General features: G+C 69.4%; 106 protein-coding genes, 8 tRNA genes and 2 pseudogenes (1 of these 116 only partly in view). 57 read left to right on the top strand and 59 right to left on the bottom strand.

What is annotated here, in order from left to right:
- A protein-coding gene (locus tag ACZ6TI_RS06450; RefSeq protein ID WP_465343947.1) for a phosphoribosylaminoimidazolesuccinocarboxamide synthase crosses the window boundary here: on the bottom strand, positions 1-511 show its 5' portion. Its footprint begins 329 nt before the window's first position; only the first 511 of its 840 coding nucleotides appear in the window; its start codon is at positions 509-511; the stop codon falls past the left edge of the window.
- 115 nt (positions 512-626) lie between these two features.
- On the opposite strand from ACZ6TI_RS06450, the gene ACZ6TI_RS06445 reads away from it, so the two are divergent.
- The 6 genes from ACZ6TI_RS06445 to ACZ6TI_RS06420 all read left to right on the top strand — a co-directional run bounded on the left by ACZ6TI_RS06445 (position 627) and on the right by ACZ6TI_RS06420 (position 6,550).
- Complete coding sequence (locus ACZ6TI_RS06445; RefSeq protein ID WP_465343946.1) at positions 627-3,716, top strand: DUF3427 domain-containing protein; 3,090 nt, start codon at positions 627-629, stop codon at positions 3,714-3,716.
- A 23-nt stretch (positions 3,717-3,739) separates the two neighbouring features.
- A complete protein-coding gene (locus tag ACZ6TI_RS06440) occupies positions 3,740-4,645 on the top strand; it encodes an HNH endonuclease (protein ID WP_465343945.1) in 906 nt (301 codons plus the stop codon).
- A gap of 16 nt (positions 4,646-4,661) precedes the next feature.
- On the top strand, positions 4,662-5,003 hold the full coding sequence (locus ACZ6TI_RS06435; RefSeq protein ID WP_465343944.1) for a hypothetical protein: 342 nt from the start codon (positions 4,662-4,664) through the stop codon (positions 5,001-5,003).
- On the top strand, positions 4,952-5,335 hold the full coding sequence (locus ACZ6TI_RS06430) for a hypothetical protein (protein ID WP_465343943.1): 384 nt from the start codon (positions 4,952-4,954) through the stop codon (positions 5,333-5,335). Before ACZ6TI_RS06435 ends, ACZ6TI_RS06430 begins: the two co-directional genes overlap by 52 nt.
- Positions 5,336-5,447: 112 nt before the next feature.
- Positions 5,448-5,996, top strand: a complete 549-nt coding sequence (locus tag ACZ6TI_RS06425) for a GNAT family N-acetyltransferase (protein ID WP_465343942.1) — start codon at positions 5,448-5,450, stop codon at positions 5,994-5,996.
- Positions 5,993-6,550, top strand: coding sequence for a GNAT family N-acetyltransferase (locus tag ACZ6TI_RS06420; protein ID WP_465343941.1), 558 nt, complete (start codon positions 5,993-5,995; stop codon positions 6,548-6,550). The genes ACZ6TI_RS06425 and ACZ6TI_RS06420 overlap by 4 nt, the downstream gene beginning before the upstream one ends.
- Here the strand turns inward: ACZ6TI_RS06420 and ACZ6TI_RS06415 are convergent.
- Genes ACZ6TI_RS06415 through ACZ6TI_RS06375 form a run of 9 tightly spaced genes read right to left on the bottom strand, consistent with a single transcriptional unit; the run spans position 6,547 to position 15,917 of the window.
- Positions 6,547-7,323, bottom strand: a complete 777-nt coding sequence (locus ACZ6TI_RS06415; RefSeq protein ID WP_465343940.1) for an SAM-dependent methyltransferase — start codon at positions 7,321-7,323, stop codon at positions 6,547-6,549. The genes ACZ6TI_RS06420 and ACZ6TI_RS06415 overlap by 4 nt on opposite strands.
- Before the next feature lie 48 nt (positions 7,324-7,371).
- A complete protein-coding gene (locus ACZ6TI_RS06410; RefSeq protein WP_465343939.1) occupies positions 7,372-8,199 on the bottom strand; it encodes an oxidoreductase in 828 nt (275 codons plus the stop codon).
- A 2-nt stretch (positions 8,200-8,201) separates the two neighbouring features.
- Positions 8,202-9,095, bottom strand: coding sequence for a helix-turn-helix transcriptional regulator (locus ACZ6TI_RS06405; RefSeq protein ID WP_465343938.1), 894 nt, complete (start codon positions 9,093-9,095; stop codon positions 8,202-8,204).
- A 54-nt stretch (positions 9,096-9,149) separates the two neighbouring features.
- Positions 9,150-9,767 (bottom strand): NADPH-dependent FMN reductase, encoded by a 618-nt coding sequence (locus ACZ6TI_RS06400; protein WP_465343937.1) that lies wholly within the window; start codon positions 9,765-9,767, stop codon positions 9,150-9,152.
- A 57-nt stretch (positions 9,768-9,824) separates the two neighbouring features.
- The gene (locus ACZ6TI_RS06395; RefSeq protein WP_465343936.1) at positions 9,825-10,814 is read right to left on the bottom strand and encodes an aldo/keto reductase; all 990 of its coding nucleotides are present in this window, start codon (positions 10,812-10,814) and stop codon (positions 9,825-9,827) included.
- A complete protein-coding gene (gene mptB / locus ACZ6TI_RS06390) occupies positions 10,792-12,240 on the bottom strand; it encodes a polyprenol phosphomannose-dependent alpha 1,6 mannosyltransferase MptB (protein WP_465343935.1) in 1,449 nt (482 codons plus the stop codon). Before mptB ends, ACZ6TI_RS06395 begins: the two co-directional genes overlap by 23 nt.
- 46 nt (positions 12,241-12,286) lie before the next feature.
- Positions 12,287-14,053, bottom strand: a complete 1,767-nt coding sequence (locus ACZ6TI_RS06385; RefSeq protein WP_465343934.1) for a class I tRNA ligase family protein — start codon at positions 14,051-14,053, stop codon at positions 12,287-12,289.
- Positions 14,050-14,718, bottom strand: a complete 669-nt coding sequence (locus tag ACZ6TI_RS06380; protein WP_465343933.1) for a response regulator — start codon at positions 14,716-14,718, stop codon at positions 14,050-14,052. The genes ACZ6TI_RS06385 and ACZ6TI_RS06380 overlap by 4 nt, the downstream gene beginning before the upstream one ends.
- Complete coding sequence (locus ACZ6TI_RS06375) at positions 14,715-15,917, bottom strand: sensor histidine kinase (RefSeq protein WP_465343932.1); 1,203 nt, start codon at positions 15,915-15,917, stop codon at positions 14,715-14,717. Before ACZ6TI_RS06375 ends, ACZ6TI_RS06380 begins: the two co-directional genes overlap by 4 nt.
- Positions 15,918-16,043: 126 nt before the next feature.
- On the opposite strand from ACZ6TI_RS06375, the gene ACZ6TI_RS06370 reads away from it, so the two are divergent.
- On the top strand, positions 16,044-17,729 hold the full coding sequence (locus tag ACZ6TI_RS06370) for a YVTN family beta-propeller repeat protein (protein ID WP_465343931.1): 1,686 nt from the start codon (positions 16,044-16,046) through the stop codon (positions 17,727-17,729).
- A 68-nt stretch (positions 17,730-17,797) separates the two neighbouring features.
- Positions 17,798-18,913, top strand: coding sequence for a hypothetical protein (locus ACZ6TI_RS06365; protein ID WP_465343930.1), 1,116 nt, complete (start codon positions 17,798-17,800; stop codon positions 18,911-18,913).
- Here the strand turns inward: ACZ6TI_RS06365 and ACZ6TI_RS06360 are convergent.
- Genes ACZ6TI_RS06360 through ACZ6TI_RS06350 form a run of 3 tightly spaced genes read right to left on the bottom strand, consistent with a single transcriptional unit; the run spans position 18,877 to position 22,221 of the window.
- Positions 18,877-20,052, bottom strand: coding sequence for a pyridoxal-dependent decarboxylase (locus ACZ6TI_RS06360; RefSeq protein WP_465343929.1), 1,176 nt, complete (start codon positions 20,050-20,052; stop codon positions 18,877-18,879). The two genes, ACZ6TI_RS06365 and ACZ6TI_RS06360, sit on opposite strands and share 37 nt — an antisense overlap.
- A complete protein-coding gene (locus ACZ6TI_RS06355) occupies positions 20,049-20,777 on the bottom strand; it encodes a hypothetical protein (protein ID WP_465343928.1) in 729 nt (242 codons plus the stop codon). Before ACZ6TI_RS06355 ends, ACZ6TI_RS06360 begins: the two co-directional genes overlap by 4 nt.
- A gap of 10 nt (positions 20,778-20,787) precedes the next feature.
- Positions 20,788-22,221, bottom strand: a complete 1,434-nt coding sequence (locus ACZ6TI_RS06350; RefSeq protein WP_465343927.1) for an APC family permease — start codon at positions 22,219-22,221, stop codon at positions 20,788-20,790.
- A 118-nt stretch (positions 22,222-22,339) separates the two neighbouring features.
- On the opposite strand from ACZ6TI_RS06350, the gene ACZ6TI_RS06345 reads away from it, so the two are divergent.
- Together ACZ6TI_RS06345 and ACZ6TI_RS06340 are read left to right on the top strand one after the other, a co-directional pair.
- Positions 22,340-24,724, top strand: a complete 2,385-nt coding sequence (locus ACZ6TI_RS06345) for a glycoside hydrolase family 32 protein (protein ID WP_465343926.1) — start codon at positions 22,340-22,342, stop codon at positions 24,722-24,724.
- Positions 24,725-24,767: 43 nt separating this feature from the next.
- On the top strand, positions 24,768-25,592 hold the full coding sequence (locus ACZ6TI_RS06340; protein WP_465343925.1) for a DUF1206 domain-containing protein: 825 nt from the start codon (positions 24,768-24,770) through the stop codon (positions 25,590-25,592).
- On the opposite strand, the gene ACZ6TI_RS06335 is transcribed toward ACZ6TI_RS06340, so the two are convergent.
- The gene (locus tag ACZ6TI_RS06335) at positions 25,589-26,065 is read right to left on the bottom strand and encodes a MarR family winged helix-turn-helix transcriptional regulator (RefSeq protein WP_465343924.1); all 477 of its coding nucleotides are present in this window, start codon (positions 26,063-26,065) and stop codon (positions 25,589-25,591) included. The genes ACZ6TI_RS06340 and ACZ6TI_RS06335 overlap by 4 nt on opposite strands.
- Before the next feature lie 79 nt (positions 26,066-26,144).
- Here ACZ6TI_RS06335 and ACZ6TI_RS06330 point away from each other — a divergent pair, with 79 nt between their 5' ends.
- From ACZ6TI_RS06330 to ACZ6TI_RS06315, 4 genes are all read left to right on the top strand, one after another.
- Positions 26,145-26,639, top strand: a complete 495-nt coding sequence (locus ACZ6TI_RS06330) for a hemerythrin domain-containing protein (protein WP_465343923.1) — start codon at positions 26,145-26,147, stop codon at positions 26,637-26,639.
- A gap of 94 nt (positions 26,640-26,733) precedes the next feature.
- On the top strand, positions 26,734-27,153 hold the full coding sequence (locus ACZ6TI_RS06325; protein WP_465343922.1) for a YciI family protein: 420 nt from the start codon (positions 26,734-26,736) through the stop codon (positions 27,151-27,153).
- Positions 27,153-28,424 (top strand): RNA polymerase sigma factor, encoded by a 1,272-nt coding sequence (locus tag ACZ6TI_RS06320; protein WP_465343921.1) that lies wholly within the window; start codon positions 27,153-27,155, stop codon positions 28,422-28,424. Before ACZ6TI_RS06325 ends, ACZ6TI_RS06320 begins: the two co-directional genes overlap by 1 nt.
- A 94-nt stretch (positions 28,425-28,518) precedes the next feature.
- Positions 28,519-29,421, top strand: a complete 903-nt coding sequence (locus ACZ6TI_RS06315; protein ID WP_465343920.1) for a calcium-binding protein — start codon at positions 28,519-28,521, stop codon at positions 29,419-29,421.
- Here ACZ6TI_RS06315 and ACZ6TI_RS06310 read toward each other — a convergent pair.
- Complete coding sequence (locus tag ACZ6TI_RS06310) at positions 29,414-29,563, bottom strand: hypothetical protein (RefSeq protein ID WP_465343919.1); 150 nt, start codon at positions 29,561-29,563, stop codon at positions 29,414-29,416. The two genes, ACZ6TI_RS06315 and ACZ6TI_RS06310, sit on opposite strands and share 8 nt — an antisense overlap.
- A 36-nt stretch (positions 29,564-29,599) precedes the next feature.
- Entirely contained in the window at positions 29,600-31,078 is a 1,479-nt protein-coding gene (locus ACZ6TI_RS06305; RefSeq protein ID WP_465343918.1) for a S1 family peptidase, read from the bottom strand.
- 318 nt (positions 31,079-31,396) lie between these two features.
- Here ACZ6TI_RS06305 and ACZ6TI_RS06300 point away from each other — a divergent pair.
- The 7 genes from ACZ6TI_RS06300 to ACZ6TI_RS06270 all read left to right on the top strand — a co-directional run bounded on the left by ACZ6TI_RS06300 (position 31,397) and on the right by ACZ6TI_RS06270 (position 33,207).
- A tRNA-Trp gene (locus tag ACZ6TI_RS06300) sits at positions 31,397-31,470 on the top strand.
- 38 nt (positions 31,471-31,508) lie between these two features.
- A complete protein-coding gene (locus tag ACZ6TI_RS06295; protein WP_465343917.1) occupies positions 31,509-31,952 on the top strand; it encodes an HNH endonuclease in 444 nt (147 codons plus the stop codon).
- Positions 31,953-32,011: 59 nt separating this feature from the next.
- Positions 32,012-32,096 (top strand) — tRNA-Ser (locus tag ACZ6TI_RS06290).
- Between the two features lie 19 nt (positions 32,097-32,115).
- Positions 32,116-32,190: transfer RNA gene (locus ACZ6TI_RS06285), tRNA-Pro, on the top strand.
- Between the two features lie 9 nt (positions 32,191-32,199).
- Positions 32,200-32,288: transfer RNA gene (locus ACZ6TI_RS06280), tRNA-Ser, on the top strand.
- A 4-nt stretch (positions 32,289-32,292) separates the two neighbouring features.
- Positions 32,293-32,364: transfer RNA gene (locus ACZ6TI_RS06275), tRNA-Lys, on the top strand.
- A gap of 300 nt (positions 32,365-32,664) precedes the next feature.
- A complete protein-coding gene (locus ACZ6TI_RS06270) occupies positions 32,665-33,207 on the top strand; it encodes a DUF1062 domain-containing protein (protein WP_465343916.1) in 543 nt (180 codons plus the stop codon).
- Here ACZ6TI_RS06270 and ACZ6TI_RS06265 read toward each other — a convergent pair.
- Positions 33,202-34,632: an alpha-amylase gene (locus ACZ6TI_RS06265; protein ID WP_465343915.1), complete on the bottom strand. Its 1,431-nt coding sequence runs from the start codon at positions 34,630-34,632 to the stop codon at positions 33,202-33,204. The two genes, ACZ6TI_RS06270 and ACZ6TI_RS06265, sit on opposite strands and share 6 nt — an antisense overlap.
- A 13-nt stretch (positions 34,633-34,645) precedes the next feature.
- Positions 34,646-35,563 (bottom strand): LysR family transcriptional regulator, encoded by a 918-nt coding sequence (locus ACZ6TI_RS06260; RefSeq protein WP_465344297.1) that lies wholly within the window; start codon positions 35,561-35,563, stop codon positions 34,646-34,648.
- A gap of 111 nt (positions 35,564-35,674) precedes the next feature.
- Between ACZ6TI_RS06260 and ACZ6TI_RS06255 the strand changes: the two genes are divergently transcribed.
- Positions 35,675-36,763: a TDT family transporter gene (locus tag ACZ6TI_RS06255; RefSeq protein WP_465343914.1), complete on the top strand. Its 1,089-nt coding sequence runs from the start codon at positions 35,675-35,677 to the stop codon at positions 36,761-36,763.
- Between the two features lie 504 nt (positions 36,764-37,267).
- Here ACZ6TI_RS06255 and ACZ6TI_RS06250 read toward each other — a convergent pair.
- A pseudogene (locus ACZ6TI_RS06250) lies at positions 37,268-37,384 on the bottom strand (class I SAM-dependent methyltransferase); the annotation flags it as partial.
- Between the two features lie 384 nt (positions 37,385-37,768).
- The gene (locus tag ACZ6TI_RS06245) at positions 37,769-39,358 is read right to left on the bottom strand and encodes a DHA2 family efflux MFS transporter permease subunit (RefSeq protein WP_465343913.1); all 1,590 of its coding nucleotides are present in this window, start codon (positions 39,356-39,358) and stop codon (positions 37,769-37,771) included.
- A 232-nt stretch (positions 39,359-39,590) separates the two neighbouring features.
- Between ACZ6TI_RS06245 and ACZ6TI_RS06240 the strand changes: the two genes are divergently transcribed.
- The 3 genes from ACZ6TI_RS06240 to ACZ6TI_RS06230 all read left to right on the top strand — a co-directional run bounded on the left by ACZ6TI_RS06240 (position 39,591) and on the right by ACZ6TI_RS06230 (position 43,570).
- Positions 39,591-39,926, top strand: a complete 336-nt coding sequence (locus ACZ6TI_RS06240; protein ID WP_465343912.1) for a cupin domain-containing protein — start codon at positions 39,591-39,593, stop codon at positions 39,924-39,926.
- 63 nt (positions 39,927-39,989) lie between these two features.
- Positions 39,990-40,763, top strand: a complete 774-nt coding sequence (locus ACZ6TI_RS06235; protein ID WP_465343911.1) for an alpha/beta fold hydrolase — start codon at positions 39,990-39,992, stop codon at positions 40,761-40,763.
- 47 nt (positions 40,764-40,810) lie between these two features.
- Positions 40,811-43,570 (top strand): BTAD domain-containing putative transcriptional regulator, encoded by a 2,760-nt coding sequence (locus ACZ6TI_RS06230; RefSeq protein ID WP_465343910.1) that lies wholly within the window; start codon positions 40,811-40,813, stop codon positions 43,568-43,570.
- 45 nt (positions 43,571-43,615) lie between these two features.
- Here ACZ6TI_RS06230 and ACZ6TI_RS06225 read toward each other — a convergent pair whose 3' ends face one another.
- Genes ACZ6TI_RS06225 through lanL form a run of 3 tightly spaced genes read right to left on the bottom strand, consistent with a single transcriptional unit; the run spans position 43,616 to position 48,012 of the window.
- Complete coding sequence (locus tag ACZ6TI_RS06225; RefSeq protein ID WP_465343909.1) at positions 43,616-43,783, bottom strand: hypothetical protein; 168 nt, start codon at positions 43,781-43,783, stop codon at positions 43,616-43,618.
- Positions 43,784-43,786: 3 nt separating this feature from the next.
- A complete protein-coding gene (locus ACZ6TI_RS06220; RefSeq protein ID WP_465343908.1) occupies positions 43,787-45,472 on the bottom strand; it encodes an alpha/beta hydrolase family protein in 1,686 nt (561 codons plus the stop codon).
- Positions 45,469-48,012 (bottom strand): class IV lanthionine synthetase LanL, encoded by a 2,544-nt coding sequence (lanL, locus tag ACZ6TI_RS06215; protein WP_465343907.1) that lies wholly within the window; start codon positions 48,010-48,012, stop codon positions 45,469-45,471. Before lanL ends, ACZ6TI_RS06220 begins: the two co-directional genes overlap by 4 nt.
- A gap of 143 nt (positions 48,013-48,155) precedes the next feature.
- Here lanL and ACZ6TI_RS06210 point away from each other — a divergent pair, with 143 nt between their 5' ends.
- The 3 genes from ACZ6TI_RS06210 (at position 48,156) to ACZ6TI_RS06200 (ending at position 51,402) form a co-directional block, all read left to right on the top strand.
- Positions 48,156-48,674 carry a SigE family RNA polymerase sigma factor gene (locus tag ACZ6TI_RS06210; protein ID WP_465343906.1) on the top strand — a complete coding sequence of 173 codons (519 nt, stop codon included), beginning with the start codon at positions 48,156-48,158 and terminating at the stop codon, positions 48,672-48,674.
- Positions 48,671-49,846, top strand: coding sequence for a hypothetical protein (locus tag ACZ6TI_RS06205; RefSeq protein ID WP_465343905.1), 1,176 nt, complete (start codon positions 48,671-48,673; stop codon positions 49,844-49,846). Before ACZ6TI_RS06210 ends, ACZ6TI_RS06205 begins: the two co-directional genes overlap by 4 nt.
- A 197-nt stretch (positions 49,847-50,043) precedes the next feature.
- Positions 50,044-51,402 (top strand): serine hydrolase domain-containing protein, encoded by a 1,359-nt coding sequence (locus tag ACZ6TI_RS06200; protein WP_465343904.1) that lies wholly within the window; start codon positions 50,044-50,046, stop codon positions 51,400-51,402.
- Positions 51,403-51,405: 3 nt separating this feature from the next.
- Here the strand turns inward: ACZ6TI_RS06200 and ACZ6TI_RS06195 are convergent, their stop codons facing one another.
- On the bottom strand, positions 51,406-52,344 hold the full coding sequence (locus ACZ6TI_RS06195) for a DsbA family protein (protein ID WP_465343903.1): 939 nt from the start codon (positions 52,342-52,344) through the stop codon (positions 51,406-51,408).
- Between the two features lie 164 nt (positions 52,345-52,508).
- On the opposite strand from ACZ6TI_RS06195, the gene ACZ6TI_RS06190 reads away from it, so the two are divergent.
- From ACZ6TI_RS06190 to ACZ6TI_RS06170, 5 genes are all read left to right on the top strand, one after another.
- A complete protein-coding gene (locus ACZ6TI_RS06190) occupies positions 52,509-53,039 on the top strand; it encodes a copper chaperone PCu(A)C (RefSeq protein ID WP_465343902.1) in 531 nt (176 codons plus the stop codon).
- Complete coding sequence (locus ACZ6TI_RS06185; protein ID WP_465343901.1) at positions 53,036-54,208, top strand: Dyp-type peroxidase; 1,173 nt, start codon at positions 53,036-53,038, stop codon at positions 54,206-54,208. The genes ACZ6TI_RS06190 and ACZ6TI_RS06185 overlap by 4 nt, the downstream gene beginning before the upstream one ends.
- The gene (locus ACZ6TI_RS06180) at positions 54,205-54,693 is read left to right on the top strand and encodes a copper resistance CopC family protein (protein ID WP_465343900.1); all 489 of its coding nucleotides are present in this window, start codon (positions 54,205-54,207) and stop codon (positions 54,691-54,693) included. Before ACZ6TI_RS06185 ends, ACZ6TI_RS06180 begins: the two co-directional genes overlap by 4 nt.
- A gap of 71 nt (positions 54,694-54,764) precedes the next feature.
- Positions 54,765-55,253, top strand: a complete 489-nt coding sequence (locus ACZ6TI_RS06175) for a GyrI-like domain-containing protein (RefSeq protein WP_465343899.1) — start codon at positions 54,765-54,767, stop codon at positions 55,251-55,253.
- Positions 55,253-56,074: a MerR family transcriptional regulator gene (locus ACZ6TI_RS06170; protein WP_465343898.1), complete on the top strand. Its 822-nt coding sequence runs from the start codon at positions 55,253-55,255 to the stop codon at positions 56,072-56,074. The genes ACZ6TI_RS06175 and ACZ6TI_RS06170 overlap by 1 nt, the downstream gene beginning before the upstream one ends.
- On the opposite strand, the gene ACZ6TI_RS06165 is transcribed toward ACZ6TI_RS06170, so the two are convergent.
- Positions 56,058-56,675 (bottom strand): dihydrofolate reductase family protein, encoded by a 618-nt coding sequence (locus tag ACZ6TI_RS06165; protein WP_465343897.1) that lies wholly within the window; start codon positions 56,673-56,675, stop codon positions 56,058-56,060. The genes ACZ6TI_RS06170 and ACZ6TI_RS06165 overlap by 17 nt on opposite strands.
- Before the next feature lie 51 nt (positions 56,676-56,726).
- Here ACZ6TI_RS06165 and ACZ6TI_RS06160 point away from each other — a divergent pair, with 51 nt between their 5' ends.
- Both ACZ6TI_RS06160 and ACZ6TI_RS06155 read left to right on the top strand, forming a co-directional pair.
- On the top strand, positions 56,727-57,188 hold the full coding sequence (locus tag ACZ6TI_RS06160; RefSeq protein WP_465343896.1) for a DinB family protein: 462 nt from the start codon (positions 56,727-56,729) through the stop codon (positions 57,186-57,188).
- A gap of 64 nt (positions 57,189-57,252) precedes the next feature.
- Positions 57,253-58,227 (top strand): tetratricopeptide repeat protein, encoded by a 975-nt coding sequence (locus tag ACZ6TI_RS06155; RefSeq protein WP_465343895.1) that lies wholly within the window; start codon positions 57,253-57,255, stop codon positions 58,225-58,227.
- Here the strand turns inward: ACZ6TI_RS06155 and ACZ6TI_RS06150 are convergent.
- The 5 genes from ACZ6TI_RS06150 to ACZ6TI_RS06130 form a co-directional block, all read right to left on the bottom strand.
- Positions 58,220-58,537, bottom strand: a complete 318-nt coding sequence (locus ACZ6TI_RS06150) for a hypothetical protein (RefSeq protein WP_465343894.1) — start codon at positions 58,535-58,537, stop codon at positions 58,220-58,222. The two genes, ACZ6TI_RS06155 and ACZ6TI_RS06150, sit on opposite strands and share 8 nt — an antisense overlap.
- A gap of 107 nt (positions 58,538-58,644) precedes the next feature.
- Positions 58,645-59,868 carry an ABC transporter permease gene (locus tag ACZ6TI_RS06145; protein ID WP_465343893.1) on the bottom strand — a complete coding sequence of 408 codons (1,224 nt, stop codon included), beginning with the start codon at positions 59,866-59,868 and terminating at the stop codon, positions 58,645-58,647.
- Complete coding sequence (locus tag ACZ6TI_RS06140; protein WP_465343892.1) at positions 59,865-60,539, bottom strand: ABC transporter ATP-binding protein; 675 nt, start codon at positions 60,537-60,539, stop codon at positions 59,865-59,867. Before ACZ6TI_RS06140 ends, ACZ6TI_RS06145 begins: the two co-directional genes overlap by 4 nt.
- On the bottom strand, positions 60,536-61,618 hold the full coding sequence (locus ACZ6TI_RS06135) for an efflux RND transporter periplasmic adaptor subunit (RefSeq protein ID WP_465343891.1): 1,083 nt from the start codon (positions 61,616-61,618) through the stop codon (positions 60,536-60,538). The genes ACZ6TI_RS06140 and ACZ6TI_RS06135 overlap by 4 nt, the downstream gene beginning before the upstream one ends.
- Complete coding sequence (locus ACZ6TI_RS06130) at positions 61,615-62,130, bottom strand: hypothetical protein (RefSeq protein ID WP_465343890.1); 516 nt, start codon at positions 62,128-62,130, stop codon at positions 61,615-61,617. The genes ACZ6TI_RS06135 and ACZ6TI_RS06130 overlap by 4 nt, the downstream gene beginning before the upstream one ends.
- Before the next feature lie 87 nt (positions 62,131-62,217).
- Between ACZ6TI_RS06130 and ACZ6TI_RS06125 the strand changes: the two genes are divergently transcribed.
- From ACZ6TI_RS06125 to ACZ6TI_RS06115, 3 genes are all read left to right on the top strand, one after another.
- Positions 62,218-62,892, top strand: a complete 675-nt coding sequence (locus ACZ6TI_RS06125; protein ID WP_465343889.1) for a response regulator transcription factor — start codon at positions 62,218-62,220, stop codon at positions 62,890-62,892.
- The gene (locus tag ACZ6TI_RS06120) at positions 62,885-63,961 is read left to right on the top strand and encodes a sensor histidine kinase (RefSeq protein ID WP_465343888.1); all 1,077 of its coding nucleotides are present in this window, start codon (positions 62,885-62,887) and stop codon (positions 63,959-63,961) included. The genes ACZ6TI_RS06125 and ACZ6TI_RS06120 overlap by 8 nt, the downstream gene beginning before the upstream one ends.
- Before the next feature lie 84 nt (positions 63,962-64,045).
- Positions 64,046-64,378, top strand: a complete 333-nt coding sequence (locus tag ACZ6TI_RS06115; RefSeq protein WP_465343887.1) for a helix-turn-helix domain-containing protein — start codon at positions 64,046-64,048, stop codon at positions 64,376-64,378.
- A 48-nt stretch (positions 64,379-64,426) separates the two neighbouring features.
- On the opposite strand, the gene ACZ6TI_RS06110 is transcribed toward ACZ6TI_RS06115, so the two are convergent.
- From ACZ6TI_RS06110 to ACZ6TI_RS06095, 4 genes are all read right to left on the bottom strand, one after another.
- Complete coding sequence (locus tag ACZ6TI_RS06110; RefSeq protein WP_465343886.1) at positions 64,427-64,726, bottom strand: MerR family transcriptional regulator; 300 nt, start codon at positions 64,724-64,726, stop codon at positions 64,427-64,429.
- Positions 64,727-65,258: 532 nt separating this feature from the next.
- A complete protein-coding gene (locus ACZ6TI_RS06105) occupies positions 65,259-65,900 on the bottom strand; it encodes a hypothetical protein (RefSeq protein ID WP_465343885.1) in 642 nt (213 codons plus the stop codon).
- Between the two features lies 1 nt (position 65,901).
- On the bottom strand, positions 65,902-67,965 hold the full coding sequence (locus ACZ6TI_RS06100) for a M91 family zinc metallopeptidase (protein ID WP_465343884.1): 2,064 nt from the start codon (positions 67,963-67,965) through the stop codon (positions 65,902-65,904).
- A complete protein-coding gene (locus tag ACZ6TI_RS06095; RefSeq protein ID WP_465343883.1) occupies positions 67,962-68,297 on the bottom strand; it encodes a WXG100 family type VII secretion target in 336 nt (111 codons plus the stop codon). The genes ACZ6TI_RS06100 and ACZ6TI_RS06095 overlap by 4 nt, the downstream gene beginning before the upstream one ends.
- Positions 68,298-68,522: 225 nt before the next feature.
- Here ACZ6TI_RS06095 and ACZ6TI_RS06090 point away from each other — a divergent pair, with 225 nt between their 5' ends.
- The 7 genes from ACZ6TI_RS06090 to ACZ6TI_RS06060 all read left to right on the top strand — a co-directional run bounded on the left by ACZ6TI_RS06090 (position 68,523) and on the right by ACZ6TI_RS06060 (position 73,368).
- Entirely contained in the window at positions 68,523-69,470 is a 948-nt protein-coding gene (locus tag ACZ6TI_RS06090; protein ID WP_465343882.1) for a helix-turn-helix domain-containing protein, read from the top strand.
- Between the two features lie 51 nt (positions 69,471-69,521).
- A complete protein-coding gene (locus tag ACZ6TI_RS06085) occupies positions 69,522-70,052 on the top strand; it encodes a hypothetical protein (RefSeq protein ID WP_465343881.1) in 531 nt (176 codons plus the stop codon).
- Between the two features lie 314 nt (positions 70,053-70,366).
- On the top strand, positions 70,367-70,588 hold the full coding sequence (locus ACZ6TI_RS06080; protein ID WP_465344296.1) for a PIN domain-containing protein: 222 nt from the start codon (positions 70,367-70,369) through the stop codon (positions 70,586-70,588).
- Between the two features lie 156 nt (positions 70,589-70,744).
- Positions 70,745-71,056: a hypothetical protein gene (locus ACZ6TI_RS06075; RefSeq protein ID WP_465343880.1), complete on the top strand. Its 312-nt coding sequence runs from the start codon at positions 70,745-70,747 to the stop codon at positions 71,054-71,056.
- A gap of 7 nt (positions 71,057-71,063) precedes the next feature.
- Entirely contained in the window at positions 71,064-71,759 is a 696-nt protein-coding gene (locus tag ACZ6TI_RS06070) for a hypothetical protein (RefSeq protein ID WP_465343879.1), read from the top strand.
- Between the two features lie 572 nt (positions 71,760-72,331).
- Entirely contained in the window at positions 72,332-72,838 is a 507-nt protein-coding gene (locus ACZ6TI_RS06065) for a helix-turn-helix domain-containing protein (RefSeq protein WP_465343878.1), read from the top strand.
- Positions 72,835-73,368: a DUF6036 family nucleotidyltransferase gene (locus ACZ6TI_RS06060; protein ID WP_465343877.1), complete on the top strand. Its 534-nt coding sequence runs from the start codon at positions 72,835-72,837 to the stop codon at positions 73,366-73,368. Before ACZ6TI_RS06065 ends, ACZ6TI_RS06060 begins: the two co-directional genes overlap by 4 nt.
- Before the next feature lie 155 nt (positions 73,369-73,523).
- Here ACZ6TI_RS06060 and ACZ6TI_RS06055 read toward each other — a convergent pair whose 3' ends face one another.
- Both ACZ6TI_RS06055 and ACZ6TI_RS06050 read right to left on the bottom strand, forming a co-directional pair.
- Positions 73,524-73,898, bottom strand: coding sequence for a hypothetical protein (locus ACZ6TI_RS06055; RefSeq protein ID WP_465343876.1), 375 nt, complete (start codon positions 73,896-73,898; stop codon positions 73,524-73,526).
- A gap of 525 nt (positions 73,899-74,423) precedes the next feature.
- The gene (locus ACZ6TI_RS06050) at positions 74,424-74,987 is read right to left on the bottom strand and encodes a hypothetical protein (RefSeq protein WP_465343875.1); all 564 of its coding nucleotides are present in this window, start codon (positions 74,985-74,987) and stop codon (positions 74,424-74,426) included.
- A 304-nt stretch (positions 74,988-75,291) separates the two neighbouring features.
- Between ACZ6TI_RS06050 and ACZ6TI_RS06045 the strand changes: the two genes are divergently transcribed.
- On the top strand, positions 75,292-75,576 hold the full coding sequence (locus tag ACZ6TI_RS06045) for a hypothetical protein (protein ID WP_465343874.1): 285 nt from the start codon (positions 75,292-75,294) through the stop codon (positions 75,574-75,576).
- Here the strand turns inward: ACZ6TI_RS06045 and ACZ6TI_RS06040 are convergent.
- The 5 genes from ACZ6TI_RS06040 to ACZ6TI_RS06020 all read right to left on the bottom strand — a co-directional run bounded on the left by ACZ6TI_RS06040 (position 75,523) and on the right by ACZ6TI_RS06020 (position 79,951).
- On the bottom strand, positions 75,523-77,700 hold the full coding sequence (locus ACZ6TI_RS06040) for a TOTE conflict system archaeo-eukaryotic primase domain-containing protein (RefSeq protein WP_465343873.1): 2,178 nt from the start codon (positions 77,698-77,700) through the stop codon (positions 75,523-75,525). The genes ACZ6TI_RS06045 and ACZ6TI_RS06040 overlap by 54 nt on opposite strands.
- Before the next feature lie 605 nt (positions 77,701-78,305).
- Positions 78,306-78,959: a nucleotidyl transferase AbiEii/AbiGii toxin family protein gene (locus ACZ6TI_RS06035; protein WP_465343872.1), complete on the bottom strand. Its 654-nt coding sequence runs from the start codon at positions 78,957-78,959 to the stop codon at positions 78,306-78,308.
- A gap of 2 nt (positions 78,960-78,961) precedes the next feature.
- Entirely contained in the window at positions 78,962-79,315 is a 354-nt protein-coding gene (locus tag ACZ6TI_RS06030; protein ID WP_465343871.1) for a hypothetical protein, read from the bottom strand.
- A gap of 352 nt (positions 79,316-79,667) precedes the next feature.
- Positions 79,668-79,743 (bottom strand) — tRNA-Arg (locus ACZ6TI_RS06025).
- 117 nt (positions 79,744-79,860) lie between these two features.
- Positions 79,861-79,951: transfer RNA gene (locus ACZ6TI_RS06020), tRNA-Ser, on the bottom strand.
- A 1,417-nt stretch (positions 79,952-81,368) separates the two neighbouring features.
- Here ACZ6TI_RS06020 and ACZ6TI_RS06015 point away from each other — a divergent pair.
- Positions 81,369-82,064 carry a hypothetical protein gene (locus ACZ6TI_RS06015; RefSeq protein ID WP_465343870.1) on the top strand — a complete coding sequence of 232 codons (696 nt, stop codon included), beginning with the start codon at positions 81,369-81,371 and terminating at the stop codon, positions 82,062-82,064.
- On the opposite strand, the gene ACZ6TI_RS06010 is transcribed toward ACZ6TI_RS06015, so the two are convergent.
- Positions 82,025-82,783, bottom strand: a complete 759-nt coding sequence (locus ACZ6TI_RS06010; RefSeq protein WP_465343869.1) for a CPBP family intramembrane glutamic endopeptidase — start codon at positions 82,781-82,783, stop codon at positions 82,025-82,027. The two genes, ACZ6TI_RS06015 and ACZ6TI_RS06010, sit on opposite strands and share 40 nt — an antisense overlap.
- Positions 82,784-82,881: 98 nt before the next feature.
- On the opposite strand from ACZ6TI_RS06010, the gene ACZ6TI_RS06005 reads away from it, so the two are divergent.
- Complete coding sequence (locus ACZ6TI_RS06005; protein ID WP_465343868.1) at positions 82,882-83,988, top strand: globin domain-containing protein; 1,107 nt, start codon at positions 82,882-82,884, stop codon at positions 83,986-83,988.
- On the opposite strand, the gene ACZ6TI_RS06000 is transcribed toward ACZ6TI_RS06005, so the two are convergent.
- A complete protein-coding gene (locus ACZ6TI_RS06000; RefSeq protein WP_465343867.1) occupies positions 83,985-85,559 on the bottom strand; it encodes a peptide deformylase in 1,575 nt (524 codons plus the stop codon). The genes ACZ6TI_RS06005 and ACZ6TI_RS06000 overlap by 4 nt on opposite strands.
- A gap of 385 nt (positions 85,560-85,944) precedes the next feature.
- Between ACZ6TI_RS06000 and ACZ6TI_RS05995 the strand changes: the two genes are divergently transcribed.
- Positions 85,945-86,664 carry a hypothetical protein gene (locus ACZ6TI_RS05995; protein ID WP_465344295.1) on the top strand — a complete coding sequence of 240 codons (720 nt, stop codon included), beginning with the start codon at positions 85,945-85,947 and terminating at the stop codon, positions 86,662-86,664.
- Between the two features lie 12 nt (positions 86,665-86,676).
- Here ACZ6TI_RS05995 and ACZ6TI_RS05990 read toward each other — a convergent pair whose 3' ends face one another.
- A complete protein-coding gene (locus ACZ6TI_RS05990) occupies positions 86,677-88,650 on the bottom strand; it encodes a DUF6311 domain-containing protein (protein ID WP_465343866.1) in 1,974 nt (657 codons plus the stop codon).
- 243 nt (positions 88,651-88,893) lie between these two features.
- On the opposite strand from ACZ6TI_RS05990, the gene ACZ6TI_RS05985 reads away from it, so the two are divergent.
- Entirely contained in the window at positions 88,894-89,607 is a 714-nt protein-coding gene (locus ACZ6TI_RS05985; RefSeq protein ID WP_465343865.1) for a class I SAM-dependent methyltransferase, read from the top strand.
- Between the two features lie 55 nt (positions 89,608-89,662).
- On the opposite strand, the gene ACZ6TI_RS05980 is transcribed toward ACZ6TI_RS05985, so the two are convergent.
- Complete coding sequence (locus tag ACZ6TI_RS05980; RefSeq protein WP_465343864.1) at positions 89,663-90,193, bottom strand: YbhB/YbcL family Raf kinase inhibitor-like protein; 531 nt, start codon at positions 90,191-90,193, stop codon at positions 89,663-89,665.
- Between the two features lie 346 nt (positions 90,194-90,539).
- Here ACZ6TI_RS05980 and ACZ6TI_RS05975 point away from each other — a divergent pair, with 346 nt between their 5' ends.
- Positions 90,540-91,742 (top strand): GAF domain-containing sensor histidine kinase, encoded by a 1,203-nt coding sequence (locus tag ACZ6TI_RS05975; RefSeq protein ID WP_465343863.1) that lies wholly within the window; start codon positions 90,540-90,542, stop codon positions 91,740-91,742.
- Between the two features lie 43 nt (positions 91,743-91,785).
- Here ACZ6TI_RS05975 and ACZ6TI_RS05970 read toward each other — a convergent pair whose 3' ends face one another.
- From ACZ6TI_RS05970 to ACZ6TI_RS05950, 5 genes are all read right to left on the bottom strand, one after another.
- Positions 91,786-92,439 (bottom strand): GNAT family N-acetyltransferase, encoded by a 654-nt coding sequence (locus tag ACZ6TI_RS05970; protein ID WP_465343862.1) that lies wholly within the window; start codon positions 92,437-92,439, stop codon positions 91,786-91,788.
- Positions 92,440-92,480: 41 nt separating this feature from the next.
- Complete coding sequence (locus tag ACZ6TI_RS05965; RefSeq protein ID WP_465343861.1) at positions 92,481-92,987, bottom strand: C40 family peptidase; 507 nt, start codon at positions 92,985-92,987, stop codon at positions 92,481-92,483.
- Between the two features lie 466 nt (positions 92,988-93,453).
- Positions 93,454-93,915, bottom strand: a complete 462-nt coding sequence (locus tag ACZ6TI_RS05960; protein ID WP_465343860.1) for a DUF427 domain-containing protein — start codon at positions 93,913-93,915, stop codon at positions 93,454-93,456.
- 10 nt (positions 93,916-93,925) lie between these two features.
- Entirely contained in the window at positions 93,926-94,804 is an 879-nt protein-coding gene (locus ACZ6TI_RS05955) for a transketolase family protein (RefSeq protein ID WP_465343859.1), read from the bottom strand.
- A 2-nt stretch (positions 94,805-94,806) separates the two neighbouring features.
- Positions 94,807-95,490 (bottom strand): thiamine pyrophosphate-dependent enzyme, encoded by a 684-nt coding sequence (locus ACZ6TI_RS05950; protein ID WP_465343858.1) that lies wholly within the window; start codon positions 95,488-95,490, stop codon positions 94,807-94,809.
- 49 nt (positions 95,491-95,539) lie between these two features.
- On the opposite strand from ACZ6TI_RS05950, the gene soxR reads away from it, so the two are divergent.
- On the top strand, positions 95,540-95,974 hold the full coding sequence (gene soxR, locus ACZ6TI_RS05945; RefSeq protein ID WP_465343857.1) for a redox-sensitive transcriptional activator SoxR: 435 nt from the start codon (positions 95,540-95,542) through the stop codon (positions 95,972-95,974).
- On the opposite strand, the gene ACZ6TI_RS05940 is transcribed toward soxR, so the two are convergent.
- Positions 95,971-96,936 carry an NAD(P)H-quinone oxidoreductase gene (locus ACZ6TI_RS05940; RefSeq protein WP_465343856.1) on the bottom strand — a complete coding sequence of 322 codons (966 nt, stop codon included), beginning with the start codon at positions 96,934-96,936 and terminating at the stop codon, positions 95,971-95,973. The two genes, soxR and ACZ6TI_RS05940, sit on opposite strands and share 4 nt — an antisense overlap.
- 64 nt (positions 96,937-97,000) lie before the next feature.
- Here ACZ6TI_RS05940 and ACZ6TI_RS05935 point away from each other — a divergent pair.
- Positions 97,001-97,088 (top strand) — tRNA-Ser (locus ACZ6TI_RS05935).
- A 157-nt stretch (positions 97,089-97,245) separates the two neighbouring features.
- Here the strand turns inward: ACZ6TI_RS05935 and ACZ6TI_RS05930 are convergent.
- Both ACZ6TI_RS05930 and ACZ6TI_RS05925 read right to left on the bottom strand, forming a co-directional pair.
- Positions 97,246-97,725, bottom strand: a complete 480-nt coding sequence (locus ACZ6TI_RS05930) for a hypothetical protein (RefSeq protein WP_465343855.1) — start codon at positions 97,723-97,725, stop codon at positions 97,246-97,248.
- 376 nt (positions 97,726-98,101) lie between these two features.
- On the bottom strand, positions 98,102-100,165 hold the full coding sequence (locus ACZ6TI_RS05925; RefSeq protein ID WP_465343854.1) for a hypothetical protein: 2,064 nt from the start codon (positions 100,163-100,165) through the stop codon (positions 98,102-98,104).
- 268 nt (positions 100,166-100,433) lie between these two features.
- On the opposite strand from ACZ6TI_RS05925, the gene ACZ6TI_RS05920 reads away from it, so the two are divergent.
- Together ACZ6TI_RS05920 and ACZ6TI_RS05915 are read left to right on the top strand one after the other, a co-directional pair.
- On the top strand, positions 100,434-101,213 hold the full coding sequence (locus ACZ6TI_RS05920; RefSeq protein ID WP_465343853.1) for a hypothetical protein: 780 nt from the start codon (positions 100,434-100,436) through the stop codon (positions 101,211-101,213).
- 533 nt (positions 101,214-101,746) lie between these two features.
- Positions 101,747-103,801 carry a hypothetical protein gene (locus tag ACZ6TI_RS05915; protein WP_465343852.1) on the top strand — a complete coding sequence of 685 codons (2,055 nt, stop codon included), beginning with the start codon at positions 101,747-101,749 and terminating at the stop codon, positions 103,799-103,801.
- Positions 103,802-103,813: 12 nt separating this feature from the next.
- Here the strand turns inward: ACZ6TI_RS05915 and ACZ6TI_RS05910 are convergent.
- Positions 103,814-103,996 (bottom strand): annotated as a pseudogene (locus ACZ6TI_RS05910) (hypothetical protein); the annotation flags it as partial.
- 111 nt (positions 103,997-104,107) lie between these two features.
- On the opposite strand from ACZ6TI_RS05910, the gene ACZ6TI_RS05905 reads away from it, so the two are divergent.
- On the top strand, positions 104,108-105,718 hold the full coding sequence (locus ACZ6TI_RS05905; RefSeq protein WP_465343851.1) for a hypothetical protein: 1,611 nt from the start codon (positions 104,108-104,110) through the stop codon (positions 105,716-105,718).
- On the opposite strand, the gene ACZ6TI_RS05900 is transcribed toward ACZ6TI_RS05905, so the two are convergent.
- From ACZ6TI_RS05900 to ACZ6TI_RS05880, 5 genes are read right to left on the bottom strand one after another with little or no spacing between them, the layout of a single operon-like run.
- Positions 105,715-106,365: a hypothetical protein gene (locus ACZ6TI_RS05900; RefSeq protein WP_465343850.1), complete on the bottom strand. Its 651-nt coding sequence runs from the start codon at positions 106,363-106,365 to the stop codon at positions 105,715-105,717. The genes ACZ6TI_RS05905 and ACZ6TI_RS05900 overlap by 4 nt on opposite strands.
- A 43-nt stretch (positions 106,366-106,408) precedes the next feature.
- On the bottom strand, positions 106,409-107,494 hold the full coding sequence (locus ACZ6TI_RS05895) for an aminotransferase class V-fold PLP-dependent enzyme (protein WP_465343849.1): 1,086 nt from the start codon (positions 107,492-107,494) through the stop codon (positions 106,409-106,411).
- 13 nt (positions 107,495-107,507) lie between these two features.
- A complete protein-coding gene (locus ACZ6TI_RS05890; RefSeq protein WP_465343848.1) occupies positions 107,508-108,938 on the bottom strand; it encodes a hypothetical protein in 1,431 nt (476 codons plus the stop codon).
- A 19-nt stretch (positions 108,939-108,957) separates the two neighbouring features.
- On the bottom strand, positions 108,958-109,404 hold the full coding sequence (locus ACZ6TI_RS05885) for a hypothetical protein (protein WP_465343847.1): 447 nt from the start codon (positions 109,402-109,404) through the stop codon (positions 108,958-108,960).
- Between the two features lie 58 nt (positions 109,405-109,462).
- Complete coding sequence (locus tag ACZ6TI_RS05880; RefSeq protein ID WP_465343846.1) at positions 109,463-110,593, bottom strand: acetyl-CoA C-acyltransferase; 1,131 nt, start codon at positions 110,591-110,593, stop codon at positions 109,463-109,465.
- Positions 110,594-110,630: 37 nt separating this feature from the next.
- On the opposite strand from ACZ6TI_RS05880, the gene ACZ6TI_RS05875 reads away from it, so the two are divergent.
- Complete coding sequence (locus tag ACZ6TI_RS05875) at positions 110,631-111,062, top strand: PH domain-containing protein (RefSeq protein WP_465343845.1); 432 nt, start codon at positions 110,631-110,633, stop codon at positions 111,060-111,062.
- The last annotated feature ends 336 nt before the right edge of the window (positions 111,063-111,398 follow it).

Raw genomic sequence — 111,398 nt, 5'->3', positions numbered from 1 at the left:
TCTCCAGGGTGATTCGCTTGAGTTCCTTCGCGACGTCCAGGCCTTCTTGGGCGACGACGTCGTCGTAGGTGATGGTCTCGTCGTGGCCCTGGCCCGGCGCCACCTTGGTGGACGGAGTGAAGATCGGCTCGGGCAGGCGTGAGCCTTCGAGGAGGCCTTCGGGGAGCGGGTTGCCGGCGATGGCGCGGTCGTTCTGGTAGTCCTTGATGCCGGAGCCGGCGAGGTAACCACGGGCGATGCACTCGACCATGATCATCTTGAGTTTCTCGCAGCGGACGGCGCGGCCCTGCCACTCCGGGGGGACGTCGGTGGCGGAGAGGATGTGGTTGGGGGCGACGTCTTTGAGCTGGTCGAACCACCAGAGGCTGAGCTGGGTGAGGATCTTCCCCTTGTCGGGGATGGGCGTAGGCAGGATCACGTCAAAGATGGAGATCCGATCACTGGCGACAAGCACCAGGTCCGCGCCGTCGGCGTAGACGTCCCGAACTTTCCCCGAGTGCAACAGCTCCACGTGCCCCAACCTCCACCGACGACCCTTGCGCAGCAACTCTACGGCCGTTTCATGAGCCGTTGACTCGCGGCCGATGTCCGCCGCGTCGACAGCCGGCTGCGGCAGACTTCTGGGCGTGGCTGAGGAGCTGGACGCCGGACTGTACGAAGATCTGCTGACGGAAACGCTGGCGAGCCGCCTCGAAGCAATCGACGCGGACCTGGCCAGGCTGGAGCCGTTGCGTCCGGCCGACGCGGCCGATCGCATCGCACGCCTCGCGGGCAGGCAGATTCAGAAGGCGCTCGAGGCGGTACCAGACTCCGATCGCGTCTCAGCAGGCATCGAGGTCGCCCGCCGGGTAGCGGATGTGGTCGCGGACCTAGTGCCGCGTGCGGCCACGATCGTGGACCGGCCGCTAGCGCCCGGCAGGTGGCTTAGCGAGATCAGCGAGCGCCGCGCTGATGGATCGCCTCGAACCACCTCCCGCCCGATGATTCCGCTGCTCGACACCACCCTGCTGACCAACTCCCCAGGTGAGCCGCGGGTCGGTCGGCAGATCGCGGCGGAGATCGACTCGGCCGACTCCATCGATCTAGTCATGGCGTTCATCCGGAAGACCGGCCTATTGCCATTGCTGCCGGCTTTGCGCCAGCACGCCGCTCGCGGCCGACGACTTCGGGTGCTTACGACCACGTATACCGGCTCGACGGAAGCGGACGCTCTCGACATCCTCGGCGAACTTGGTGCCGCGGTCCGGGTTTCCTACGACATCCAGACCACGCGACTGCACGCGAAGGCATGGATTTTTCTGCGCCAGACCGGCTTGAGCACCGCGTACGTCGGATCGTCGAACCTGACCCACTCGGCGCACGGTCCGGGTAAGGAATGGAACATCCGCATCTCCGGGGCCCGAAATCCGGACACCCTGGAGAAGGTAAAAGCCATCTTCGAGTCCTACTGGACGAGCGGCGACTTCGTTCCCTATGTGCGGGAGGACTTCGAGAAGGCCATCACTCGGGGACGCCGGCCCGACCTGACCTATCTCAGTCCCATCGAGATTCGACTCGAGCCGTTCCAGGATCGCCTCCTCGAACTGATCGAACTCTCTCGCCAGCGAGGTCACGCCCGCAACCTGCTCGTTTCTGCCACCGGCACCGGAAAGACCGTGATGGCGGCCGTCGACTACGCCCGGCTGAAGGCCAAGCTTCCCCGTGCCCGGCTGCTATTCGTGGCCCACCGCGAAGAGATTCTGGAGCAGAGCAGGGCCACTTTTCGGCATGCACTTCGTGACTACTCGTTTGGCGAGTTGTGGATCGGCCGGTCGCGGCCCACAGAGTTCGAACACGTCTTCGCTTCTGTGCAGAGCCTGCGCTCTCAGTCGCTTGACAACTTCGCGGCAGACCACTTCGACGTCATCATCGTCGACGAGTTTCACCATGCGGCGGCACCGTCTTATCGCCAGATCATGGACCAACTAAAGCCTCAGCAACTGTTGGGCCTCACGGCCACGCCAGAGCGCGCCGACGGTCTGGACGTCTTGCATTGGTTCGGCAACCGCATCGCCGCCGAACTTCGACTCTGGGACGCGATCGAGCAGCAACGCTTGAGCCCGTTTGCCTACTACGGCATCCACGATGGAACCGACCTCACGCAGGTCCCGTGGCGCCGGGGTAAGGGCTACGACGTCACGGAACTCGTCAAGAGATACACCGCAGACGGCGGTGCGTTGGCGCGATTCGTCATCAAGCAACTCCGGGACCACGTCGACGACCTGGCAGCGATCCGTTGCTTGGGCTTTTGCGTCAGCGTGGCCCACGCGGAGTACATGGCGGCACAGTTCCGAGAGCACGGCATCAGGGCGATCGCAGTCTCCGGCGAGACCCAGAGCGATGCGCGGCGGGTGGCGCTACGTGACTTGGCCGCCGGGAATCTGCAGGTGGTGTTTTCGGTGGACCTGTTCAATGAAGGTGTCGACGTGCCCGCCGTCGACACGGTGCTGATGCTCCGGCCCACGGACAGCGCAACTCTCTTCTTGCAGCAACTGGGGCGCGGTCTCCGGCTAGCCGAGGGCAAGACCGTCTGCACCGTCCTCGATTTCGTTGGCACGCACCGCAAGGAGTTTCGGTTTGATGGGCGATACCGCGCACTCTTGGGTGGCAGCCGACGAGACCTCGAAAACGCCGTTAGAGACGGCTTCCCGTTCCTTCCGGTCGGCTGCCACATGGACCTCGACCGCAAGGCTGAGGAGATCGTCCTGCGCAGCATCCGTGAGGCGATCCCTTCGCGGTGGCCGGCGAAAGTCGCTGACTTGTCCAGCCTCTACCGCCAACGAGGCTCAGTCACGCTGGCGAACTATCTCGACGAAACCGGACTCGATCTGGCAGATGTGTACTCCGGCAGCAACGGCTGGTCTGACATGTGCGAACAGGCGGGCATGCTGGTCGCGCCCAAAGGCCCGCACGAGGTTGCCCTCCGGCGAGCCGTCTCGCGACTGCGGCACATTGACGACAACGAACGCACCCACAGCTACCGCACTTTCCTGAAGAGCGGTTCACCGCCAGACACGCACCGGCTCAGCCCGATCGAGCGTCGCCTCGTCCGAATGCTGGTCGCCAATGTCGCCGACACGGTGCTGCCCAAGACAATGTCGCTGCAAGAGGGCACCGACCTGCTATGGCGGCACCCACAGGTGCGTTTCGAGATCGCAGAGTTGCTGGAGGTCGTCGGCGGGCACCCAAACCACCTCCAGAAATCGGCGGTGGCCGACGTGCCTCTGCAGATTCACGGGCAGTACACGCGGATCGAGATCCTCGCCGCCCTCAACGAAGGAGGGCACGCGAAGACGCCGCCGTGGCGTGAGGGCGTGTACGACGCCAAGAAGGTTGGCGCAGACCTCCTCGCCTTCACCCTCGACAAGACCAGCGGAGACTTTTCGCCGAACACCCGTTATCGGGACTACGCAATCAGCCGAGAACTCATTCACTGGGAGAGCCAATCTGGCCTGCGCGCAGACACTCCTACCGGCCGGCGATACCAGCACCACGCCCAGATGGGACGCGAGATCTTGCTCTTCGCCCGAGCACGGGCCGATGACCGCGCATTCTGGTTCCTCGGTCCCGCCTCCTACGTCAAACATGAGGGCGAGCAACCGATGGCCGTGACGTGGAAGCTGGAGACACCGCTGTCCGGTGACCTCTTTACGATGTTCGCCGCTGCCGTTGCTTAGTGTCGGTGGACTATAAACATCACATGGCTGGCGATGGAGATCTGGACGCGCGCCTTCGCACGGCGATGTTCGCCCACTTGTCTCGGGTTAGCGCTGCCCATCCCGATGGCGTTCCGTCCAAGGTGATCAACACTTTCGTGTTCGAAGGAGTGTCGACGCCTCTCGTCGTGCAACCCGGCATCCGGAAGCCTGCCCGTCTGCAAGCGGCGCTGACCATCCGCACCACCTGGACTCGGCCGGGAGCCGAAGCGCCGTACGTGGACGAGATCGGTCCCGATGGAGGTCTGCGTTACAAGTGGCGCGGCACCGACCCGCAGCACTCGGACAACCGAGCTCTGCGCGAAGCAATGCGCCAAAACGCCCCGCTGGCGTATTTTTATCCCGTCGCCAAGAGCGTCTACCAGGCGATTTACCCAGTGTTTCTGGTGAATGAGGACCGGGACGCCCACGAATTCGCCGTCGACCTCGGCGATTACTACGCCGATTCAGACGACGATGACGTGGCGACGCTGGACCGCCGATATACCCGTCGACTCACCCTGCAACGGCTGCACCAGGCGATCTTCCGCCCGATGGTGCTGCGCGCCTACGAGTCGCAGTGCACCCTGTGCCGCCTCAGGCATCCGCAGTTGCTCGATGCCGCACACATCCTGTCGGATCGGCACCCGCAGGGAGATCCCGTCATCCCCAATGGGCTGGCCATGTGCAAGATCCACCATGCCGCCTACGACGCCAACATCCTTGGCGTCCGACCCGACCACGTGGTCGAGGTGCGCAGCGACATCCTCACCGAGATCGACGGGCCGATGCTGCGACATGGCCTCCAGGAGATGCATGGTGCTCACCTAGTCCTGCCTAGATTGCGCAAGAACCACCCGGACCCCGTTCGGCTGGAAGAGCGCTACACCGAATTCCGCTCAGCCGCATGAGCTCCTCTGGAGCAACGTGATCACCACGGTCTCCGGCGACGGTGGCCAGCTGGCCGACTCGCAGTTCGACCGGCCGGCGGGGATGGCCCGGGACGCGGCCGAAACCTCTACATCAGCGACACCAGCCAGCAAAGTGTCCAGCGTCGGCACGACGATCACCTACACACGTTTCGCTGTCGCGGGCGTACACCTGTATTTGCGGTTCGCGGAGTTGACCAACCCGGCGGCCGGAACCTATGCGGGCGGCGTGATCGCCATCAGTGATTTTGTCGTGGCGGTCGGTCATGCTGGCCCAGCACAATCGCGATGGCCGCCGCGAACACCGGATTCCCCGGCCACGCCCAAACCGCGACCCTGAGCCCGCCGGCCGAGGTCGTCGTGGCGATGAGCCCGAACCAGACCGCGAACGCCGACCGCCCGGTGGCGACCTCCTCCACGGCCCGCAGCGGATACACCCTGACCGTGCAGAGCAGCGGTTTCACCGGCCCGGAGGGCACCCTGTCGACCGCCCTCGCGACCGCGGCGATCCCGATCAACCGGTTCGGCTACGGGCGTCTCGATGAGCGGGTCGGGCATCGTGACGCCGGCGCTGAGCGGCAAGTGGGCGGGCTTCTCGTCGACCCCCGAGCAGATCGTCGCGGCGCCGGCCGACACCGTCACCCTGAATTTCCAGCAAGATCGACTATCTGATGAAGCCCGGCACCTACTCGGGGACTGTGACCTACGCCCTGACGCCGTCCTACTAGAAAGTGACCTACACCTCTGTTTAGGTAAGCCTTACCAACAGAAGGGAGGCAGCGTCATGCACGATCACGCCACGAGCGCGGTCACCGTCACCGACAGCGTCGGCCTCGAGCCACTGGCCGCGGTCTATCGCCGGGTCCACGCCGCCGACCTGCATCTGATCGACCACACCGAACCGTCCGTCGAGGATCGCTTGCGCTGGACGGCGGAGGCGCCGGGTTTCCGGGCCGCGGTGGCCCGTCTGGACGGCGAGGTGGTCGGCGCCGTGCTGGGCTGCCCGCTGCCCGCCGACACGCTCTGGTGGCGTGACCTGGAGGATCTCGATCCGCAAGTGGCAAAGGAGTGGGACGGGCGCACGTTCGCGGTCTGTGAGGCGTTCGTGCTGCCCGCGGCCCGGAAACACCGTCTCGGCGTACGCATGATGGCCGACCTGCTCGCCGGCCGTCCCGAGGAGCGCGTCTCGCTGGCCGTCGCGGAGACGAACACCCGGGTGTGGAGGGCGCTGCAGGGACTCCGGTTCGAGCACGTCGGCGACCTGGTGCCGTTTCCCGGCTGGCGGCCGCACCGGATGCTGGTGCGCGATCTGCCGCTGGAGGCGTCCCGATGACGGTCCACACCGAGGAGCTCCCGGGGCTCGGCACGTTCGAGCTCGTCCGGCTCGACCCCGACGAACATCTCGACCTCGTGTACGGCTGGGTGCACGAGCCACGCGCCGAATTCTGGGGCATGACCGCGTATTCGCGAGACGAGGTGCGGGAGGTCTACGAGTTCCTGGACGGGCTGGAGACACATCACGCCTATCTGATGGTGCTGACCGGCACGCCGGTCGGGATCTTCCAGACCTACGAGCCGGCCGCCGACCCGCTCGGCGAGTTCTACCCGGTGCGGGACGGCGACTTCGGCCTGCACCTGTTCCTGGCGCCCGCCGAGACCGAGGTGCCCGGATTCACCGGCGCGATCTTCGGGGCGCTGTCGCGGTTCATCTTCCGGGAGCCGGGCCGGCGGCGGATCGTGATCGAGCCGGACGCGCGCAACGAGCGGGCGCTGCGCCGATGGAAGCGGCTCGGCTTCACCTTCGACGCGCGGATCGAGCTGCCGCACAAGACCGCCCAGCTGGCCTTCCTGGACCGAGATGGCGGCCGGATCCAGCGTCTGCTTTAAGGGATCCGGCCGACGCCGCCGAAGTGGGACACGTCCTCGGCGACCCCGGACGACGTCGGCCGCCATCGCGAACAGCTCACCACGCCGGGTTCCTGCACCTGGAGCCCGGCGAAGAACGCCGCCACGCCGGCCTGGTCGCGCAGGCGCATCTCGGCGCCGCCGGTGGAGTTCCACAGCCGCACCGCCTCGGTCATCGCCTTGCCGTGCACCTCGTTCGTCGGGTGCGACACCACCAGGAAACTGCCCGGCGGGGCGGCGTCGATCAGCTGTCGCAAGATCGCGGTGGCCTCGGCGTCGTCGATGATGAAGTTGAGGATGCCGAGCAGCATGATCGCCACCGGCCGGTCGAAGTCGAGCGTGCTCGCCGCGCCGGCCAGGATCTTCTCCGGGTCGCGCAGGTCGGCGTCGAGGTAGTCGGACGCGCCCTCGGGGCTGCTGGTGAGCAGGGCCCGGGCGTGCGCGAGCACCAGCGGATCGTTGTCCACATAGACGATCCGGGCATCGGGGGCGATGCGCTGGGCGACCTCGTGGGTGTTGTTCGCGGTCGGCAGGCCGGTGCCGATGTCGAGGAACTGCCGGATGCCGGCCGACCCGGCCAGGAACCGGATCGTCCGGCTCAGGAACTCACGGTCGGCGCGGGCCGAGGTGACCAGGGCCGGCACGAGCGCCAGGATCTGCTCGCCCGCCGCCCGATCCGACTCGAAGTTGTCCTTGCCCTGCAACCAGAAGTTCCAGATCCGCGCGCTGTGCGGAATGCCGGTGTCCAGATCCATCCGTCCATCATGGTCTATCCCGGCGGATCCAGGCCGCTTGCCGATCGACTAGGAGAAGTCGGTGCTCTCGGAGACTTGCCGCCACTTCTCCAGCTCGTCCCGACGCGCCTGCGCCACGGCGGTCGCGGCGCTCGCGGCGTCCTTGCCCAGCAGCAGCAAGGCCGGTGCGTCCGAACCGGCGACCGCGTTGATCATCGCCTCGGCGGCCTTGGCCGGGTCGCCCGGCTGGGTGCCGTGCATGGTGTCGTTCTCCTTGCGGCGCGGGCCGGCAGTGCTCGCGTAATCCGCGATCGGCACCGCCGACTGGGTCAGCGAGCGGCCGGCGAAGTCGGTGCGGAACGCGCCCGGTTCCACCACCATCGCGGTGATGCCGAGCGGCTCCAGCTCCTTGCGCAGCGAGCCGGTCATGCCCTCGAGTGCGGCCTTGCTGGCCGCGTAGTAGCCCGAGCCGGCTGGGCAGATCTGCGCCCCGATCGACGAGATGTTCAGGATCGCGCCGCTGCGCCGGGTCCGCATGCCGGGCAGTACCGCCTTGATCATCGCGACGGCGCCGAAGAAGTTGGTGTCGAACAGGCGCTGGACGTCGGCCGGGTCGCCCTCCTCGACGGCCGCGCGGTAGCCGTAGCCGGCGTTGTTGACCAGCACGTCGATCGCGCCGAAACGCGCCTCTGCCGCGCGTACCGCGGAATTGATCTGGTCTTGATCGGTGACGTCGAGCGGGAGGGCGAGCGCGGCGCCGGGATGCGCCTTCTCCAGGTCCTCGACCTTGGCGACGTCGCGGGCGGTGACCACGGCATTGTCGCCGCGGGCCAGGACGGCCTCGGCGAGCGCGCGGCCGAGGCCGGTGGAGCAACCGGTGATGAACCAGGTGGACATGTTCAGTGGTCTCCGATTTCGACGTTTTCGGGGCTGACTTCAGTGCCGACTTCGTGGCCGACGAAGGACCAGCTGGCCAGCAGGTCCAGGGCGTCCTGCGTGGGTGAGGCCGGCTCGGCGGTGTAGACCAGCAGCGTCAGGCCCTCGTCCGCCTGCAGGTCCATCGCCTCGTAGGACAGGTCCAGGTCACCGACGACCGGGTGGTGCACCGCCTTCTGCCCGGTGCGGTGGAACTTCACGTGGTGCTTGGCCCAGCGGACCCGGAACTCCTCGCTGCGTGTGGACAGCTCGCCGATCAGGTCGCTGAGCTGCTTGTCATAGGGGCTGCGGCCGGCCTCCGCGCGCAGGATCGCCACGATGTCGTGCGCCGAGCCCTCCCAGTTGCGATAGAACTCCTTCGCCGCCGGGTCGAGGAAGGTGAACCGGGCGTTGTTGGTCGGCCTGGTCGTGCTCTCCAGCAGCGGGGCATAGAGCGCGGCGCCGAGCCGGTTCGCCGCCAGGTAGTCGAGCCGGCCGTTCCGCACCCAGGCCGGCGCGGTGATGCTGTCCAGGATCCGCTGCACCACCGGCCGCACCCGCCGCGTCGACGGGCGGCGCTTCGAGTGGCTGGTGGCGTTCGCGGTGCGGGCCAGGTCGAAGAGGTGCGCGCGCTCGGCGTCGTCGAACTGCAGCGCCCGGGCCAGCGCGTGCAGCACGCTTTCCGAGACACCGCCGAGATTGCCGCGCTCGAGCCGGGTGTAGTAATCGACGCTCACCCCGGCCAGCATCGCGACCTCTTCGCGCCGCAGGCCGGCCACGCGACGATTGCCGCCGAAGGCCGGCAGACCCGCCTGCGACGGCGTGATCCTGGCCCGCCGGGTGGTCAGGAAGTCGCGGATCTCGGCCCGGTTGTCCATGACCACGACGCTACGTCCGCTGCCCGGGCCGGCACAGGTACTGATGGAACCCCCTTACGAACCGCCTCCCTGACGGAAGATCAAGGGATAGACGCTGGAGTACGCCTGCCAGGACGGCTCCTGCGTGGGCGGCGGCTTGACCTGCACCGGCACCAGCGACCTGAGCAGCGCCTGGACCACGTCGAGCAGGGCCATGTGCAGCCGCTGGTCGGTCACATAACCGTGCCGGTCCACCGAACCCGGGTCGAGCGGGATCCGGATGCACGCCGAGCGCAGGATCTTGGCCTTGGCATGGGTGAGCACGGTCTCCAGCTCGGCGCGGGCGCCCTCGTCGCGGCCCGCCGAGGCGGTGGAGAGCCAGGCGACCGGTTTGCCGTTCAGGTCGCCGCCGTCGACCAGCCAGTCGAGCAGGTTCTTGAGGCTGCCGGGCAGCGAGCCCGAGTATTCCGGCGTGCAGAACAGCACCGCGTCCGAGGCCTTCACCCGGTGCCGCAGCCAGTTCACCTTCTCCGGGGCGTAGCGCTCGCCGGGCAGGAAGGCCGGGAGGTCGCGCAGGCCGTCGTACAGGGTGGCGTCGATCCCAGCCGGGGCGAAGTTCGCGGCCGTCCGGAGGGCCGCCGTCTGCAGGGACCCGTCAAAGGTGCTCCCGGAGATCAGCAGGATGCGCGTCATGTCGCAGACGATAGGACCAGCGGACGCACGGCACCCCCATTCGACTCGTGACCCGAGTCACAGGTTGGTCAGGCGCTCCAGGTGTTCCGGGTAGCGGCCGCCCTCGATGTCGATCTTTGCGAGCGCCGACTCGATCTCGGCCAGGTCGTCCGCGGTGAGCTCGAGGTCGGCGGCGCCCAGATTCTCCTGCAGGCGGGAGAGCTTGCGGGTGCCCGGGATCGGCACGATCCACGGCTTACGGGCGAGCAGCCAGGCCAGCGCGACCTGCGCGGCGGTCGCGTTCTTACGCGCGGCGATCTCGGTCAGCAGGTCGATCAGCGCCTGGTTGGCGGCGCGGGCCTCGGGGCTGAACCGCGGGATCGTGGTGCGGATGTCGCCGCTGGTGAACTCGGTGGCCTGATCGATCTTGCCGGTCAGGAAGCCCTTGCCCAGCGGGCTGTAGGGCACCAGGCCGATGCCCAGCTCCTCGCACATCGCCAGGATCTCTTCCTCGGGCCGGCGCCACCACAGCGAGTACTCGTTCTGCAGGGCGGTCACCGGCTGCACGGCGTGGGCCCGGCGCACCGTGGCGGCGGCCGCCTCGGACATGCCGAAGTGCTTGACCTTGCCCTCGGCGATCAGCTCGCGGACCGCGCCGGCGACGTCCTCGATCGGCACCTCGGGATTGACCCGGTGCTGGTAGAAGAGGTCGAGAGCGTCCAGCCGGAGGCGCCTGAGGGAGGCCTCGGCGACCTTCTTGATGTCGTCCGGACGGCTCGACAGGCCGGACTGCTTGCCGTCCGCGTCGAACGCGAAGCCGAACTTGGTGGCGATCACCACCTCGCCCTTGAACGGCTCGAGCGCCTCGCCGACCAGCTCCTCGTTGACGAACGGGCCGTATACCTCCGCGGTGTCGAAGAACGTGACGCCGAGCTCGACCGCCTGGCGCAGCAGGGCGATCATCTCCGGGCGCTCCGGCGACGGACCATAGCTCTGGCTCATCCCCATCGCGCCGTAGCCGATCGCGGAGACCTCCAGGCCGCTCTTACCGAGAGTTCGTTTCTGCATGTCCCGACGCTATGCGTTCTCCGGCGGTCGGAAGAGGCCCTGTCAGTACCTGCCTGCGATTCCGGAGAATCAGCACGATCAGCAGGACGGTGACGAGCGGCGCGCCGGCGTACTCGGCGAACCGGGCCAGGCCGCCGCCGTCCGGCAGCACCAGGAACGCGGAGACGGTGGCGGCGACCGTCACGAGCTCGGTGCGCACCGTGGTGGCCGCGAGCAGGATCATCGGGAACATCACGTACCAGGGGTGGAACGACGGCGACAGCACGACGAACGCCGCGCTCGCCAGTCCCGCGCCGCGCAGCGCGGCGCGGACCGGATCACCCTGGGTGGTCGCGCTGCGCAACCAGATCACGACCAGGACCAGAGCCAAGATCAAGATCGCGAGCAGGCGTACGGCGGGCACCGCGTCGAAGTCCGGCAAAAACGGATCGGCGGCATACGTCACGGTCATCCCGACCGCGGTCGGCGGCGACGTGAACTGCACCAGATCGCCGGTGCGCACCATGCCGCCGACCCAGCCGAAGCCCAGCCCGCTCGCCGCGGTCACGCCGAGCACCAGCAGAAGCGTGCTGCCGGTCACCCGCAGGCCCGGACCGATCTTGCCGGCGAACCGCTGCACCGGCGCCACCGCGATCAGCACCGCGAACGGCACGATCACGATCGCGGTCACCTTGATCGCCACCGCCAGGCCGAGCAGCAGTCCGGCGGTGAGCTGCAGGCCGGGATGCGCCGGCCGGAGCACCAGCACGGCCAGCCCGGACAGCGCGGCGCCGATCATCAGGGCGTCGTTGTGCGCGCCGCTGATCAGGTGGATCCCGACCACCGGGCCGGCCAGCGCCAGCCAGAGCGCGCGCTCGACCGGCACCCCGCAGCGCCGGGCCAGCACCGGCACCGCCGCGGCGACCGCGAGCAGACCGGCCACCGCGAACAGCCGCAGCATCAGGATCACCCCGGCCAGCGTGCCGCCGGCCAGCACCGCGAGCCCGGCGAGCAGCAGGAACACCGGGCCGTAGGGCGCCGGGGTGTCCCGCCAGATCGGCGAGACGGCATCCAGCCACGGGCACGGCAACGCGGCCACGCCGGCCGCATAGGGGTTCACGCCGTTCACCAGCAGGTGGCCCTGGCAGGCGTACGAATAGAGGTCGCGGCTCTCCATCGGGGGCACCACCAGGAACGGCGCCGTCCACAACGCCACCGTGACCAGGGCCCAGCGCGCTGACGGCACCCGGTCGCGGGCCGCCCACCAGGCGCCGGCCAGGATCGCGGTGCCGATCAGCCAGCCGAGCAGGATGAACTCGCCGTGGTCGCCGCGGGCCACGCCGGCCGGGTTCGTGGTCAGGTCGCCGTGCGGGAGGGCGCCGCCGAAGACGCCGGTGAGCGCGAGCAGACACGCGCCGGCCAGACCGCCATATCGGATCGCTCGCATCCGTCCCATCATCGGGACGGGTGGTGAGTCGCCGGCCAACACCGCACTACGAGCGCTCGACCACCAGGTTCACGATACGAGGAGCCCGCACCACCTTGCGCGCGAAGGTCAGCCCGGACACCGCGGGCAGCGCCAGCACCCGGTCGAGCAGTGTCGCCTCGTCGACGTCGACCGGCACGGTCAGCCGCTCGACCACCTTGCCGTCCACCTGCACCACGCAGGTCGTGGTGGGCCGGGCGGCCAGTTCGGGGTCGGCCACCGGCCAGCCGTGGTCGCACACCGACGGGCCGTGGCCGAGCCGCTCCCACGCCTCCTCGGCGGTGAAGGGCGCGACGCAGGACAGCATCCGGGCCAGCATCTCGGCACCCTCCCGCGCGCTCGGATCGCCGGTCGCCCGGCGCAGCGCCGAGGTGAGCGACATCAGGTGCGCGATCGCGACGTTGAAACGGCGGTTCTCCATCAGCGTGGTAATCGCCGCGACCTCTCGGTGCACCTCGCGGCGCAGGTCGTCGTCCACCGGCTCGCGCTCGATCGGCCCGATGTCCGCGGCCAGGCGCACGACCCGGGCCAGGAACTTCACCGCGCCGGTGACCGAGACGTCGGCCCAGTCGATGTCGTCCTCGGGCGGCCCGGCGAAGAGCATGCTCAGCCGCACCGCGTCCGGGCCGTGCTCGGTGATCTGTTCCCGCAGGTCGACCAGGTTGCCGAGCGACTTGCTCATGGCCTTGCCGTCCATCAGCACCTGACCCTGGGTGGTCAGCCGGGCGAACGGCTCGACGAAGTCGACGTAGCCCAGGTCGTGCAGCGCCTTGGTGACGAAGCGCGCGTAGATCAGGTGGCCGGTGGCGTGTTCCTTGCCGCCGATGTAGTCGGTCACCGGCAGCCAGCGGCGCAGCGCCTCCGGGTGGAACGGCGCCTCGGTGTATTCCGGGGCCGGATAGCGCAGGTAGTACCAGGACGAGTCGACGAAGGTGTCCATCGTGTCGGTCTCCCGGCGGGCCGGCCCACCGCAGGCCGGGCACGCGACGTCGACCTCGGCGCCGAGGAGCACCGGCAGTTCGGCGTCGGGCACCGGCACCGGGCCGCAGGACGGGCAGTGCACGATCGGGATCGGGGTGCCCCAGGACCGTTGCCGGGACACCAGCCAGTCACGCAGCCGGAAGTCGGGCGCGGATCCGATCCAGTTGCGCTGCATCGCCAGGATCTCGTCCGGCCAGTCGATCAGCGCCATGTCGTCGAGCAGCCGCTGGGCATAGGCCGTGGTGCGGAAGAACCACTGGGTGAGCGGCCGCTGCTCGACCTCGGCGCCACAGCGCTCGCACCGCCCGCCGACGACCTGCTCGTTGGCCAGCACGGTTTCGTCCTGCGGGCACCAGTTGACCGGCGCCTCCGCGCGGTAGGCCAGCCCGTGCTCGAAGAAGCGCAGGAAGAGCCACTGGTTCCAGCGGTAGAACTCCGGGTCGGAGGTGTGCAGCCGGGACCGCCACTCGACCGAGATGCCGAGCCGGCGGAACGACTCGGCCTGCGTCTCGATGTTCGCGTACGTCCATTCGCGCGCGTCGAGCCCCCGCTTGCGCGCCGCGTTCTCGGCCGGCAGCCCGAACGAGTCCCAGCCGATCGGGTGCAGCACGTTGCGTCCGCGCATCCGGTGGAACCGCGCGATCGCGTCCCCGATCGAATACACCTCGGCATGTCCCATGTGCAGGTCACCCGAGGGATAGGCGAACATGCTGACGACATATGCCCGCTCGCGGTCGTCCGCGGTGGCTTCGTAGGTGCCGCGCTCGGCCCAGATCTCGGCCCAGTCCGTCATGACGCGCGCCCCTGCGGCACGATCAGACCGCTCTCGTACGCGACGACCACCACCTGCGCGCGACTGGACAGGCCGAGCTTGGACATCAGCCGGTTCAGATGGGTCTTCACGGTCGCCTCGCTGAGGAACAACGCCGCCGCGATCTCGGTGTTCGACACCCCGGTGCCGACCAGCCGCAGGATCTCGGTCTCCCGCACGGTCAGCGTGGCCAGCCCGGGCGGCGTCCGATCGGGCCCGGACGGCGGCGCCCACGCCTCCACCAGCCGCCGGGTGATGCTCGGGGCGAGCAGTGTGTCGCCCTCGGCCACCGTGCGGATCGCGGCCAGCAGGCGCTCGGGCGAGGTGTCCTTGAGCAGGAACCCGCTGGCGCCGGCCCGGAGCGCGGCGTACACGTACTCGTCCAGATCGAAGGTGGTCAGCACCAGCACCCGGGGTGGTGGCGGCGTGGCGCCGGCCAGGATCCGCGCGGTCGCCATGGTGCCGTTGACCCCGGGCATCCGGATGTCCATCAGGATCACCTGCGGCCGCAGCTTCGCCGCCATCGCGATGGCCTGCCCGCCGTCGGTGGCCTCACCCAGCACGTCCATGCCCGGCGCGGCGCGGATCAGCGCGGCCAGCCCGGCACGGGTCAGCTCCTGGTCGTCCACCACGAGCACGCCGATCATCCGCGGTCCTCTCTTGCCAGCGGCAGCACCAGCCGCACCTCGAAGCCACGGTCGGCGGCCGGCCCGGCACGCAGCGTGCCGCCATATAGCGTGGCCCGCTCCCGCATGCCCATCAAACCGTGTCCGGCGCCCTCGTCGGGTGCATTTGTCCGCGGCCCGCCGTCGTCGCGCACGACCGCCACCAGCTCGTGCGGCAGATAGTCCAGCCGCACGTGCGCGGTGGCCGGCGCCGCGTGCTTGAGCACATTGGTCAGCGACTCCTGGATCACCCGATACGCGCACAGCTCCAATCCGGACGACAGCGGCTGCGCGACCCCGGTGACCTCCACCTCGACCGGCACCCCGGCGGCTCGCACCCGGCCGAACAGTTCGGGCAGCCCGGCCAGCCCCGGCGCCGGGTCGTAATCCGCGTCCGGCCGGCCGTTCGCCCCGTCGGCGCCGACCCGCAGCAGGGAGAGCAGGCGGCGCATCTCGTCCAGCGCCTCGCCGCTGGTGGCCAGCACGGTGTCCATCGCGGTTCGCGCGGTGTCCGGGTCGGATCGCAGCACATAACGCGCCAGACCCGCCTGCACCGAGATCACCGACACGTGGTGCGCCACCACGTCGTGCAGCTCGCGGGCGATCCGCACCCGCTCGTCGGTGACCGCCCGCCGGGCCTGCTCCGCCCGGTCGCGCCGCAGCAGGTGGTTGGCCTCGGCGAGCCGCCGGTTGGTGCGGTCCAGCTGCTTGGCGCCGTCCGCGACCTTCCAGATCACCCCCGGGATGACCAGACCTTGCAGCACCACGGTGAGCACCGAGGTGTCCTTCACGGAGGTGCCGGCGAAGGCCCAGATGGTGAACGCGACCGCCATGCATGCCACGATGCGCGGCCATTGCTGGGTCGCGGCGACGGTGTAGAGCGCGAGCAGGGCGCCGTAGTTGGTCACGATCGGGTTGTAGCCGAGCGCGATCTGCACCACCCAGAAGGTGCCGGTGAGCACGAAGACGATCAGCGGCGCCCGGCGCCGGACGGCCAGCGGCAGCGTGCTCAGCGCGGTGAGCGCCACCGCGGTCGCGTCGAACGGGCGCCACTTGCCGCTGATGTCGTCCAGCCCCTGGAAGACGCTGACCGCGGTCAGGCCCACGGCCAGCGTGACGTCGACGGTCAGCGGATGTGTCTTCAGCGTGGTGCCGATCCGCTGCCAGGGTGCGGGGCGCATCGGCGCACGATATCCGCGCTGCCCGGAGGGTGTCCTCAACGCAGCGCGGTACGCATCGCATGCCAATTTCGGACTGATGACTTTCGTCGATGGTCGTCGTCACTGCATGCTGATCTCGGGGGCACGATGAGTAGACGTGGCTTGCCGCCGCAGCTGGTGGCCGAGATCGACAGCCCGATCCGGGAGGCTCGCCTGCAGGGCGTGTACGAGCTGGCCCGGCTGGCGAACGGTGACGATCTCGTGCTGGCCGCTGCCGCCCGGATGGCCCTGCAGCGCCTGACCGACGACGACAGCCGCACGGTGGCCGCCGCCGCGGTCGCGATGCTCGAGCGCACCACCGTGCGGGTCCACCCCGAGCTGGTGGATTTCGGTCAGGTCCCGCCCGGCTCCCCGGCCCTGGTCACCGACGTGCTGGTGGAAGGCCCGCCGCTGGCGATCGCGGCCGCGAAGGTCACCTCCGCCGGGCCCGGCCTGCGCGCCATGCTGAACGGCCGCCAGCTCCGCATCGCCTGGCACCCCGAATCGGAGTGGCTGGACGGCTCGGTCACCGTGAGCGGCCCGGCCGGCTGGGCCGACGTGCGGGTCACCGGCCAGGTCGTCGAGGAACGCTCGCCGTCGCTGGCCGACATCGACGAGTGGTTCACCGACACCGACGCGTCCGCGTCCCGGGTGACCGTCCTGACCACCCCGCCGAAGCGCCGCCGGGTCGGGCTGACCGTGCTGGTCGCCGGGCTGACCGCGCTGGTCGTGCTGGCCGGCGTGGGCGTCGCGGTGGCCCTGAACGGCTCTCTTTTTGAAAGGGAGGCAACGCCGGTGGCGGCGCCGACCTTCGTCGCGCCGTCACCCTCGGTCGTGCCGAAGGAAGCGCCGGCGAAGGTCCCGAAGGTCCCGCTGGCCCGCTCGATCCGGAGCGTCGGCAAACCGTCCGTGCTGGCCACGATCAAGGTGGGCGAGGAACCGGAAGGCGTCGCGGTGGCGCCGGACGGCCGCACGGTCTACGTCGCCAATCAGGGCGCCAAGGTGCTGTCCGTGGTGGACGCCGCCAGCCGCAAGGTGACCTCGGTGAAGCTGCGCAACACCCCGCGCTTCGTCGCCACGTCGGCCAACGGCCGCCAGGTCTTCGTCTCGATGTATGAGGACGACAAGACCGGCAGCGGGGTCGCCGTGGTCGACGCCACCACCCGCAAGGTCAGCAGATATCTGAGCACCGGCAAGCAGCCGTTCACGCTGTCCGTGGCCCCGGACGGGCGACTCTGGGTGCCGATCCACAGCAGCGGCCGGGTGGACGTCTTCACCGCCTCGGGCCAGCGCCCGGACGGCCGCGTGGAGGTACCGCCCAACCCGCACGCGGTCGCCTTCTCGGCGAGCCTGCGCCGCGCGGTCACCGCCAACCACGAGTCGAACTCCGTCTCGATCATCGACATGCGCACCGACAAGCTGATCAAGTCGGTCGACGTCAGCCGCTCCCCGCACAGCGTCGCCTTCTCCCCCGACGGCAAGAAGATCCTGGTCGCGGGCTACGACGCGAACACCGCCGACCTGATCGACGCGGTCACCCTCAAGCGAATCGGCCCGCTCCGGGTCGGAACAAAACCACAATCCGTCGGGTACGCCCGGGACGGCGCCCATGCCTACGTGGTCAACGAGGGCTCGAACACCATCTCCGTCCTCAATGGCCGGACCGGCGCCGTGACCGCGACGATCAAGGTCGGCCGCAGCCCGCGGACCCTGGCCGTGGCACCGGACGGCCGCACGGCCTATGTGTCCAACGGAGACGACGACACGATCTCGGTTTTGCGGGTAGGAGAATAATCAACTCTCGCCTATTATCAGATCGTGACCAGGCATTACACCCAGTGTCACCACGGTAGGCGAGTGCGATGACCGCCGCGGGCGGGGTCGCGCTGGCCATCGCGATCTTCGGCGCGTTCAGTTACGCCGCCGCGTCGATCTTCCAGGCCGTGGCCGCCCGCCGCAGCACCGGCACGGTCAAGACCATGGGTCACCCGCTCTATCTGCTCGGCATCCTCTGCGACATCCTGGCCTGGGTCGGCGCCATGATCGCGCTGCGCGACCTGGCCGTCTATGTGGTCGAGTCGATCCTGGCCAGCTCGCTGGCGGTCACCGTGGTCGCCGCCCGGCTGGTGCTCGCCTCCCGGCTGCGCAAACGTGACGTCGCCGCGGTCGTCGTCACCATCGTCGCGCTGGTCGCGCTGGGCTTCTCGGCGGGGCCGCAGGAAGACGTCGTCACGTCGGACACGCTGCGCTTCTGGCTCTGCGCCGCCGCGGTCGGCATGGTCGTCGCGGGCTGGACCGCGGGCCACACCGGCGCTCCCGGTGGCGTGGTCGCGGCGCTGGCCGGGCTGTCGCTGGGCGGCGCCGCGCTGGTCGGCCGCGCCCTGCCGGTGCCCGCCGGGCTGGACACGTTCGGCACCGTGATCGCCATCGGCACCGAGCCGCTCACGCTGGCGCTGCTGGTCTTCGCCGGCACCGGCATGATGCTCTACGCGCACGCGCTGCAACACGGCGAGGTCGGGCCGGTCACCGCGGTGCACTGGGCCGCCGAGGTGATCGCGCCGTCCACCATCGCGCTGGTCTTCCTCGGTGACGCCGTGCGTCCCGGCTGGCACTGGACGGCCATGACCGCCGGCGTGGTGATCGTCGGCGCGGCGGTGCTGTTGGCCACCGCACCGGCGACCAACGCGACCCACCACCCGGACGCCGCGCCCGCCTCGCCCCGGGCGCTGCCCTCCGCCGAGCCGGCTCGCGATCGCACGTCGATCCGGGTCATCTGGTGGGGCCCGCCGCCGATCTGGCGGCCACCCGCCCGGGCCGCGGCGACCGCGCCCGCGGAACCGGCGATGGCTCGCCAGCTGGAGTGGACCCCGCCGGCGCACGGCCGGCCACTGTGGTCGGAGATCCAGGAGGAGATCCAGGAGGAGAACGCCGAGCCGGTCCTTCAGAACGCCCGGCCGACGCCCTGGCACGACCTGTAGGAAGCGCACATCGCGTCGACGAACGCGTCGATCTGCGCGCGGGTCACGCCGGGCATGCAGATCAGATGCGACCAGCCGTCCGTGTCGCTCGCGATCGGCCAGGTCCGCAGGATGTCCGCCGGTGGTGTGGGGAACACGACGGTGAAGCCGTGCGGGTGCCGCCAGGCCGGGTAGCCGATCTGGTTGAGCCGGTCGGCGGCATAGGCGGCCAGACCACGGGCGGCGTGCGCGCGGGCGCGGAGGCCGTCGTTGCCCTGTGTCGCCACGGCGTACCACATCATCAGGGCGGGCAGGCCGTCGATCGAGCCGTTCGGGTTGTCGTCGATCGACGCGATGTAGGGCACGTGCCGCTCCCGGCGGAAGGCGCCGCGGCGGCCGAGCACCATGCCGCTGATGTGCGTCACTCCGAAGAACTTGTAGCCCGAGATGGCCACCGAGTGCACCCCCTCGGTCCACAGCGCGCCGTCCAGGGCCAGCGGGATGCCACTGAGCGCGGCGTCGACATGCACGTACCGGTGGTCGGCGCCGGCCGAGTCGAGGATCTTGCCGATCCGGGCCAGGTCGTCGACCGCCTCGGTCATCGTGGTGCCCGCGGTCGCGTTGACGATGGCCGGGCGGGTCGGGTCGAGCGCCTCGGCGAAATGGTCGTAAACCATCTCGCCGAGCTGGTCGGCGTAGATCTGCACGGCGGGCATGGCGAGCTCGTGCAGGATCTTGGGCACGCTGTAGTGCGCGCTGGCCGAGTAGTAGGTGATCGCACCGGGCGGCAGCAGTTCGCGGGCGGCGAGCAGACCGGCCCGGTTGCCCGCGGTGCCGCCGGTGGTCAGGTTGCCCCACCAGTCCGCGGGCGGGAAGCCGAACAGGGCCGCCGCCCAAGCCAGCACGGCCCGCTCGGCGGCCTTGGTGTGGTTGCCGCCGGGCGGGCTGGAGAGCCGGCTGCCGATGTTGTTCCAGATCTTGCCGTAGAAGACGTCCAGCCGGCTGAAGTCGATGTCGGTGGCGACCGGATAGAAGAAGTGCCGGTCGAGTTGGGCGGCGCGCTGGGCGAGCAGACCGTCGAGCACCGCGTCTACGTCGATCGGCGCGCCGGACAGCAGCGACGCGGCCTCGTCGAGCCACGCCGGGTCCGACGAGGTCACGCGGCGGCCAGCACTTCGTGCAACGCGCGCAGGTGCGGCCAGGGCGCCAGCTCGTGCTCGCCGAGCGGGTCGAGCATCAGCTCGCTGTCCCGGCGCACGCCGTGCCCGGTCGGGCTGCGCACCAGCCGGTTGGCGACGATCCGGTGCGCGCCGGCCAGCGGGCCCAGCATCGCGCCGCGCTCGACGTGCACCGCGGTGCCGTCGAACAGATAGATGAAACCCTGTCCGGGCAACCGCAGCGCGTCGTCGCGCTGCACCACCCGGCGGGCCTCCCGCCAGGGCAGCTGCGGACGGTCCAGGGTGGACACCGCCAGTCCCACGTACGCGTGCTCCCAGGTGCGTTCCTCGCTGGTGCCGACGATGCCGGTGACCGGCTCGCGGGGCTCCCAGCGCTGCCCACGGCGGCGGGCCGCGGTGATCCGGGTGACCGCGTGCGCGGCGACCTTGTGCAGCATCTCCAGCATGTCCTCGCCGTCCTCCTCCTCGTCGTCCAGCCGGACGGCGGTGGAGAGCCGGAACGGATAGGCCGTGCGGTCGGTGGAGAACAGCACCAGGGCGTGGGCGCTGAGCGCGTCGGCCGTGCCCCGGTGCTCGGCGGCCAGGCGGGAGTGCGTGAGGTTGGCCTGGATCAGCCGGTCGACCACGGCGCCGCGCAGGTCGCAGGAGAGGTCCCAGCCGGTCTCCTCGTGGTGGCGGCCGCGGCTGATCTCGAAGGAATGCGTCACGGTGTCTCCCTCAGAGCTCGAACTTGCTGAGGCGATCGTTGACCATGCTGTATTTGTCCGGGGTGCCGAAGCCGATCTGCTCGTAGCCGATGCGGTTGCGCAGCACCAGCCCCCAGGTCAGGCCGCCGAGGAAGACGATCACGACGGCGAGCAGGATCAGCATCGGCGCCGTCGAGCCCGGCCCGGTGCCGAGCAATGCATCCACGTTGAAGATCATCAGGGCGGCCACGACCACCCCGCCGCACAGGCCGAGCACCGGCGCGACCGAGTGCACCCACACACCGACCGGGTCCGGCCCGTTGGTGCGCAGATAACGCAGCGCGGCGACCGACGTGAGCAGCAGCAACAGCAGCAGGCTGAGCGCGCCGAGCGCGGAGAAATAGGCGAACAGCGAGGCCAGCGGATCGGTGCCGAGCACCGCGAAGGCGAGGATCACCAGCACCGCCACGCCGCTCTGGGCCAGTGACCCGGCCACCGGCGCGCCGGTGCGGGTGCCGCTGCCGGTGCTCTGCATCCAGATCGGCAGGACACCCTCGCGGGACATCGCGAACGCGTAGCGCGCGCAGATCGAGTGCAGGGCGATCATCGAGGCGACCACCGCCAGGATCAGCACCAGACGCACCACCGGCGGCATCAGCGGCCCGAACTGCTCGTCGAAGACCGCCATCGGGTCGATCGGGGAGCTGGTCACCTCCCCGGCGCCGGCCGCGACGCTGGTCGTCCAGGCGGTCAGCGCATAACAGACCACCAGGAAGGCGAGCGCCGCGCCGACCGCCTTGCCCGGGGCGTGCCGGCCGCGCGCCTCCTCGGAGAAGGTCGCGGCCGCCTCGAAACCCATGAACGAGGCGATGGCATAGGCGAAGGCGCCGCCGACCCCGCCGGTGAGACCGGACGCCCGGAACCCGTCCAGGGTGAGGCCGGCCGCCGGGTTGGCCAGTGCGGCCAGATTGGACAGCAGCACCATCAGCAGTGACAACACCAGGACGATGGCCAGCGCCGCGGTCAGCCGGGTGATGCCGCGCATGCCGAACGCCGCGACCACCGGCACCACGACCAGCGCCCAGATCCACCACTGGCCGCCGAACACGTCGGCCAGCTGCCAGCCGACGAAGCCGTACAGGCTGGTTTGGATGGTGTTGTAGGCCAGCAGCGCGACCATGCCGGCGCCGACTCCCACCGGGCGGCCGAGTCCACGGCTCATCGCCGCGTAGTAGACGGCCGGATGCCGAACCGCGCGGGCCATCGCGACATAGCCCACCGACAGCAGGCCGACGACCACCCCGGCGATCACGAAGACCAGGGGTACGCCGAGCACGTGCGTGCTGCCGTACGCGGCCGGAATCGATCCCTGCTGGACCACCAGCGGCGCGGACGCGGCACACGCGACCGTCCACATTGCCGCGGCGGTCATCTGCTTGCGCTCGAGTGCTCCCTGCATGGTCATCGCCTCGAACCATAGGAGCGGCGGCGGGCCGGCAACCACCGATTGACCGGTCACGGCCATGCGTCGGAGGGATGTATCAATTCTGGTCAAGGCATTGATGTCTGCCTATGCTGCGAAGATGCGCACACGCGGGCGACGACTGGCCGGATTTCTTTCCCTGGTATTGATCGCCGTCGTGCTGACGCCCGCGCGCCCGGCCGCCGCCGGCATCCCGGCCGACTACCCCGAATTCCCCTATCCGGCGACCGGTTACGACGAGGCGTTCCGCGGCCAATTCCACTTCAGCTCGCGGGCCGGTTGGATGAACGACCCGAACGGCTCGTTCTGGTACCGCGGCCGATACCACCTCTTCTATCAGCACAATCCGCACGGGCTGGACTGGGACACCATGCACTGGGGGCACGCCACCAGCACCGACCTGGTGCACTGGACGCAGCAGCCGATCGCGCTCGAGCCGGGCGTGCACCCGGGCGACCTGTGGTCCGGCAACGGCGTGGTGGACACGGCAAATGTGACCGGGCTGAAAAGCGGCGCGGACGACCCGATCCTGGTCTTCTCCGGCACCAACGGCGCGATCATCCATTACAGCCTCGACGGCGCGAAGACCTTCCAGACGTACGCGGCGGGCCGCAAGGTGGCCGTGCCGAACGGGACCAGCCGCGACCCGAAGGTGTTCTGGCACGCGCCGTCCCGCCGCTGGGTGATGGTGATGTGGTCGGACGGCGGCGGCAACGGCGCCGATTTCTACACCTCGACGAATCTGCTCAGCTGGACCTGGCGCAGCCGTTATGCGGCCGGCTGGTTCTTCGAGTGCCCGGACATGTTCCAGCTGCCGGTGGACGGCAACACCGCGAACCAGCCGTGGGTGCTGACCGATGCGAGCGGCGAATATGTGACCGGGGACTTCGACGGCACCACGTTCCGGCCGCGGACGCCGGTGCGGCGGATGGACTACGGCGCCAACGACGCCGGCGGCACGTTCTATGCCGGGCAGACGTTCCTCGGTGACCCGCGCGGGCGCACGATCCAGACGGTGTGGCAGCCGGCCTCGCGGGGCAGCACGTGGAGCGGCAACCTGACGTTCCCGGCGGAGCTGAGGCTGAAGACCTTCGCGGACGGCGTGCGGTTGACCCGTACCCCGATCGAGGAATTGGGGTCCTTGAGGTCCGGGACCGTGACGCTGGCCGATCGGACGATCACCCCGGCCACACCCCTGTCGCCGGCGAGCGCGGACACCTACGAGATCACCGCCGAGTTCGACGTGGCCTCGGCCACCGCCACGCGGTTCGGGCTGAAGCTGCACACCCGCGCGGACGGGAGCTCTGATCGGGCGGTGGCCTATGACCGGGCCGCGCAGACGCTCTACGGCGCGCCGCTCACGCCGGTGAACGGCCGGGTCACGATGCGGGTGCTGGTGGACCGCGGGCAGCTGGAGGTGTTCGGCAACAACGGCGAGCTGTCGGTCAGCGACGTGGTCCGCTTCGACTCCGGCGCGCAGGGCATTCAGGCCTTCGCGGAGGGCGGCTCGGTGCGGCTCGTGTCGCTGCGCTTCGACCGGCTCGGATCGGCCTGGGGCGTCGGCGAATCCACGCTGACCGGCAACCTCGGCGGCACCTGGTCGGCGCGCGGCGGCACCTGGACCGACGTGGCCGGCGGCAAACAGGGCGCGGCGGCCGGTGACGGCTTCTACCTGAACTCGACGATCAGCGGCGACGGGACCTATGAGGCGGACATCCGGCTGCGAGACGCGGCGGCGGCCGGGCTGACCTTCCGCGAGAACTACACCGCCAACGTGGATGCGGCCGGCTTGGTCAAGCTGTGGCGGCCGGGACGCGACATCGCCACCTTCGCGACGCCGATCGCCCGGGACCGCACCTATCACCTGAAAGTGGTGGCCGCCGGGCCGCGCCTGCGGGTCTTCCTGGATCACGGGACCGTGCCGGTGATCGACGCCGAGGACACCGCGCTGGCGAGCGGCCGGGCGGGCGCGAACGTCTTCGGCGGCAGCGCGGTGGTCGGCAACATCACCCGGGACGCGCCCGGATTCAGCACCAACCTGGCCGGGCCGTGGCGGCCGGCCGGCGGCACCTGGACGGCGCCCGGCAGCGGCGTGTACGCGCAGGCGCCCGGCGACGCGTTCCTGCTGAGCGGGACGACCGGCGCCGACTTCACCTACGACGCCGACGTCCGGCCGGTGAACGGGGTCGCCGCCGCGCTCACCTTCCGGGCCTCGGCGGACGCGACCCAGCACTACACGGCCAACGTGGATGTCGGCGGACTGGTCAAGCTGTGGCGGCCGGGACGCGACATCGCCACGTACGCGACGCCGATCGTGCCCGGCCGCACCTACCACCTGACCGTGATCGCCCGCGGTCCGAGCCTGCGGGTGCTGCTGAACGGCGTGCCGGTGATCGACGCGACCGACACCGCGTACGCCTCGGGCCTGCTCGGCCTGAACGCCTTCAACGGCAGCGCGTCCTTCCAGAACGTACGGATCAGTTAGGCCCGGTGTTTACCGAAAGCGCTGGTGGGTCAAGGCAGGGGCCATGTCCTCCGTACACCGGCAAGCCCGCGGCGCCGCTTCCCGCGCCGCCGACAGCACCTGGCTGGACCGGCTGACCCGCGGCGGTCTCGTCGGGTACGGCGTCATCCACCTGCTCTTCGCCTGGCTGATCGTGCAGATCGCCTTCGACGGCTCGTCCACCGACGGCGACCAGTCCGGCGCGCTGCACGCCCTGGCCGAGAAGCCGTTCGGCACGTTCCTGATCACGCTGGTCGTGATCGGCCTGATCGCGATGATCCTGTGGCAGGTGCTGGAGGCGATCGTCGGTCACCGTGACCAGCGCGGCCGGCAGCGGCTGACCGCGCGCATCGTCTCCGGGGCGCGCGCCGCCTTCTACACCTATCTGTGCTGGAACGGCATCAAGGTGCTGCGCGGCAAGTCCGCGTCCAGCGCCGACACCCAGCAGCAGGCGAGCGAGGACCTGATGGCCTCCGGCGGCGGCCGGTTCACCGTGGCGCTGGCCGGCATCATCGTCGCGGCGATCGGCGCCGGGCTGGTGGTCTACGGCATCCGCGAGAAGTTCTTGGAGCACCTGAAGACCGGCCAGATGAACGCCTCGATGCGCCGGCTCACCAAGCGGCTCGGCATCGTCGGCTACGCCGCCAAGGGCGGCGCCTATGCCATCGCCGGCGTCCTCTTCATGGTCGCGGCCATCCAGTACGACTCGGAGAAGGCTCGCGGTCTCGATGCGGCGCTGAGCGAACTGGCCGAGCAGAGTTATGGCCCCTGGCTGCTGGCGCTGACCGCGCTCGGCATCGGCGCCTACGGCCTCTACTCGGTCATCGCGGCCCGTTACCGCAAGATCTAGCTTTCGGCTCTGCGGTCCAGTTTCGAGCTCGGGTTGATCGTCGCGGTGATCCGGCGGCCGATCGCGCCCAGCGCCCGCACCTGGGCCGCGGTCAGCGGGTCGATCACGAACCGCCGGACCGTCTCCACGTGCCCCGGCGCGGCGGCTTCGAGCGCCGCGAAACCCGCGTCGGTGAGGATCGCGTTGGTGTAGCGGCCGTCCTGCGGGTCGGGCTCACGGCGCATCCAGCCGCGCTGCTCGAGGCGCTTGGCCGCGTTTGACAGCCGGGTCAGCGAGCCGTTGGTCAGCTCGGCCAGGTCGCTCATCCGATGCGTGCGGTCGTCCGCGACGGACAGCACGCTGAGCACGAAGTATTCGAACATGTTGAGCCCGGCGTCGCGCTGCAGCTGCGCGTCGAGCACCGGCGGCAGCAGCAGGAAGATGCCGGCCACGCCCATCCAGGCGTCCGTCTCCTCATCGCTCAGCCACCGCATCCGCCCATTCTAGCCATGACTTCACCGGTGAAGTGACGCGTGCTACGTTTGACTTCACCGTTGAAGTGAAGGGCAGATCATGGGCGTGCTCGACGACAACCCGCTGCTGCGCCAGCTGCAGTGGGTGCACAATGGCCTGCGGCGCGATCTCGCCGACGTCCGGCAGCTCGCGGCCGACGTGGCGGGCGGTGCCACCACGACCGAGGTGCGGGCCGGGCTGGGCCGGTTGCAGAGCCAGGGTCCGCTGTTCCAGCTGCGGGTCAACTGCCTGACCTACTGCAGCTTCGTGCATCACCACCATCGGAACGAGGACGTCGCGCTCTTCCCGGCGGTGCGCCGATCGGCGCCCGAGCTCACCGCCACGGTCGACCGCCTGGAGTCCGACCACCGCGTGGTCTCCGACCTGCTCGACGAGATCGAGGAGACCGCCACCCGGCTGGACGCGGCCGCCGACCGGGAACACCTGGTCAAGGCCCTGGAGACGCTGTCCGACCACCTGCTCGAGCACCTGGCCTTCGAGGAGGAGTCGCTGGCGCCGGTCCTCAAGGCCTGGCAGAGCTGGCCGATCGACTAGATTTTCTTTTCCGGTGTTGTCGATCCTCGTGGCCGGCCGTTCGACCTGTGGGTGAGAGGGTCGACAAGCGGCCCGATTCGCGAGGAGAACGACGATGGCAAGGTACATGTTGATCATGCGCGGCACCGACGAGTCCGTGGCCGAGATGATGAAGACCCCGTTCGAGGAGATGCTCGAGACGATGGGTCGCTTCAACGAGGAGATGATCAAGGCGGGCGTGGTGGTCGCCATGGAGGGCCTCGACGACCCCAGCCAGGGTGTGGTGGTCGACTACACCGCCGGCGCCCCGGTCGTCACCGACGGCCCCTACGGCGAGACCAAGGAGCTGTTCGGCGGCTTCTGGCTGCTCGACGTCGCCACCAAGGAGGAGGCGATCGAGTGGGCCAAGCGCGCCCCCGCGACACCCGGCTCCAAGTGCGAGATCCGCCGGGTGCCGACCATCGACGAGTTCCCGCAGGACAACGAGTGGATCATCCGGGAGAAGGCCTGGCGCGAGCGCACCGGGCAGCTCTGATGTACGCCGCCCCGGACGGTCCCGCCGCTGCCGCTGCGGCTCGGCGGGCCGTCGAGGCGGTGTGGCGCATCGAGTCCGCCAAGATCGTCGCGGTGCTGGCCCGCTACACCGGCGACTTCGAGCTCGCCGAGGACGCCGCCCAGGAGGCGGTGGCCGAGGCGCTGGTCTCCTGGTCCCGGGACGGCGTGCCGCCGAACGCGGTGGGCTGGCTGATCACCGCGGCGCGCCGCCGGGCCATCGACGCCTTCCGCCGCCGGGACACCCTGGACCAGAAGTACGCCCTGCTCGCCAACGACCTGGACCAGAGCGCGACCGACGAGCTGTGGGATCCCGAGCGGCTGGACGACGACGTGCTCGCGCTGATGTTCATCGCCTGCCACCCGGTGCTGTCCCCCGAGGCGCGGGTGGCGCTGACCCTGCGCGCGGTCGGCGGCCTGTCCAGCGAGGAGATCGCCCGCGCGTTCCTGGTGCCGGTGCCGACCATCCAGGCCCGGATCACCCGGGCGAAGAAGACCATCGGCGCGGCCAACGTGCCGTTCGAGGTGCCGCCGCCCGAGGAGCGCCGCGAGCGGCTCGGTGGCGTGCTGAGCGTGCTCTATGTGATCTTCACCGAGGGCTCGACGGCCACCGCCGGCGACCGGCTGCTGCGGATCGATCTCGCGGCGGAGGCGATCCGGCTGGCCCGGATGCTGGTGGCGCTGGCGCCGGACGAGCCCGAGGTGTCCGGGTTGCTGGCGCTGCTCGAGCTCACCGCCGCGCGATTTCCCGCCCGCACCGGGCCGGACGGCGCGGCGGTGCTGCTCGAGGACCAGGATCGGCGGTTGTGGGACCGCTCGGCGATTCGCCGCGGGCTCGCCGCGATCGGTCGCGCCACCGCGGTCGGTCGCGGCCTCGGACCGTACGGGTTGCAGGCCGCGATCGCCGCCTGCCATGCGTCGGCGCCCTCGGTGCGGGAGACCGACTGGGAGCGCATCGTGCTGCTCTACGAAGCCCTGGGCCGGGTCGCGCCGTCCCCGATCGTCGAGCTCAACCGGGCGGTCGCGGTCGCCATGGCACACGGCCCGCAGCCGGCTCTGTCCATGGTGGACGAGTTGGTCGCCACCGACCGCCTGCCCGGATCACATCTGGTCCCGACCGTGCGCGGCGAGTTGCTGACCCGGCTGGGCCGCACCGGAGAGGCGCGGGCCGAGCTGGAACTGGCCGCCCGCTTGTGCCGCAACGAGCGCGAGCGGGACGTCCTGCTGCGCAAGGCGGCGGCGTTGGAAACCTGACAGGAGCCGTCCGAACTCGTCCGGGATCTCCCCGCCCGCACCGCCGCGCCGCGACGCTCGACCGGCAAGTGCGGTTTCGAGAGGTGGGGGAATCATGAAGTCGATCAGCAAAGCCCGGGTCGCCCGCTGGGTCGGTGTCACGGCCGGGGCGGTGGTGTTCCCGGCCGCTCTGCTCGCCGCGCCGGCCTATGCGTCCGGCCTGGTCTTCAAGAGCGGCCAGGACATCGTGGCCACCATGTCGACCGGGATGAGCCACACCGTCCTGGTCGCGCCGTCCGGTTCGACAGCGGTCCTGATCAGCGCGTCCGGCGAGTCGTTGAGCGCCGGCATCGGCTGCACCCAGTCCGGCGCCGCGGTGTTCTGCCCGCTCGACACGTTCACCACGGTCATCGTGAACGGCGCCGAGTTCGCCGACACCATCACCAAGACCGCGAACGTGCGGGGCGACCTGCGCGGCGGTTCCGGCAACGACACCATCAACGCGGGCCCGTCGCCGGCCGCGAACGTGCTCGACGGCGGCTTCGGCCAGGACATCATCAACGGCGGACCGAGCAACGACGTCTTCAACGCCGGCCCCGGCAACGACCGCTTCTCCGGCGGTGGGAGCCTCGACATCGTCAGCTACATCAACTCGACCGCCGGGGTCACCGTGACCATCGACAACGTCTTCAACGACGGCGTCCCCGGTGAGCAGGACAGCATCCAGACCGACGTGGAACTCATCTACGGCAGCAATTTCGCCGACACGCTGACCGGCTCGTCGCTGGCCAACATCTTCCTCGGGTTTGCCGGCGACGACCGGCTCAACGGCGGTGGCGGCGACGACACCCTGGTCGGCGACACCGGCCGGGACACCCTGCGCGGGGAGGGCGGCAACGACCGGCTCGAGGTGAAGGACGGGGTGACCGGGGAGATCGCCGACGGTGACATCGGAACCGACACCTGCCTGATCGACGCGGCCGACGTGCCGTTCTCCTGCGAGACCATCCTCAGGTAGTCAGCACCAGCACCCAGTCGGTCTCGCCGGTGCCGTTGTCGCCCGGCGTGGTGAAGGCCGACGATTCAGCCCCGCCATCGGTGCGCGCGCCGGTGGCGGGTTTGAACCTCCGCGATGGCGAGAGAAAGAGAACCGCCCGCACCGCGGAGAGCGATGCGGACGGAACGCCGGAGAAACGTCAGGGGTTGGTGTAGCCGAGCGAGTAGGAGCCGGAGCCGCTGTAGGCGTGCACCCGCCAGCGGTAGTAGCCGGACGAGCCGTTGTAGGTCACGCTCTCGTCGGCCGCCTCGGTGATGCCCTGCGCCACCACGGACCAGCTCGCGCCGTTCCACTTCTGCAGGTACAGGTCGAAGTCGGTGCCGGTCGGGCCGTCCAGGCAGCCACGGTGCGCGCCGGAGCCGGCCGAGTAGTAGTAGCTGCCGTTCGGCTGATAGACGCTGGCGCCGCTGGAGAGCGAGCCGGTCACGGTGAACTCGTACCCGGTGCAGGCGCCCGGTGGCGGTTCGGTCGGCGGGGTGCCGCTACCGGTGAGCAGCGTCCGGCCGTACGCCGACAGGATCTCGTTGACCGGCTGGAAGTAGGTCGTGCCGCCGGAGGTGCAGTTGCCGGAACCGCCGGACGTGACACCCTGCGCCTGCTGACCGCTGAGCCAGGAGCCGCCCGAGTCGCCGGGCTCGGCGCACGCGTTGGTGCGGGTCAGGCCGGTGACCGTACCCTGCGCGTAGTTGACCGTCTGGTTGTAGGCCTGGACCGTGCCGCAGCGCCAGCCGGTGGTCGAGCCCGAGCGGCAGATCGCCGCGCCGATGGCGGCCACAGTCGAACCGGCCACCGTCACGTTGCCGCCGGCGTAGTTGTTGACCCACGGCTGCGGCGTCCAGTTCGCGTTGACCGAGACCCAGGCGTAGTCGTTGCCCGGGAAGGACGAGCCCTGGAAGCTGCCCTGGGCCACCTGGTTGTAGCCGGAGGTCGCGTTGCCCGCGTTGCCGCAGTGGCCGGCCGTGACGAAGCCGCCGTTCACGGCGAAGCCGATCGAGCAGCGCCCACCCCCGATGTAGTAGGCGTCACCGCCGCGCACGTCGTACAGCGTCCGTGGTTGTTCCGCGGTGGTCTCCACCCGGATCGCGCTCGCGTCCGCACCGCTGGCCTTGACGAAGGCCTTGGCCTTCGCGGTGCCGCCGCGGGCCTGCACCACCACGGTGTTGGTCTTGACGTCGACATACCAGCCGGGCACCGCGGTGGGCGGCGCCTTGGCCGCGGCCCGGTCGAGCACGGCCTTGATCGCGTCGAGCTTCGCGGCGCTGCGGCCGACCAGCTTGGGGGTGGCGCCGGCCGCGGTGACCTCGGCGGCCTTGGCGGAATCGGTGACCGCCACGACGAACGACTTGGCATCGGCGGTCAGCCAGGCGCCGGCAAAGGCCGGCCCGAGCTTCTTGCGCAACTTCAGTTCGGTACGCCCGGCAGCGTTGTCCTTGGCGATGCGATCACGCGCGCCGTCCAGGGTCAGGCCGAAATCCCGCTGCATGGCGGCGAGCATGGCGGGCGAGGCGGCGTCGGTCGGCTGGGGAGCGGGGGCTTTCGCGATGGCTGGGCTTGCGACCAGAACGCCGACGGGCAGCAGCATGACCGCGGCGGCGGCGGTGGCGAGGGCTCGATTCATCCGGTCACTCCTTCAGGGGTGGAGCTGTGCGGGTGCGCACACCGTAACGACGGGTGATCGATACTGGTAGATCTCACTTTGCTCATACCGTTTATCCGGCGCGCGAAAAGCGTTGACGACAGGGAGCGAGTCGGCCATCCTGGATCTCGGCAACACACCGCACACATTGAGAGGAGTTGAACCGTTATGTCATCCCCGTGGTCGACGGTCAAGCCCTCTGAGCTGGTGCGGTGGAGCGGGTAGGCGCGGCAAGATCTGCGTTTGCGCCGCCCCGGTGAGGGCGGCTTTTTTGTACCCATTTCAGATCCGAAATTGCTTACGGGTGTAGCTCAACGGCCTAGAGCACCGGCCTCCAAATCCGAAGGTTGCAGGTTCGAATCCTGCCGCCCGTGCATTGTCGTGAACGATTCCAGGAAAGGAGGTGGGCCCGATGACCGCGGTGCTGGTTTTGAATGCAGACCTCGGCCCGCTGCATCGGGTCAGCCTCAAGCACGCGATCCGGATGCTCTGCCGCCGGGTCGCCGAGGTCCACGAGGCCGAGCCGGACCAGGTGATCGGGGTCTTCCCGATGCCACGGGCGGTCCGGCTGGTGGCCTACGTGGTGACGCGCTGGCGCTACGGCCGCGGACCGGCCTGGTCCCGGCAGGGTGTGCTGGTCCGCGATGAGCGGCGCTGCGCGTACTGCCGCAAGGCGGCCTCGACCATCGACCACGTCGTGCCGCGTTCGCGCGGCGGAGCCAACACGTGGCTCAACACCGTCGCCGCGTGCGGCCGGTGTAACCAGCGCAAGGGTGACCGGACCCCGGCCGAGGCCGGGATGCCGCTGCGGGCCAAGCCTTGGGCCCCCAGCTGGGCACAGCTGGCACCGCGCTGAGGGCCGGGCCGGCGGGGGAATCGCTACCCCCGCCGGCCCGGACGATCCTCAGCTTTGATGGAGGGTTGGCCGAGTGGGAAGGCTGCGGCTTGCTAAGCCGTCGACAGGGTTCGCCCTGCGCAGGTTCGATCCCTGCACCCTCCGCGTTCTTTCTTCACAGAGACGGGTTGTAGCGCAGTTTGGTCAGCGCGCTCGGTTTGGAACCGAGAGGCCGCCGGTTCGAATCCGGCCAACCCGACGCGGTTCTGGAGGAGCCAGCCGACAGCCGGCGCCGGCCACCGTCTCGAAAACGGTTGGGGCTAATCACCCGTGGCGGTTCGACCCCGCCCTCCTCCGCAACGCGCCGTTAGCTCAGCGGTAGAGCTTCCGCCTCTTAAGCGGTAGGTCGCAGGTTCGATCCCTGCACGGCGCACGAGTAGCACCCGATAACCGATGGAGTTGGGCGGTCGCCCGCTGTTAGCGTTCGCAGCGTTCCGGGTGCCGAACGAGGACGGGCCGTTGTACACCAGCTGAGACATTCACTGCACTGACCTCCCGCATGGTCCACAGCGAGAGCGGCGCGCCGTCCTGACACGCGGCCCGCCACTCGCTCCTTCGCCATGCGCGGACCTCTCCGCGGAGCGTCGTCTCCGCACGCAGATGTCGCAGCAGATCGGTATCCACCGAGGTGTCCAACAACAGAACAGCACGGCAAATCACCACGCAGTGGCTGGTGCGCCCGACCGGCCTCCCGCTCATCCGTCGCCGCTGCCTGAGCTGCGCGTCGGCGCAGTACCGCGCACACGGAAAGTTCCGGATCAACGCGAACCACAAACTCCTCGACGTCTGGCTCCTGGCGCTCTGCGTCGGATGCGGGGAGACCATCAAGCTGACCGTCCTGGAACGCGCCCACGTGCGCGCCATCGATCCGGCGGCTCTGACCCGATTCCACGACAACGACCTGGAACTCGCGGCGAAGTTGCTGCGCGACCCGGGACTGCTGCGCCGAAACGGCGTCACGCTCGACTGGGAGGGTGCGTGGATCGTGCAGCGGACGGCGGCCGACCTCTCGGCGGCCGAGGTGATCGACACCTCGGTCCACTTCGTCCAGCAGATCCCGATCAGGCTGACCGCACTGCTGTCGGCCGGCTTGGAGGTGTCCCGATCCGAGGTGCGGAAGCTCATCGCCGCCGGGGACCTCAGATCGAAGGACCGCCTGACCGGCAAGGCATCCGGCGACTTCAGCTTCACCCTGCACCGGGAGCCGGCCTCATAGGCGAGCGCCGGCGTGGATGGCGATGGCGTCGTGGGCCACCACGTCGGCCCGGAACCAGCCGGCGGCGTCGACCGTGATGATCGGGCCGGTGCAGGTGCTTCCCGAACGCTCGCCGTGGATCACATCGCAGTAGCGGCCGGCCGGCATGTTCGTCTGGTATGAGCGGCCGGCCACCGCGAAGTCCTCGTCGTTGATCGTCAGGTAGCCGGCGCTGCCACGGCCGAAGGCGATGTGCTGGAAGCCGTTGTCGTACCAGTTGACGACGCCGGTGCCGGTGACCGCGTTGCGGAAGCCGACCATGTTCGCGATCACCTGCCAGCGGTGCTCGCAGCGCCAGCCGCCGGTGAAGCAGGTGCTGTTGTTCGTGCGCCCGGACGCGTCCGACGGCGGGCCCTGGTCACGGTTGCCGAACTCGTAGCTCGACATCACCGTCGGCGAGCCGTAGGGCCAGGCCAGCATGAACGCGTTGGCCAGGGCGTAGAGGCCGTTGTCGCGGTAGGTGAGGGTGCCGGGGGTGTCGCGCTGGGTGTCGTGGTTGTCGACGAAGACGTTCGCCACGTTGCCCGGCAGATATCCCCAGCCCTCGCCGAAGTTGTTCAGGTAGGCCAGCCGCTCGTTGCGGAAGACCCGGGCCAGGTCCTTGCCGTAGCGGAACTCGTGCACATCGCCGTTGCCGGTGTACTCGGTCGGGGTGATCGGCTCGCCGGCGCCGAAGATGACCTCCTGCACCAGGTATGCCGGCCGGCTCAGCCTCGCCTTCAACGCCGCGACGTCACCGGCCGCCATGTGCTTGCTCGCGTCCATCCGGAAGCCGTCGACCCCGAGGGAGAGCAGGTCGTTGAGGTATCCGGCGAGTCGCCCGCGCACATAATCGGCACCGGTGTTCAGGTCGGCCAGGTTGGCCAACTCGCAGTTCTGCACCTCGTACCGGTCGTTGTAGTTTTGAATGTCGTCGTTGCCGTTTCGGCCGCAGTGGTGGAAGTCCTGCGTCTGATAGGTGCCCGGGTAGTCATAGTGTGACCAGGCACTTCCGGCCCAGCCCGGCCCGCTCTTGTCGGTGTTGGCCATGTGGTTGACCACCGCGTCGACGATCACCTTGACGCCCGCGTTGTGGCAGGCGTTGACCATCGCCTGGAACTGCGCGCGGGTGCCCTTGCGCGACTCGATCTGATAGCTCACCGGCTGATAGGCGACCCACCACTCCTGGCCGCGCACGTGCTCCTGCGGCGGCGAGACCTGCACATAGCCGTAGCCGCGGGGGCCGAGGAAGGTGGTGCACTCGGCGGCGACCGACGACCAGTTCCACTCGAACAGGTTGGCGATCACCGTCTTCGGACCGGCGGTGGCGGCGGAGGCCGGCGCCTGTGGCACTGCGAGGGCGACGGCGACGAGCAGGATTGTTACGAGCGAGCGGCGAAACGACATAGTTGACTGTCTATCACCGTGGCGCCCCGATGTGTGTCAGCAATGCGCGCACGCCACCCGCGGGCGGGGCGCGGCCGCCGGTCCAGACCGCGCGCAGATCGCGGCGCAGGGCGAGGCCGGTCACCGGGACGTGCCGCAACCGCCCGGCCAGCAGATCGTCGCCGACCGCGAGCCGGCTGATCACCGCGGGACCGGCGCCGGCCAGCACCGCGGCGCGCACCGAAGCGGTGGTGGAAAGTTCCAGCGCGGCCGGCGCCTGCCGAAAGCCGACACCGAGAACGCGACGCAGCGCGGCGGTCAGCGACTCCCGGGTGCCGGACCCGGCCTCGCGGGTGACCAGCGGCGTCTGACCCAGCTCCTCGGCGTCGATGCCGTTCTTGCGGCGGGCCCAGCGGTGATCCGGCGGCACCACCAGCACCAGCTCGTCGTGCGCCACGACCCGGCTGCGCAGGCCGCGCGGCGCGTGCGGTCCCTCCACGAAACCCAGGTCGGCCGCGCCGGCCAGCACCCGCTCGAGCACGTGTTCGCTGTTGGTCGCCTCGAGCACCACCTGCACCGGGGTGACGCCGCGACGCTGGGCATCGGCCCGCAGGCTGACCAGCCAACTCGGCAGCAGCTGCTCGGCGACCGTCAGGCTCGCGCTGACCCGGATGCGGCTGCGGGTGTCGTCGCGCAGTGCCGACAGGCCCGCGTCGACCTCGTGCGCGACGCTGAGCAGCCGGTCGGCCCACTGCGCGACGACCACACCGGCCGGGGTGAGCTCGGCGCCGCGGGTCGTGCGGGTGGCCAGGCGCACGCCGGTCTGTCTCTCCAGCGCCGCCATCCGCGCCGAGACGGCCTGCTGGGTCAGGCCGATCTCGCGCGCCGCCGCGCTCAAACTCCCTGCTCCAGCCACTGCGAGAAGGACCTCCAGGGAAGCCAGGTCCGGCATGCGCGCGCTCAACCCCACAACCCCTGATGGTACGGGGCCACAAGCACACCTTGTGGGTCCACAACCTCGGGGCACCTGCCGTTGTCGCCCGGCAACCGTGATGGTGGAGGAGTGAACACGTCTGCCTTGGCTCCCGCCCCGCCACTCGACGTGTTGGCGTACATCACCCCGAACTGGTACGCGACGATCATGGGCACCGGCATCGTGGCCACCGCCGCGACGTCGCTGCCGCTGCAGTTTCCCGGCCTGCACGGCTTCGCCACCGGCGTCTGGGCGCTCGCCGTCGTGCTGCTCGCGGCCCTCACCGCCGCGACGATCACGCATTGGCGGCGGTATCCGTGCACCGCCCGAAGCCACCACGCCGACCCGGTCATGGCCTGCTTCTATGGCGCTCCCCCGATGGCCCTGATGACGGTCGGCGCCGGCACACTGCTGCTCGGCCCGGACGTCATCGGCGTCACGGCGGCGGTCGGCATCGACTGGGCGCTGTGGACGGCCGGCACGATCGGCGGGCTGATCACCGCGGTGTGGGTGCCGTATCGGCAGTTCACCCGGCCGGCCGGCGTGCCGTTCGGCGGGTGGCTGATGCCGGTGGTGCCGCCGATGGTGTCGGCGTCGACCGGTGCGCTGCTGGTGCCGCACGCGCCCGCCGGGCAGGCGCGGCTGACGCTGATCCTGGCCTGTTGCGGCATGTTCGGGCTGAGCCTCGTCGCGTCGCTGGTGGTGATCACACTGATCTGGGGGCGGCTCGCCCGGCACGGCGCCGGACCGGCGCGCATGGTGCCGACCCTGTGGATGGTGCTCGGCCCGCTGGGCCAGTCGATCACCGCGGCGAACCTGCTGGGCGGCGTCGCGGCGTCGGCGTTGCCCGCGCCCCATGCGCAGGCCATGGAGGTGTTCGGCGTGCTGTATGGCGTACCCATGTGGGGTTTCGCCTTGCTGTGGGCCGCGTTCGCAGCGGCCGTGACGGTCCGGACGGCGCGCGACCACCTGCCCTTCTCGTTGACGTGGTGGTCGTTCACCTTCCCGGTGGGCACGGTGGTGACCGGCACGTCGGCCCTGGCGGTGCACACGGGCGCGACGGGCTTCGCCGGCGCGGCGGTGCTCTTCTATGCGGCCTTGCTCGCGGCGTGGGCGGTGGTGGCGGCCCGCACCGCCAAGGGCGCCTTGACCACCACCCTGTTCCGCCCGGCAGTCTGAGAGACCTCTCGGGTTGACGCCTTGCTCTGCACACAAATACGCAACACCCCTCGCGAGCTGCGACGGCTCCCGGAGCCGACCTTCGTCGTCCGCTGTGTGCTGACGACGGACCCCTCGACGTCCAGCCCGAGTGGCATGCGACGCGGAATGCGTCATCGCGAGACTCATCACCGCGGGGCGCGCCGGCGAGACGTGGCGGATCGGTCCGACGCAGAACACCTCGACGCAGCGCAGCCGACGCTGAACAACCCGACGCGGCGAGGGCCGTTCGGTTGGTCTGGTTGGTTCCTCGCAGGCTCGGACGGCGAAGCCGTGGGGCGGGGCCGCGGGCAGGTAGTCGCCGGTGGCGTGGTTCCAGTTTGGACGTGCCGTGGCGGCCGCCGGTGGACTGCTCGATCGGTGGGTAGAGCGGCGAGCCGAAGAAAGTGGGCTTCGGGTGTCCGAGACGACCAGGTGGCCGCCCGGCTTGAGCATCCGGGCCGCCTCGGCGAAAAACTGGCACAGGTCCTTCAGGTGGGACAGGGCCAGGGTGCAGACGACGTCGGGCTCGACCGGGTGATTCGTGAAAGAGCCTGGGGCGAACTCGGCCTGGGGGACGTTGGTGCGGGCTCGGGCGAGCATGCCTGGGGAGATGTCGAAGCCTCGGACCTGGTGGTCTCGTTCGACCAGCAGGTGGCGCTCGTTCGGCCGGTGCCGCAGGCGGCGGCGATGGCCGCGCCGGGCGGGAGGCTGTCCAGGATTGGGAGCGGGGCCTGGTACTGCAATGGGAAGGCGCGGTTAGGGTCGCTGTTCTAGGTGCGTGACCAGGCGTCGTCGCCCTCGGCGGTCGGCAGCGGCGGGAGGTCGACGTCGGGGCCGAACTCGACCGCCCGGCCGAGGAGATCGTGGATCTCCTCGAACCGGGCGGCGGTGAAACTCGCTGTCGTGCTCCCCCGGCTAACGCGCGCAGCAGGGCTGCGCCTTCCAAGCAGAGAAGCTAGGCCGGCGGGTGCTGGTGGATCTCGCTCAGTGGATCATTACGGGGGCTTCCAAGCGGCCCTCGCCCTCGCCTTCGCCCTCGCCGGTCGCGTCGCCTGTCTTGGCCGGCGTGCGTTTGCGTGGCAGGAACGCGATCGGGATGAACGTGCACAGCACCAGCGCGAAGCCGACCCAGAATGTGGTGGCGAACGAGTCCGCCACGAAGTCGAGGCCGCGCTCGATGATGTTCGGCGGCACCGGCAACTGCTGGGAGTGGCTGGCGATCGCCGCGCCCGCCTCGGTGATCGGCTCACCGGTGCGTGGGTTGTTCAGCCCCGGGATCGGGTCGGACTGGTTGAGCTGGCTGGTCAGGATCACCGACATGATCGCGGAACCGATCGAGCCGCCGATCTGCTGCAGGATGTTCACCAGCGTGGAGCCGCGGGCCACCTCGTTGCTGTGCAGGGTGCGCAGCGCCGACGTCATGATCGGCATCATCGTGCCGCCCATGCCGAGGCCCATCACGAACAGCGAACCGCAGAGCACCAGGTAGGACGTGTCGGCCTCGACCTGGGTGAAGGCGAAGAACCCGGCGGCGATCAGCGCCATCGCGAACGGCACCGTGCGGCCGACCGGGATCTTGTCGGCGAGGGTGCCGGCGATCGGCATGGTGATCATCGCGCCCAGGCCCTGCGGGGCCATCAGCAGACCGGCGTGCAGCGTCGACTCGCCGCGGACCTGGAGGAAGTAGCTCGGGAACAGCAGCCCGGCGCCCATGAACGCGATGATGAAGACGAACAGCGAGATCGACGAGACGGTCAGCATCCGGTTGCGGAAGAGCCGCAGGTCGAGCAGCGGGTGCTTGGGCTTGAACGAATAGAGCACGAAGCCGATCACCAGCAGGGCGCCGACCAGCATCGTCGCCCACACCTTGGTGGCGGTGATCGTGCCGGTCTCCGGCAGCGAGGACACGCCGTAAAGGAAGAGGGCCAGGCCCGGCGACAACATCAGCATGCCGACGAAGTCGAACGACTCACCCGGCTTGGCGGTGTCCTTGGGCAGCGCGAAGAACGCGTAGACCAGGGCGATCGCGCCGATCGGCAGGTTGATCAGGAAGACCCAGTGCCAGCTCGCGGCCTCGATCAGCCAGCCGCCGAGGATGGGGCCGCCGATCGGGCCGAGCAGCATCGGGATGCCGAGCACGGCCATCAGCCGGCCGATCCGCTGCGGGCCGGCCGCGCGGGTCATGATCGTCATGCCGATCGGCATCAGCATGCCGCCGCCGAGGCCCTGCAGCACGCGGTAGGCGACCAGCTGCTCGATCGAGTCGGCGGTGGCGCAGAGCACCGAACCGAGCGTGAACAGCAGCAACGCCAGCATGTAAAGGCGCTTGGTGCCGAACCGGTCGGCGGCCCAGCCGCTCAGCGGGATCACCGTGGCGAGCGCGAGTGTGTAACCCGTCATGGTCCAGGCGACCTGCGCATAGGTCGCGTCGAACTCGGTCTGGAAGGTCGGCAGCGCGACGCTGACGACGGTGATGTCGAGGATCGACATGATCGCGCCGAGGACCACCACGCCGGCGACCTTGAGCACGGCCGCATCGAGCTTGTCGGGCGGCGCGGCGACTTGATCAGTCACGGAGATGCTCCAACTTCTTGATCTTGAATGGCACTCGTCGACGGGCTGCTGAAAAGTCGCAGGCCGCGCGCGTCAGAAGAAGACCATGATTTCATTGCGTCGCCGGTGCCAGCACCTGTTTAACGGTTCCCGGGGCTGTGTGCCCTGTCTCAATGGGCGGACCGGGCGGGTGCGCAGAACGGGACGAGAGCGGGCACCTAGTGCGCAACGGGCACACGGCATGATGACTGGCATGGATGACTTCGTGATGCGCCGGTGGGAGCTGGCCCACTACCCCGGCGACCAGGCGCCGCCGCATCGGCACTACCGGTCCGTGGAGGGATTCGTCGTCCTCCGGGGTCGCCTCGAGGTGCTCGTCGGCGATGAGCGGCGGATCCTCGAGCCCGGCGACCACGTGACGATCCCGGCCGGCACGACCCACACCTTCGCCACCGTCGATCCGCAGGGCGCCGACGTCGTCGCGGTCATGACTCCCGAGATCGATGAGCTGGTCGCCGCGCTGCACGGCGCCGCGACCGACGAGGAGCGTGCCGCGGTGTGGGCGCGCCACCACTCAGCGGTGGTGTGAGCACGGCCGATCGGTAAGGAATCCGACGAAATAAGCCTGACGAAGTAAGCCTAAGGTCGGTCCATGACGCCCTTCACCACGCCGGACGGCGCGATCACCGGCACCCTGGACGGCGACGGGCCGCCGCTGCTCGTGCTGCACGGCGGGCCTGCCCTCTCCGACTACACCGCCATGCTGGGCGACGAGCCGGCCGGTTGGCGGGTCGTGCGCTACACCCAGCGCGGCGTCGCACCGTCGACAGCGGACGGGCCGTTCACGGTCGAGCAGCACGTCGCCGACGCGGTGGCGGTGCTCGACGCCCTGGAGATCGATCGGGTGACGGTGCTCGGCCACAGCTGGGGTGGCTATCTCGGCTGCGCGCTGACCGCGGCCGCGCCGGACCGCGTCGCCGGGCTGCTGCTGGTCTCGACGCTGGGGATCGTCGGTGACGGCGGGGTCGCCGCGATGTCCGCGGAGCTGGAGCGGCGGCGGCCACTGCCGGATCCGGACCTCGATTCGATGGCCCAGTTCGAGCACTACTTCCCCGCCTATTTCGCCGAGCTCGACGCGGCGCCGCCGATGCCGCGGATGTTCTCCAGCGACGTCGCCTCGGATCAGGCCTGGGAGTCGATCGGCACGACGCGCGTCGACGGGGCGGCCATCCGCGGCCCGGTCGAGCTCGTGCACGGCAACCGCGACCCGCTGCCCCTCGACGCCGCGGCCGCCACCGCCGCTGTCATCCTCGGCGCCCGCCTGACCGTGATCGAGGACGCCGGTCACTTCCCGTTCGTCGAGCGGCCCGGGTGCGTCCGCGACGCGCTGGACCGGCTGGCCAAGCGGATGACAGCCAAGGGTTAACAAAGTTGCCCCTTGCGGGCGGGCGCCACGGTCACTTCGGTGAGGGCATGGTGACCACATTGGTCGGTCGTGACGATGATCTCGGCACGGTGCTCGGCCTGGTGCGGACGCGGCGGCTGGTAACCCTGGTCGGGCCCGCAGGAGTTGGGAAGAGTGCGCTGGCGGCGGCCGTCGCGGACGCGTACCCCAAACGGGTTTTGATTGATCTCAGTGCCCCTCGGATGGTGTCCTGGCGGGTGCTGAGCTCGGCGGCGGCGCATCGGGCCGGGCTGCTCGTGCTGGACAACTGTGACCACCTCGTCCCGCCGGTGGCCGAGCACGTCTCGGCGCTGCTCGGCGACCACCCTGAGCTGCGGATCCTGGTCACCTGCCGGGAGCCGCTGCGGCTGGGCGCGGAGTGCCGGTGGCCAGTGCCGCCGCTGGCCGTCGGCGCGCCGGGGCAGTGGACCACGCCGGAGCGGGCGGGTGAGATCGCGAGCATCCGGCTGTTTGCCGAGCGGGCCGCCGCGATCACCGCGGACTTCCGCCTGACCAGGACGAACGTCGCTGCTGTCGGGGCGATCTGCGCTCGGCTGGACGGGCTGCCGCTGGCCATCGAGCTGGCCGCGGACCGGATGGCGACGCTGCCGATCGAGGACCTGGCCGCGCACTGGGACCGCGCGGCCCGCCTGCTCGACCTGGATCGGCATCATCCGGCGCCGCGGCACCGCTCGATGCGCGCCTCTCTACAGTGGAGCCTCGATCTGCTGGGCGACGACGAGCGGGTGCTCTTCCGCCGGCTCGCCGTCTTCGCCGGCGGCTTCGACCGGGAGGACGCCGAGTCGGTCTGCGCCGCCGCGCCACTCACCGAGGGTGAGATGCTTCCGCTGCTTTCGCAGCTGGTCGACAGGTCGCTCGTGCGGGTCACCACCGGTCCGCGTTACTCCATGTTGGACACCATGCGACGGTACGCGACGGAGCACCTGGTCACGGCCGGCGAGGAGGACGCGACCCGCCGCCGCCACGCCCGGCGCCAGCTCGACCTGGCCGCCCGGATGGACGTCGACCGGGACAACCTCAACGCCGCACTGGCCTGGTCCGCCGACCACTGGCCGGAAGGGCTGGTGCGGCTGGTGGCCGGCACCCGCTTCTGGTGGGCGTTGCGCGGCCACTACGCGGAGGGCCACCACTGGTTGCGGCGGGCGGTGCGGTCGGGCGCGGGCACCGAACGGGACCGGGCGGCGGTGCTGGGCGCGGCCGGCACGATGGCCATGCTCTCCGGCCGGCACGCGCAGGCCGCCGAGTGGCTGCACGCCGCCCTCGCCGGATACGAGCACACCACCGACCGCCACGGCGCCGCCCGCACCGTCGACGCGCTCGCCGCCCTCGCCCGTGAACAGGCCAGATATGACACCGCCGACACCCTGATCGCGGACGCCGCCGAGCGCTGGCGGGAGCTGGGCGACGAGGCCCGGCTGCAGTGGTGCCGGTTGCACCACGGGTTCGTCGCCTGGCTGCGCGGCGACCCGCGGGCCGCGCACCGGCAGAGTGTCGCGCCGACCATCTGGTTCCGCCGCGCGGGCGACCGGCGGCGACTGGCCGGCGGGCTGATCAACCTCGGCGCCGCGGCCCTCTATTCGGGCGAGCCACACAATGCGACCCGGCACCTGGCCGAGGCGCTCGAGCTGAGCCGCGCCATCGGGTTCCCCGGCGGCGCCGCCCGCGCGCTGGGCCTGCTGGGCCGTGCCGCCCGGCTGGACGGCGACCCGGACCGGGCGGAGACGCTGGTCGGGCAGGCCGCGGCGATCCACCACGACCTCGGCGACCAGGCCGGGGTGGCCGGCGATCTGGAACACCTCGGGGTGATCGCCGCCGAGCAGGCGCGCCCGGTGACGGCCGCCCGGCTGCTCGGTGCGGCCGAGTCGGCGCGGTCCCGGCTCGGCGTCCCGTGCCCGCCGTGCGATCAGCCGGATGTCGATCGCGCCCGGTCCGCCGTGCACGCCGCCGTGCCACCGGCGCGGCTCGCCGCTGCTCGGGCCGAGGGCGCCTGCGCCGATCCGGGCGAGCTGGTCGCCGCCCGGCGGCCGGAGAGCGGCCAGACGCTCGTGGTGCAGGCCTTCGGCGCGGCGCGGGAGACCCGGAACGGGCGACCGCTCGGCCCGGCCGACTGGACCTATCGCAAGCCCCGCGAGCTGCTGTATTTCCTGCTCAGCGGGCCGAATCGGGGCAAGGCGGAGATCGGGCTGGCGCTCTGGCCGGAGGCGAGCGCCGGGGTGCTGCGCAACAGCCTGCACACCGCGATCCGGCAGCTGCGGCGGGCGCTCGGCGGCAGCGAGCGGGTGACCTATCGGGGCGGGCGCTATGGGTTCAACCGCGCGCTGCCGTACGTGTTCGACGTCGAGGTGTTCGAGGCCGGGATGGCCGCCGCGGATGCCGCGCCGACCGGCGCCGAGCGGGTCGGGCTGCTGGAGCGGGCGCTCGCCGGGTACACCGGGGACTTCCTCGCCGACCTGCCCGGGAGCCGGTGGATCGAGGAGCGCCGGGTGCTCCTGCGCCGCCGGGCCGAGCACGGGCTGCGTACCCTCGGCCGCCTTCTGCTCGCCGCCGGCGAGCCGGACCGGGCCGCGGACGTCTGCCTGCGGCTGCTCGCGCTCGACGAGCTCAGCGAGCCGGCCCACCGGCTGCTGATGGAGTGCTATGTGGCGATGGGCGACCCGGGCCGGGCGATGCGGCACTACGGCGACCTGTCCGGCCGACTCGCCGACGAGCTGGGCGTGGGCCCGGCCGGCGAGACGGTCGCGCTCTATCGCCGGCTGCGAACCGGCTAGGGCAGACCCGGGTGCGTGGCATGCGACGCACCCGGGTCCGGTCGATCACCAGTCCGTCCATCGCGTGCAGCAGCACGTCGGCGCATCCATGCTGCACCGCATGCCCCCGTTACCCAGCAGCACCGCTCCCTCGTTGGTCGGGGTGGCCGCCGGGAGCTTCTGCAGCGCCGTGACGTCCACGGTCAACCGCAGTTCCTTGAGCTCCTTCTCCATGTTTCACCCCCTTCCCAGCGATAGTTCCGCCCGGTCGCCGGTTGGCCGGCCGGGAGCACTGAGGAAGGCGACCAGGTCGTCGGCGACCGGGCCGTAGGGATCGGTGGTCAGCTCGTGGGTGCCGCCCGGCACCTCCCGATAGCGCACCGCGCGGCCCTGAGCGGCCAGCCCGGCGTGCAGTTCGCGGGCCTGCCCGACCGGCACCATCGGGTCCTGCGCGCCGTGCACCAGCAGCAGATCGGCACGGATCCGCCCGCCGGCCGCCAGCACGTCACGGGGCTTCTCCAGACCGCCGAGGCCGCGGACCAAATCGCGGACGCCCGCGCGGGTCGCGGCCGCGAGCAGCCGCGGCCCGGAGATGAACGGCGACACCGCCGCGCAGCGATCCCAGAGGTCCGGCGCGTGCGCCGCGGCCAGCAACGCCAGGTACGCGCCATAGCTCTCGCCGAACAACCGCAGCCGGCGCTCCCCCTGCACGGCCCGGGCCAGCCCGAGCACGTCGTCGAGATCGGCGCCGCCCCAGCCGGACCGGATCGCGTCCGTGTGCGCGACGCCGTAGCCGGTGCTGCCGCGCTGGTTCGGCGCCACGATCGCGACGCCCGCGTCGGCGATGCGGCTGAACAGCGGCTGGTGCTCGAACCGCCACCCGGACAGCGGTCCGCCGTGCAGCGCGATCAGCATGTGCTCGCTGGCCTGCCAGTCGCCGTAGACGATCGCCTCGATCCCGGCGATCCGCGCCACCCGCACGCGGCCCGGCGCCGTTTCGGCCCGCACCGTTTCGGCCCGCACCGTCAGCGATCGGGTGGAGATCAGCGTGGCCGGGAGGTCCGGGGCCGAGAAGGTCAGGGTCAGCGCGTCGGTCGTCCAGCGGGCCGGGCCGGGCACGTGTCCGGGCGGTGACGGCACCGGGGTGACCCGGTCGGTGCCCAGGTCATACACGCTCAGCCGGGTGCGGGTGCCGAGGGTGCGGGCGATCAGCACCTCGTCGCCGTCCGGGCTGACCGCCAGCGGCCGGACCCCCTCGCCGGCCGGGTTCAGCGCCTCCGGGAAACGTACCGGCGCGCCGTCGCCCAGCCGGGTCCAGCCGACGCGGCGGGCGCCGGCCGCGTTCGTGCCGATCACCAGGAGCCCGGTCGACGGGTGGCCCTGCAGCATCACGTCGTGGTGGTCCGGCCCGGTGTCCAGCAGGGTGCTGTGCTCGCCGGAGGCCAGGTCCACGATCACCACATCGGTGCTGCCGCCGGGCTCGCGGGCGCGCTCGATGGCCAGCAGGCGGCGGTCCGGGGTGACGGGCACGCCGGACATCAGCACGCCGGGGATGCGCGCGAGCCTCCGCTCCAGGCCGTCGCCGAGTTTCCACAGCTCGCAATAGCCGGGTCCGTACGTGATCGCCAGGCCCTGCTGGAAGAGCCGGCACTCGGTGTCCCAGCCGGGCGGGGTGAGCCGGGTGCTCGTACCGTCCGGGTGGTGGCGCCGGATCGCCCAGCCGGCGCCGTCCCGGTCCTGGACCAGCGCGCGGCCGGCGTCGTCGATCAGCATCTGCGGATGCTGGACCGGGCCGAGCCGCCGGGCCGGCGCCCAGCGCAGATCGTCCCGCCGCCAGGTCTCCAGCCGCAGCCCACGGCCCGGGCCGGCGGCGAGACAGATCGCGTGCCGGCCGTTCGGGGAGATCCGGAAGTCGGACCTCACGGCAGCCAGCGCCGCGGGCCGCCGTGGCGCAGCCGATGCAGGAACGCCACCCAGCCGGCCACCCCGACGCCGTAGTCCGCGCCCCAGCCGGTCATCGTCTCGTCCGGCGTTAGCAGGCGGCCGTCGTGCTCCGCGGCCCGCACGGCCAGCGCCGAGGCCAGGTCCGCGGCCCGCTCGCGGTGCCGCGCCGAGCCGGTCGCGTCGGCCAGGTCCAGCAGGAATTCGCCGTTGCCGGCCAGGCCGTGGCACACCGCGCTGGTCGCCTGCCAGCGATAACGCCACACCGCCTCGGCGGCCTGCTCGGCGAGGGCCAGGGTGGCGGGGTCGCCGGTGTGCTGCCACAGCCGGATCAGGAAGGTGCCGATGCCGGACGAGCCGCTGCACCAGTAGACCAGCGGGTTCGTGGCGTCCCGCGGGCCGGACGTCCAGCGGGCGCCGCCGTCGTCGTCGAGCCGGGCCACCCGGGCCAGCCCGGCGCCGGCCTCGACCGCCAGGTCCACCCAGTCCGGCCGATCCAGCAGCCGGCCGGCGGTGAGCAGGAACGTCGCGACGCCGGCGGTGCCGTGCGCGAAGCCGTAGTCGGCGGTGCCGGCCAGGCGGGACTCGAAGTCCTCCGGAATCGGCCAGAGCGGCACGCCCTGGTCGAGGGTGGCTCTCGAGACCAAAGCCTCGGCATAGCCGGCGGCCCGGTCCTTGATGCGCCGGGCACCCGTCTGCTGCCACAGATGCAGGCAGGCCAGGCCGGCGCCGGCCAGGCCGTGGGTGACGTCCGGGTTGGGCCAGTGCGCGGGCAGGTCCTCGGCGGCGGCGATGCTGCGGGCGGCTAGGTCGTCATCGCCGAGCAGAACGCCCGCGTCGTAGAGCGCCCAGAGCATGCCGGAGCGGCCGAAATAGAGGCCGGGGCTGCGGCCGGGCTCGCGGCCGGACATCAACTCGATCCAGTGCGCGGCCGCCCGGACCGCATCGTGGCGCCCCAGCCAGGTGAGCACGGCCAGCACGCCGGCGGCGCCGTTCTGCACGTTGCAGACGTCACTGCTCGCGCCGTACGCGCTGACCGGCCAGAGGCGCTCGCCCTGCGGGGTCATCGTGGCCAGCAGGTAGTCGGTGCCGTCGGCGAGCATCCGGTCGAGGTCGAACGCCGGGCGCGGGGGTGACGGATCGGCCGGCGGGGTGTGCAGGAAGTTCCGGACCCGGTCCAGGTCCCAGCGGTCGGCCGGTCGCTCGGACAGCAGGCCCAGCAGCAGCGGACCACAGTTGACGTCGGCCGCGAACTCGGCCCACCACTCGGCGTATCGGCCGGAGGGGAGCAGCGGGTCGGCGCCGGTGACGAGGAGCCACAGCAGCGCGCCGAGGGCGTACCGGTCGGCGGTTTGATCTGCCGGGCCGGTGCGCAACTGTTCGGGAGCGGCGTAGCCGGCCGTGCCCATCGGGGGCATCACGGAACCGGCGGCGACCGTGTACTCGACGTCGATCAAATGCAGCGCACCGTCGTCGCCGACCATCAGGTTGGTCGGCGAGAGGTCTCGGATCACCAGGTCATGAGCGTGTACGACACCGATCAGGTCGACCAGCCGCCGCCCGATGCCGGTCACCTGTGGCCACGTCAGCCCCGGTCGTCCGGTGCTGCCGAGCCAGGCCGCCAGGGTGCGTCCCTCGATCCGCTCCTGCGCGAGGAACAGGTCGCCGCCCTGCTCGAAGACGGCCAGGCAGCGCGGCGCGATCCCGGTCGGAGCGAGCTGGTCGAGCACCCGTGCCTCGTTGCGCAGCGCCGAGTGCGTGTCCCAGCCGGCCGATCCGGCGCCGACGTGGGCCCGGGCCTGCTTGACCACCACGGTCGCGCCGGTCCGCCGGTCGGTCGCCTCGAAGACGCCGCCCTTGTTGGCGTGCCGGATCGCTCGGCGCACCACGAATCGGTCGTCGAGCAGCACGCCGTCCGCGTCTTCTTTCTCCGGCGCCGCCAGCGGATCGGCTGCCCAGTCCGGCGCGGTGTACCAGGCTTCGCGGCGGTCCTCGACCAGCGAACCGTCCGGCCGGGCCACCACCAGCTGGTATTCGCCGTCGTTGGTCAGCACCCGGCGGCCGACGAACGCGCCGTAGCGGTAGTGCACCAGGCTGCCGGCGCGGACCGGGCGGTCGGAGAGGATCACCGGGCCGGCCAGGCCGCTGGTCGCCTCGTCCAGGGCCGCCGCGACCCGGCGGAACTGGCCGTCGTCCCCGGGGTAGACGGTGAGGAACTTGCCGGCGCCGCCGCGCGTGTAGCGGCCGCCGTTGAGCTCGGCGATCCGCCTGCGGCTGGCCGCGAACTTGAACGCGCACCGGGCCGGGAGCAGCACGTCCAGGCAGCGGGCCAGCACGTCGGGCGCGGAGTCGACGGTCGCCGAGACGTGCAGTTTCCAGCCCTGCGTACGCGGCTCGAAGCCCCTTGGTTTCACATGAAACCAAGCCTCGTCGGCGTGTAGCTCCCAGGTGGCACTGTCATCGGCGATCCGGTCGTGCAGCAGGCGAACCAGCGGTTCCCTATCGGTATCGATGATCGACAATGCCGTTGCCCCTCAGCTCGGCCTCTCCTGCTCGCCGCAAGCTAGTTCCGGGGTGCGGGGGGAAACGCGGGGGGACGGCGGTGCAACCTCGCGCGCCGCCGATTCCGACAGACCCGTGAAGGCTGCTTCGGGAAGGGAGCTTGATGCGGGCCGAACAGGAACGCGAGTACGTGGAGTACGTGAGCGGACGGTTGGGCCGGCTGCACCGGACGGCGTACATGCTCTGCGGTGACGCCCACCGGGCCGACGACATCGTCCAGGCCACGCTCACCGCGCTCTACGTGAACTGGAAGCGAGCCGCGACGGCGGACAACATCGACGGGTTCGTGCACCGCATCCTCGTCCGGCGTTACATCGACGAGCGACGCCGGCCGTGGTCGCGGGTGAAGCTCGGCGAGCTGCCACCGGAGGCGTCCAAGGTCGCCGGTGCGGAGACCGGCATCGATGAGCGCGACGAGCTGGTCGCGGCCCTGCGAACGCTGCCGAAGGGCCAGCGTGCCGTGGTGGTGCTGCGTTTTCTCAACGACCTCTCGGTCGAGGCGACTGCGGAAGCCCTCGAGTGTTCGGTCGGCAACGTCAAAAGCCAGTGCGCACGGGGGCTCGTCGCCCTGCGTGCGGCGCTGGGCGCGGAACGTCAGATGCAAGCGAGGGGAACGTCATGATCGACGAGCAGGATCTGCGCGATCGGCTGGACGCGGTCAGCGTGCCGCCCACCCGGCTCGACACCGACAAGCTGGTGCACGCCGGGCGGCGACGGAACTTCCGCCGGCGCGCGGTGCAGGCGGGCTGCGGCGCGGCGCTGGCGACCGGCCTGCTGGTCGGGGTGCCGACGCTCGTGGTCCGGGACAACGGGCCCAGCACCGACGCGGCCGGGCCACGCGAGACGACGGTTCAGTGCGCCTCGACCAAGCTGCCGTTCCCGGCCGGGATGACCGGCACCATCGACGCCACCGTGGTGGATCCGAGCGGCAAGTACGTCATCGGCAACCACATCGGCAAGGAGCTGGACCCGCCCGCCCCCAAGGCCGGCATGTCCGAGCTGACCCCGGTGCTGTGGACCGACGGCCGGCCGCAGGTGCTGCCGATGGTGGGCCGGTCGACCCGGGCGTCCGCGGTCAACTCCAGCGGGGTGGTGGTCGCCGTCTCGGGCGGGAAGAAGTACGACACGGTCGTCCGCTATGTCGGCGGCGTGCCCGAGAAGCTCACCGCGCCGCCCGGCGAGTGGGAGTTCCGAGTCGTGCCCAAGATCAATGCGAACGGCGACATCGTCGCCGACGGGACCCGCAAGGGCGAGTCCGCCGAGAAGAGCGTCGTCCTGCACTGGAAGGCCGGATCGACCACGGCGACGCAGTTGCCGCTGCCGGCCGGCTCGCAGGCGGACGGCTTCACCGACGACGGCACCATCGTCGGCACCCAGATCATCGGAAGCGAGGTCGACGACCTGACCGCGTTCGCCTGGAGCCAGGCCGGCGGCCGGCGCGAGCTGCAGCAGCCGGTCGGGCAGCACGGCGCGATGACGTCGGCGCAGGGTGACTGGGCGCTCGGCAACCTGTGGCCGTCCGGCACGGCGGCCCGCTGGAACCTGCGCACCGGCGAGATGACGGACCTCGGCATCCACGCGCCGGCGAACGCGATCAACGCCAAGGGCTGGATCGTCAGCGAGGGCACGGTGCACCGCGACGATGCGACGGTCGAGCTGGCGGTCCGCGAGGGCGACCGGACCGAGCCGATGGGCCTGTCCGACAATGGGGTCGTGATCGGGTCGATCTATGTCGACGCCCCGAACACGCCCACTGACGTCACCGGCCCGTACATCTGGAAGTGCGAAGGCTGACCGAGGGATCGGCCGGTGCCGGGAGCGCGCGTTCGGCGCTCCCGGCACCTTCGCGTCCGCAATCTCCCATCATCTGCTCGCCGCCCGGCGGGCGACCACCGCCTGACGCGCCACGTGCCGGACCGCGAGCGCCGCGCCGGCCGGGCGACCGCACCTCGGCCGGACGAGGTCGGCGGCGATCAATTAGATTCGCCGGCATGGACCTGCTTCCCGAGACCCGGCGCGCGCTGCGCCACCGCCTCGCCACCGGTCAGGTGGACGGGCGCGCGCCCTCGGTCGTCGCCGCGGTGGTGCGCGACGGTCATCCGGTGTGGACGGAAGCGTGGGGCACTGTGGATGGTGCGGTGCCCGGTGGCGACATGCAATACCGGATCGGCTCGATCACCAAGACCTTCGTGGCGCTGATGGTGCTGCGCCTGCGTGACGAGGGGAAGGTCGCACTCGCCGACCCGCTCGACAAGCACCTGCCGGGCACGGAGGCCGGCCAGGCAACGATCGGCGCCCTGCTGGCGCACACCGCCGGGCTCTCCGCCGAGCCGCCGGGACCGTGGTGGGAGCGCACCCCGGGCGACCTGCGGCCCGAGCTGACCGACGTGCTCGGCAGCGACTTCCAGGTGCACCCGCCGGGCCGGCGGTTCCACTACTCCAACCCGGGGTACGCGCTGCTCGGCGCCCTGGTCGAGCGAGTACGCGGCGACTCCTGGGCGGACGTGCTGCAGCGCGAGATCCTGGCGCCGCTCGAGATGACCCGCACCACCGTGGACCCGGTCGCGCCGTTCGCGGCGGGCTGGGCCGTGCACCCCTGGGCGGACGTGCTGCTGCCCGAGCCGGCCGTCGATCTCGGGCAGATGGCGCCCGCCGGGCAGCTCTGGTCGACGGCCGACGACCTGGCCAGGTTCGCCGCCTTCCTGCTGGGCGACGACGAGCGGCTGGCCGAGATGCGCACCCCGAGCGGCCCGCCGGAGGCGACGAACTGGGACTCCGGCTATGGATTCGGCATGCAACTCGTGCGCCGGGACGGGCGGATGCTCTCCGGGCACACCGGCTCGGTGCCGGGCTATGTCGCCACCCTGTGGGTGAGCGCCGACGACGACGCGGGCGCCGTGGTGCTCAGCAACACCACCTCCGGCCTCGCGGTCGGCACGCTGGCCGCCGACCTGGTCGCCACGGTCGCCGACCGGGAGCCGCGAATTCCGGCGGCGTGGACCCCGCTGACCTCGGTCGCCCCGGACGTGCTGGAGCTGGCCGGGCTCTGGTACTGGGGACCCGCGCCGCACGTCATCCGGCCGCGATCCGACGGTGGCCTGGACTTCGCCTCGCTGTCCGGGCCCGGCCGCGGCGGCCAGCTGCGCCCGTCCGGCGGCGGGCGGTGGACCGGGCTCAGCGGCTACTTCGCCGGCGAGGTCCTCACTCCGGTGCGCGACGACGCCGGCGCGGTCACCCACCTGGACTTCGGCACCTTCGTCTTCACCCGGCAGCCGTACGATCCGGCGGCGCCCGTGCCCGGCGGCGTCGACCCGGCCGGCTGGCGCGCCGGCGACGCGCGTCCCGAGTGAGCGCTAGCGCGCGGTGTCGATCGCGGTCACCAGGTCGGACTTGGTCGCGTCCACCTCGTCGTCGTTGACATAGACCGCCGGCACGGAATCGACGCCGTAGTCGTTGGCGGCGGTGGTCGCCTGTTTCACCCAGTCGAGTCGCTCGCCGCCGGAGACGCAGCGCGCGAAGCCCTGCCCGGCGCCGAGCGCGGTGCCCGCCACGATGAGGTTGTCGTCGGTCGGTCCGGCGGTGTCCTCCGGCGGCTGGTTGCGCAGCAGATAGCTGTGGAACTGCGCGGTCAGGCCCTGCTCGTGGGCGCAGGCCATGGCCGCGGCGGCCCGGGTCGCATACTGGTTCTTCGACCGCTCGTCGATGAACGCGACCGGGTGGATGCTCAGCGTGACCCGCTTCGACGCGATGTAGTCCGCCAGCACGTCGCCGGTGGACGCCTCGAACGTGCTGCACGGCGGGCACTGGTAATCCACGAAGACGTCGACCCGCACCGGTCCGGAGCCGACCTCGAGGCCGTCCTCGGGATCGGCCGGCCCGGCCGGAAGCACCGGCGCCGGCCCGGGCGCCGACGAGGTGGCCGCCGGGTTCGGGTCCGGCCGGTCCTGGTGGGTGTAGACCCAGGCGGCCACCCCGACGATCGCCACCATCGCGAAGATCGCCACCCCGACCACCGCGAGCACGAGAGGCCCCTGGCCGGACTTGGCCGGCTGCGGCGGATAGGGCTGCTGCACCGGGTAGCCCGGATAACCCTGCGGGGGCGGCCCATAGTTCTGCGGCGGTGGGTAAAACTGCTGCTGCTGCTGCGGCGGCGGCGGAGGCGGGTAGAACTGCTGCTGAGGAGGCGGGTAGACGGGCTGCCCCGAGGTCGGATCCGGTCGGTAGGGATCCTGCGGCGGCTGATATTCCGGCTGCTGGCTCGGATCGTCCTGCGGGCCGCCGCCGGGATACATGAAGCTCCCTCCACCAGGACCGACTCGTCTCGTCCCCATTGTGCCTGCCTGTCAAGGGTCCACTGTGGCGGGCCCGCGGCGCGGGAAAGTGCGTCCGTCCCGGGAACCGCACCGGACCGGATCGCGACCAACGCACCGCAGACCTCACAACGGGACGGACATTCATGCGAAAGAGCCTCACCTCCATCGTCGCGGCGATCAGCCTGGTCACTCTCGGTCTCGCCGGGTGCGCGGACAACGGCGCGACCGCCACCACCCCGCCCGCGAGCACGGCCGCCGCGACGCTGACCGTGATGAACCCGTGGGTCAAGGCCTCCGCCGCGGGCACCATGACGGCCGCGTTCGGGGTGCTGGTCAACGACACCGATGCGGACATCACGGTGACCGGCGTGACATCGCCGGCGTCACCCATGGAACTGCACGAGATGACGATGAAGGACGGCAAGATGGTCATGCGGCCCAAGCAGGGCGGCTTCGTGATCAAGGCGAAGAGCACACACGAGCTGGCACCCGGCGGCGATCACCTGATGCTGATGAGCCCGGCCGCCGCGATCGAGGCCGGCGACGAGCTGCAGTTCACGCTTCAGCTGGCCGGCGGCGCGACGGTGCCGTTCCAGGCCATTGCCAAGCCGTTCGCCGGCGCCGGGGAGAGCTACGACCCCGGCATGTCGATGCCGGTCCCCGCGGCTTCATGACCACTCGGCGCGGCTTGCTCGCCGGCGGCGCCGCGGCGGCCGGTCTGGGTGCGGTGGCGGGGGCCACGGTGATGGCTTCCACCAGCCCAGAGACGCCGGTCCCGGTCGCGGCGCTCCCCCAGACCGGTACGGGTGAAGCCACCGTCCCGTTCCACGGCCCACGTCAGGCCGGCGTGACCCAGGACCCGCCCGCCCACGCGTCGTTCGTCGCCCTCACCCTGGCCCGCGGCGTCGACCGCCGCGGCCTGGGCCGGATGATGCGGCTGCTGACCGACGACGCGACCCGGCTCACCCAGGGCACGCCGGCACTCGGCGACACCGAACCGGACCTGGCCGTGCTGCCCGCCCGGCTGACCGTCACCTTCGGGTTCGGGCCCGGCCTCTATCGGGCGGCCGGCCTGCGAGCCCCGATCGCCGACCTGCCGGCCTTCGGCATCGACCGGCTGGAGAACCGCTGGTCCGGCGGCGACCTGCTGCTGCAGATCTGCGCCGACGACCCACTCACGGTGGCGCACACCCAGCGGATGCTGATCAAGGACGCCCGGCCGTTCGGGGCGATCCGCTGGGTGCAGCAGGGCTTCCGGCGCAGCCCCGGCGTGCAGGCGCCGGAGCACACCCAGCGCAACGTGCTCGGCCAGCTCGACGGCACCGCCAACCCGCGCGGTGAGGTGCTGGACGCGGCGGTGTGGAACCCGGACGGCTCCACCACGGCCGTGGTGCGCCGGATCCGCGCGGAGATCGAGAAGTGGGACCTGCTCTCCGTGCCGGACAAGGAGAGCGCGGTCGGCCGCCGGTTGACCAGCGGCGCGCCGATGAGCGGCCGGCTCGAGCACGACGAGCCCGACTTCACCGCGGTCGACGCGTCCGGGTTACCGGCCATGCCGGACTTCGCGCACGTCACCCGGGCGCATGTGACCGACCCGGAGCTGAAGATCCTGCGGCGCCCGTACAACTACGACGGCGCGCCGGACGCGGCCGGGCACCCGGACGCCGGCCTGATCTTCGCGGCCTTCCAGCGTGACATCGCGCGGCAGTACATCCCCATCCAGCAACGCCTCGCGGACAAGGACCTGCTGAACGAATGGATCACCCCGATCGGCTCCGCGGTCTTCGCGATCCCGCCCGGCTGCGCGGCCGGCGGCTGGATCGGCGAGCAGGCGCTGGCATGAGACGGACCGTGATCGCCCTGGCCGCGGTGCTGGTGGTCGTGCTGCTGCCCGGCACGCCGGCCTGGGCGCACGCGCAGCTGGTCTCGGCGCAGCCGGCCGAGGACGCCACGCTGGCCGCGGCGCCCACCTCGGTGACGCTGAAGTTCACCGAGCGGCTGCGGCCCGGCTTCGCCACGATCGTGGTCAGCGACGCCGACCGCCGGCGCATCCCGGCGACCGAACCGGTGGTGGATGCCGCGACCGGTTCGGTGTCGCTCGGCGAGGCGTTGGGTAACGGCGCCTATCTGGTCGCCTATCGCGTGGTGTCGGCGGACGGGCACACCGTGCAGGGGTCGTACGCGTTCACCGTCGCGGACCCGGCTCTCGTCGTTCCCGCCGCGACCGCCGCGCCGTCGTCGTTCCCCAGCCTGGCGGTCGGGCTCGGCGTGTCGGTCATCCTGCTCGCGGGCGGTTTCCTCGGATGGTGGCGGCGGCGCCGGTCTTGACCTTGACGTTGGGAGAGACTGCAAGCTGGCTCCGGACGGGCGGGCGCCCGGTCAGCGAACGGGAGGCGATCATGGTTGAGGTTCGGTTGCGCGACGTGCCGGAGCAGCGCGTGGTGTCGGAGACGCGCAGTGTCGATCAGGCCGAGTTGGAGGCCTGGCTGCCCGGTGCGATGGCCCGGGTGGCGGAACGCGCGCGGGCCGCCGGTGGACTGCTCGGCACCACGGACTGGCCGTTCCTGGATCGGCCCGGCGCCGACGAGCCGGTGTTCGTGACGATCTACGAGGGCAATCCGAACGAGGGGCCGACGCCGGTCGAGGTCTGCGCGACGGTCGCGGCCGGTGGCGACCGGGCCGTCGAGGCACACCGCGAGGCGTACGCCAGGGTGACGAAGTCGCAGGTCACCAGCGGTGAGCTGGGTGGCGTCTACGAGGCCGTGGAGAAGTGGATCAGTGCGAAAGGCATGGCCGTGGCCCGCGCGCCCCGGGAGACCTACTGGACCGACTTCGGATCCGCCGCGCCGGAGGACGAGGTCTTCGACGTCGCGTTCCCGGTGACCTGATGCACGGCGGGCCCGGGCTGCTGACCATCGGCGAGTTCGCCCGCCGCACGGGTCTGTCACTGCGGGCCCTGCGCCTCTACGACCGGCTCGGCCTGCTGCGGCCCGCCGAGGTGCATGCCGACACCGGCTATCGGAGTTACGCGAGCCGCCAGCTCTACGCGGGCCGGCTGATCGCCCTGCTGCGCCGCCTCGACATGCCGCTGAACGAGATCGCCGAGATCGTCGGCGCACCCGGCCCGGACGCGGCCGACCGGCTCGCCGGTTACTGGACCGGGGTGGAACGCCGGCTGGCCGCCCAGCGCGAGCTCGCCGACCGCCTGGTCCGCAGCCTGGCCGCGGAGACCCCAGCGGCGGACGACGCCTGGCCGGTCTCCGTGCGCGACGTGCCGGAGCAGCACGTGGTCAGTGAGATGCGCTATGTCACCGCCGCCGACCTGCACTGGATCCGCGAGGCCACCGAACGGCTCACCGCTCTGGCGGATCGCTCGGGCGGACCGGCCGGGCCACGCTTCGTGGTGTTCCACGGCGAGGTCACCGAGGACGCGGACGGGCCGGTCGAGGTGTGCGTGCCGGTCCGCACGTCCGCGGCCGGTCCCGCCTTTCGCTCGGAGCCGGCCCATCGGGAGGCCTACGTCCAGGTGATCAAGGGGCATTGGGAGCCACCGCAGATCCTCTCGGTGTACGACACCGCTCGCCGCTGGGTGCGTGAGCACGGCCACACCGTCGCGGCCCCACCGCGCGAGGTCTACGGATATGGCGCCGACCCCGATGCGGCGGATCCGGACGCCCTCATCTGCGACGTGGCTATCCCGTTCCGCTGACCCTCTCGGCCTTCTCCGGCTTCGCTGCCTGCTCCGGCTTCGCTGCCTTCTCCGGCTGGAAGCGGACGTTGATCTCCGGCCGGGGATCGCCGTCACCCGTCTGTCGCAGGTTGATCGGGTGGCCGCCGGGGTTGTCGAACAGCCGGACGCCGTCGCCGAGCAGGACCGGCACGATGTGCAGGTCGATCTCGTCGATCAGGCCCAGATCGAGGAGCTGAGCGCCGATCGTCGGCGAGAGCACCTCGAGGTTCTTGCCACCGGCCGCGGCCAGCGCGATCTCCACCGCCTCGGCGAGGCCGCAACTGAGGAACGTCACCCGGTCGGCGGGCTCGGCGTCCTCGGGGTGGTGGGTGAGCACGAAGACCGGCCCGTCCCAGGCGCCGCCATAGAGGTTGCCGGCATCGGGGAACGCGTCCCAGCCGCGCCGGCCGCCGAGCACCGCGCCGGTCGTCGAGGTGTATTCCTCGATCAGGCCCGGCCGGTTCGTCACTCCCGCCATCCAGCCCATGTCGTCGCCCGGTCCGGCCACGAATCCGTCCAGCGACATGGAGAAGTGCCAGAGGACCTTGCCGTCCGCCGTCTGTGGCTCTGTGTCTCTCATGATTGTTGAGACGGTGACCGGCCGCGAAACTGATCGGATTAGGGTCCTGGAATGACCGATCACAGGCCGCCCGGGATCTCGGGCGACGAAAAGGCGACGCTGGTCGGATTCTTGGACTACCTGCGCGACGCGATCGCCGTGAAGGCGACCGGTGTGCCGGAACCGCAGGTCCGAACGCCCGGCGTGCCATCCGGCACCAGCCTGCTCGGGCTGATCAAACACCTCACCCACGTCGAGCGGCACTACTTCCTCGGTGACGAGGTCCGCAGCTGGCCGCGGACCTTCAAGCCGACCGCCAAGGAGACGGCCGAAGGATTGCTCGCCGGCTACCGGGAGGCGATCGCCGAGGCGAACAAGGTGATCGAAGCCTGCGGCGACCTGACCGGGCCGGCGCGACCCGGCGCGGCGCCGTCGATGCGGTGGCTGCTGGTGCACATGATCGAGGAGACCGGCCGGCACGCCGGTCACGCCGACATCATCCGGGAACAGATCGACGGCGCGAAGGGCCGCTGACCCGGCGCCGGCGGCGGCAGGCGCAGCGCGATCCGTACCGACGACCCTCGATATCCTCGATCGCATGGCGTCCGACGAGCTGGCTCATGAATACGACGTCTACTCGGAACAGGCCGCCACCCTCTATCTCGACGGTTACCTGGACGAGGCGCACGCGGCCGCCGATCGAGCCGTCGCGGCCGCGAGCCGGCTCCGCAGTGGAAACCCGGAGTTCGCCGAGGCCTATGCGGACGCGTGCCGCAACCGCGCGGAGATCCGCACCGTGCTGGTCGGGACGGCCGGCCACAATGGACCGGCCAACCTGCGACAGCTGTGCGCCGGCGGCGCGGACGACGCCGCGCAGGCGATCGAGGTGTACGCGCAGCGCGACCAGCAATATCCCACCCTGGTCGCATCGATCCGGCTCAACCTGGCCGAACTGCTCGCTCAACTCGGCCGGCGGGCCGAAGCCCGCACCCACGCCGACACCGCCCTCGCCGACTACCGGCAGCACCTGGGCACCGAGCGCGAGCTCGACGTCACCAGCCTGGCCCGGGCGCTGGAACGCTATGCCAACCTGCTATCCGCCGGACTGATCGACAGCCCGCCGGAGGCCCGCGACGCGCGACTCTCGGCCGTGCAGCTCTATCGGCCCTACGCGCGGCCCGGCACCGACCTGTGGAACAACCGGCACAGCCGGGGCACCACCTGGTTGAGCACCCCGACGCTGGCCGGATTCGGCGCCACCGCCTGGCACCTGGCCGCCGACCTCACGCACTCCGACACCGAGGCGGCCCTGGCCCTGCTCGACGCCGCCGAGGTCGAGGCGGCGCTGGTCACCGAGTGGCGGACGGTCGCCGGCCCGCTCGACCTGCGGCACCTGCAGCGCGCGGCCAACCTGCTGGACGGGGTCGCCGACCGGCTCGACGGCACGTCACCCGGCCTGGCCGCCCGATGCCGCGCCACGGTGCCCAGGGGTGACTATCCACCCGGCCAGGACTGGTTCGCCGCCGTCCGCGCCCTGCGCCCGGAGGTCGAAGCCGCGACCGGCGTCAGCTGACCGGCTCGAGGTCGACGGCGCGGCGGGTGCGGCGGCGAGCCGACAGCCGGCTGCCGAGGTGGACCAGGCCGAGGCTGACCCCAAAGATGATCAGATTGACGATCAGGTAGGCGAACACGTTGGCCTGGCTGGCGTCCGGATAGGGACCGAACGCCTCGGGGGATCCGCCGACCCACTCGAGGATCAGGCTCAGCGTCTGGGCGGTGAAGACGAAGCCGTGGATCGCGATGAAGGCGACGAACGCGGCAGTTCGGCTGCGCACGAAGTAGCCGAGCGGCAGCGGGGCGAGTACGAGCAGGATGAGCGCCATGACAGACCTCCTGTGACAACGGGAACTCCGGAAGCCTCGCCCCGAGGCGCCCGCCCGGGCATCCGTGCCAGCCCCGGTCTTTGCGGCACGTCAGCCGACGGGCTCCGCTAGGCCGTTCGCAACGCCTCGGTGGGCGACAGCCGGGACGCCCGGACGGCCGGCATCAGGCCGGCGAACGCGCCGATCAGGACGGCCGACGCGATGCCGCCCGACCACGCCTCGACCGGGATCACGACGGCCCAGTTCTTGGAACCGGCGTAAACCGCCGTCGCCGCCGCCCCGGCCAGCACGCCGACCACGCCGCCGATCACCGCGAGCAGGATCGACTCACCGAGGAACTGGGTCCGGATCTGGCTCTTCGTCGCACCGAGGGCGCGCCGCAGTCCGATCTCCGACCGGCGTTCCAGCACCGAAATGATCATGATGTTGGCGACCCCGACGGCGCCCACGATCAGCGCCACCACGCCGAGCCCGAGAAAGAGGCTGTCGAACGCGCCCGCCGCTGCGGCACGGGCGGTGAGCGCGTCGGACGGCTGGCTGACATTCACCTCGCTCGGCGCCCGCGGGTTGGCGGTCCGCGCGAGCAGCGACTGCACCGACACGACGTGGTCGATGTCGGCGCGCACATAGATCGAGCTGGGTGGGCCGGCTTCCGGCTCACCGCGGACCACGCTGACATACCCGAGGTACGCCTGGGCGGCCGGATAGCCGACCAGGGCGCTGTTGTCGATGTCGGGCGCCAGCGGCGCGGGCCGCATGATGCCGGCCACGGTGAACCACTGGCCGCCCAGCCAGATCCGCTGATCGGGATGGATCCGGTCGATGCCCAGCCGGCGGGCGGCCGCCGAGCCGAGCACCGCGACCGGCACCCGGGCGGTGCCCTCGTTGAGCCAGTTGCCGCCGGCCATGCCGCTGTTCAGCACGGACGGCAGGTTCAGGCTGGTGGCCCGCACCTGGAGGCCGCCGCTGTTGGCCTCCGGCACCATCGAGTTCCGGTAGACCCGCTCGTCCTTCATCAGACCGGTGTGTGCCAGCTGCTGCACGTCGGCCAGGTGGGTGATCCGCCCGGTCGCTTCCAGCGGCAGCGTCGCGTCGCCGCCGGTGAGACTGTGCCCGGCCTCGGCGGTCAGCATGTTGGTGCCGAGTTGGTCGATCTCCGCGAGCAGACCGGCCTGCGAGGACGCGGACAGTCCGAGGACCCCGACGATCGCCGCCGTGCCGATCGCGATTCCGAGCGCGGACAGCGCGGCCCGGGTCGGCCGGGCGCGCAGCCCGACACTCGCCACCCGCAGCCCGTCCTCGAGCCCGAGCCGTCCGCCCGGGGCGCTCATGGCTGCCCGCCGATGTCGGAGACCACGTGCCCGTCCAGCATCCGGATCCGGCGTGGCAGCTGATCGGCGAGACCCGCGTCGTGCGTGATCATGAGGATGGTGGCGCCGCCGGCGTTGAGTTCGCGGATCAGCGCCATGATCGATGCGCCGGTCGCGCTGTCCAGGTTGCCGGTCGGTTCGTCGGCGAGGACGATCGCCGGCCGTCCGACGAGAGCCCGGGCGATCGCGACCCGCTGCCGCTCCCCTCCGGAGATCTTGGTGGGCTTGAAGTGCGCGCGGCCGGAGAGGCCGACCCGTTCGAGCGCCTCGTCCGCGCGCCGGCGCCGTTCGGCGGCGGGCACCCCGGCATAGAGCAGCCCGTCCGCGACGTTCTCCCGCACCGTGGCGTGTTCGGCCAGGAAGAACTGCTGGAAGACGAACCCGATCCGCCGGGCCCGCAGCCGCGACAGGTCACGGTCGCTCAGCCGCGCCGCGTCGACCCCGTCGATCCGGACCACGCCGGTGCTGGGCCTCTCCAACGTCCCCATCACATGAAGCAGCGTCGACTTGCCCGACCCGGAAGGGCCGACGATCGCCACCAGCTCACCGGGCCGCACGGCGAAGGACACCCCGCCGAGGGCGTGCACTTCCCCATAGGCCTTGGTGACCGCATTCAATTCCAGGACCGTCATGAGGCCGGCACCACCACGTGATCGCCCTCGTGCAGATCGCCCTCGACCTGCACCCGGCCGCCGACGGTGTCGAACATGCCGAGCCGCACGGCGACCAGCTCACGGGCCCCGCCGTCGCGCACGATCTCGACCGCGAACCCGTCGCCGGACTTGCCGACGAGCGCGAGCACCGGGACGCTCAGGACGCTCTCCACGCCCTTGGTCGCGATCTCCACCTGGACCGGCGCCTGGTCCAGGCCGCGGGCCTGTTCCGGCTTTTCCAAACTGAGGTACGCCGGGATGGTCGCCGTTCCGGCGTCGGCGTCCTGCCCGGCCGGGCTGCGGGCGACCTTGCCGAGCCGGGTCACCCGGCCGGTCACCGCCTGCATGCCGGGCAGCGTGATCTCGGCCCGATCGCCCGCATGCACCGCGGCCTGCTGTGACGCGTCGAGCTCGACCTGCACCTCGAGCGTGTCGGAGGTGGCCTGGGCGACCTGCCCACCGGGCTGGGCGAATCCGCCGAGCCGGCCGGTCACCTTGGCGATCCGCACCGGCTCGGGCAGGAAGACCGCGTCGTCGACGTCGAGCCGGCCGGTCTCGGCGATGCCCTTGTCGTCCTGGAGATCCTTCAGGGCCCGCTCGGTCCCGCGGGTGAAGTCGGCATCGGTCGGATCGACGGCCTCGTGGCCGATCCGGCGCAGGTTGGCATTGAGCTGGCGGACGTCGCTGCCCCGGTCGCCGCGGCGCAGGTCGCGATAGGCCGGGATCGCGCCGCACAGCAGCAGCACCGGGTCGTTGTCCACCCGGTAGAACACGTCACCGCAGCCGACCTTGTCGCCCTCGTCAGGCAACGCGGTGTAGATCCCGCCGGCCTGGTTCATCACCGGGTAGGGCGAGCCGTCGGAGCGCGCGCGATAGGTCAGGATCCCGTCCAGGGAGACCCTGGACGAGAGCGCCCCTTTCTCGATCTTGACAGTGTTCGCCGGCGAATCCTGCGCGGCCGGGCGCGGTTGCCCGGTGCCGGACGCGATCACCGCGATTACCGCGACCAGGGTGACCAGGGCGGCCGTTCCGACGGCCGCCCAGATTGTCCGCCTCACTTCCCGCCGCCCGCCGCCGCCGACAAGGCGTCACCGCACTTCTCCATCGCGGCGTTCAGAACATCCATCCCACCCTTCCGGTTGGAGGACGGGATCTTCTCCGTGTTCACGATGGGCTCACCGTTCACCGGATCGGGGAAGTCCGGCACGCCGTTGGCGCGGATGCACTTGGCGAACTCGAGGGCCGCCGCCTGCTGCTCGGGGCTTCGCTCCGATTGCAACGTGCCCGGTGGTTGCAGGTCCTTGCAGGCGTTGACGGCCTTCGTCCACACCTCGGGGGTCACGTTGACCCCGAACTCGTAGTCGCCCTCCGCGTTCGGGTCCGGGAAGTCGGGGACGCCGTGGGTCCGGATGCACTCGGCGAACTTCACCGCCTTGTCCCGGTCGGCGGTGCTCTGCGCACCGTCGCCGCCGGTGGTGGCGGTGCCGCTGCCGTTCTCCGCGGATCCGTTCGAACAGCCCGCGCCCAGCAGCGCGACGACGGCCAGGACGACCAGTAGCTTTCGACTCATGGGCGCCAGTCAAGGCAATGGCGTGTTGCCGGCCCGTATGCGCTTTTCCATACACCCGCGATATGCGCCGGCTCGTACGATCGGGCGGTGCGTGTGCTGCTCGTCGAAGACGAGCCCTTCATGGCCGAAGCCATCCGCGATGGCCTGCGCCTGGAAGCCATCGCGGCGGACATCGCGGGCGACGGCGACACGGCTCTGGGGTTGCTGAGCGTCAACGCCTACGACATCGCCGTCCTCGACCGCGACGTCCCCGGGCCCAGCGGTGACCAGATCGCCGAACGCATCGTCGCCTCCGGCAGCGGCATGCCGATCCTGATGCTGACGGCCGCCGACCGGCTCGACGACAAGGCGTCCGGCTTCGGGCTCGGCGCCGACGACTACCTCACCAAGCCGTTCGAGCTGCAGGAGCTCGTGCTCCGGCTCCGGGCGCTCGACCGCCGGCGCGCGCACAACCGGCCACCCGTACGGGAGATCGCGGGTCTGCGGCTGGATCCGTTCCGCCGCGAAGTCTTCCGCGGCGGCCGTTACGTTCCGCTGACCCGCAAGCAGTTCGCGGTGCTGGAGGTGCTCGTCGCTGCCGAAGGCGGCGTGGTCAGCGCCGAGGAGTTGCTGGCGCAGGCCTGGGACGAGAATGCCGACCCCTTCACCAACGCGGTCCGCATCACGGTCTCGGGCCTGCGCAAACGCCTCGGCGAACCGGGGATCATCGCCACCGTGGCCGGCGTCGGCTACCGCATCGAGTCGGAGAACGACCGTGGATAGGCAGCCTGGTCTCAGCGTCCGCCTCAAACTCACCCTCAGCTACGCCGGGTTCCTCATGCTCGCGGGCGGTCTGCTCCTCGCCACCGTGTGGGTGTTCCTCCTGCGCTACGTGCCCGACCCACCCCCGGGTTGGGGACCCGGCCGTCCCGGGATGATGAGCCCGACCCGCCAGGACCTGCAGGACGCGTTCGCCCCACGGGCCGGCCAGGCGTTGGCGTTCCTGCTGGTGTTCGGCCTGCTGGGCGGATGGATCCTGGCCGGTCGGATGCTCGCCCCGCTGCACCGGATCACCGACGCCACCCGCAGGGCCACGAACGGGTCGCTCTCGCACCGGATCGAGCTGGAGGGCCGCCGCGACGAGTTCCGCGAACTGGCCGACAGCTTCGACGCCATGCTCGCCCGGCTCGAGGCGCAGGTCGCCGAACAGCAGCGGTTCGCGGCCAACGCCTCGCACGAGCTGCGCACCCCACTGGCGATCACCCAGACCCTGCTGGACGCCGTCCGCAATGAGGAGAACCAGCTCCACGATCGCCTGCGCGCCGTCAACACTCGTGCGATCGAGCTGACCGAGGCGTTGCTCCTGCTCAGTCGCGCCGACCAGCGGTCCTTCGTGCCGGAGCACGTCGACCTGTCCCTGATCGCCGAAGAGGCCGCCGAAACGCTGCTCTTCCTGGCCGAGAAGCACGACGTCACGATCGAGACGTCCGGCGAGATCAGCCCGGCCGTCGGCTCACCCACCCTGCTGCTGCAGCTGACCACGAACCTCGTGCACAACGCGATCGTGCACAACCTGCCCGAGCGGGGCACCGTCTGGGTCACCACCGGGGCCGGCGCCAAGAGCGTGGTGCTGACCGTCGAGAACACCGGCGAGCGGCTCACCCCGCAGCTGGTCGCCACGCTGGGCGAACCGTTCCAGCGGGGCAGCAGCCGGATCCGCACCGATCACGCCGGCGTGGGCCTAGGGCTGGCCATCGTCAAGCGCATCACGCAGGCGCACGACGGCACTCTCACCCTCACTCCCCGGCCGGCCGGCGGCCTCCGCGTGACGGTGGAACTGCCAACCCCGTGATTGGTACGCGGGTGCGTTCTTGTTTCGCGGCCACCGGTACCTCAACGTTTGCTTCTTGGATGCTGCGGCGCCGAAGTGACGACGATGAGGGCGAGTGCGATGGGCTCCGACAACACGATCCCGGTGCCGCCGGAACCGACCGGCGCAGCCACCTCGGCCGAGTTCGCCTCGCGCTTGCAGGCTCTGATGAGGGCGCGCAGGCGGTCCGTCGACAGCGTCGCCAAGCGCAGCCGAGACGCCGGCACCCCGATCTCCCGCGCCACGGTCTACAACCTCACCACCGGGACCGGCGCACCGCGCCGCGACACTCTGGTGGCCTTCCTGCGCGGGTGCGGGGTGCCACCGCAGGAGCAGATCCGGTGGCTCACGACGTTCGACCGGGTCCACTCCCACCCGTTGCAGCGCATGCCGGTCTGACCATCGCACGGCCCGAGCCATCGACATCCCGGGCATGCGGCGTTGGGTTCAGTCGCGGCGTTCCTGGTTCTGCCGGAGCGCTTCCTCGAGCTGGTCCTCGAGGATGATGATGCGGCAGGCCGAGTGCATGTCGGTGCCCTGATCGCACAACTCGCGGGCGCGGGCGGCGAGCCGGATCTGGTAGCGGGAGTAGCGGCGGTGGCCGCCCCCGGACCGGAACGGGTCGATCAGTTTCGCGTCGCCGAGCCGGCGCAGGAAATCCGGTGAGCAGCCGATGATCTCCGCGGCGCGGCCCATGGTGTAGGCCGGGTAGTCGTCGTCGTCGAGCATGTCGTCGGGTTGAGCCATCTGACCTCCAGAACGAGGGCCCCGGCGCTGTGGAAGCGCCGGGGCCCAAGGGTTATGGGACTAAATACACCATCTGCCGACAGAAACGTCGGTTGTCGTATCCACACCAGCCCTGATCCAGGGATTCGGGTGCGAGGACCGCATAAGCGTGACCGGAGACCACCTCTCGTTCGATGGAAACTGCGGTGTCCGCGCCTGACCCGATGATGCGGCCGGCGGCGGGCGATCCAACGGTGTAAGACCCTCCCTTTCCTCTGACTTCCTCTGTCACTTGCCTCGTGCTGTCCGCCGGTGCCGGAGCCCCACGCGACTTCATGGCCCCACACACGTGCGACGAACTCTCTTGCCGTACTGCCTTACCTTGCTTTCTTGCGTCAAACCTGAGCCGGGTCGGTGTCGGTCCAGCTCCGCCGCCCAGTCGGGGCGGTACTTCCGTCTGCGTCTTTATTGATGCTTCGTTCTCGACCAGAAGAACGTTAGCCGATGACGGCGAGGAAGTCTACTAACTCAGACATAGATTTTTTGGTTGAGTTCACGTCACTTTGAGCGACGGTGCGCAGACCAGGTGTTCGTGATCCACGGTGCTCTGGGAGTGGCGGTAGTAGGTCAGCGGCCCGGCCGACGACGGCGACGGGGACGGGCCGGTCGGCGTGGGTGCCGGCTCGCCCGGCTCGTCGGCCGCCCGGGCGATGCCCACGCAGAAGACCACCTTCGACGCGTCCTGCGGCAGTGCCAGCGGCGGATCGAAGACCGACTCGTACGGGTGGTTCACCCGGAACGGCCGGCTCGCCATCGCCGTGCCGGTCAGCGTCCGGCCGGGCTGCAGGACCGTGCCGTACTGCATGAAGTCGCGGGCCAGCCCGACGTCCGGCGGCGGCGCGAACACCCGCTGGGAGACCTCGATCGTGTCGTCCGGACCCGCGACCACCCAGGTGACCGGGCCGGCGTCCGGCGGGTCGTCGCCCCACGCCCCGTTGAAGACGGCGATCGGCGCGGACTCATCGTTGCGCAGCGTGTAGGTCCAGGTGATCCGCTCGGCGGTGACGACCGGCTGCGCGGTCAGGGTCGCCGCCAGCTCGGGACCGCCGGCCGCCGTCGAGCGGTCCTCGCCGGAGCCACAGGCGGCCAGGGAGCCGAGCAGCACGAGCAGACCCAGGGCCGCGCGTACCCGCATCTCAGTACCTCGGCCGGTGCGGTGCGCCGAGCTCCTCGCGGAGGCCGTTCTCGGTGTACACGTACGGGTGGTCGGGATAGATCTGCTCCGGGGTGCTCGGGTCGTCGTCGTGGTCGATGGGCAGGCCCGCGGCCTCGCGTTCGCGGTTCGGCACCTCCGTGCCGCCCTGGTCGTACTCGCCGTCGGCGAGGGTGTCGTTCGTGTAGTCGTAGACGTGCGCCATCTCGTGGTAGAGCACCACGACCGGCGGCCCGGAGTGGAGCGTGTCGAACGACGGGTTGTACTTGATCTCGTAGCTCTCGCGCGGCCAGGAGTACCAGTGCGACTCCTCACGGGCGTAGCCGTTCTCGTCCGTCGTCTCGCGGATGGTCAGCCCGTTGCCGTCATAGAACAAGGCGCTGCTGTCCTCGTGGGCCTTCTGCAGGTTGCCGAGCATCTGCTGGCCGGTGGGCGAGGCGCGCAGCATGTCCATGTCCGCCTCGACCCGGGCGACGAAGTCCGGCGAGCCCTCGATCTTGACGTATTTCGCCTGGTCCGAGATGTCGATGGTGATGACCTTCTCGGAGTTGGCGACGGTGTCCTCGTTCTGGCCGTAGACCTTGTCGGCTCCGGCGCCGGCGTCGACGGTGTCCCGGCCGTGCCCGGTGTAGACCACGTCGTCGCCGCTGTTGCCGCTGATCACGTCGTCGTCCCGGCCGCCGGACAGGATGTCGTTGCCGGTGCCGCCGGTCAGGGTGTCGTTGCCCTTGGCGCCCTCGAGGTAGTCCTGGCCTTCGCCGCCGTCCAGCTGGTCGTTGCCGTCCATGCCGTAGAGCGTGTCGTCGCCGAGGCCGCCGGTCAGCCGGTCGTCGCCGGTGCCGCCCTCCAGGTAGTCACGGTCGGCGCCACCGTCGAGGATGTCGTTGCCGTCCCGGCCGATGAGGTTGTCCGAGCCCGAGTTGCCGCGCAGGGTGTCGCCGCCCGCGCCGCCGTCCAGGGTGTCCCAGCCCTCGCCGCCCTCGATCAGGTCGTTGCCGGATCCGGCCTTGATGGCGTCGTTGCCCAGGCCGCCGTACACCCGGTTGTTGCCGTCGCCGCCATCGGCGCTCTCGGTGACCGGCTTGCTGCGGTCCTCGTCGCCGATGTGGTTGCGGCCCGCTCCGAGGGTGATGCGGTCGTCGCCGCCGCGGCCCTCGACGGTGTCCTTGCCGTCCAGGCCGAGCATGCGGTCCGCACCGTCGCCGCCGCGCAGGATGTCGTCGCCCTTGCCGCCGAGCAGCGTCAGCCCGACCTTCGTGCCCGGTGCCACGTCGACGGTGTCGTTGCCCTCGCCGGCCCGCACGGTGATCGCGTAGTTCGGCGGGAAGGTGGTCTCGACGCCGTTGACGGTGACGATCTGCTCGCCGGTGCGCGGATCGACCCGCACGGAGACCTTGTCGTCGCCCGGACCGGTGTTCAGAACCACCGAGTTGCCGTCGTAGATCCAGCTCGTCCCGCTCGCCTCGGCCGGCAGTTTCCAGCCGTCGTCGGTGCCCTGCGCCACCGAGTTCCACACCCCGGACAGCGAGTCCAACTCGTTCTTGGCGCTGTCCATCCGGCCGTTCTGAGTGACCAGGTCGCCGTCCAGATCACCGCGGATCTGCACGGCCTCGAGAATCGCGGTGTTGATCGGCGGGATGTCCTCGACGTCGCGCGGATTGAACGTGACCGACCGGCCGCTGACGACGGTCGGGACGGCCGCGCGAACGCGGGACAACGATCCGTCCAGAGCGTTCTGCGCGTGGGTCAGAGCGGTCGCACCGGCGTCCAGGGCATCCGCGAAAACCGTGGCCGCCTCGGTGACCTCGGTGCCGCTCTTGCCGAGTTTCCGCAGGTGATCGTGGTAGGTGTCGGACGCGTCACCGGACCAGGCGTCGCCCCGCAACGCGGCGGCCGCGTCGCTCACCTGGTCGCGGGCCACACCCGCCTTACGGCCGAAGGCACGCCAGGCGATGGCCGCCGAACTGAGCGCGCCCGGGTCCGCCTCGAGGTCCCAGATGTTGTCCGTGGTCACCGGGTCGGGCGGAGGAACGAACGGGTTCGTCATATCGGCTGCTTCCCGTGTCCGCCGGCCCGGCGCTGCCGCTCGGCGGCCTCGCTGTCCGCCTGCTGATAGGCGAACGCCACCCGGTAGAGCTTGTCCACATCGTTCTCGTAGACCTGCACGATGCGCCGCCAGGTGGTGTCCGTGGACGCCTCGGCACCCACCGCCGACGCCGCGAACGGGGCGCCGGACATCGAGTTGCCGAACGCGGACGCAGGCGGAGCCACCACGCCCTGGGTCGCGGACCAGCCGTCGCTCATCGCGTCGGCGGACGACAGCGTGACCTTCGCCAACCGGACGATCGCCTCCGGCTCGGCACGAACTTCGTCGGCCATGCGGGCAGCGTATCCATCCAGCGCATCCCACACTGTCCCGCAATCCACGCCGTCGCCTACGGTGCAGCCCGGCGAGGCGCATCGCGGGTTGCCGTCCACCGATCGGATCGAGCGCGTACACCGGCGGCGCGGCAAGCACGTTACCGTCAATGGGTGATCGAGCTGTTGTGCGAGTCGGCTGACCTGGCGCGGATCCGGTTTGCTCGCTCGCCTATGCACGAGCTCATGGCCAGCATGAGGATCGGTGGTCGCGCCGACCGGATGCAGATGCACCTGCCGTGGGCCCGTTCGGTCCGGGGCGCCTTGGCCGGCCTGCGACTCGACCTGCTCGGCCCGCTGCAGGCCGATCCCCGATACCTCCCGGACTTCCTGACACCATCACCGGAGCGCACGGACACGAGGTTCGCCGACGAGTTGGACCGCGTGCGCGCCACCCCGGAAGCCGTCGTGCGGGAGCAACTTGACCTTCTCGGCGCCACGGCCGGCCTACCGAAAGCGCTGCTCCCGCTGTACGAGGACCCGGAACGTCAGCTGGGCCGGCTCGCCGCCGAGGTGCAGGCTTACTGGACGGCCGCGATCGGGCCGATCTGGCCGCGGCTGGCCGGGCTGCTCGACGCCGAGATGGGCTACCGGGCCGACCAGCTGACGTCCGGTGGGATCGTGCGGCTGTTGGGCAACCTGCATCCGGAACTGGAGTACGCGCAGGATGCGCTGCGAATCCGGTGGCCCACCTGGCAGATGCAGAGCCGGCTCGACGGGGCCGGGATACTGCTGGTGCCGTGTGTGTTCGTGTGGCCTTCGCTAATGGTCGAGACCGATCCGCGGGCACCGAAGCTGATCTACAGCCCGCGGGGGGTCGGGCAGGTCTGGGACGGGTCGGCGCGGCGGCCGGCACCGTCGATCGCAGACCTGCTGGGGCGCAGCCGGGCGAAGCTGCTGGCGACGCTGGACCTACCGCTGTCCACCACCCAGGTTGCCCGAGACCTCGGACTGAGCGCAGCGTCGGTCAGCGAACACCTGTCGATCTTGCGCCGCTCGGGCCTGGTCGCGGCCCGCCGTTCGGGGCGGTCGGTGCTGTACCAGCGCACACTGCTCGGCACCGAACTGCTGGGCGCCGCGGTGCACGCCGACCATTCGGCGAGAAACGAATCGTGGAGCCGCCGCACCGGCTGACCCCACCATTTCCTCCGACAGCGTCACGGATGTTCGGAGGTAGCCATGCGAATGAGAAAGATACTGCTCCTGGCGGCGGGTCTGGTGCTGGTGATCGCGGGACCGGCGGCCGCCGCACCGGCCGACAACGACGCCGCGCCCGCTAGAGGTGGCGGCGGCTGGGAGCCGACCAGCACACCGCCGTTCGTCATCCCGGCGGGGCAGGTCTGCTCCTTCGAGGTGAAGGGTGACATCGTCGCCGACCACGAGTGGATGCGCACACCCGCGACCTTCCCGGACGGCTCGCCGCAGGTGCAGGACTTCAAGGGGGTGCTGGTCATCCGGTACACCAACACCAGCAACCACCGGACGGTCGTGCGCGACGCGACCGGCAGCATCCGCGTGTACCGCCTGCCCGACGGCACGAGAATCCAGCAGCTCAAGGGCCACAACGCCCTGCCGGTGCGGGCGGCCAACACGGGGTTTCCGGGCGGCGACTACATCACCCACGGCGACTTCGTCGTGATCGACCGACCAGGTGGTGTCCGGGAGGTCCCCGTTCAGCTCGGCACAATGGAGAACCTCTGCAAGACCCTCGCCTGACCCGACGCGCCGGGCCTCCCGGCCGACGGGAGACCCGGCGACACCGCCTGTGCTGAACCCGACTCGCGGACCGTCCACCACCCGCAGAATGTGGGAAAACAAAATGGCCGTCACCAGCGTTTTCCGCTGGTCCTGGGCGGCGCCGGCCTGGCTTCTGCGCTGGACCTCCACTACATGCGGCGCGCGCATCCTCGACACCAGCATCCTTATCGCGACCGACGTAACGCCGATCCCGGCGAACTGGCCATCAGCATTGCGAATCTCGCCGAACTCCAGTTCGGAGTCCTGGCCGCGAAACCGCCGAGGCGAGAGCGCTGCGCCTGGCACGACTCAGCGCCATTCAACGGCGTTTCGACCCGCTCCCCATCGACGAAGCCATCGCTGACAGCTGCGCACGGTTGGCGGCACGCGTCGTCGAGACGGGCCGCCAGCCGAGAGTGCGAGTGATGGACCTGCTCATCGCCGCAACCACGCACGCGCACGACGCCGTCATCTACACGCGCAATGCCGACGACCTCGCGGGCCTCGAAGACTGATCACGATCCACACGATCTGATCTCCGCTCCGACGGCGGCAAGAGGGACACCAACACCTCCCGACTCAGATCGACGAGAATCGGCCATCGCATCGATCGGGCGATCGTTGCGTATCGGGGCTTCGAACCTTTTGCGACGGTTCGCTATTCTCCGCCGATGGCATCGAAGCGGGACGCGGCACTCGAGGCGATGATCGAAGAGGCCACAGTCGACGCGTACAACGAGGACGAGCAGCTCACCGGCCTGTTCACCATGATCGAAGAACACCTTGTCGTGCCGTTCATCACCACCGTCCTCGGCGTCGAGGTCACCGTGAAGAAGGTCGACCTGACGGGTGACAGCATCGTCGCGATCTGCGTGCGCGGCCGCGATCGGCAGCGGATCGACCTGCTCGACCTACCGCTACCGACGCCGCCGCCGGAGGGCACCGCCTGGATCGACGCCTATCGGCACTGGGCCGGACGGTAGGAACACGGTGAGCGAGTACCAGTACTACGAGTTCACCGCCGCCGACCGGCCCCTCACCATCCGCGAACAGGCCGAACTACGGTCGCTGTCCACCCGCGCCGAGATCACCGCCACCAGCTTCGTCAACACCTACGAGTGGGGCAACTTCAAAGGCGACCCGCGCAAGCTCATGGAACGGTACTTCGACGCACACCTCTACTTGACCAATTGGGGCACGCGCGAACTCATGCTCCGGTTGCCGAAGCGCGTGCTCGACCCCGCGATCGTCGCCGACTACTGCGTGGGTGACCGAGCGGCCGCCTGGACCAGTGGCAAGAACGTCATCCTGCACCTCAATCGTGAGGACGAGGACGGCACCGACGAGTGGGACATCGGCGGAGAGGGGCTGCTCGCCTCGATCATCGGCGTTCGGGCCAGCCTTGCCGCCGGCGACCTGCGCCTGCTCTATCTCGGCTGGCTGCGCTGCGTACAGTCGCTGGAAGTCGACCTGGACTCCGCCTGGCAGCGGATCGACGAATGCATCGCCACGAAGAAGCCGCAGGAGTACGACAAGGCCGTGCAAACGCTCGTCGACCTGCGCGACCTCGCCGAACAGGACGGCAGGGCCTCCACGTTCCGGAGGCGCCTGACTCAGCTGCGGGCGGTCCACGCGCGCAAGCCCAGTCTGCTGGAACGCCTCGATCTTGCAGGCCTCGATGACTGAAAGCACATCCACGACACCGGTGTGCTGTTTGTTCGACCCCGACAACGGGTGCTGCGCAGGTTCCTGGAGCGGCTGCGCGACCGTCTCGTCGGCGGGGACATCGACAGTGTGGGCGCGCTGGCATCCGTGCTGGCCCACGAACCCGGCAAACTGCAAATGCCGGGCGACGAGCCGCAGCGCTGGCCACCGGTCGGCGGCCGGCTCCTCATGCCCCTGCCGACCAATGAGACCCGAGAATCCATTGCGCAACGACTGGCCCGTAACCGCGACGTCGCCGTGCAGGGCCCACCCGGTACAGGCAAAAACGCACTCCATCCGCAACCTGATCTGCCATCTCATGGCGCACGGCAAGCGGGTCCTGGTCTTGGCCCAGAAGGAAGACCCGCTGCGGGTCCTCCGCGACGGCCTGCCCGATGGGGTCAAGGCGCTCTGCCTCGCGGTACGCAGCCGCCACCCTCATCCCGCAAGGCTGGCTGACCCACTCAGCCCAGCCGGCCGAGCTTTCGGCCCTGCTGTCCGTTTTGACCACGTCAAGATTTGTGTTTTTGGTGTTTAGAGCTATTCTCGATCCTGTGACGACGACATCTGGCGGTCTCCTGACCACGGGTCAGGCTGCGCAACTGCTGGGCACGTCGCGTCAGCAGGTCGTCAACCTGTGTGAGCGCGGAGACCTGCCGTTCGTCATGGTCGGCAAGCACCGCCGAATCGAGCGGGCCGACGTGGAAGCGCTGCTGCGACCAAGGCAAGAGCTGACGCGTGACCAGCTGAAATCGCTATGGCTGCATCAAGCGGTGGCCGGCAGCCTCGTCACCGACCCCGATCTTGTGCTGGACAAGGCTCGGCAGAATCTGGAACGGCTAATCGGCCAGCACCAAGGAACTATGGCCGAGGTCTGGCTGACGAAGTGGCAGGAGAAGATCGAAGCCGGTCCAGTGGTGGTCCTCAAGGCGCTGACCTCACAGGATCCCGAGTCGATCGAGCTCCGGCAGAACTCGCCCTTCGCCGGAGTCCTTCCGCAAGAGCAGCGAAGGCAGATCCTCAGCGCCTTCAGCCGAACTGGATGGGTGCGGGCGGCGTGAGGCGCGAACAGCTGGAACACGTTCTACGGTCCGCGTGTCAGATCGCCGGCGACCCGGACGTCCTGGTCATCGGTAGCCAATCCTTGCTGGGTTCCATCCCGGAAGAGCGGCTACCGCTGGAAGCGACCGCGTCCATGGAAGTCGACGTCGCGTTCTTCGACGACCCGGGCGACCGCAAGGCCGACCGGGTCGACGGCGCGATCGGCGAACTGTCGCCGTTCCACGAGATGAACGGCTATTACGCCCAGGGTGTCAGTGTGACCACGGCGACGCTCCCTCAAGGATGGCGCGATCGGCTGGTGCTGGTCGAAAGTCAGAGCACCCATCCGGGACGGGGCTACACCCTCGACCCACACGACTGCGTCGTCTCAAAGCTCGTCGCCGGACGCGAGAAGGACAACGCCTTCGCCCACGCCCTGATCCGCGAAGGCCTCATCGATCCCGCGATCATCGCCGAACGAATCGAGATGGTAGATGTGCACCCTGCGGTGTTGAAGCGCCTCCGGGCATGGGTTGGCATGTACCGCTGAAACCAGCAAGATCTCTCGCCGATCTCGATTTTCGAGAGCTCCTGCGCCTATCGGGCCGAGGTAGACGTGAGAGCGACGATTAAGGACCTGCGCAGGACTCGAACACTTCCCGGGCTGGTGGTGGTCGGCGACCGCGGACCGGCATGTGCTCGCAGTCAGCCCAGCATCGCTCGGATGGCTGCGGTGTCCCCGTCCAGTTTCAGCAGGCGTACGACGTACCCTCCCGGTTCAGGCTCGGCTTCGGGGTTGTCACACCCGAGTCGCCCGCCGCCGTCGGCGTGTAGCTCCACAGCGCATCCCGGTCCTGCCAGGAAGCCGCCGCCGCCGCCCAAGCCATTGGGTTTGGTCAGTTGCACCCTGACACCACCATCCTCCACGGAAGCCGACACCGTCCACTTGCGGAGTGAGAATTTGACCGAACCGGAGAAGGACACTTTGCAGTCGCCGTCGGCACACTCCGGGTACTTGGTGCCGCCCCCGCTCGGCGCCTCCGTCTTCTTTGGCGCTTTGGGCTTTGGTGCCGTCTTCACTTCCCGTGACTCGTCCGCGACGGGGGAGGAAGATGCGGAAGGTTCGGCCTCACGGGAACTTGGGGCGGAAGAAGCGAGGGAGTCGGCCGCGGTAGGGGCGGTGTCAGGGCTCGACCACGTGGCACCGGAGGACGATTCCGCCTTGGAGTCGCAGCCGGCCATGGCCAAGACCAGCAGTAGCGCCCCGATCGCGGTGCGTTTTGTGGAGGAATGTGGACAGTGCTGCATGCGCGGAGTCTAGCGACCCGTCTTTGCCGGAGCCCTGCCCGTGATCATCCACCTCGCCGGCGCCGAGGATGCCGAGTCGGTGTTCGGGTCTGGGTCGTCCAGGAACGACACATCGATCGATGGAATGTCGGCGTGCACGGGAAGGTGGTATTCCGCCAGGCTCGGGTTCATGACCCGTCCGGTGCGCGGGTCGACGAGGGTTTGCCCAGCCATCGCCCAGACCCAGGCCCATGACGATCCCGACGCGTGCACAGCGGCACTCGCCTGCATGCAGTCGTTCGGGCCCCGACCGATTGATCAAGTCGCCCCGGACGTCCCGGCCGGCTCCTCCGCGTGCGAGCGGCCAGCCTCCGCGTCAGCTCGGACGAGAGTGCCGGACTTCGGGTCGCGGGAATAGACCCGACCAGCCCCGGAATGGGCGGGCTCGTCGTCCGGGCCGAGGACATAGCCGAACGCGGCCATCGACCCCGCCCGGTCGATCTCGTCCAAATCCTGCTGTCCGAAAGCCTTCAGAGGCGCGAGATCGGTCCGCCACACTCGTGGGAACAAGGTCAGGTACTCGAGGTTGACTTCGCCGTTTTCCATGTGGAAGCTGCCGTCGCGCTCGAAGACCCAGATCAGCGGGTCGAACGGGTCGTCCAGATCCGCCGGCATCGAGAAGCCGGGCGTGGCCCGCAGCGCAGTCCAGTGCAGGATGAACGGCGCCAGCCGCGTGATTGCGTTAGGGCCGACGCGCGGTACGTCCTCCACGACACGATCGATCACAGCCTGGTCGGCTCGCAGACTCGGATCGACGCACAGCGCGAGGTCGAAGAACGGCGTACGCGTCTCACACCCGAACCGGTCCACCCACAGCGCCATCCGCCGGAAGTGCTCGCGCAGGAGCGCAGCCTTCGACCAGGACCGGTGACCGGTCTCTGGTAATCGATCACCATCAGGCGGTCGGCCATTGCCTCGACGGCTTCGTCGGGTGTCATCGGTCTAGTCCTCTCAAGGCCACGTCCACAACCTCATCCAGGTTGGAAAGATCGTCGGCGATCGCACCGACGAGCCGTCGAGGCCGTATCGTTTCCAGTGGGCCAGGGCGCATCCGGCCGCCACCGATTCGGCGTCGAAGGCGTCGGGATGGGGCGACCGGTACGGCAGTCCCGCTTCCATCAGCCGGATGGGTGGGGTCTTGACGGGCCAGAGCCCGATTCCGGCCGCTCAGCCGGGAGAAGATGTCGGCGAGGTCGTCGAGCGTCGGATGCAGCTTGCGCAGACTTCTCAGCAGGCCGCGGATGAAGTGCTAAATCTTGTCGACCCAGCGAGCGACCAGAGTGCCGACCTGGCCGATCACGACAACCTCACAGAACTGCGTCAGGCGCCAACCAGAAGTGACGAGAACGAAGAGGGCCTAACGCTCGCTGAAGCCGAGCTTCCGGTATCCCGGCATGCGTCGCTGCAGTGAGACGGCCAGCACCGGCGTCTGGACGTCGTAGTAGTCGTGCACCTCGGCGGTGTCCTTGCCCGGGGCTGGGCGAATCACACGGCCGGCGCATTGGATGAGGAGGCCGTCGAAGGAAATGGGGCCGGCGAGGAACAGGGTGTCGAGAGCGGGGGCGTCGAAGCCTTCGCCGATGAAGGGTGTCGTCCCGATGACCAGGACACCATCGCCAGGCCTGGTGTCGGCGAGGCGGCTGACCGCGGCTCGGCGGTCGGTCACGGACATACCGCCCTGCAGCACCATCGCCTTGTGCCCGCGCTCAGCCAGCAGCGACTCGAGGAGCTTCACGTGCGCGACGCGCCGCGTCAGCACCAGGCAGTTCCGGCCCCTGGCCATGGCTGCAGCGACGTCGGAGGCGATCTGCGTGTTGCGGGCTTCGTCCTCGACGAGGGTCCGGTGCACCTCGGCCAGCACGTCCGGGGGCGCCGAGGAGCGGAACGACGTCTCGTGAACGTGCAGGATCCGGGCCGGCCCGGTCCCCAGGCCGGCGGTGTCCAGGAGGGTGCCTTGGTCCTCGTCGGCCAAGGTGTGCCGGATCGGGCCGAGCTGCCAGGTGACGATCTCGCCAAGTCCGTCGCGGCGGGTGGGTGTGGCGGTCAGGCCCAGCCAGAACTGAGCACTGATGTTCTTGACCGAGTGGTCGTAAGCGGCTGCGGCCAGGTGGTGGCACTCGTCGACGACGATCTGGCCGTAACCGCTGGTCAACTCGGTGACGTCGTCGCGGCGGGTCAGCGACGGAAGCATCGCCACGTCCACGATCCCGGTGAGCTTGCGACGCCCGCCGCCTACCTGGCCGGCGCGGATGCCGAGAAATTCTTGGATTCGGGTACGCCATTGCTCGGCCAGCGCCTTCCGATCGACCAGCACCAGGGTCGAGGTGCTGCGCTCGGCGATCACCGCGCAGGCCATGACCGTCTTCCCGGATGCGGGCGGCGCCACCAGCACACCATCGTCGTGGGCGAGCATCGCGCTCACCGCTGCGTTCTGCTTGGTGCTCAGTTCGGCGCTGAACGCGACCTCGATCTCACTACCAGGATTGCGTACGTCGGTCAGCGCCAGCCGTGACCCGGCACGGTCGACGATCTCCGCGACCGTATGACGGAGACCGCGTGGCAGGACCAGACGATCGTCCAGCGTCATGTCGTAGCCGCGGACGAAGCGGGGCGTGTCCCACGTGGACTTTCGTAGGCGCTGAAGCTCGTAGAACTTCGGATTCGCGATCGATGCCGCATGCTTGAACGTGGCGAGTGCCGCGGGAGTGAGCTGCGCCGATGCCAGGCTGAGAGTGGCGCCCAGCTCGGCTTGGACGATCTTCGGAAGCGGCGGATTGACCCGGGTCGCCTCCGACCTGCTCAACGACGAGACGTCAGCGCCTACCGCGGCACGCTTGGCCCGGCGGGCCACGCGCTCGGCGTCGCCGGGGCTGAGCCGGTCCAGCGTCGACAGGAACGCCCACTGATCCTCATGCGGCTCCAGGGTGGCGAGGTCAAGGAAAGCCGTCAGCCCGTCCCTGCGTCGGCGGCCTTGCAGTGGCGCGGCGATCAGGTTGCCGAAACCGCCTTCCGGGAGCACGTCCTGGTTGGGGAAGAGCCGATCGTATGAGCGCAGATCCATCGACCCGCGCAACACCATCGCCTCGTGAACCAGCACGGTGCCTACCGCCCGAGCGACCGAGGCCGTGACTGCGCCGCCGAAGAACACCCAGACGTGGGCGCCGCGCCCCGACTGCGAGATCTCCAACGCCGCAGGGATACCGGCAGCACGAGCCGCCTTCACGTAAGCGAGCGCATCCAGCATCGCCGCGGCCCCGTCGAAGTCTGCCGCCAAGAAGTGGCAGGTGTTGTTCCTGAGCAGCGGATACATCCCGATGAAGTTGTCGCCGACCAGGTGCGACGCGACGACCTCGGGCGTAAATCGCAGGTGCGGCGCGCTCCGCCGATCCATGCCCTTACGCCAGCCGCCGGCCACCGCGGGCATCCAGCCACTCGCCCCGGTCCGGGGGTTATCCCAGCGCACCGCGTACACATCGGTCCTGGCCTTGAAAAGACCCGCATAGAGGCGCAGCTTGTCCTCGACCGGCGAGGCCATGGTGACGAGCCGCCCGGCCGCCAGCTGCTCCGGCGCCGGCTCGGTGTCCTGGCCACCCAGCTCGAGCAGGCGGGACAGCCGGACGTTCTCGGCCCGTAGCCGCTCCAGCTCACGGCGAAGCCCGGCTACCTCAGCATCCGCGTCCATCCTGATCAATCAAGCCGGACGCGGGCCAGCCGGTCAAGCAGGCTCGGCTTACGCGCGTGCGCCACCCGCAGCAGCCGCATCCGCTCCTCGAACCCGTCCGTTTCGCCGTCCAGGAACGCCAGATCCCGCAGATCGACCAGCAGCGTGACCGCTACGTCGCGGCGGATAATCCTGAATCATCGACGCGGCCGACTCCACCGGGCCCGGGTTGCAGAACTTCCACAGCTCCTTGGCCGCCCGCGAGTACTGAAACACCACCTCGTCGACCTCGAACGCGTCCAGCTCACCGGCGCGATGACGATCGACGGCCTCACCAACACGAGCCACCAGCTTCGCCAGCTCGGCTTCGTGGTACCTACCGACCACCTCGCGCGCTGCACGGCGCTCCGCCTTGTACGACCGCCTCCGCGATCAACTCATTCAGCTCCGCACGGCTCCACGATCCCATCGATGCAGCCTCAGTCGCCTTCGGCAAGAAGATGGTCACGCCACTCCGCGAAGCGCTTTCTCATCGCGGAGGTGTGAGCCGGGTCGGCTCCGTAAGCGGCGAAGCGTCGGTCTGGATACCTCTGCAGCATCGCCAACAGGTCCGCCAGAATTCGCTGATCAAAGCCCGCGTCGGCGGTCTGAGCGAGTTCGATCAGTTGCTCGCGTGTGTATCGGCCCGACGTCACTGCGGCATCGACGTCCAGAAAATCACGCGGCTCAGCCCGTGTGAAGAGTGCGGACATCTTGCCTGCAACGACGTCGTCTATGTGAAGGACGGGTCCCACGTCCATCATCACCGGCGGCTGCAGTCGCCAGTTCGCCGCCAGCTCGACCTTGTTCGGAGAGTCCGGTTCGGCGGGATCGGTCACAGCAAGCCGCGCGAAGGTCTCGAACTGCTGACTCACCTCGACGGCATAGCCTTCAGCGCCGTACGCCGCTGTCACCGCTTCGACCGCGGCCGAGAACTCATCCCGCCGATCCCAAGCGGTGAAGAGATCAATGTCCTCACTTGGCCGGTCGAGGAGGCCGTGCGCTTGAACAGCACCTCCGCCCGCCAGCGCGAAGCCATAGCGGCCGGCAACCCGGAGTCCGATCTCTGCCAGCCTCAGCAGGCCTTGGTCCATCCTCAGCCGGCCAGCGTCCTCGGCGGGATCGCCAGCTCCGCGAACCGCGCTTGCCACAGCGCACGCACCCGGGCGGGTAGCCAAAGATCTGGCCACAGCCGGACGAGAGTGTCGCCGTCGAGCCACCGATACAGATCCTCGGCGTTCGCTGCCTGGTTTAACACGGTCTGATACATGACTTGGAGGTCGCCAGCATCGTCCAGGTCGTAGTCGCTGTCGCCGGACCAGTCCAGCGATCGATCAAGCGTGACCACGCCACTGATCGGACCGCGCAGATCGGCCAAGCTGGCGGCAACGACGTAGTGCCTCTGGTCGGCATACCGCGAACCAGGCGGCGCACTTCCGAAGCTCGCCATCGACTCCACCTCCTACCAGATGATCCTACGTCCAAGCCAGCACCCCAGCCGTTACGAAGCGGAACGATCGAAGAGCCACGCGCCGGGATCCGATTGGAACCCCGGGCGACGCTGCCATGGTGACGGCGTTCAACGCCGCGACCTTGGTGCTGGGCGGCGGAAGCCTTTGGCGCCGCCGCCCAGGTGCACGAACGATGGCGCGAACCTCCGCATAGATCAAGTCGTATCGATGGTGGGAACCCACCGAGCACCATCGGAGTACCGCCGGCCAAAGGATGGGATCGAGCGGGCCGGAAATGGGAAACAAAGAAGGCCGTGGCCCGCGTTTCCGCAGCTCACGGCCTTACATGATTGGCGCGCCCGAAGGGACTCGAACCCCTAACCTTCTGATCCGTAGTCAGATGCTCTATCCATTGAGCTACGGGCGCAGTTTCGCTTGACTGCTGAGTGCTCAGCCAGGTGACGACACTAGCATGTCGTCCCGGTCGGCTCCCGGGCGCAGGCTTCCATCGATGCCCTTGCCTGGGGATGCTGCCCGGAGCGAGCGGAGACTCCGGGATTCGAACCCGGGAGGGGCTATAAAACCCCAACCGCATTAGCAGTGCGGCGCCATAGACCAGACTAGGCGAAGTCTCCCCGGCGGCACGCAGCCACCGAACGCTGAGGATACCGGACCCGCTCAGGGCCGGGCAAAGAGGTCCGCCTGCTCGGTGCTGCGGTTCGCAACGGGTGAAATCGGCCACGTGCGGCTAGGCTTCCGCGGATGGAGGAGAAGGAGCCGCGCAAGCGCTCTCCGGAGGCCGCTTTCAGCACGCCTGACCAGCCGACGCCGCCGGACAAACCGGCCGAGCGCGCTGGCCGACGCACGCCCCGACCAGCTCCTCCGGTGACCTTCCAGCCTCCCGAAGCCGGCGACGCTTCCTCGGCGCCCCGCTCCGGCACGGCGGCCGGATCAAGGTCACGCTCGCGGCCCGGCGCCGGCTCAGCCCCGAGATCGACCTCCGGCTCAGGCGAGACGACAGCCGCAAGCTCGACGTCCAGGTCCGGCGGGGCTTCGGCCGAGAGCTCTCCGCCCAGGCCGAGCCAGGCGTCCGGCCAAAGCTCTCCGCCCGAGGCCGGCCAGACATCGGGTGCGGCCACGCCGTCCGGCGAAAGCGCGCCGGCCGAGTCCGGCTCCGGGTCGGGACAAGCCGCGCCGTCGGGGTCCGGCTCCCCGGAAACTCCCGCTCGCCGCGCCCGGAAAACCTCTCCGGGTACGCGCAAAGCACCCGACCGTGGCACCACCCCGTCGGCGCGCCGCCAGCCCACCCCTCGCAAGGCGGCCGCCCAGCCGACATCTCCCGCCCAACCGACAGCTCCCGCCCAGCCGTCAACTCCTGCCCAGCCCTCCACGGCGCAGCCAGCAGAGCCCTCGACACAGACCGACGCACAGCCCCCAGCAAAAGCGGCAAAACCAGCCAGGGCAGCCCGCAGAGCGAAGGCGACTCCAGCACAGGTCACCCCCGCCCAGCAGACAACAGTCGAGCCAGTGTCGACCGCCTCAACCACCGCGCAGCCAGTGCCGGCCCAACCGGCAAAGGCCCAACCGGCAAAGGCCCAACCCGCGAAAGCTCAACCCGCGGCGCAGGCTCAGCCCGTCAAAGCCCAACCCGCGCAGGCCCAACCCGCGAAAGCTCAACCCGCGGCGCAGGCTCAGCCCGTCAAAGCCCAACCCGCGCAGGCTCAGCCCGCGAAGGCTCAGCCCGCAAAGGCCCAGCCGGCGCAGGTCGATCCGGCCGCAGCGCGCCCCGCGACATCCCAGCCAGCGAAGGCGCAGCCAACCCCGGTGATCCCCGAACAGACACGCCCCACCCAGGACGAGCCGATCGAGGCCACCCAAACCCAGCCGGCCAGGTCCCCCAGGCCGGCTCCGGCCAAGCGGACCCCCCGAAAGGCAACGACTGGCGGGCCGATCACCCCGAAGCAGCCCACCCCCGCGCCGGAGCCGATCACCGAGCCCGCAGCACCGGCGGAAACAAAAGCAGAAACAAAGCCAAACGAGAGGGCGGTCCCCGTGCCGACGCAACTGCCGGCACGCACCCCCACTCTCAGCGGAAGCGGAAGCGGAAAGGAAAAGCCCCCCACCGACGCCTGGGCCAAGCTGATCGCCGACCCGGGCCACGCCCCCGAACTGCTGGCCCTCGCCGCGGTCCAGACCACCGGCCCGCGAGCCGCCGAATGGTCCCGCCGCACCCGCGAGACCTACCCGACCGCCACCAACCAGGCCCTGGCCCGTCTCGCGGAGCGCCAATTCGTCCGCTTCGGCGGCGTGGCCAGCCTCTTCGCCGCCGCCACCGGCTCCTACGTGCCGATCGCCCTGCTCGGCAGCAACGCGGTCACCTATGCCGAGCTCATCCTGCACGTGGCGGCGGCCTACGGCTTCGACCCGACCGACCGCCGGCGCGCCATCGAACTCCTCGTCCTCACCCAGGTGCACGCCACCCCGGAGGACGCCGAGACCGCCCTGACCACCGCCGAGCAGCCGGCCTATGAGGAGGACACCTCCCTGACCGACGCCGTCTGGCGGCTCGGCCGGATGGCGTCCGCGCAGGCCGCCACCTGGACGCTGATCAAGGGCATCAACAAGCTCTATCCGGGCACCACGGTGCTGACCGCGCTGATCACCAGCCGGTCGGCAGCCCGCACGATGGGCACCCGGGCGGTCCGGTTCTACAGCCAGCTCAGCCAGGAGTCGGGCAGCAGGGTGTAGCCCACGAACGCCACGATGTCGAGCAGTGCATGGGCGATGACCAGCGGCATCACGCGTTTGAAGCGCAGGAAGAAGAGGGCGAACACCACGCCCATCACCGCGTTGCCGACGAACGCGCCGAAGCCCTGGTAGAGGTGGTAGGACCCGCGCAGGACCGCGGAAGCACCGACCACCAGCCACAGCCGCCACGCGAGGTCGTCGCGCAGCCTGGTGACCAGGTAGCCGACGACGATCACCTCTTCGACGATCGCGTTCTCCAGCGCCTTGAGGATCAGCACCGGCACCGCCCACCAGACCGGCTGCAGGGCGGCGGGCACGATCTGGGCGTTCAACCCGAGCTGCGCGGCCGCGTACACCAGGAGAAGGCCTGGGATGCCGATGGCCGCGGCCAGGCCGAAACCCCAGCCCACGTCGAAGCCGGGGCGGAGAAAGGGCCGGCCGAGCGCGGAGCGCCGGCGGCCGAGGAGATAGAGCGCGAGCACGACCGGGACAAGGGCGAAGAAGATCCCGAGCATCTGGTACGTGAGATCGAGGTACGGCCGCGGCGACTGCGACGGGTTCAGCGTGGCCGTCTGCTGTGACAGTGGCGGCCCGGCGGTGAGCTTGGCGATCAGCGAAACGACCGCGTAGACCGCACTCGCGCCGAGGGACAGCAGCAGGACGAGAACGATCTCGATGCCCGTGTGGGTGCGGGTCGGACGATCAAGGGCGCTGGTCACCCGCACAACGATAGGGCGCGGCGTGTCGGGGAAGGTTACGGCATCAATCGCACTGAGCGTGCGTCGCCTACCCGACTGCCATGTCCACCCTGAGTCATATGGGAGACCTCGCGCGTTTGCTCAAGGAAAGCTGGAGCCTCGTCGAGGAGCATCAGGACAAGGTCGCGGGCCATTTCTACGCGCGGATCTTCCTGTCCTACCCGGCGCTGCGCGACCTCTTCCCGGTGCACATGGATGTGCAGCGCTCCCGGCTGCTGAACGCGATCGTCACCGCGGTCCAGACGCTGGAGGACCCGGAGAAGTTCGACGAGTACCTGCGTGCGCTCGGCCGCGATCACCGCAAGTTCCACGTGGAACCGGAACACTACGAAGTGGTGGGCGGAGCCTTGATCGAAGCCATGCGCAGTTACGCCGGCGAGCAGTGGGGCGTCGAGTACGACCAGGCCTGGGCCGACGCGTACGCGGTGATCGCCGCACGCATGCTGGCCGGCGCCGAGGCCGACCCGAATCCGCCCTACTGGTACGCCGAGGTCGTCTCGCACGAGCGTCGCGGCAACGACATAGCGGTCTTCACCGTGGCCCCGATGCAGCCGCTGGAGTTCCGCGCCGGCCAATACCTGAGCCTCGAATGCCCGCGCATCCAACCCCGGCTGTGGCGCACCTATTCACCCGCGAACGCCCCGCGCCGCGACAACACGATCGAGTTCCACGTGCGCGCGATCGGGGCCGGCTGGGTGTCCAGCGCGCTGGTGCGACGACTGCGGGTCGGCGACATGATCAAGCTGGCCGCCCCGATGGGCACGATGAACCTCGATCGCCGATCCACCCGCGACGCCGTCTTCGTGGCCGGCGGCACCGGCCTGGCGCCGATCAGGTCCCTGCTCGAGGAGCTCACCCGCTACAACCGGACGCGGTGGGTGCACGTCTTCTTCGGTGCGAAAGACCGCGACGACCTGTACGACCTGGCCGAGCTGAATCGGCTGGCGGCCCGCTATCCGTGGCTGTCCGTGGTGACCGCGTGCAGCGACGACCCGACCTTCCCCGGCGAGCAGGGCAACATCTCCGACGTGGTCGCTCGATATGGCCCGTGGAACGAGCACGACTTCTTCGTCTCCGGCTCGGGCGCCATGGTCAAGGCCACCCTGAAGACCCTGGCCGAGTTGCAGGTGCCCTCGATCCGCGTCAAATATGACGCGTTTAACTAATAGGTCCAGGGCTGGCCGGTCTGCTGGTAGTCGGAGACGGGTACCAGCGCCGCGTCGGCCGCCATCCGGTCCACGTAGAGCCGACCCTCCAGGTGGTCGATCTCGTGGCCGACCAGGCGCGCCATGGCCAGCTCGAAGGACGTGATCACCCGGGTGCCGTCGAAGCGGGCGTGCTCGACCTCGATGCGCAGCGGCCGCCAGACCTGGCCGCGGTAGTCGAAGAAGGACAGACAGCCTTCGTATTGGCTGTCGGTGTCGCCGGACTCGCCGACGATGCGGGGGTTGAGCAGCACCACCGGTTCACCGTCGCGCTCCGGCGGGCGCACCACCGCGGCGGCGACCGATAAGCCGATCTGCGGGGCGGACAGGCCCACGCCCTTGCTGAAGTCGTGCAGCGCCTCGAGCCGCTGCAGGGAGTTGAGCAGCGAGGTCACCGCCTCCTGGGCGCTGTCCTCCTCGCGGGGCAGCTGGAAGTGCCGGGCCCGCTGCCTGAGCAGATCCGACCCGCGCTGCACGATGCCGATGCCGCGCATCCGATGCGACGCCCGCTGCTCGGGCAGGAACGGCATGGCGGGCGGCGCCGACGGCGCGGTCAGGGAGTGGCCGTTGAGCGGCGGGCTGTCCTCATATACGGGCGCCCCGGCTCCGCGGAACCGCCACTCGAGCCGATAACGCGCGTTCAGCAGCGGCTGGTCGGTGGACCACTCGAAGATCGCACGATCGTCCTCGTTGTGGCGTTCCAGCGGCGTCCGTACGGGTACCTCTGCGGCCAGGGACGTCTCCACGCCCCACACCTGCGGCTCGAAGTGCACCGGGAAGTTCAGCCGCACGGTGAGAGTGCGGGTCGGCAGGCGCACCGCGCGCTGGAACCACTGCCCCCACTTCTCCTCGCCGACGGTGTACGCATACGAAATCGTGGTCCGCTCGCCGGGATAGAGGGGGAATTGGCCGTGCTCGTTGGCGAACAGCAGCCAGACCTCCTTGGACGCGTCCCGGTCCAGCTTGAGCCGGCGCTGCATCGGCTCCTCGGCGTCGCCCTCTCCGGCGCTCGCCTCTATGTCCAGCTCCTCCCAGGTCAGCGGGTGCTGCCGGTGGTGCCGGTTGGAGCCGGACGGGTCGCTCGGGTATCGATCCACCGAGATCTTCATCAGGTAGCGGGTGACCGGCTCGTTCCCGGCGTTGTAGAGCGACCGGTGTATTCGGCACCGGTAGGCCCGGTCGATGTATTCGAGCTCGGCGACCTCCTGCTCGACGATCAGCCCGGTGCCCGGCGGCATCCACTGGGTCGGCACCGGAGGATCACGGTGAGTAGCCGTGCCGCGGGCGTGCCGCAGTTCGTCGTACTCCTGGAATCGCTGCCAGATCACCCCGCCGGCGGCGAGCACCGCCTCGGCCCGGCGCGCGAAGTCCTCGGTCGGCTTGTGCCGGCGACCCTCCACATGGCTGACGTAGGAGGGATCGAAACCCATGCGCGCGGCGAGCTGCTTCTTCGTCATTCCCCGATCGGAACGCCACTGTGCAAGAGCCGTGACGAACTGGTCGGCAGCCCGCTCGACGGGCGAGGTGGTCATCACAGATGTCCCCTTCGCGACGGGAAGTTCAGTGTCGCTGGCTCCCGGTGTCAACAAGGGGCTAGTAGCGCGTTGCCGACAGATACCTTGACGAATCCGGCAACGCCGCAACGGTGCGTCAGGACACCGTCGCTTCGGGTATTCGGAGGAGAAACACCTGTTGGGGGGCGGCCATCGGTCCGCGGAGGTCGCGTGGTTAGGTTAGCCTTAACAAGGTACGGTGGTTGATCTGGAGGCCCCCGACGACGCGACGTGGCGAGGTGACAGCGGTGATCCAGCAGACGAAGCGGCACTCCCGCGGCGCCCGGTGACCACCGCGCTGGACCGTGGAGTGGTCACTCGCGGTGATCAACCACTCGCCCCGGTGACCGCGACCCTGCGGGCGATGTTCGGCACCAGCACCCAGTTGCCCGGGCTCGCGCCCGATCTGATGGTCACCGACGCGACCGGCTGGTTGCCCACTGCTGACCTGGCCGGCCCGGCGCTCGACACGCTGCTCGACTCGGCCCGCCGCAGGTGGGACGCGCAGCCACACGCCGCCGCCGCGCTGGCCTGGAAGGCCTACACCTACTGGCTCACCCTGCCCGCCGTGCTCGGCTGGGCGTCGGCCCGGCGCGTGCCGCTGCTCACCGCGCAGCACGTGCTGATGCACTTCGACGACCCGCGGCCGCTGGTGACGATCGGCCTGAGCGCCGACATCCCGGTCGCGGTGCTCCCCAGCGACCCGCTGGCGCTGAGCGGCCTGCCCCAGGTCAAGGTCGTCGCCGACGAGGCCGCGCTGCTGGCCGAGCTGCGTTCTTCGCTGCTCGACGAGCACTTGGACCCGCTGCTCGACGCGATCCACGGCCGGGTGCGGCTCGGCAAGCGCACTCTGCTCGGCTCGCTGTCCTCGGGCGTGGCCTATGCGGTGCTGCGGTCGGCCGACGTGCTGCCCGGCTCATCCGCCGAGAGCATCGACACGCTGCTGGGCGCGCTCGGCGTGAACGACCTGATCGAGCTGGTGCCCGGCCACAACGGCAAGCTCGACGTGCAGCGCAAGACCTGCTGCCTGGCCTTCACCCTGCCGCAGCCCAAGGTCTGCAAGGGCTGTTGCATCAAGCAGTGAGCCCGCTGCCACTCAGCTGATGGTCGGGCCGGTCAGCACCGAGTTGGGGTTGTCGACCAGCGCCCGCACGTTCCACGTCCAGACGCCGCCCTGCCAGGTCGGCTCGAAGCCGAGCAGGTCGGTCATCGCCCGCAGCATCTCCACGTCACGCACCTGCGGCTGCAGGACGATCACGCCGGCGTTCCAATAGCGCAGGTCGGCCAGCGTCATCTCGCGCCGGGTGTCGGTGATCTCCGGCGTCGGGTTGCCCTGCCGGATCGAAGCCATCAGGCCGCTGGTGGGCCGCCACGGCGGCGAGAACAGCGCGGTGCGGTCGGTCGGGTCCAGTGGGTTCTGGTTGGGCAGCAGCGCATATGCCCCCGCGATCCGCATCTCCTGGCGCGTGTACGCGGTCCAGCGCAGCGGGTCCGGATATCCCGAGTCGGGCAGCGGCAGCGCGACGACCGTGTGGTTGTCGTCCACGTATTCGCGCCACTGGCCGGAGGTCACGAACTCGGGCACCGGGGTCATCGGCATGCTGCGCACCGGGGTCGGCGCGAGCGGCACCAGGGCCATCGCCACCGCTGTGATCATCGCCACCCGCACCGGGCCGCGGGCCGACGGCTGGGTGCGCGCCAGGTCGATCGCGCGCTGGCAGCCGATCGCCAGCACGATGCCGACCACCGGCGCGATCGCCATCGCCCAGCGGGTGGGCACCGCCGAGTTGAGCACCGGCACGCTGTGCAGCAGCGACCACGGGCCGGGGACGCCGGTGTTGATGCCGTTCAGGAAGATGCGCGGGCCGAGCGACATGGCAGCGAAGAGCAGCGCGATGCCGCCCATGGTGACCACCGCGACGCTGCGCCGCAGCCACACCAGCAGGCCGAGGAAGAGGATGACCAGACCCCAGCCGAAGAACGCGTTCTCCTCCGCCGGGTTCTGCGCCAGGCGCTCCGCGGTCAGTTCATTGCCCGCCACCGAACGACTGGCGTACGCCGTGAAGGAACCGAGATCCGCGCCGAAGTTACGGACGAACTGGGGCAGCCCGTGATAGCTCTGCGGGCCGAAGAACTGCACCGCGAGCGGGTACATGAGCACCGCGAGGGAGACCATCGCCGCGATGCCCAGACCGCGGAGAAAGTTCGTCGTCTCGCCACGATGGGTGTGCCGGCGTGAATAGGCCATGACCGCGCAGAAGATGCCGAGTCCGACCGCGGTCATGAAAAGGATTTCGAGATTGATGAACGCCTGCCACACCAGCAGCGCGGCCAGGATCAGCCCGTTGCGCAGGGCCTTGCCCGGGGCGCGGAGGGCCAGGCAGCGCCAGATGATCAGCGGCACCAGGAATTGCGAGACGATGTTCGGATGACCGCCGGCGTGCGACACCATGCTCGGCGCGAGGGTGCAGAAGAGAGCGCCCACCCACGCCGCGAGTCGGGACGACACGAACACCCGGGAAAGCACCAAATACCATGAAGTCCCGGTGACTGCCAACGCGAGAGTAAGAAATAAGTTGAACGCCACATGCGGGCCGAACAGAAGTGTGATCGGCGCCATCGGCAGGGAAACGGCCAACACCGAGGTGTTGGCCATCATGTTCACCCCGTCGGGGTAATTCATGCGATCGGAGAAGAACGGATAAGCGCCATCCGTGATGACGCGTGCACCGTGCGCCATCATCCACTCAAAGAATGCCTGATCCTGTGGATCATCACGCAACTCATGATCAAGATGGAGCCACAACGGTGCGGTGATGAACAGCGCTACCGCAACGAATGACAGAATTGCGAGCACATCTCGCCAGGTGAGAGCGCGCCAGATGCGGGCTCTCGAACCGGGCTCTGCCTCGGGCTCAGCAGCGGGTATGACCGAGATCGGCGGGCTGGTCACGCCGGTGTCGAGGCCCAGCAACTCCGCGTCGAGATCCTCGGCCTCGGCCACATCGCGGGGACGCATGGCGTTCCCGCCGGCCGACTGGCCTGAAGAGTCAATACCCGTAATCGTCATAGCATCGGCGAGCCTAACCGAGGTTGGTAACGGAGTTGTGACGGGCGGCCCATGCGTGATCGAGCCGATATCTCTGTGTGTTTAGCGTGAAGCCAACCTCGCAGGGGTACCCACTGGGCAATGTCTCAATCAGGCAAAAAAAGACCGGTCACGCCCCGCTCAACTTTCGTAGCTCGACTGCGGATGGTTAAGTAGACCGGTCCCGCTGTCAGCTCGGATAGGCAAGACGAGGGAAGCTTACTTATGGCAGACATCACCGGAGACCAGCGGATCCAGTCGGAGGTCCTCGAGGGCCTCGCGACTGCGGTCAACCACCGCCGCTGGTTCGTCGAGCTCGCGCTCCCCTACCTCGGTGACAACCCGATCGAGATCGGCAGCGGGCTGGGTGACTACGCCCTGGAGTGGGCCGAGCACCTTCCGCGGTTCACCGCCACCGAGGCCGACCCCGACCGGCTGGTGCAGCTCAAGGAGCGCCTCGCCGATCACGCCAACATCGACGTGCGGCAGATGCTGCTGCCGACCACCGAGGCCGCCGGCGAGTTCAGCGCCGCGGTTTCCTACAACGTCCTCGAGCACATCGAGGACCACGTCGGCGCGCTGCGCAGCATGGCCGAGCTGGTCCGCCCGGGCGGCCGCGTGGTCCTGATCGTGCCGGCCTTCATGTTCGCCATGAGCCAGGTCGACATCGCCACCGGCCACATCCGGCGTTACACGAAGAAGACGATGCGGGCCGCGATGACCGAGGCCGGCCTCGAGATCGAGAAGCTGCACTACGCGAACGCCCTGGGCCTGATCGGCTACTACGGCGCGACCAGCATCTTCAAGCTGGCGCCCAAGGAGGGCCCGATGGTCAAGGTCTACGACAGCGTGGTGCTGCCGGTCACCAAGGCCGCCGAGTCGATCGTGAAGCCGCCGTTCGGACAGTCGGTCTTCGTGGTGGCGCGCACGCCCCGCTGATCCAGACGCACAAAGGCCGCCCGGTTCTAGCCGGGCGGCCTTTGCATGCCGAGAATCAGCCGGCGACCCGGAACGTCGGCCGGATCGTGGCCCGGGCCAGCGTGTGGAAGGCCAGGTTGAAGCCCACATAGGCGGGCGTCGCCTCCGGACTCACCTCGAGCAGGTCGACGTCGAGCGCGTGCACCGCGAAGACGTAGCGGTGCGGGCGGTCGCCGGGCGGCGGCGCGGCGCCGCCGTAGTTCTGGTCGCCGTAGTCGTTGCGCACGCAGAAGGCTCCCTCGGGCAACGGGTCGACACCACGCTCCAGCTCGGTGACCGAGGCCGGCAGGTTGACCAGCGACCAGTGCCAGAAGCCGCTGCCGGTGGGCGCGTCCGGGTCGAAGCAGGTCACCACGAAGCCGCGGGTCTCCGCCGGGAAGCCGGACCAGGCCAGCTGTGGCGACAGGTTCTTTCCGCCCACGCTGGGATGGGCGAACATCTCGTCGAGCGCCTTGCCGTCGGCCATGTCCGTGCTGGTCACCGTGAAGGACGGCACCGCGGGCAGAAGGTCGTACGGGTCCGGGGCGGTGGCGCGGTCAAGGCTCATGCTGAGGTCCTTCCGGGCAGACAACCAACGGTGAAAGTGTTTCCCGCTCCGACCGAACGTAATCGCTCCTCGTGTCGTCGTCCTTGCGGGGCGATTGCGGCCTGCTGGGAGTCACCTGACAGAGACCTGGGAGAAGCGCACAGCGGGTGCGCGAGGCAAGGCCTGCGCCAGGCGACACTTCTGTCATACATCCGACCGGGTGCGAACGGCGAAGATCCTCGTGCCCGGTGGTGATCGGTCTGCCCGCCGGCGACCGCAAGTCGGCGCTCGTCCCCCGGGACGGGCGCCGACTGCCATGTAGGCAAAGTCGGCTGATTCCATCCAACCGGGGTGCGAACATCTGAGGGTGAGAGCGCCCCTGCCCGAGGACGAGCCGGCCCGGCTGGCCGCGCTGCACGATGCTCAGGTGCTCGACACCGCGCCGGAAGAGGACTTCGACGACATCGCGCTGCTCGCCTCGGAGATCTGCGGCACCCCCATGGGCCTGGTCAGCCTGGTCGACACCGACCGGCAGTGGTTCAAGGCGAAGATCGGGCTGGACCTCGACGAATGCCACCGGGACCTGTCGTTCTGCGCGCACACCATCCACGGCCACGAGCTGCTCGAAGTGCCGGACGCGACCCTGGATCACCGGTTCGCGGACAACCCGTTCGTGCTCGGCGAGGACGCCGTCCGCTTCTATGCCGGCGCGCCGGTGGTGCTCGACGGCACCCACTCGGTCGGCACGGTGTGCGTCGTCGACCACGTGCCGCGCGAGCTGACGTCGGCCCAGCGCCGGGCGCTGCGCAGCCTGGCCCGGCACGCCTCGGTGCAGCTCGAGCTGCGGCGCTATGCCCGGCACGCCGGGGAGATCGCGGACCGGCTGCGGCAGGTCGACCGGATGAAGGACTCGTTCCTGGCCGGCGTCAGCCACGAGCTGCGTACGCCGCTGTCGTCGATCCGCGGCTATCTGGAAATGCTGCTCGACGACGAGTTCGACGCCGAGACCTCGCGCCGCTTCCTGTCCGTCATGCAGCGCAACTCCGACCGGCTGCTGCGGCTGATCGACGACCTGCTGCTGGTGGCCCGGCTCACCGAGGACGGCGTGCAGCTCGACCTGGCCGAGGTGGACCTCGCCGAGCTGGCCCACCACGTGACGTCGGCGTGCCGGCCGCTCGCCGACCACAAGGAGATAAAGCTGCGCGACCGCACCGAGAGCCCGGTGCCGGCCCGCGGTGACGCCAAGCGGCTCGGTCAGGCGCTGAACCACCTGGTGGTGAACGCGATCAAGTTCACCTCGGCGGGCGGCGAGATCGTGGTGGACGCGAGCGCCGGCGACGAGCCCGCGCTGGTGATCACCGACGACGGGCTGGGCATCCCGGCGGCCGACCTGCCGCACGTGTTCGACCGGTTCTTCCGCAGCGCCGCCGCCGACCAGATGGCCGCGCCGGGCCCGGGGCTCGGGCTGGCCATCGTGCGCTCGATCGTCGACGCGCACCACGGCACGATCCGGGTGGACAGCGAGCCGGGGATGGGCACGACGGTCCGAGTCACCCTGCCGAAGGTCTAGATCTAGAGGCTCCGCGCTCCCCATCGGCAGGCGGCGGACGAATTCAAGCGGTCCGGTCAAGACCGAACATCGGCAGGCAAGGGTCAAGACCGGCAACCTCCACGGGTACGCGGCGCGCCACCGCCCACGACGCCCGATCCAGACGCACCCGCCGCCCCACGACCGTCTCCCCGCGCACCACGTGCCGGGCGATCCCGTCGTCCGCGTAACCGAGCCGCCGCGACACCCCGTAGGACGCCGCGTTGTGGTCGAACGCCTCCGAGGTGGCGAACTCCGCGCCCAGCCCCTCGAACGCCAGGTGCAGCACGGCGGCGCGCATCTCGGTGCCGTATCCCTTGCCCTGGTGGGCCTGGCCCAGCCAGGAGCCGGTGTTCACCTCGCGCAGCACCGCGAACTGCTTGGCGCCGACCGACTGGGTGCCGATCACCGTGCCCTCGGCCAGCACCACGAACTGCAGCTGCCAGCTCTCCGGCGCCCAGCTCGCCCAGGTCGACCACAGCCACTGCAGCACGTTGCGGGCGGTCTTCTCCGGCCCGTCGTCGGTCCACGGCGTCACGAACGGCATGGTCGCCGGGTCGTGGATGCCCGCCGCGGCGGTGTCGGCGAGGCCGGCCTGCTCCGCCGGGCCGGGCACCACCAGCTCCAGGCGTGGCGTGCTCAGGCGCAGGCCGAACAGCGGCCAGTGGTCGGTGATCATCAGGCGATTCTGGCCCGGTTGTCCGGTTCACGCGACCCGATTCAGAACCTCTCCACGCGCAGCCCCCGATAGAGCTTGCGATAGACCACACCGGTGCGGCTGTTGCCCGCGTCGATCATCATGCCGCCGCCCATGTAGACGCCGACGTGACCGGGTCCGACCACCAGGTCGCCGGGGCGTGCCGCGGCGCGGGAAATGCCCCGCGCACGGGCCGCCTGAGCGCCTGAGGAATGCGGCAGACTGATCCCGGCCCGCGCGTACGCGCTCTTGGTGAAACCGGAGCAGTCAAAGTAACGCGGGCCTTCGCCACCGGCGCCGTAACGCTTGCCGAGTTGTGAGCGGGCATAGGCCACCACCGCGGACATGCCCGATCGTGCGGCACCCATTTCCCGGCCGGCGACCCGCTTGATTCGCCGCTCGACCTTGGTGCGCTTGGGGACACTCCGGCGGGCCACACTGCGGCTTTCCGGGTGCGACTCGGAATCGCGTACGCGAGTGGGGTTTTGTTTGCGGACCACCCGCTTGACCTGCACCGGGGCCGCCTTCATCGCACCTCGCCGGGCGACCGGACGAGCCGGGACCGGACGACGGACAACACCCCGCGAAGCACGTTCCGGGCGCTTCGCCAGCGTGACAGGCAGCTTGAAACCAGACGATTCCGCACTGCTCTGCGGTGGCGCTCCGGCCTCGGCCGGACGATCGGCGAAGTCGGCGGAGGGCGCGATAACGGCAAGAACAATGGCGCCGGCAGTCAGCGCACGCCGAGTGGACGGACGGGACAGGATAGCCTCCGTGCTCGGCCCGGGGCACTCACGCGAATCCCATTGGGTGTTTACCGCTTCCGCCGTTGGAAACAGAGATGGGAACCCGGGCATGCTGTGGGTAATTCCGTCGACCATGTGAGCACAGAATGGCATTCGTCTCGTGCAGAATCGCGAATTTGTTCCCGGCGATTCGCACAAAAGATTTAACTTGAGCGCGGGACGTTTAGCCGTCCGGGGCGGTGGGGAGCGCTCACCAACCGGCGGTGCCGGGGGCGCCCTTGAACGGCCCGGCGATGTCCGCGGTGATCCAGCCGCCGTAGAAATCGCCCTCCTGCGGGCGCACCACCTCGCCGCCGATCGAGGCCTCGTCGACCCGGCCCGGATAGAAGGCGACGGCGCCGGTCAGCACCTCGAAGCCCGGGCTCGGCTGCTCGTAGGACCAGCCCGCCCGCGGCACCCGGGTCCCGCCGACCACCAGGTCCCAGTAGCTCGCCATGCCCTTGAACTCGCAGAACGTCTGGCCGGAGACGGCGGCGAGCGCGTCCGGGCGCACGTCGGCGCGCGCCACGTAGTAGACCGGTGGGTGCGATGTCTCCAGCACCCGCCACGCCCGGTCGGTGTCCACCACGACCACGCCGGCGTGCACGATGCGCACCCGCCCGGCGGCCGGCTCGACGCGCGGCGGCCGCGGATAGTCCCAGACCGATTCCATGTGTCCATTCTTAACTCAGGAAATCGGTGATCGAGCGCCGCAGGCCCTCCGGGTCCAGGCCGTGCGTGCGCGCGTGGTCCGCCGGGCTGCCGTAATGGCGCACCTCGGTGCGGCCCACGCCCAGGTGCAGGGCCCGGTGCGGGACGTCGCCGAGCGCCTCGGCGACCTGCCGGCTGGAGGTGCCGCGCAGATAGGGCTCCACCACGATCACGTCCCGGCTGACCAGGCGGCGCAGGCCGGACGCGTCCAGCGGGCGCGGCGTCAGCGTGTACGCCACCGTGACGTCCAGGTCGGCGACCGCGGCGAGCACCGGGTCGAGCATCGGGCCGACCGCCAGCACCACCGGCGCGCCCGCCCAGCCGCCGCGGATCTCCTGGATCTCCGGCCCGGCGCCGTAGGCCCGCCCGTTCTCCTGCGCGGACAGCCGCACGTAGATCCGGTCGTCGTTGCCCGCGGCGGCGCGCAGCAGCGGCGGCACCTCGTCCGGGTGACCGGGCACGTGCACGGTCCAGCCGTCCAGGGTGTCGAAGAGCGCCACGTCGCCCGGCGAGTGGTGGGTGAACCCGGAGGTCGAGGAGTCATAGGAGGCGCCGACGCTGACCACCACGGCGCCGGTGCCCTGATGTCCGAGGTCGAGCTTGAGCTGCTCGTAGGCGCGATCGACCAGGAACGGCGCGTACGAGTGCAGGTAGGGCCGCATGCCGGTGAGCGCGAGCCCGCCCGCCACCCCGGCCATCAACTGCTCGCGGATGCCGACGTTGAGCACCCGGTCCGGATGCCTGCGCATGGCCGGCTCGAACGCGTCCGCGGAGATGTCCGCGAGCACCACGGCGGTGCGCGGATCCTCCTCCAGCAGCGCGGTGGTGGTGGCGACAAAGGTGTCCCGCATGGCTAGCTGCCCTTCTTCTCGACGTTGGCGATCACCACGTGCGGGCGATCCCGATCCCTGCGCTGCAAGGCCATCTCGATCGCGACCCGGTCCCGGCCGTCCACGATGGACACGTCCCAGCCGGTGAACCGCGCCGCGATGCCGCCGGGCCAGCCGTGGGTCGCCGACTGGTTGTCGATGACGATCGCGGTGATCGGCAGAGCGGTCGCCGCGGCGTACGCGATGGCCTCGTGGTTCGATCCCTCGTCGAGCTCCGCGTCGCCGAGCAGGACGAAGACCCGCGCGTCGAGCAGTCCCTGCGCGCGCAGGCCCAGGGCGGTGCCGACGCCGATGCCGAGCCCGTGCCCGAGCGATCCGGTGCCGATCTCCACGCCCGGGATCATGGTGCGGTCCGGGTGGCCGCCGAGGTGGCTGTCCCGCCCCCCGAAGTCGTCCAGCCAGGCCTCCGGGATGAAGCCCTTGACGGCCAGCACCGCATAGTAGGAGGCCGGCCCGTGCCCCTTGGAGAGCAGGAAGCGGTCGCGGTCCGGAGCGTCCACGGTCTCCGGGGTGATCCGCAGGATGCGGTCGTAGAGCACCCAGAGCACGTCGAGCGTGGAGTTGGCGCTGGGTGCGTGCTTCTCGTCGCCGGTCAGCCGGGTCAGATACCGGCCCAGCAGATCGATGTTCGTCGCGGTAACGGTCATGTCGCTAGAGTGCAAGTTGAAGTGAGGTTTAAGGCAAGCCGGGGGAACTGTGGAACTGCTTACTATCGGCGACTTCGCCGCGCGCAGCGGCGTGGCGTCATCGGCGTTGCGTTACTACGAGCGGGAGGGCCTGATCCGGTCCACCCGCACCGGCGGCAACCAGCGCCGTTATCAGCGCAGTGAGCTGCGCCGGGTGGCGTTCATCCGGATCGCGCAGCAGGTCGGGGTGTCGCTCGACGAGATACGGGAGGCGCTGGCGGCGCTGCCGGAGAACCGCACGCCGACGAAGGCGGACTGGTCGCGGCTGTCCGCCCGGTGGCGCAAGAAGCTGGAGGACCGCATCGTGCTGATGGAGCGGCTGCGCGACCAGCTCACCGGGTGCATCGGCTGCGGTTGCCTGTCGATGAAGAGGTGCACGCTGATCAACCCGCAGGACCGGTTGGCGGCGACGGGTTCCGGGCCGCGGACCCTCCTCGGCTCCTAAGCGAGCAACAGGATCTTGCCGAGGTGGTCACTGGCCTCCATGCGGCGGTGGGCCTGCATCGCCTCGGACATCGGCATCGTGGTGTCGATGATCGGCTTGATCGCGCCGGCGTCGACGAGCGGCCACACCTGGTCGCGTACCCCTCGCACGATCCTGGCTTTCTGGGCGAGCGGACGCGCGCGCAAGGTGGTCGCGGAGAGCGACCCCCGCTTCATCATCAGCGCACCCAGGTCCAGCTCGCCGGTGCGGCCACCCTGCATGCCGATGACGGCGATGCGCCCGTCCGAGGCGAGCACCTCGATGTTCTGCCGCAGATATTTGGCGCCGATGATGTCGAGCACCACGTCGGCGCCCCGCCCGTCGGTGAAGTCCTTGGTCGCGGCCACGAAGTCGGTGTCGGTGTAGTCGATGACCAGGTCGGCGCCGAGCTTGGTGAGCGCGTCGTGCTTGGCCTTGCGCGCGGTCACGATGACGGTCACCCCGAACGCCTTGCCGAGCTGCACCGCGAACGTCCCGATGCCGCCCCCGCCGCCGTGCACCAGCAGCGTCCTCCCCTGCCGCAGCCGGGCGATGTCGACGACGTTCGACCAGACCGTCGCGGCCACCTCGGGCAGCGCGGCGGCCTCCTGCACGGACAGCCCGCGCGGAATCGGCAGCAGCTGCCCGGCCGGCACCGCGACCTTCTCGGCATAGCCGCCGCCGGCGAGAAGAGCACAAACCCGCTCGCCCACCGCGTGGTCGCTCACCCCGGGCCCGATCGCGCTGATCACTCCGGAGCATTCCAATCCCGGGTACGCGGACGCGCCCGCGGGCGGCGGATAGTGCCCCTGGCGTTGCGAGACGTCGGCCCGGTTGACGCCCGCGGCGGTGACGTCGACGATCACTTCCCCGTCGGCCGGCTCGGGGTCAGGCACCTCGACCCATCCGAGCGAGTCGGGCGCTTCGATCACGATGGCGTGCATGGTGCCAGTCTGCCCGCACTGCGGATGACGCGCCCGGATCTGGCAGACTGAACCAGCCATAACGGGAGGGCTCGCCTAGTGGCCGATGGCGCCGGTCTTGAAAACCGGTGAGGCGTTCCGCGTCTCCGTGGGTTCGAATCCCACGCCCTCCGCATCCTGAACAGCAGAAAGCCCCGCTGACCAGCGCGGACACCGGCCAGCGGGGCTCAGTCTTAGTGATCGCTCGGTCTCATTCGATCTCGCTGTGACTCGCTTGATCTCACTACTTGCGACGAATGCGCGACAACGAACCTCGGGCATCAGCCCAGGTCAGAGGTCGCCAAGCGCCACCGCGATGCGACGCCGAGCCGCCTCGTCCTCCCCCTCGATGCACTTGGCGTAGACCTTGAGCAAGACGTTCACGCTGTGACCCGCCCACTCGGCCACCTGAGTGGCGGGCACCCCCGCGTTGAGCCACAGGGACACCGCAGCGTGTCGCAGGTCGTAAGGTCGCCGGGCGAGCGGCGACCTCTGCTCAGCAAGCGTGAACGCCTTCTTGCGGGCAGTGCGCCACACTCGCGCGTAGGTCTCCTTCGAGACCGGGCCGCCGCCGTAGCCTCGGGTGACGAACAGGCGGCCGTCGCCCGTCTTCACGTGTTCCGCGATGTGCCAGCGGAGCGCCCGGACCAGGATGGGCGCTGCGGGAACCAGCCTGGTCGCCGTCTTCGCCCGGTGCTTCAGCTCCCGATCCTCACGGACTGCCGTCCGAGACCGTCCCCAGCCCGGCACCGCAGCGCAGACGCTCGACATGGCGGCTGCTCTCCCTTGCCCCCTACTTCTTCCTGATCATCGCTGTCATTGTCGGCCTTCTCCGGTGAGCGCCACCGCGATGGAAGGCAAGCAGGAACACACATCGACGCGACCGGAGTGGGAGTGCAGCAGGTGTGGGGAGACATGGCCATGCGCTGGCGCGAAGACGGACCTACTGACTGAGTACGCCAACTGCCTCGGGCAGCTCCTGCTGTACCTCGCCCTCCAGAAGTGGGACGCCTTCGATGACTTCGCAAACAACGGTGAACTTCTGACTGACCTTGACGACAGATTCCTCGATTGGGTGCCACGCCTTCCGGCACGCTTGCCCCCGTCACAGGGATAAAATGCGGCACATAAATCAAAATGGATGATCTTAAGTGCTCGGCAGTCCAATGACGTCAAAGAAGGCTCTGTTGCGCTGGTTCGCGACATCCAGCAGTCTATCGAAGGAAATTACCTCGATGTACGCGTCGTATGCATTCTGGTATCCGAAGTACCCGGAACCGTCGGCGGTCTTGTTCAATTGATGGATCTTGCAGCGTCGCTCAAGAGACGGAGTTATGTCGGCAATCACGTAGCAAAATCCGGGAATCGAATCAGCGTTCGGTATCGGCCTTCCCGCCGGCGTCAGAACTCCACCATCTCGGACCTTCTGAAGGTATTCCAAACATTGCTCAATAGGATCCTTGTCGGATCCGGAGGCGGCATCGTTACGCATCGGTCGCTTGATCTCGATGATAGAGAGGGCAGCCCAGCCAGGCCGTCCGCCTTCTCCGACGAGCACCGGCGTATCCGTCAGTTGCAACGCCAAAAGGTCGGGTTCCTTCAAGGACTCAGACCCAGTGATGGACATAGACTTCAAGGTCTTGTCGGACGCAAGGAAGTTGTGAAATGCAAGCCGCTCATCGACTATCCAAAGATTGCTCGCCCGAAGCGAGCCGTCATCGGATGTCGTGCGCATCGGCATGAGGAGGTTGTGGATGTAGTCTTCTCTGTTGTACCTCCCGTCGTCCTTCTTACCAATGGCCTGCTGCAAAAGATCCAGAATGAGCTTTCGGCGGGAAACGTAGGCCGCAAGATCAGATTTCTTGACGTCCTCCACCTTAGCCAAGTAGTCGTCAAGCCTCTTAACATATTCTTCATCCGTAAGGTCTAGGATGGCTTCGCCCAGAACCTCCTGGCCTTCTCTTAGAATTTCGGCTTCTAAATCGGTCAGCCGTTTGTGTAGTTCGAGTTCCAGGTCTTTGTCGCTCAAACTTGGGTTCACGCTAAGACCAGTCTCATTTAGGCGATTGAGCACAGGCCGATATCGCGGAGCCTTCTGGCTTACGAAGGACGCCACTCTTGCATGCCCTTTAGCCCGCGCCGCAACGAGGCTTTCACGGAGGTAGCTTTCTACGCGCGTGAGGACAGCTTCTCGAATGCCGGCCTTTGTTAGCTCGATCGACGGAATGAGTTCCGAGGTGTCCACCTCCTCCTGTGGCACTTCGTCGCGCACCTCGGGGAGGTCGAAGTCGGTTCTCTCCGGCCTTACATGTTCATCTAGATAAGACGACGTAAGATAGCCCGAATAGACAAATTCGCCTTCATCGTCCGATAGCGCGCCATGAAGCCCTGGAATCTTGCCAGAAATTGGTTCATCTTCGACGACCCGATTCGCGGCACACCACTTCAAAGTAGGCTTACTTTTGGCGGAAGTCTTTAGCTTCAGGTGAATCAGATCGAACGAGTGCGCTCCGACCCTGAATTGTTCGGACTGCGATGAGGATCGCATGTATTCGTCGAACTGCGCTTGTAGCTGAAGAACATCATTATCGTCGAAGACGATCATATTGGGGGCGCCTCCGGCTCGCACGAAGTACCATAGGCAGTGCTCCAAGAGGTCCCTTGCTATCGTCGAAGCCTTCTTGTGAGAGCCTTGCTGGTATCTCTTGTTGAATCCGATGAGACGCACCTGCGTGTAGGTTTTGTCGTGTTCTGCCTTATACAATTGATGGTTGGAAACGCCGTCGGCTGCGGTAAAGGTGAAGGTGCGCATCATCGCCGTGCCTTGATCGTCGAAGACACTCTCCACCTCTACTCGCCGAAAGGCCTTCAACCAAAGAAGCCTACCGACGCCTCGGCATCCCTTTCCAATCTTGTAATCGGTATCGAGAGTCTCAAACGAATGCATGTTTGCTTCAGTGAAGCCAGCACCATTGTCGTGAATAGCGAATTCGACAATCGGTTCCTGAGGTTGCTTGCCGGGAAGCTTTAGATCCAACGCGCCCTGTGCGCTGCGAACTATCCGTATCATGATCTCGCCGACACCAGCATCTTGATAGGTCTCGTCGATCGATTGGATCGAGTTGACGACGGCTTCGAAGAGCGGGAAGAGGCCATGATGCGGCTGAAGTGGCGTGTTTCTAAGCCGTCCAGTCAGCGACGTATTGATCAACGAGCTGTCCCCTCGCACGCGGAAGTGACAGCGAGTATATTCCTGCCAGACTCTCTGCTACAGGCCACCAGGCTGCCATATTGATGCAGATAGAGAGCCGGCCGGAGGCCAGCCAGCTCCGCTCAGGCTGTGACGCGCCTCTGGGCAATACGCGTTCGGAATGGCTTGATGCCTCGGCGCACGTACGAGTGAAGAGCCTGCCGAGCTGGCCGCTTGGACGAACCGAAATCCGTCGCTAGAGGAACGGGTCACGACTACGGTGCCGCAAATGGACAAGGCGGACGAGGACGCACTCAAGGTCATCTACCTGGAGCTCGGACGGGTCGCGCTCTGGGCTCAGCGGCTAGACGGCTCAGGCACGGGATTCGACGTCGCCCCGGCCAGCGACCTTGCCAGCGCCGACCTCGCGCTGGGCAATTACCGCCTGAGCCACGCCGCATGGATCGCCATCGGCCATGCTGTCGACCACCTTCAGATGCTACGACTGGCCTTCGGCGACCGCGTCCACCTCCAGTTGTACGCGCCTTACACGCTCCTGCGTGCTGCGATTGAGAATGCGGCGACCGCGGTGTGGATGCTCGTACCTGACTCCGGATCGGACCGTATCGTCCGGCGGCTCGGCCACGCGGCTGGCGACATCCGCGCCAGCGAGAAGCTCAAAACCCTCATTGGTAGTCCAGGTCCGCGGACCCTCGAAGAGCGCCTCGACGACCTCCGTGCCATCGCGACGGCACAGGGCCTGGACGTGAAGAAATCATTGCAGACCGCGGGCTGGGGCGAGATCGTCGGCGTCGCGGGCGCGGAGGTCGAATCCGGGTCGACGCTGGCCAAAGCGATGTGGCAGGTAGGGAGCGGCATCGCACACGGCGACTTGTGGGCCACCCTCACGGTGCCGAAGACCGTTGCACTTCCGGGCGCTCCGGCCGGCGTCGGATACCTGCAGATCACCGCCGGGCTCAACGCGCTCGCCATGATGCTCATCGTTGCGACTGACCTCACCGCGAAGGCGTGGGAGCTGTTCGACCGGCGTCGCCGGCCGCCCGCCTGAGGGCAAGACCTCGACCGAGCTGAGCTAACGCGGTCTCGCGATCGTTCTCGTCTGCCGTGGCGGGATCATCGCTGAAACAGGAGCGTGCGATCAGGGCGCGACAACGTCCGTGCAACTGTCCGTATTTCAGCAGTTCAGCGGCTCGTAGCGCACGGTCTTGAAACCGGTGAGGCGTTCCGCGTCTCCGTGGGTTCGAATCCCACGCCCTCCGCTCCAAGTACGCAGAAGGCCCCTATGACCAGCGCGAACGCTCGGCGGAGGGGACTCTTGCCGTACCGGCGTCGATCTCACTCGGTCTCACTCAATCTTGCTCGGACTGGCACCGCTGCCCACATGCGGCCCAAAGTTCGGCGGCCTAGCCTCCACGCGACCTAGCGTGGCTGCTCGGGATGCGAACGCAGTTGTGCGCAACGATCCGTGGCTACCTCTCCAAGGCTAAGCGTCTTGTTCATCGGAAGATGACAGGTGACTGCCGTGAAGGCTGGCGCACGCCTCTGCTTGATTCTCACGATCCAGTGCGATGGAATTAGGCGGTGGATACCCAGGTTTCATTTCCGTCGTTGGCCGCGGCGCTTGCAGGTCGGGCGATGGAGGGGAGTGCCCAGAAAAGCTTCTGCATTTTCAGGACTGAAAACTTCTTCGTGAATCCTCAGCTCGTAGTGCAGGGAGGTCTCGATGACCTTGCATCGCCGGTGATCCTGGTCTCCGCACGTGGGGCGGCTGGTAAGAGTCGGTCAGCTGAGGAGCTGTCTCGCCGGTTGAGTACCCCTCTATGGAAGTTGGAAGAAGACAAGGCCGTCAGCGGCACATCTCTTCAATTCACTCTCGGTCGCTATTTGAATGTAGCCGATGGTCTAGCCGCAATTGGAGATGGGCCTTCTCCCGTTATCCTAATTGACTCACTAGATGAGGCTAGAGCCCGCGTATCTGGAACCTCCTGGGATGAGTTTCTTGAGTCGATCAGCGAGGCTGTGAGTCATGGGTGCAGATTCGTCCTGTTCGGCCGGGAACGCATTTTGGAGGAAGTCTGGCTGAACCTGGCCGACTCAGTTTCCTCTATTGCATGGCTTGAGATCTCTCATTTTGGGCCGGCCGAGCGACTTCAGTATGTCGACGGCGTAGTGCGACGGCGCAGCAAGAATGAGGCTGTCCTTGAAGGCTCATATTATGAGGCGGCACGTGATGCCGTGCTCAAATCCATTGTTAGCTCGGTTCCCAATCAAGCAGCCGACGAATTTTCTGGGTACGCACCTGTACTTGACGCCGTAGCCGCAGTCCTTCTACGAGAAGAGAATCACTTCTCGGTATCCAATACATTCGGCACGCAGGCAGGCGGGTCCCGCCACCTTCAAGAGCTAAAGCGGATCCTCGATGATCTACTGGCTCGCGATCAGGGAAAGATGAAGCCGGTTGCGACCCAACTCGGGATCGATCCATCACTTTCGTTCACGCCAGATGAACAGATCGATTGGCTCTGCCACGATCTAGAGGGCGGGCAAGCCCCGGATTTGTCTCACATCACGGATCCTAAGCTGCGAAAAGACTACGTCGACAGCGTGCGGCCCTTCCTCAATGATCATCCTTTCCGCAATGAGTTGAGATGGGCCAGCACAGTTTTCGCAGCGTATATCGCATCTAGGCGTTTCGGAACGGCCATAAGCAATGGTCGTCTCATTGAGATTGGAAACGATTCGAGTCTGCTGTTTGACCTAGTAGCGCTAGAAGACGGCGAGCCGTTTATCGACGAGTGGCAGTTCGCGGCTCTGCATGCTTCAATTGCTGCGGGCGAGTTCAGCGGCGCGTTAGCGTCTGTGACTGCCTCGGAGGTGGGAGAGGGCCAGTACGACGCGTCGATCGGACTGATCCGGTCCGGCGTTTCTTCGAACACCAACCTCACGCTTATCTCCGAAGCCAGTCAGCAGTTGACACTATTCGGCCCCCTGGAGGGCCTTACTATCTCCACCTCCGGAGCTTTAAGGATTCCAAGCTCGGGAATTCCCAAGGTGCTTGGTCCCGACCTATTTCTTCATTGCCGAGATCTGACCATTGAAGGAGAGACGCTAGAATTTGCCCACCGGCCAACTCTTAAATCTGACTCCGATTCCTCTAGTAGCGGCGTCGTCATTGAGGTTGAGCGTAGCATTCAATTGCCACATGTCATCGCCCGCGACCCGTCGCCGGGAGAATTTGAACTGCGCATCGCCGAGAGCGCGGTTCTTCGTTACCCATGGACGAATTATCGCGAAACGCTACTGCCCTCGAAGACAGCTGACCCAGGCGATCGCGCGGTGCGATTCCTCAAGATGCTCATGAACCTGACTCGCACGCACGGGCATACTGGCGAACGAGGCGCTTTTATGATGAAGCTGCAAGGTTGCCAATCTCTGAAGGGCGACGACTTCAAGACAGCAGTCGATGTGCTGGTACGACGCGGCATTGCCCGAGTCGAGGGTGTGATGATTTACGTCCGAGCCGAGTATGAGGCTTACCGTTTCAGTGGAAAAACTATCCCCGGACAAAGGTTGATCGATGACGTATGGGAGTTCTGGCAGCCTGTTTCGCAGGAGATCGCTGAGGGCATCCGCTGATCAGTGGGTACTCTAGAATCTTGGGGGCGTACTCTTCGATTTCGTTATTAAAAGCGCTGGCCGCTGAATGGCGGCCGGGTCTCGGTAGCGCTCGTGGACGAAGCATTTGGTGCCCTCGGCGTTGATGAAGACAAAGTATTCGATCGTGCCGGGGTCCTTGGACCGGACGATCTCCATCGACCTGGCCACCAGGCGTTTGACCTCGGATCTTCAGCTTCGTCGTGCCCCACATCTCGTTCGAGGCCGACGCTGACACCGTTCGGCCCGGGACCTCGCCGCCCGTCCGCAAGCACTACGTTGGTGCCGATGTCGGAGTCTGCATACGCATTGAGCTCGGTCGAGGCGCGTCTCGTCGAGGCGGTGGTCGCCGGGCGGATTCTGGATCTGGCCGGGTCGGGGCCGGTCGACGAGGACGCCATGCGGTCCTGGGGTGACGACCGCACGATCCGGGCTCGGGTGATCCGCGACATCGTGCGCGGGCGGCTGGCGCCCGACCCGGATCCGCACGGGTTGAGCCTGCGCGGCGCCCGCATCGCCGGCCGCATCGACCTGCGCAACATCACCAGTTCGCTGGACGTGGCTTTGACCGCCTGCTTCCTGCCCGGTGGGCTCATCCTCAACAACGCCGGCCTGGCCGGCCTCGACCTGAGCGACTCGGTGATCGAACAGGCCGCCGGCTCGACCACGGCGCCCATCAGCGCCGCCGGGTTCACCGCCCGTCATCTGCTGCTCGCCGGTGCCCGGGTGACCGGCGCGGGCCGTGCCACGGTGGAGTTGGTCGATGCTCGCCTCGGCGTGCTGGACTGCGATCGGGCACAGCTGCGGAACGACTCCGGAACCGTGTTGTTCGCCGACCGCCTGCGGGTGGAGCAGGCGATGTTCCTCCGGGACGGATTCACCGCCGTCGGCAACAGCAAGGTCGGCGCCGTCATGCTGATCGGCGCCCAGATCACGCTGCTGGGGTGCGGCGAGGCCCGCATCGAGAATCCCGCCGGGCCGGCCTTGGCGGCCGATTACATGCGGGTCCAGCAGAGCGCCTATTTCAACCAGGGTTTCGTCGCGATCGGCGCGGGTGCGCTGGGTGCGGTGCGGCTCAGCGGCGCCCATCTCGGGCTGCTGGAGTGCACCGGCGCCAGGATGGAGAACGCGAGCGGGCCGGCCCTGCACGCCGAATACCTGAAGGTCGACCAGATCCTCTATCTGCGCAGCGGATCTCTGAAGGGTTCCGGCCGATCGGCATTGGTGGACCTGCGCGGCGCCGCCGTCGGTGGTGAGCTGTGGCTCGACGCCACGCGGCTGATCCGGCCGGACGACGATCCGGGACCGCTGGTCGGGCTGGACGGCGCCACCTACAGCGGCATTCCGCAGCCGTCGTCGGTGGACGGCTGGTTGACGCTGCTTCGCGACCGGACCCGGTCCTATGCGGCACAGCCCTACCAGCAACTGGCGGCCGTGCACCGCGCCGCCGGGCACGACCGCGAGGTCCGCACCATCCTCATGGCCCAGCGCCGCGACCAGATCGAGCGCCGCGCGATCACCGGCTGGGACCGCACCTGGGCGCGGATCACCGGCCTGACCCTCGGCTACGGCTATCAACCGTGGCGCGCGCTGCTTCTGCTGCTCGCCGCGCTCGCGCTCTCCATCGCCGCGGCCCTCACCGCCGGCCAGCACGGCGGGCTCACGCACACCAGCCGCAGCCCCACCCCCAAGGCCGCGTGCGGCGCGCTCGAGCAGGTCGGCGTCGGCCTCGATCTGGGCACCCCGCTGCTCAAGACCGGCGCCCGGGATCAGTGCGCGCCCACCGCCACCGCCGCCGGCCAGGCGCTCACCGCCGCCGGTTGGCTGCTGCAGGTGCTCGCCTGGGCGTTCGCCGCGCTGTTCGTGTCCGGCTTCACCGCCGCTGTGCGTAAGACCTAGGGGTCGATCAGGTAGGCCAGGAACAGCATCGTGGATGCGTGCGCCGGGATCTCGGAAAGCTCGAGGCGGCCGGGGCGATGGCTCATCAGTTCCGTGCCGTAGACGGACCACGGTGTCGGGACCCGGCCGCTCACGTGCGCGGCGACCAACTCCGGGGTGAACCAGTGCCGCAGCGCCGCGGGCTCCGGGGTGCGGATGCGGAAGGCTCGATCGAAGGCGGGATGCCCGGTCGCCGTCTCGCCCGGCCCGAACATTCTGTTCTTGAGTCGTGAGGCGGCCCCGCGAGGCTCGACCGCCGTCTGCGCGATGGGACGGCGAAGCACTGCGACGACGACCACGTGGTGGTGGGTGTTGATGTTCGTGCTGTCGATCGCCTCGGTCACCGAGTACTCCGCCACGCTGACCGGACGGCCGTGCAGCACGGTGGAGAAGAGCGGGCCCACGCCGTCGCGGTTGCCGCCCGGCAGCTGCCGTCCCCAGTCGACGTTCGGCGACAGCGAAAGGGCCCAGCCGTTGCGGTTGGCCCAGTCCAGCATCCGCGCCCGCTCGAGCCGCCGGTTGCGCACACCGAAGACGACGGCGAGCGCGATGATCATCGAGAACACGACACAGAGAGCGCCGCCCACCACAACGATCGGGTTGTCCATGCCGGACCTTCTCAACCATCGATCTTCGGCGCAACCCCGCCAGTCAGGATTCGTTCAGCAGCGCGCAGGCCTCGCGCAGTTGGTCGGCGGTGTTGAACAGGTGCGGGGTCAGCCGCACATTGCCTTCGCGGCTGGCCGCGTCGATGCCGGCGGAAGCCAGGCGGGCGACCACCGCCTTCGCGTCGGCGCCGCGCGGGCGCAGCACCAGCAGGTTGGAGTCCGCCGGGCTGAGCACCTCCCAGCGGTCGCGGTCGACCGATGAGAGGGCGACCTCGATCAGCGTCCGGTCGTGGGCCGCGATCCGCCCGATCCCGATCTCGGTGAGCAGGGCCACCGAGGCGGCGAACGGGTCGTTGTTAAGGAAAGCCGCGGGGCAGAAGACGTCGAAGCCGCGCGCGCCGAGGTCGCGGACCCGGTAGTCGCGCATGTGCTCGAGGTCGCCGCCGGCCTGCTGCGCCAGCCAGTACGCCTGCCGCGGCGCCAGTTGCTCCCGCAGGGAGGGCCGAATCCAGCTGAAGCCGGTGCCATATGGGCCGCACAACCACTTGTAGCCGCACGCCGACACCGCGTCCACCGGCGTCGCAGCGACGTCCAGCGGCCGGGCGCCGACCGCTTGTGACGCGTTGACGACGAGGAGCACCCCCGCGGCCCGGCAGGCGTTGCCCACGGCGTCCAGGTCGACCACCGCGCCGGTGAACGAGTCCACCCAGGTGACCGCCATCAGCCGGGTGCGCGGCCCGATCGCCGCGGCCAGCCGCTCGCGGGGGACCGCCCGCACCTCGACCCCGGGCAACGCGAGGAACGGCAGCACCGTGGCCGGGTAGTCGCCTTCCACCACGATCACCTCGTCCCCGGGCTGCCAGGTCAGGCCGTTGGCGACCAGGTGCAGGCCGTGCGAGGTGCTGTTGCCCAGCACGACGTCGTCGGGTTGGCCGCCGACGAGCGTGGCCAGCAGCCCGCGCAACCGGGCCGGACGCTCCTGGAAGGCCTCGTCCGGGATGCGATGCGGAGCCGCCTTTTCGGCGATGGCCCGCTCGGCGGCGGCCACCGCGACAGCAGGCAGCGGGCCCTGGTGGGCGGTGTTCAGCCAGATCCGATCACCGAGGCCGGGAAACAGGTGGGACCACACGGGACCATTGTGCCTATTCGCGCGGGCTGACCAGGCTGACCTCGGTGGGTGCGCCGGGCTTGCCGCCCGCGGTGGACCGGTAGTCGGGCACACCGACACACGTGAAGATCAGGCCGTCCAGGGGCTCGCCGAGCAGGCCCTCCATCTCACTGTCCAAAAAGGTCATGCCGGTGGCGCCGGCGCCCAGCGCGTACCCCAGAAGGTGCAGGCGGCCCTCCACCAAGCCGGCGCCCAACTGCGCGTCGCGGTAGTCGCGTGGATCGAGCGCGCCCACCGACGAGGCCGCGATGACCACGAAGGCCGCATCGCGGGCGAGGCCCTGATCCAGCGCGATGCGGTAGAACTCGTCGCGCAACGGCCCGGGCCGCACCACCTCGGTCAGCGCCGGCCAGCGGTAGAGGCCCGGCTCGATCTCGCCGACGTCGTGCACCGCGACGTAGTGCGGGAGGTCGATGCCGCGCAGCGCGATCTCCATCGACGTGGTCAGCGTGCTCAGCGGCAGGCCACGGCTCGGATCCATCCGCCGCGTCGAGCCGCGGGCCAGGATCACCGTCTCGACCGGATCGGACTTGTCGTCCGGCACCCGGATCGGCAGACCCTCCGGCCACGCCGCACCCCAGGACGTCTCGTCGCCCGCGCGCTGGGTGCTCGTGACCAGCGGAAACTCAAGTGGCGCGGCATCCACCTCGCCGGCCTCGGCCGGGCCACCCGCCTCGACCGCCGGGTCGTCGCCGGCCAGCGTGACCACCGCCACCGGCCATTCGTGCACGCCGTCCGCGCCGACCAGCTTGCTCACCTCGGCGTCCGGGAAGCGGCTGTAGAGCGCGGCCGGAATGCCCGCCGACTCGGCCGCCGCGAGGAGCTGGGACAGCATGGTGCCGGCGTCCCAGAAGACGTGCCGGTAGCCGCGCTCGCGGTAACGCCAGCCGGTGCGCCACGGCACGCCGGTCGTGATGATCGCCGGAGAGGCGGCGCGCGGCGGCGGGCCGATCCGCACCAGCGCGTGGTCCTGCGGGTCGTACCAGTGCACGCCCGCGGGCAGGTCGAGCCCGGCCGGCACGCTCACATAGAGCTCCAGCGGGAATCGCCCGCCGGCCGATCCGGCGGCCCGGAAGAGATGGGCGCCATAGGTGCGCTGCGAGGTGCGCACCACGCCGGAGGCGAGAAAGAGCAGGCGGGCGAGCTGCGCCAGGTCGAGCTCGGTGGCCGCGACCTCGGCGGTGCCGGCCAGCACCGACACCGTCGGCGCGGTGGTCTCCGGAAGATCCTTCGGCAACGGTACGCGGGGCAGCGAAGCCGGGTACCTCTTGAAGAACCAGGGCAGCCGTGCCAGGTCGTTGACCTCGAGATCCTGCACGATCAGCGGATCCGGATCGGGATCGGTCCACTCCCGACCGGGCGAGTAGGACGTCAGCCGATGCAGCGTCTGCGATGCGTTCTCCACACACCGACGCTACTAAAGATCAGGCGGCCAGCGATACGTTCCGCTTGCGCTCGGTGAACACGCGCTTGAGCAGCGCATCCAGGTGCCAGACGAGGTCCGGCCGGGCCACCCGCATCTGGAACCGCTCCCGCACCCCGTCCACCGCGGTCGCCGAGATCTCCACGGTTGCGTCGCGCTCGTCGGGGCTCCACGCGACGTGGGCCAGGTGCCGCAGGTTCGCGTTCAGGTGCAGCCGCAGCCGGTGCAGCACCCGGGTCTCCCGGGTCACCACCAGCCGCCGGGTGGTGAGCAACATCAGGGAGTCGCCGGAGGCGGGCGAGTCCGGCAGAGAGCAACGCGTCACCAGAACGGTGGCGTCGTCCGGGTCGACACACTGCCGGAACACGGGCAGGTGACGGCCGACGGTCGGATTTGCCACGCCGGCTTCGGCGGCGGTCAGGAGGAACGTACGGTAAAAGACGTCCATATGGTGTTTAACGGTGACCGAACAGCGAAGTCTCGGCGGTCACCCTCTGAATATCGGATTACAGAAGCTCGACGATGGTGGCATTCGCCATTCCGCCGCCCTCACACATCGTCTGCAGGCCGTAGCGAACACCGTTCTGTCGCATGTGGTGCAGCATCGTCGTCATGATCCGCGCGCCGGACGCACCGAGCGGGTGACCGAGCGCGATCGCGCCGCCCCGCGGGTTGAGCCGGGACGGGTCCGCGCCGGTCTCCGCGAGCCAGGCCAGCGGCACCGGGGCGAACGCCTCGTTCACCTCGTAGACCCCGATGTCGTCCAGTGCGAGGCCCGCCTTGGCCAGCGCCTTGCGGGTGGCCGGAATCGGCGCGGTCAGCATGATCACCGGATCGTCGGCGGCGACCACGGCGGTGTGCACCCGGGCCAGCGGGGTCAGCCCGTGCATCGCGGCCCAGCGCGAGGTGGTCACCGCGAGGGCCGCGGCGCCGTCCGAGATCTGCGACGCGGACCCGGCCGTCACCACGCCGTCGGCCTGGAACGGCGTCTTCAGCCCGGCCAGCTTCTCGATCGTGGTGTCCCGCCGGATGCCCTCGTCCTCCGCGCAATCCGGCAGGTCGGCGATCTCCATCTCGAAGTCGCCGGCGTCCTGCGCCTTGGCCGCGGCGGCGTGGCTGCCCAGAGCGTATTCGTCCAGCTGCGACCGGGTGAAGCCCCAGCGTGCGGCCACCATCTCGGCGCCCACGCCCTGGTTGAAGCTGTTCGTGCCGTATCGGGCCAGAATCGCCGAACCGTACGGATCCTCTCCCTGTGCGGAAGATCCCATCGGCACCCGGCTCATCGACTCGACGCCGCCGGCCACCACCAGATCGGCCTGCCCGGAGAGCACGGTCGCGGCCGCGAAGTGCAGCGCCTGCTGACTCGATCCACACTGCCGGTCGAGCGTCGTGCCGGGCACCGACTCGGGCCAGCCGGCCGCCAGAACCGCGTTCCGGCCGACGTTCCAGGCCTGCTCGCCGACCTGCATGACGGTGCCCCACACCACGTCCTCGACGAGCCGGGGCTCAACTCCGGACCGCTCGGCCAGCGCCCGCAACACGTGCGCCGACAGGTCCACCGGATGGATGCCGGCCAGACCACCGTTCCGCTTGCCGACGGGCGTCCGCACCGCCCCGACGATCACCGCATCACGCATGCTCTCGACGGTACGCGTGCCTGCCATAGTGGGTCACATGTCTGGACAGCCCTGGCGGATCAAGCCGGTCCTCCCGGTGACGAAGGGTCTCGGCGCGGTCGCGGTCGTCGTGCTGGTCTTCGCCTTCGGACGCGACGATCGGGTGCAATGGGTGCTGGCCGGCGCGGTCGCGGTCGGCCTGGGGATCTGGGCGCTGCGCGATCTGATCGCACCGGTCCGCCTCGCGGCGGACGCGTCGGGCGTCACGGCAGTGGCCGGCTTCGCGCGCCGTCGTTGGTTGCCCTGGTCGCAGATCGAGCGGGTACGCCTGGACCGCCGCGAACGCCTCGGCCTCAGCACGGAGTTGCTGGAGATCGACGCCGACGACGCGCTGTTCCTGTTCAGCATGCACGACCTGGGCGCCGATCCACGTGACGTGCTGGCCGAGCTCGAAGAGCTGCGCGCGGAGCACGACAAGTCCGCGTCCTAGGCGGGCGTGGGCTCTGCTCGGAGCAGGGTGCGAATCACCCCAGCTGTGGGCGGGCGGGTGGGCTTGCTCTGCACACCCATACGCAACGCCCCAGCCCGGCCGACGCCCGGGATTGCTTTTCACACGCCTGGGGCGCCGGGAGGAGCGCTGCCCTCTCGGGTCGCAGAGCAGTTCTGTTTCCCGAGAGGAGGCGCTGGCTGTCAGGCCGCAGAGCCGCTCTGCTCCCCGCAAGGAAGCGCTGGCTGCCAGGCCGCAGAGCCGCTCTGCTCCCCGCAAGGAAGCGCTGGCTGCCAGGCCGCAGAGCCGCTCTGCTCCCCGCAAGGAAGCGCTGGCTAT

The organism is Actinoplanes sp. NPDC051388, from assembly GCF_055586225.1.
Note: the sequence above shows the minus strand (reverse complement) of the source record. Positions and strands in the feature narration are given on the sequence as shown.

Coding starts and splice junctions, on each gene's coding strand:
- ACZ6TI_RS06440 (WP_465343945.1), top strand. CDS start 3,740: ATGGCTGGCGATGGAGATCTGGACGCGCGCCTTCGCACGGCGATGTTC.
- ACZ6TI_RS06430 (WP_465343943.1), top strand. CDS start 4,952: ATGGCCGCCGCGAACACCGGATTCCCCGGCCACGCCCAAACCGCGACC.
- ACZ6TI_RS06425 (WP_465343942.1), top strand. CDS start 5,448: ATGCACGATCACGCCACGAGCGCGGTCACCGTCACCGACAGCGTCGGC.
- ACZ6TI_RS06420 (WP_465343941.1), top strand. CDS start 5,993: ATGACGGTCCACACCGAGGAGCTCCCGGGGCTCGGCACGTTCGAGCTC.
- ACZ6TI_RS06415 (WP_465343940.1), bottom strand. CDS start 7,323: ATGGATCTGGACACCGGCATTCCGCACAGCGCGCGGATCTGGAACTTC.
- ACZ6TI_RS06410 (WP_465343939.1), bottom strand. CDS start 8,199: ATGTCCACCTGGTTCATCACCGGTTGCTCCACCGGCCTCGGCCGCGCG.
- ACZ6TI_RS06405 (WP_465343938.1), bottom strand. CDS start 9,095: ATGGACAACCGGGCCGAGATCCGCGACTTCCTGACCACCCGGCGGGCC.
- ACZ6TI_RS06400 (WP_465343937.1), bottom strand. CDS start 9,767: ATGACGCGCATCCTGCTGATCTCCGGGAGCACCTTTGACGGGTCCCTG.
- ACZ6TI_RS06395 (WP_465343936.1), bottom strand. CDS start 10,814: ATGCAGAAACGAACTCTCGGTAAGAGCGGCCTGGAGGTCTCCGCGATC.
- mptB (WP_465343935.1), bottom strand. CDS start 12,240: ATGCGAGCGATCCGATATGGCGGTCTGGCCGGCGCGTGTCTGCTCGCG.
- ACZ6TI_RS06385 (WP_465343934.1), bottom strand. CDS start 14,053: ATGACGGACTGGGCCGAGATCTGGGCCGAGCGCGGCACCTACGAAGCC.
- ACZ6TI_RS06380 (WP_465343933.1), bottom strand. CDS start 14,718: ATGATCGGCGTGCTCGTGGTGGACGACCAGGAGCTGACCCGTGCCGGG.
- ACZ6TI_RS06375 (WP_465343932.1), bottom strand. CDS start 15,917: ATGCGCCCCGCACCCTGGCAGCGGATCGGCACCACGCTGAAGACACAT.
- ACZ6TI_RS06370 (WP_465343931.1), top strand. CDS start 16,044: ATGAGTAGACGTGGCTTGCCGCCGCAGCTGGTGGCCGAGATCGACAGC.
- ACZ6TI_RS06365 (WP_465343930.1), top strand. CDS start 17,798: ATGACCGCCGCGGGCGGGGTCGCGCTGGCCATCGCGATCTTCGGCGCG.
- ACZ6TI_RS06350 (WP_465343927.1), bottom strand. CDS start 22,221: ATGACCATGCAGGGAGCACTCGAGCGCAAGCAGATGACCGCCGCGGCA.
- ACZ6TI_RS06345 (WP_465343926.1), top strand. CDS start 22,340: ATGCGCACACGCGGGCGACGACTGGCCGGATTTCTTTCCCTGGTATTG.
- ACZ6TI_RS06340 (WP_465343925.1), top strand. CDS start 24,768: ATGTCCTCCGTACACCGGCAAGCCCGCGGCGCCGCTTCCCGCGCCGCC.
- ACZ6TI_RS06335 (WP_465343924.1), bottom strand. CDS start 26,065: ATGCGGTGGCTGAGCGATGAGGAGACGGACGCCTGGATGGGCGTGGCC.
- ACZ6TI_RS06330 (WP_465343923.1), top strand. CDS start 26,145: ATGGGCGTGCTCGACGACAACCCGCTGCTGCGCCAGCTGCAGTGGGTG.
- ACZ6TI_RS06325 (WP_465343922.1), top strand. CDS start 26,734: ATGGCAAGGTACATGTTGATCATGCGCGGCACCGACGAGTCCGTGGCC.
- ACZ6TI_RS06320 (WP_465343921.1), top strand. CDS start 27,153: ATGTACGCCGCCCCGGACGGTCCCGCCGCTGCCGCTGCGGCTCGGCGG.
- ACZ6TI_RS06315 (WP_465343920.1), top strand. CDS start 28,519: ATGAAGTCGATCAGCAAAGCCCGGGTCGCCCGCTGGGTCGGTGTCACG.
- ACZ6TI_RS06305 (WP_465343918.1), bottom strand. CDS start 31,078: ATGAATCGAGCCCTCGCCACCGCCGCCGCCGCGGTCATGCTGCTGCCC.
- ACZ6TI_RS06295 (WP_465343917.1), top strand. CDS start 31,509: ATGACCGCGGTGCTGGTTTTGAATGCAGACCTCGGCCCGCTGCATCGG.
- ACZ6TI_RS06265 (WP_465343915.1), bottom strand. CDS start 34,632: ATGTCGTTTCGCCGCTCGCTCGTAACAATCCTGCTCGTCGCCGTCGCC.
- ACZ6TI_RS06260 (WP_465344297.1), bottom strand. CDS start 35,563: ATGCCGGACCTGGCTTCCCTGGAGGTCCTTCTCGCAGTGGCTGGAGCA.
- ACZ6TI_RS06240 (WP_465343912.1), top strand. CDS start 39,591: ATGGATGACTTCGTGATGCGCCGGTGGGAGCTGGCCCACTACCCCGGC.
- ACZ6TI_RS06235 (WP_465343911.1), top strand. CDS start 39,990: ATGACGCCCTTCACCACGCCGGACGGCGCGATCACCGGCACCCTGGAC.
- ACZ6TI_RS06230 (WP_465343910.1), top strand. CDS start 40,811: ATGGTGACCACATTGGTCGGTCGTGACGATGATCTCGGCACGGTGCTC.
- ACZ6TI_RS06225 (WP_465343909.1), bottom strand. CDS start 43,783: ATGGAGAAGGAGCTCAAGGAACTGCGGTTGACCGTGGACGTCACGGCG.
- ACZ6TI_RS06210 (WP_465343906.1), top strand. CDS start 48,156: ATGCGGGCCGAACAGGAACGCGAGTACGTGGAGTACGTGAGCGGACGG.
- ACZ6TI_RS06205 (WP_465343905.1), top strand. CDS start 48,671: ATGATCGACGAGCAGGATCTGCGCGATCGGCTGGACGCGGTCAGCGTG.
- ACZ6TI_RS06200 (WP_465343904.1), top strand. CDS start 50,044: ATGGACCTGCTTCCCGAGACCCGGCGCGCGCTGCGCCACCGCCTCGCC.
- ACZ6TI_RS06195 (WP_465343903.1), bottom strand. CDS start 52,344: ATGTATCCCGGCGGCGGCCCGCAGGACGATCCGAGCCAGCAGCCGGAA.
- ACZ6TI_RS06190 (WP_465343902.1), top strand. CDS start 52,509: ATGCGAAAGAGCCTCACCTCCATCGTCGCGGCGATCAGCCTGGTCACT.
- ACZ6TI_RS06185 (WP_465343901.1), top strand. CDS start 53,036: ATGACCACTCGGCGCGGCTTGCTCGCCGGCGGCGCCGCGGCGGCCGGT.
- ACZ6TI_RS06180 (WP_465343900.1), top strand. CDS start 54,205: ATGAGACGGACCGTGATCGCCCTGGCCGCGGTGCTGGTGGTCGTGCTG.
- ACZ6TI_RS06175 (WP_465343899.1), top strand. CDS start 54,765: ATGGTTGAGGTTCGGTTGCGCGACGTGCCGGAGCAGCGCGTGGTGTCG.
- ACZ6TI_RS06170 (WP_465343898.1), top strand. CDS start 55,253: ATGCACGGCGGGCCCGGGCTGCTGACCATCGGCGAGTTCGCCCGCCGC.
- ACZ6TI_RS06165 (WP_465343897.1), bottom strand. CDS start 56,675: ATGAGAGACACAGAGCCACAGACGGCGGACGGCAAGGTCCTCTGGCAC.
- ACZ6TI_RS06160 (WP_465343896.1), top strand. CDS start 56,727: ATGACCGATCACAGGCCGCCCGGGATCTCGGGCGACGAAAAGGCGACG.
- ACZ6TI_RS06155 (WP_465343895.1), top strand. CDS start 57,253: ATGGCGTCCGACGAGCTGGCTCATGAATACGACGTCTACTCGGAACAG.
- ACZ6TI_RS06150 (WP_465343894.1), bottom strand. CDS start 58,537: ATGGCGCTCATCCTGCTCGTACTCGCCCCGCTGCCGCTCGGCTACTTC.
- ACZ6TI_RS06145 (WP_465343893.1), bottom strand. CDS start 59,868: ATGAGCGCCCCGGGCGGACGGCTCGGGCTCGAGGACGGGCTGCGGGTG.
- ACZ6TI_RS06140 (WP_465343892.1), bottom strand. CDS start 60,539: ATGACGGTCCTGGAATTGAATGCGGTCACCAAGGCCTATGGGGAAGTG.
- ACZ6TI_RS06130 (WP_465343890.1), bottom strand. CDS start 62,130: ATGAGTCGAAAGCTACTGGTCGTCCTGGCCGTCGTCGCGCTGCTGGGC.
- ACZ6TI_RS06115 (WP_465343887.1), top strand. CDS start 64,046: ATGAGGGCGAGTGCGATGGGCTCCGACAACACGATCCCGGTGCCGCCG.
- ACZ6TI_RS06110 (WP_465343886.1), bottom strand. CDS start 64,726: ATGGCTCAACCCGACGACATGCTCGACGACGACGACTACCCGGCCTAC.
- ACZ6TI_RS06105 (WP_465343885.1), bottom strand. CDS start 65,900: ATGCGGGTACGCGCGGCCCTGGGTCTGCTCGTGCTGCTCGGCTCCCTG.
- ACZ6TI_RS06100 (WP_465343884.1), bottom strand. CDS start 67,965: ATGACGAACCCGTTCGTTCCTCCGCCCGACCCGGTGACCACGGACAAC.
- ACZ6TI_RS06095 (WP_465343883.1), bottom strand. CDS start 68,297: ATGGCCGACGAAGTTCGTGCCGAGCCGGAGGCGATCGTCCGGTTGGCG.
- ACZ6TI_RS06090 (WP_465343882.1), top strand. CDS start 68,523: ATGGCCAGCATGAGGATCGGTGGTCGCGCCGACCGGATGCAGATGCAC.
- ACZ6TI_RS06085 (WP_465343881.1), top strand. CDS start 69,522: ATGAGAAAGATACTGCTCCTGGCGGCGGGTCTGGTGCTGGTGATCGCG.
- ACZ6TI_RS06075 (WP_465343880.1), top strand. CDS start 70,745: ATGGCATCGAAGCGGGACGCGGCACTCGAGGCGATGATCGAAGAGGCC.
- ACZ6TI_RS06050 (WP_465343875.1), bottom strand. CDS start 74,987: ATGGCGCTGTGGGTGGACCGGTTCGGGTGTGAGACGCGTACGCCGTTC.
- ACZ6TI_RS06045 (WP_465343874.1), top strand. CDS start 75,292: ATGGGTGGGGTCTTGACGGGCCAGAGCCCGATTCCGGCCGCTCAGCCG.
- ACZ6TI_RS06040 (WP_465343873.1), bottom strand. CDS start 77,700: ATGGCCTCGCCGGTCGAGGACAAGCTGCGCCTCTATGCGGGTCTTTTC.
- ACZ6TI_RS06035 (WP_465343872.1), bottom strand. CDS start 78,959: ATGGACCAAGGCCTGCTGAGGCTGGCAGAGATCGGACTCCGGGTTGCC.
- ACZ6TI_RS06030 (WP_465343871.1), bottom strand. CDS start 79,315: ATGGCGAGCTTCGGAAGTGCGCCGCCTGGTTCGCGGTATGCCGACCAG.
- ACZ6TI_RS06005 (WP_465343868.1), top strand. CDS start 82,882: ATGGGAGACCTCGCGCGTTTGCTCAAGGAAAGCTGGAGCCTCGTCGAG.
- ACZ6TI_RS06000 (WP_465343867.1), bottom strand. CDS start 85,559: ATGACCACCTCGCCCGTCGAGCGGGCTGCCGACCAGTTCGTCACGGCT.
- ACZ6TI_RS05995 (WP_465344295.1), top strand. CDS start 85,945: ATGTTCGGCACCAGCACCCAGTTGCCCGGGCTCGCGCCCGATCTGATG.
- ACZ6TI_RS05990 (WP_465343866.1), bottom strand. CDS start 88,650: ATGACGATTACGGGTATTGACTCTTCAGGCCAGTCGGCCGGCGGGAAC.
- ACZ6TI_RS05985 (WP_465343865.1), top strand. CDS start 88,894: ATGGCAGACATCACCGGAGACCAGCGGATCCAGTCGGAGGTCCTCGAG.
- ACZ6TI_RS05980 (WP_465343864.1), bottom strand. CDS start 90,193: ATGAGCCTTGACCGCGCCACCGCCCCGGACCCGTACGACCTTCTGCCC.
- ACZ6TI_RS05970 (WP_465343862.1), bottom strand. CDS start 92,439: ATGATCACCGACCACTGGCCGCTGTTCGGCCTGCGCCTGAGCACGCCA.
- ACZ6TI_RS05965 (WP_465343861.1), bottom strand. CDS start 92,987: ATGAAGGCGGCCCCGGTGCAGGTCAAGCGGGTGGTCCGCAAACAAAAC.
- ACZ6TI_RS05960 (WP_465343860.1), bottom strand. CDS start 93,915: ATGGAATCGGTCTGGGACTATCCGCGGCCGCCGCGCGTCGAGCCGGCC.
- ACZ6TI_RS05955 (WP_465343859.1), bottom strand. CDS start 94,804: ATGCGGGACACCTTTGTCGCCACCACCACCGCGCTGCTGGAGGAGGAT.
- ACZ6TI_RS05950 (WP_465343858.1), bottom strand. CDS start 95,490: ATGACCGTTACCGCGACGAACATCGATCTGCTGGGCCGGTATCTGACC.
- ACZ6TI_RS05940 (WP_465343856.1), bottom strand. CDS start 96,936: ATGCACGCCATCGTGATCGAAGCGCCCGACTCGCTCGGATGGGTCGAG.
- ACZ6TI_RS05930 (WP_465343855.1), bottom strand. CDS start 97,725: ATGTCGAGCGTCTGCGCTGCGGTGCCGGGCTGGGGACGGTCTCGGACG.
- ACZ6TI_RS05920 (WP_465343853.1), top strand. CDS start 100,434: ATGGACAAGGCGGACGAGGACGCACTCAAGGTCATCTACCTGGAGCTC.
- ACZ6TI_RS05905 (WP_465343851.1), top strand. CDS start 104,108: ATGTCGGAGTCTGCATACGCATTGAGCTCGGTCGAGGCGCGTCTCGTC.
- ACZ6TI_RS05900 (WP_465343850.1), bottom strand. CDS start 106,365: ATGGACAACCCGATCGTTGTGGTGGGCGGCGCTCTCTGTGTCGTGTTC.
- ACZ6TI_RS05885 (WP_465343847.1), bottom strand. CDS start 109,404: ATGGACGTCTTTTACCGTACGTTCCTCCTGACCGCCGCCGAAGCCGGC.
- ACZ6TI_RS05880 (WP_465343846.1), bottom strand. CDS start 110,593: ATGCGTGATGCGGTGATCGTCGGGGCGGTGCGGACGCCCGTCGGCAAG.
- ACZ6TI_RS05875 (WP_465343845.1), top strand. CDS start 110,631: ATGTCTGGACAGCCCTGGCGGATCAAGCCGGTCCTCCCGGTGACGAAG.